This window comes from Desulfovibrio fairfieldensis, from assembly GCF_001553605.1.
Classification (GTDB): domain Bacteria; phylum Desulfobacterota; class Desulfovibrionia; order Desulfovibrionales; family Desulfovibrionaceae; genus Desulfovibrio; species Desulfovibrio fairfieldensis.
Genome location: NZ_CP014229.1, coordinates 1,003,187 through 1,114,482, shown reverse-complemented (window position 1 = coordinate 1,114,482; position 111,296 = coordinate 1,003,187). Strand labels below are relative to the sequence as shown.

Below are 111,296 nucleotides of genomic sequence, written 5' to 3'. Positions count from 1 at the left end.
GCGCGGCCTTTTTGGCGGCCACCACCCCGGCGTCCGGCGTCTCCATGCCCGTCGCGGCATCCACCGCCACAGGAGTCGCGGGCCACAGGCCGCGCGGCACCAGCCAGGCGTCCGCCGCGTCCAGGTCGGCATAGACGTTGGCCCCTTCAGGCATGCTGCCGTCTTCAACAATCAGTGTCGGCATCAATCCTCCACATAGTCCGGTGCGGGCGTCGTCACTTTCACCGGCAGATAGACCATGAATTCCTATTCTCCTTGCAGCCAGGTTCCGCCCTTGAGTCCGGGCGGGGGGAGCCCCCGCCCGTGGGCAAGCTCAGAGCCTACGCCGTGGGCGCGGCTCCGGACTTGCCCGCTTCCGCACTGCCGATTACTTCCAGGATAGCCGCCTTGGTGGTGGACATGGCCGGGATCTGGATGCCATGCGCCTTGGCGTGCTCCCGCAGCTCGGCCACCGTCATTTCGTTCAGGTTTTCATCGCCGTGCTGATCCCCGTGATCCGCGCGCCCGGCGGCAACTTCGGGGGCCAGCCCCCAGCTTTCGGCCAGCAACACCGTTTCTTTGGGGCTGCCCGCGTTCACGATGATGAAATCGCCGTTCCGCCAGAGTTTGCGTGTGTCCATCGCTGCCTCCCCCTTACGCCATGAAGCGGACGCCCAGGCGCGGGTCAATGACCTTGGCCCCGGCCAACAGGTCAAACGAAATGATGTCCGTCTTGGTGTCCATGTCGTAGCCGTAGACCACACGGATTCCCATGCCTTGCATGGACACATAGGCGGCATTATTATTGCCGCGCGGCAGTTCCAGGGGCACGGTGGCAAGCGCGACGGCGTTTCGGACAAAGGCGAGATTCGCCCTGTGGGAATCCATTACCGTGATGGCGGCATTGTCCGGAAAACCGCTTTCCGGAGCGGCCGGGGCGAATTTCACAGAGGTGAACGCGCCGCTCGCGGCAATGGCGTCTTCGGTCACGACAAAGCTCCCTTCCACGCCCGCTACGCTGAACACGTCGCCCAGCTTCAATTCCTCGGCCCCGCTGCCCCCATCCACGGCCATTTGAGATGCGCCGGCCGCCACAGCCCCGTTCACGGCCAGAGCGCTCACCGCCTTCGCCGAGCCCGCAGTGTGGCGGTTGATGTTCTGGTCCATGAACCAGTCCATGCCCATGATGCGGCCCATGCTCGCTTCCCGCAGGGCAGTGCCCTCATCGCCGCGGGCATCCGCCCGGGCCACTTCGGGAATGGCGAACATGGCGGACTTGGTGGCCGGGCCAACCACCACGCGCCGTCCGGCCACGGGGATTTTGGCCTCGTTCATCACCTCATCCAGCTTGGCCAAATGAGCCAGACTGTCCGGTCCGGAACCAGCCACGCCCGCCACCTGATGAAAGGCCGGATAAAGGCCGCACAGATAGCGATCCAGCTTTTCATTGAGCGCCACCATGGCCGGGGTGATGATGCGCGCCGAAAAATCATCCAGTTCCAGCGTCCACTGTTTCGAGGTGACGGCGGTGGTCACGTCCAGATGCTTTTCCAGAGTCAGCGACACCCGGCCTTCCTTGGCGTCCTGCACTTCGGTGTGACCGGAAAATTCCTTGGCCTCAAAAGTGGCAGGCTTGCGGATGGTGATGGTATCGCCCACCTTGGAGGGGCCGAACTCTTCTTCATAGTCTCTGTAAACCAGCCCGGCCATGACGGTGTTGGACTGGAGAATCATCAGGGATTCGCGGGCAATGATGTCCGGCGTCAGAAATTTGTTCTCGGGCATGGAAAATTCTCCTTAAATGCGGCCGTCCTTGCGGGCTTTGGCATAGGCCTCCGGGGTCAGGCCTCCGGCCTGTTCCGGCGTCATCCGGCCGCTGCCCCCGAAATTGGTGGCCGTATTGGTGTTGTTCGTTCCGGCCCCTCCCGGCGTCGGCCGCAAGATGTTGTCCTTGAAGGGGGAGGCCTCCACGAGCTTGCACAGGGCTTCGTCAAAGTTGGCGATGCCGTCCGTGCCGTAAATGTCGTTTCCTTCACCGTCGCGGCCCACGGGTTTGCCGTCCTTGATGTAAAAACTGCCTTGGAAAAGCCGTTGCGCCAGAGCCGGGTTCACGAGTTTGTCCGCGACGTACTTCGATTGGGCAAAACTGCCTCCGATAACGGCCTGATGCAGTTGTGCAAGCGTCTGCTCCTGCTCACCCTTGAGCTTGTCGCGTTCGGCGGCCACGGGCGAAACCGCATCCTTCACGGCTGCGGCAAGACGCTTCTGGAAGGCCTCTTCCGTGGTCCGGTCCTTGTCTTTCAGGCTGGCAACCGTCTCCGCATCCTGCTTGGCGCGGGAAACAAACGCCCCCGGATCTTCAATATCCGCCAAAGCCGCATACCGCGCCTTGAAATCTTCCAGTTCCTTGCCGCGCTTGGCCGATTTTTCCGTCAGCTCCGCGATCTGCTTGGCTTTGGCGTCAGGGTCATACGGGCGTTCCGCGCCGTCCGGGCCAACAAAAACAAGCAGCCCGTCCTGCTCCACATAATTGCCGTGCTCATCTTTTTTGAACGGCATACTGCCTCCTTCTTTGCCTCCCGGCATTGCTCTTTTGGGCGCGGCGAACCCTCGCCGCATTTTGGGCATGAGCGTAGCACAGACTCGCAACGCGGGTCTGCGATCCGGCAAAATGGCGGAGAATTGCGGAGAAAAGAGGGATTGACAGATAAACGGAATTGAGCTCAAGGACTGGTAGTCCAGCCCATGAATGCCCCTTGCCAATAGCATGATTTGAGCAATTTAGGTATAATTTTTATATTATTCTTGACACACGGCCTTACCATGATAATATCAAGTCATGCAGTACGAATATGACCCCAACAAAAGCGCTGCCAATAAGCTCAAGCACGGTCTCGATTTCGATGAGGCCAAGGCCCTGTGGGATGACGATAATGCGTTGATGCTTCGAGTGGACAGGCCGGGTGAAGAACGTCATATCGTAATCGGCCATATGTTCGGTACTTACTGGACAGCAGTTATTACGTTCAGGGGCGAGAATATTCGTATCATTTCAGTGCGCCGCGCCCGTAAAGAAGAGGTCATGCTTTATGAACAAGGATAAAAAAAATGTTTCAGCCGAGGAGTTTGACCGCATTTTTGACGAAGGCAAAGAGGACATTACCCCTTACCTTGATCTTGACTCGGCAACGCGTATCAACAAGAGAGCTAAACGCGTCAATGTGGACTTTCCCGCATGGATGGTTGAGGCTATGGATCAGGAGGCCGACCGCATAGGCATTACCCGCCAGGCATTTATTAAAGTGGTGATTGCTGAACGCTTGGGATCTCTCACGCAACAAGCCTAAACACTACGTCAACTTGCACTGGCCGGGTTCATGCCCGGCCTTTTCGTTACCCTTCCCTTGACTTCTCTCCCCCCTATGGCATGAAAATCCAAGGAGGGTTTTTCTATGCGTAAACTGATTTGCTTGCTGGCATTGGCTATGGCCGTGGCCCTGGGGGCCGGGTGTGCGAAGATGCCTGTACGGGGCGACTACATGCAGGATACCCCGCCTCAAATCGTCCCTGACCAGGAAAGCGCCGTGGTCTATTTTCTGCGGGAGAGTGCCTTTACCGGCGGCGGAATCACCTATTTCATTTTCGAAGACGACACCAAGATCGGCTTGCTGAAATCAGGCTCCTATTTCATCCATAAAGCCACACCGGGCAAACATACTTACTTGGCCGAAACGGAGTCGCGCGCCGCCGTTACCTTGGATATCCAGCCGGGCCAAACGTATTACATCGAAGGCAGCATTGGCATGGGATTCTGGGCCGGACGGCCCCAGTTGACCGAAATAACCAAGCCCGTGGCAGATAAATTGTTGCCGGATTTGAAGTACATCCGGCTTGCCACCCCAGAAGAAACTGATGCCTACAAGCAAAAAGAGGCAGAGAACGTCTTATGATCTTGGCTATACTCATTGCCTTCATAATTCTATGTGCTTGTCTTGGAATGTATCAAATAAACTTTAAGGCTGGGTTAACAAAAAAAATGGAAGATGAAAAAGCAAAAATTTACTTTTCATCTTCCTCAAAAATTTTTTGTGATCACAACCAAGAAGGGGAACAGGTCCAGCTTATTTTTGATCCAGATCAACATAAAATGTTTTATGTAAAGGTCACAAAAGAACTGTCACAAATTGTGAACAAGCCGTTTGAAGATATTATTGCCTGTGAAGTTATCATAGATGGAGAAACAGTTACCAGAACCTCTCGTGGTAGCCAGTTAATGGGAGCTGCCGTTGGGGGCGTCCTTTTTGGCGGCGTAGGCGCTGTTGTTGGAGCTTTAACAGGACAAAAGAAAAACAGTGAAGATATAAAACAAATTATAGTAAAAATAGTTTTAAATGACCTCAAAATACCAAACATAAAAATCAACCTTGGCAAATCAATTGCACAGGCAAAGGATATTGAAGATTATATTAAAATTATTTTACACCAAAAAAATACTTTATATGAGGGAAAAGGGGAAATACCATCATCTGACGCAGATCAAAAAAATAGTGATAGCCCAAAAATAGTAGATATTGGCTCACGCCCAACCATATCACAAGATCCTTTATATGCTCCTGCTTGTGATTTTGTTAAGAAAGAAAAAAGAGCTTCAATTTCACTTATACAACGTAAATTTGAAATAGATTTCAATCGAGCAGCTCAAATAGTTGAGCAGATGGAGATTGATGGAATTATCGGCCCTGCTGATGAGTCTCAGTTATAGAAAAACAACCACATCCTTGAGAGGGGGGGATATTCCTACATCCTTTTGACAAAGTGCGCTTATCAGCCCATACTCATTACATGGATATCGACTCTCTCCCCCCCTACCTCACCGGCGCGGAAGCTGGGAAATTGCTCGGGTACTCCGAAAAAAGCACGTATATTTCCCGTTTGTGCCGGAATGAGTCCACTCGCCCGCCTGGAGCTTATCAGGCGGGCCGGACATGGATGATACCGCGTGAATGGGTGGTCGCTCGCAGGGCGAAAGAAGAGGAAAGCGGAATTACACGCACCGGCCGAACAGGTCGCCCAGTTACCACTGGTGCGGGCCTGATGCGTAAAGACCGTGGCGGCCCAGGAGGAAGCCCGCGTAGAATCTGACCCTCACGACACCACATAACCAGTTTAATTTTAAGGCGCTTTTCGGAGCGTCTTTTTTTGTACGCTTTTTTATGGATCATCGTTGACAAAGTTCTTTTATCAGAATATTGTCACATCAACACGACAACCTTACCGCCATATAGGCGGCCCCGGCCTGACAACCAACAATTTTATAAGAGGGGATAGCCATGATCACCGGAAAGACTCTGACCCAGCTTGTCGCCGAAATTGAACGCCAGAACAACGCCATGCACGATCTGATTGTGCCGTCGCAAAAAATGGAAATGGTCGCCTATGACGGGCAGACCCCGGCCCTGAGAATCGAAAATCAGCCGGACCTGTACCCCGTGACCGAAACCGGGCACGAAACCTTGACCGCCCGCCTTGGCATACCCTCGCGCTATTATGCTCGGATGCGCGAACAGGCCCCGGCCCTGCTGGCGTACAACGTCAATACGTGGCTCAAGCAGGAGGGCGATGAAGGCGCGTCGCGCATGGTTCGCACTCTTGACGGCCAAGCCCGCGCCGTGCTGTCTGATAAGTATAAGCGTCTCGATAACTATGAGTTTTTGATGACCGTCTTGCCCGTGCTCATGGAAAGCGGCGCGGCGGACGGCCATTCTGTCGAGGTGCAGAGTACCGAGATCACTGACCGCCGGATGTATGTGCAATTGACGTTTGCCGGGCTTGAAACGGAATTTACGGTCAATAAGGGCGGACGCAAGGTGGGCGAAGTGGTGAAGGCCGGACTGATCATGCGCAACTCGGAAGTGGGTTACGGCTGCCGCGAGATTCAATTTTTGGCCTATACCCTGGCTTGCACAAATGGAATGGTGTTGCCGCGCGAGATCGGCAACTTTGCCACCCGCCACATAGGCGGACGCAAGGGCAACGGCGACATTTTTGCTCTGAGCCGGGAAACGCAGGAAGCGGACGCCCGCGCGTTCGCCTTGGCGACGCGCGACGCCGTAAAGCAGATGATCAGCCGGGACAATCTGCAAAATCTGGTCAATCAGATGCAGGCCGCCAATGGCCGCCCGATTACCGGCGCGCCTGACGCTGCCGTGCGCGAGCTGGGTAAATCTTTCTCGCTGACGGAGGACGAGCAGGCCGCCGTCATGCGCCACATGATCAATGACGGGGACCTGTCGCACTATGGATTGACGAACGCCATAACACGCGCCGCACAAGATGCGACGAGCTATGACCGCGCGATTGAACTTGAGGAAATCGGCGGGGTTTTTCTGCACATGCCCGAGCGTCAACTTGTGCCGATTCTGGCCGCCACCGGGCAGGAGCGGAAAGCCGCGTAACCAATACGGGCCGGGGATTTTCAGCCTCGGCCCGCCTTTTTTTGAAATAATGTACTTTACATTTTTTCAAAATGGCGTTATCTCTTTCTCAACACAACGGAACAACTTACGTAAAGGAGATGCTATGCGCCACACCAACAATGATGCCATCGCCCGCCCGTCTACCCTGGCCGCCCTGGCCGCCGCCATTGAGCGGGGGGAAACCATACCGGCCCCCGCGCCCGCCCCTGTGAAAGCGGACCCTGCCGCCCCGGCCCCCTTTGGAAATTTTGAAGCCATGCGCCGGGCATATGAGGCGGAACAGCAACGCGCCGTGCCCGTGAACCCCGCGCAAGCAGCCCCCGCCATGCCGGAACCGGCCCCCACGCCCGTACCGGAAAAAACGGCCCCGGCCCCCAAGCAAGCCGCCAGGTCGAAAGCGGCGGCCCCGGACCTGTTCACCTGCACCGTGAATGCCGCCTATGTCTATCAGGCGGGCAAGTGCCGGTCTGAGGACGCATACGCGGACGGCTTGACCGGAATCAGGATCGAACCCGCCCCGGATGCCCCCGGCGTGTTTATCGCGGGATGCAACGGGCATGCTCTGGTCTGTATGTACGACGCCACCGGCACCGCCAGCCGCCCCGGCACCATTTACCCGGACAAAACTTTTTTGCAGGCCATGAAGCCCAAAGGCGCGCCCGGACGCCTGACGGTCAATGATAAGGCAGTCGGCACGCTCACGCGGTCAAAGGATATGACAATCAGGCAAGAGCAGATCACGCACGACAAATTCACCTACCCGGATATTTTCAATTTTCTGGCCAGCGCCCGCAATGCAACGCCGTTTAGCGGCCCCCTGGCGTTGCCCGCTATGCAACTTGCCGCGCTGACCTGCGAAGGAAAAACGCGCGGGCATGTGGCCCTGTATACAACCGGCAAGGAAAAACCTATTTTCATACGGGACTTGAACACCCCCGATTACCTGGGAATTATCATGCCCCTGAAACTGCATGATGAAGTTTACCCCGGCGACCCCAGGAACGATAAACCGCAAACGGCCCTTGATAATGACACTTGCCCCGTGCCCGCTTGGGCAGTGCGCGCCGCCGGTCTGGATAAGGCCCCACTTGAAAAGAAGACTGTAAAAAAGCCCGCAACAGCCCCAAAGAGCGTCGAAACAGCGCCCGCCGACAAAATACCCGCGCCCGTGGCAAGCGCGCCCGCAGAAGCAGCCCCGGCCCAGCAAAAGACACACAAGGCCCGCGCCCGTGTCAGTATCGCCGCGAACATTGCCAGCCGTAAGCGCCGCCCGGCCCCGCCAGTGGAAACGACGGCCCTGGCTTCTGTGCCCGTTGCGCCCGCCTGTCTGCCGGACGTTGCCGCCCCGGCCTACCGAATCGCCCCCGCTGTATCACTGGTTGTCGCCCCGGCCTGGATGGCCCATGCATTTCAGATGCACGCCTAACCCTAACCATGGCCGGAGCGCCCCGCGCCCCGGCCTTTTTTATTACTTGGAGAAAAAATGCTCTTATCGGAACATTTGCGCCGCCGTGGTATCGACTGGCGCACAATCAAAGCCTTGTCAGTGCGCCAGCCCTACGCCTCGCAAATCGTCTATGGCGAAAAAGCCGTGGAATGGCGGTCAAAAACATTTGCCTACCGTGGCCCCCTGGTGATCTGCGCGTCAAAAACCGTGCGCGTCACCATGAAAAACGGCATTGAGTTACCCGTCGGCGTTGCCCTGGGCATTGCGGATATGGTGGACTGCCGCCCCATGCGCCCCGCCGATCTGGCCCCCGCCTGTTGCCGGGACTGGACCGGCCCGGTCACGGGCTTTGCCTGGGTGCTGGCGGACCCGCACGAGGTGGAGCCCGTGCCGGTCAAGGGCATTGTGGCCCCGTGGCCTTGGACACAGCGCGGCGGCCCTGACCTGACCCTGTGCCCCGGATGGCACGCGGAGCACGTCTTGACCGGGCTGCATTGACGGCACGCGCCCGGTCTGGAAACAAGCCGGGCAAAGGAAATAGTATGCTTGCAAAATGGGAACGCGAGATAATGGACGACGCCCGCGCCTACTACCCCGGCGGGCAAGCCGCCCCGGCGCTGGACAGCCCCCCGGACGGAGAAGCGCTTGACGCTTACGCCGCAACGCTTTTGCGCATGTTGGGCACGTCATACCCCGATTTTGTGTATCTCGGGCAAGGCCAGCGCGGCGCTTTGTCGTTCATGGCTTTTTCTTTTGAAAGCCTGAAAGGCCCGTCCCCGGCCCGCCTGTATGATGAGCAGATTACCCGCCTTGAAAAGGCAGTCGGCCCGGACGCCTTGCGGAATCATGCATTTAGAATGTATTTCGAGGAAATTGTACTGCTGGTAAAACCTAGCGCCTTGCGTTTCTGGACCCGGACTCAAGCCGTTCACGATGTAGATCATATTATTGCCGACATTCTGAAGACAGACGAAGAGGAGCAGCCGCCCCATGCCGAAGCGTAAAAAAGAAATCACCTGGGGAGGAGCGCGGACCGGAGCGGGACGCCCCCCCCTGCCCCCGGAGCAGCACCGCCCCCGGCCCCCTCGCGCCCGGATCACGTTTGACCTGGAACCGGAGCAGGCCGAGCTTGTGGACGCCAAGGCCGACGCCCAAGGCGTAAGCCGCGCCGCCTACATCCGCGCTCTGGTGCTGGCGGACATCGGTGTCACCGACCCGGCCATGAGACCATGGACGCCAAAGACCAAACCCGAAAAGAAAGACAAGGCTATCCCGCCAGAGCCTCAAGAGGAATGAGTCGTCCGGCCGTATCCACAAAATCCTCGAAGCGCACGCGGCCTGACGCATACAGCGCGAACCGCTCAAGCCCCATGATCTCGCGCTGCATGGCTTCATTCTGCCCGGCAAGCCATGTGCCGTAGCTGCCCTGATGGAAACCGGCTTCCAAGATCGCCCGGCGCCCACCCTCGTCAATATTCTCGTCAGGCCGTACCGTATAGGGCCGGGTGAAATCCTGAATCTCGTCAAAGTCCATCCCCAAATCCCGCCAAGTCTTGAGCTTGGGCGACCGCACGCAACGGCACCGGGCATGCAGGGGGCATGGCGGCCCCTGCCGCAGTTTGAATACTTGCCCGTCCAGCGCGGCGCAACGTAGGCAAGTTCCCCTGCCCGTCTGCTTGTAGCCCGGTTCCAAGGTGGCGCACCACTGCCAGCCCTGCACAATATCGCTGTTGGCCTCATACACGGAGGTCATGGCGTTGACGTTGGCGGTCTGCGTGTACGTCCGCGCTACAGTGATCGCGTCCCGCCGGGTCAATGCCTCACCCTGATCCCAGGCCGCCAAAAGAGCGTCGCGCACCATGCCTGGCGTTCCCTTGCCCTGCAAGCCCCCGGACTGGAGCGTGGTGAGGATTGAGGCCCGCACGCCGGAAGAAAAAGCGCCATCCACCCACGATGCCAGGGCCTGCCCGCCCAGCGGCGTCACTTCAAACCAGGCTCGAATCTGCTCAGGGCTCATGTCCACAAGACTGACACAAGGGGCACGACCGCCCAGGGACAGCATGCCGTTATACTCTTCCAGGCTGTTTTCGGCGGCCAGTGTGGAAGCGTGAGCAATCAAGTCGACCATGTCCTTTCTGGTCCCGGCCAGCACGTCGTCCAGATACCGCCCTACGGTTTCCAGGCGGTCATGCGTCCATGCTCTTACGGCCACAAGTCCGACAGCCCCTGCCTCCAAGCGCTCTGCCACTTCCGTCCTGGCCTTATGCAGTGCCGCCACAAGCTGCTTCTCAGCCGCGGCGTCCATGGCGTCCAGGCGGTCGCGCCACAGAATCAGGCGCGTCAGGAAATACAAGGACAGACGTCTATCAGGATTCATTCCACACCTCAGAAAAAGACGGGACCCTCCCCGCCTTCCGATGCCTGCACGATTTCGGCCGCCCTTCACTGAACCACATTACCGCCATCCACGACAGAATTTATGCCCTCAGGCGGTGAACTTGCGCAGTGGCGTTTCATTTCATCCTGGAAAATGCGCAAGGTGACGGGCAAAGCGGCATCGTTTCCGTCCGCCACACCGTTCAACGCCCGCGCCAAATCCGAAAGATTCTGAGACTGCGCAGCCAAGGCCAGCAATCGCAAATCGCTGTTCACTTTCCGAACACCCTTATTATAGCCGTCCAAGCAGCCCTGGATGTACACATCACCAAGAGCAAGCACATACGGTTCCGCTGCAGCCGCAATAGATTTGCCACTCTGCGGCGCTCGCGGCAACTCGTTCCAGGCTTGCACGGCCTGCACGACATTCACCTCCACCGGTCCCCGCAAAAAGCAGGCAAGGCAGCAGATATAGGTGATTCCGCCTCCGTTTGTCTCAATCTGCAAGTTTTGGCCCTCCTGCTGACAGTGAGGGCAAGATTTCAATATGACCTTCATGATTACTCCTGTTCAGCGGGCAATTCTTGGAACATCGCTCATGCCTTCACCTCCGGCACCTCATTCCACTCCCGCCCGTCGAGCAGGCACCCAGCGCGGCGCTTGCCGCATCTAAACATGCAGCCCACCACCGGATTGAAGGTGGCATCGGCCCATTCGACTTTGGTGGTCATGATTCCTCCATAGCGTTATCAACCGAGTCGCATCCTTCCCCGATGCCCAAGGCCGCAGTTATTGGCCAGTTGCCTCGCGGTTCGATGAATTGCTCAAGCTGGACAACCATACATGCAAATTCGTTGCGTTCTCGGTTGTATCCAAGTTGGGGGCAGGGAGGCTTTGCATCGGGATTGACTGCCAGCATAACGCCGCACACGTCATGGGCGCAGCACTGACCGCAACGAGTGCAAGGCTCTCCCTGTTTGGCCTTTGTCGGTATATCCATGTGCCCTACTTTTTTGCCGGGTTGAGGTTGATTGGACTCTGCTGTAGCCGTCCGCAGCGCACCAGGGCGAACATCGCCAAACCATAGGCGGCCAAGGGAATGCTGGCCGCAATAAGTAAAGCCCACGCCCAAAAGGGATCACACGCAATCGTCATTTACCGGCTCCTCATACCCCATGCTTTTGGGGTGTTTCCGTAACGATATATCTGCACACTTGACCCGTCAAGATATATCTGTACACTTCCAACATGCGATTCAGAAGCCATTTGCGTGGCCACCTGGCAAAAAAAGGAATCGGGGTCCGAGAACTCAGCCGCCGGTCAGGTGTCTCCACGGATTCCCTGTACCGGGCCATGGACGATCTGACCGTGGATACATGCACGCTCAAAATGCTGGGAAAAGTGGCGGATGTGCTGGGCATTCCGGTGCGCGACCTCTATGAGGAAGTCAAAGCCAGTGAGCCGCAGCTCTGAGGCCCGGCTTGACGGCGCGCCCGATGGTGCCTATGTTTTTTAAGAAATTGCGGCGCGTCCCTTGCGGAACGTCCGTTGTTTCGTTGTGTGGCCCCGGCATGTGCCGGGGTCTTTTTCATGCCTTTTTATCAGCTGCGGACTCCCCGTCCCGCTTCTGCTTTCCGTCCCGCAAGGCCGCTTCCAGGCTCCACATGCCGCCTGCCGGGCCGTTGTTCTCATTCTCTTCGCGCAGTTCCCGCGCGTTGGCCTGCGGATCAAAATCCGGCGGCAGCACGGCCTTGACCGCCTCGCTGCGGAGCACAGTCGCCTTGCTGATCACGCTCTCGCGCGCCAACGCCAGCAGCCGGTCCGTCAATACGGAGACCGCCTCCTCCACGTCGTACTTGTCCTGATACGGGGTCGCAATGCGGTCTCCGTCCATGTTCAACCATTTGGCGGCCAGACGCCAGCAACGGGCCTCGGCGTCGGCGCAGGTCCGGGCGTACATGGCAAGCTGGGTATCCAGTTGCTTGCGGTCAATCTGTTTGGCCTCGGCGCTCTCGCCCACCGCGCTCTGCGGCCGCACCATGCGCAACGCGATCTCCCGAATGGCGGATTCGTCCTTCTCGATCTGCCGGGCCAAGGCCTCAAAACTCATGCCCTGGGGCTCGACATAGCAGGCCTTCACCCCGTCCACACGCGGATGGAACAGGCAATTATACGAGGCTGTCTTGTATTCCTCGATTTTATCTTCATCGAGTCCGGTAATGATCTTTTCCGGCACCGCCCGGTCGAACAGCATCTTGTCCATTTCACTGTCATTGCGGTACAGCTTCAAAATCAGCGACAGCACGTCGTCCGTGGCCGACAGCCCGGTCATCAGGCTCGTTTCCTCGAACAGAAACGGCACCAGAGGCACGACGCCGCAGGGATGGTCTCCCCGCGCCTCTTCCACATAGCTTCCGCCCTGCTCACTGGCCTGCTCCGCAGTGACGGATCGGGCATGGCGAATCCATTCTCTTCTGGTCCAGATGGTGATTGTCTCCTTGAAGCGCACCGGCTCTCCGGGATTGCGCTCCTCCATGGTCAACCCGTGGATGGACACCCACGCCAGGCCCCGGCTGTCCGTCTGCCAGTCCCACACATCGTCGGCGTCCACGATCACGAAATAGGGCACGTCCCGGCGCCCGGCCGCCTGATCTTCGGCCTGCGTGCCTCCGGCGGGCGGCTCCATGTCCACCAGCACGAAGCGCGCTCCCCCGGCGGCCGCCAGCCGGGTCACGGCGTCAAAGAATACATTGGCCCCGGTGCCCAGACGGTCGGCATCCGTCTCAATCCCGGCCAGCCCATCAGGCAGCGCACGCGCCGGCCTGCCCTGGTTGATGAAGCTGGCGAACAAATCCACAATGGGCGCGGCAAAATTTCGGTACGCGGCGCGGACCAACCGGATTTGCCATTGATCATCGGGCTCATAGGCATGCCGCACCAGATAACACGCCCCACTGTGCGAAGGCTTGCCGGAACCGTCCACGCTGTTCACGCCTTCAACGCGCTCACCGCCCTCATAGAGGTCCATCGCCAATTTCCGGCGCTGGAAGGCCAGGGCATAAAACGGGCTTTTCTGTTCCAGACTGCTCATAACAAATCCTCATAAATGTTCCACGCCGCCTTCCGTCCACGGCGGGGCCGCGCTCCCGCATCCGCCAGTGGTTTTGCCCCATCGGCAAACCCCCTAGAGAGAATGACCAAGGAACGCTCCCCCGGACCGCACCGGAAATTCCTCGGCCGTGTAGTAGCGGACGGCGGTTGTAATATGCTGGTACTCCGCGTCCTCTTCCTGGAACGTGCTTCCCGCTTTGAGTTTCAGGGCCGAAAGGCCCTTGTGCAGGGTCTGGCAGCGAAGGGAATTGACGAAAAAGGTCCGCTTGTCCGTCGCGTCGCATATTTTGGCGTTGAGGCTGGCCTGGCCGTCCTTGATGGCCGGGTTGGCTGGAGGATCGCGGCGCTGCACGCGGAATCCCTGCCGCTTCAGCTCCTGCGCCAGCGTGGTATAGTCGCTCTCATGGCCGTGCTTCTCGCCCTGGCGCCCGCTGGCGTCGCCGTAGATGTAAACCACGCCGCTGAACCCTTTGTAGCGCTCGCAGAATTCAATGGCCGACTGTTTGGCCGTGGCGCTCTCCAGCACGATTTCATCCACCGCGTATACCGTGTCGCCGTCACGCTGCATGATGACGCTGGACAGCGGCGTAAAATTGAAGTCATGGGACCAGATGAGCTGTCCTTTGCCCGGCTCGAACTCCCGCTCCGTCAGATTCTTCTCACTGTACTCGGGATAGACCAGATTGCCGGGGTCCGGGCTGCCGTAGTGGTTGAGGATGAACACCTTCACCCAGGATTTGGTTTTCCCCGGCACCTGCAACAGGTAGTAATCGTATCCCGCCGTATGGTTGGCGATATTCTCAGCCACGGGGTTGGGCCGGTACTCAAGCCGTCCGTCCGGACAGCGCTCCACCACCAAGGCGGGCGGCTGACTGTAAAATTCATAATGCTCCGGCCGTTCCTCTTCGGCCAGCCTGTACCACCAGTTGTCCACGTTACAGGAGTTGGTGTCGGCAATGATGCCCGACCAGCTCGGGCCGCCCATCATCTTGCCGGGGTAGCGGTTCACGCGGCCAGTCGCCATGTCCAGCACGTCCACGGGAAGCTCGCTGGCCTCATTGAGCCAGGCCCCGGTCAATTCCAGACTCTTGAGTTTGCGCACGTGCGCCGGGCGGTCCAGGCTGATGAACACCAGTTCGGCCAGCAGCCGGGTGCCGTCCCGTAAAGGCCGGTCAATGAGGCCGGTAATCGGATGCCCGAAGGTCAGGCGTGTGATGGCCCCGTACCAGTCCTCCCACGTTTTGATGGTGGTGGTCCGCAGTTCGCCGTAGGTGTTGCGGATAACGGCCCAGCGCGAACGCCTGACGCCGTGAAACGGCCTCTGCTCCAGGCAGCGCCGCATAACCTCGGCGCAGCAGCCCACGCTTTTGCCGCTGCCCAGCGGCCCGCGTACCCCTCGGAAAAAAGCGTCCGAGGCATGAAAGCGGGCCAGTGTCGGCTCCGCGTTGTACACAGGGACAGGCCGCGCATCCTCAATCATCATGGCTCTCCCACAACTCCACTTGCCCCAGATCTCCGCCCGGAGCTTCGACTTCCGGGCGGAGATCTGGACTCACCGGCTATAAATGGCGATGAAACCGTCTCCCCCATCCATCCCGGCGGTAAAAGTCACAAGCGACGCAGAATCGCCATGTATGCATGTGCCGCCTCCTCCGCCGCCGCCATGAACACCAGCCTGAGACGCGGTAACACTCCCTCCTTGGCCTCCACCCGATCCCCCCTGAACCTGACAGGTCATATTGCACCCCGTCACACTGGCGCCGCCAGGTTGACCGGGAGTGACAATTTCGCTTGAATCCGCAGCGAGAGACCTGTTGCCGCCTCTCTGTCCCGGAGCCCCCGGCGCGGCGCACAGCTCATCAAACACTGTATTTTCCCCCTTCGCGCCCTTTGCAGAAGCCACATTGCCGGTGTAGCCGGTTTCAGGCGATATGACGCCTCCAGCCCCCCCCTTGCCCACCGTCAGGTGATATGTCCGCCCTGGCACGAGCATGAACTCACATTCCACAAGGCAGCCTTCACCACCCCCTACACCGCCATACGTGCATCCTGCCCGGAAGGCACTCTCTCCTCCGGCCCCACTTCCCTTAAGGCGGACGAGAGCCGGATAGGAGAGCCCATTTCTGATATCGGGCACCGTCCAATCGTATTGTCCGGCTTTGTCGAAATACGCCCGCAGCACACGGCTCCCGCCAGCTTGCTCCGGAGCGGGTTCACAAGACTGCCCGCAATCGCACAAAGAACCGCACAGGCCGTTGAACGAGACGCACACTTTTCGCTGGTTCATAAGATTCTCCTTGGTTTAATTTGCAGTGCTCTTTTCCAAACATTTTCCGCCACCCAGACCCCCCATGTTCAGAATCACTTCAATCCCCTGCTCTCCGCCGCCCTGATCGGCCTCGATCCGGGCAATGCTGTCCAGGGTTCGCCGGATCTGGTCCTGCACGTCGCTCAAGCCCTTTTCCCAACCGGCGATATGCTCGGCATAACTTTCCGAGGACGTGGTGACAGTGGTGCCGCTGTTCTGCGTGGTGTTCACTCGGGTCTGTGTCCCGCCCCGCACCATCAGCGCCGGGTGCCGCCGTTGATTTCCTTCCGAATCCTGTTCCCCGGTGGGCTGTCCGGCCAGCGCTTCCGCCTCCCGCGCCCGCTGAATCCGCTGCATGATGCGCAACTCTCGTAACTTGAGCATCTTGAGATTTTCCCGAAGCATGGTCAGCGGATCTGTATCCAGTCCAGCCAGATACGCCTGTTCCTCCGGCGTCATGGTGGCGGCCAGGATCGTCTCGTGCGCGCCGGTCCGCAGCGCGTTCTTCGAGCCCTTGGGTGGACCGGAAGACAGACCGCCATGGAATCGGCATACCCGCTTTCCGGGCACGCAGGTATTTTTGCACTGCTCCCCGGTTGAATGGGACGTGGCCGAGCAACGCGGCCGATTCTGGTACGAGGGGGCAGGCATCAACCCCTCACGTCCATGGGGTAATTTTCAAAACGCTGCATGTCCTGCCTCACGCTTCGCCGGGCGCAATCCCCCCAGCGTAAAAAACCCAAACCCCTGCCTATGGTTGCGGCTCCGATGAACCGCCGACCTGTCCCGTCCGCTTTGCCGTGGCTGCCGCATCGCTGCGGTTGCGCTCGCTCGCCCGGAGGATTGCGGAACACTCCGTTCCGCCGCTGTCGGCATCCGGCCCGACTTCCCAGCCTGCAAAAAACGCCCACGTTCTCGGTTACCCCTGGACTTACCGGCACTGCCAGGGCGACCCGCCCCGCCGGGTGGAGGGGCAGACGGTTTCAGTCCTCAAATCTCAAAAATGCTGTTCTCCTTCGGCGGAACTCAGCGTAACGCCGAACTTCTTCGCCAGGGCCATGCCGTTGACATACTGCTCGCAGGCCGGAATGCCCGCCGCCCGGAAAAAGGCCTTCTTGGCCGCCTCATCCTGGAACACCACCATGCAATAAAATTCCGCGCTCTGCGCCTCCTGCATTTCCTGCATGGATCTGGACCGGGCTTCGCGTACCTCCCGTACCTTGTCCTTGGTGGCCTCTACCTCGGGCGTGTCCTCAAAAAGCGTGGCAAAGCGCGGATCGCCGTCGAAAAGAAAGGCCATGTCCGAATCCGTAAAGCCCATTTCCTCCGGCGTCAGGCCGCCGTCTTCGATCATCTGCCCCAGCCGGTCGATGTCGAACTCGCCCTGGACGCTGGGATTATTCAGAATGACATTGAGCTGCTTTTCCTCCCGCTCAGGCACATCAAGGGCCGTGACGCGGATTTCATATTCGGCGGTCTTCGCCGGGTAGCCTTCAAGAAAATCGACCTGCTTCAGGCGCTGGTGCCCGGCTACCAGATTGCCGGTACGCCGATTCCAGAACAGCGTGCCAATCAGTCCATGCTTTTCGATGGCCTTGCGCAGCCGCTTTTCCTGACCTTCGCCCATGATGCGCGGGTTGTACGGGGCCTCGCGGATCTGCGAGCGCAAAATGTAGATTTCCTCGCCCTTCTGATACTGGGTGCGCCCTTTCACCGCGCCCGACACCGACTTTCCGGTCGCGCTCATGCCCCCTCCTTTACTCCGCCCGCTGCGGGCTTCTCATGCTCGCGTCGGTTACGGTCAGCCCGAACTCATACTGAGCCACAGCCGTTCCCACCAGCGGGAACCAGGACCGCAACATCTCATAGTCGCCCGGATAAAATTTGCGGATTTGGTACATATCCCGTCCCATCAGCGAACGGAACGAAAAGCCCAGGTGCCGGGACTCTGGCGCGATCTTGAGCCGGTGGTGCCGGATGTAGCTCATCACGTCCGCCTTGCTCCAGTGCGCCACGGGAAAGAACCGCCCGCGCCTGTCGTTCACCACGCCGCCGTCGCCCTTGATCATGGCCCGGCGCACGATGGAATCCGCGATGCGTTCCCCGGCCGCGATCCACCAGATACCCGTCACAGAGCGGACATGGGTGTACACGTCCAGAAAGCTGATCAGCGGCAATTCATAGTCCGGCTGCCGGTATGTCCCGTAGCGCAGCCATTCGGCCAACATGGGATGGGGCACGACGAGCGGGGCCACGCCGTAGCGTTCCTCCACCCAGCTCAGACACGCCCGCTGAAACGAGAGCACCGGCCCGAGCTGCATGAACACCACCCGCACCTCGTCAAAATAGCGAGCGCACAGATCAAGCGTCACCGCCGAGTCCTTGCCCCCCGAATAGAAGACAATGACCCGGCGGGTAATGGTTGCGGCGGTCCGCACGCCGTCAAAAAGCAGCGTTGTGGCCGCCATGCCGACTAGCCCCCTGAACCGCCGGCACCCCGGCTGCGCAGGATGTTCCGACCGAAGGTGCCCACGTCCCGCGTGCTCTTACGGCCGTCGCTGGTCGAACCGGTTCTGTAGGAAAAACCGGAGTTGGAGCGGGCATACCGCGCCTGGCGCTGGTAACTGGTCCGATTCATACGAACCTCCAGGAAAAAAGATTGCTGTTCATTGCCTCTGACGCCTCCCGGCCCCGTGGGAACCGGGAAATGTTCACATTCCACCGTCCGGATCATCCTTGTCGTCGTCAGGCAGGGACTTTTCCACGGACGACACCAGCTTCTTCCGCCCCCGGCGCACAATAAGCGCGAGCAGCTTCGGCACGCGCCAGCCCATGCGCTCCAGATGGGCGATGATGGATACCGTGTCCGTCAGGATCAGGTAGGCCAGAAAAAACTTGACCAGCGGCACCTGAAATCCAATGGCATGGGAGAGCGCCACGTCCACCCACCAGACCAGAATGATGTACACGCAGTAACAGGGGAACTTGGCGACGCCCCGCGCCATGATCCGGCAGCGGAAATGCCCGCGCCGCACAGCTTCCCACATGCCCAGGGCGAAATCCGCTACAAGGGAAATCAGGGTCAGCGCCACCAGCATCGGATCGGCTCCCAGCACCCCGGACACCCAGGCCAGCAGCGCGCCGAAAGCCGCCTTTTCCGGCAGCAGGTCAAAGAGGCTCCGCGAGTAATACACAAATCCCTCGATGGGGTTGACGTTATTGACCATGGCGGGCCTCCCCGACGCTCTCCCCGAGCGCCACCTTGTCGCGGTTGCACTGGCCGAGCGCGTCTTCCATGCCGAACCCCCATTGCAGCAGATCCCCATTGGTGGCTCCCGGCTTGGGAAACTCAGGCCCCGGCCTCGGCTCCATGAGCCAGGCCGGGGGAGTGAAATAGACCGGCACGGGAACCGTGACCACCTGGTCAACGGTTTTTCCGCAGCCGGAACACAGAATCAGGCAAAGGCTGATCAGCCCAAGCGCGCACTTTTTCATCGGTCCGCCTCATGGTTTCCCAGACGCCCTGGCGCTGGTCTTTTTCCGCCGCGGCTTCCCGGTTCGCGTTTTCGCGGCGGTCCAAAGCGGACTCCGTGCGTTCCGTCTGCCTCGCCTGCGCGTCGATCATCACCCCCTGGGCCTGCGCCGCCGCCTCCAGCTTGCCCGCATTGGTCTGCACCTGTGCCAGCCTGCTTTCCGCGCGGTACAACATGCCCCCCAGCACCACCAGAGCCACAACCAGCACACAGGACAGCCCGGCAAAGAGCTTGCCTGACAGGCTCATGCCAGCTCCTTGAGCAGTTCGCTCTCAAGCCGCCTCCGGCCCTGATAGCCGGTCCAGAATCGCCCGGTTCCCAGGCGGTAGGCGGCGTCGGTCCAATTCTGAGTGACGAACGCCTTCCAGGTGTTGGGATACTTGCGAGGCGACTTGACCCCTCGCTGGTATTGGATGCTGACGATGGCCGCCTGAGCCTGCCAGGGCAGGGACGCAAAAGTGCCGTGATCGGTGGCGGCGTCGTAGTAGGCGGAAATTTTGCTGATGTGGTGGTTGAGCATGGCCTCGTCCAACTCGTCGGCGGCGGCCTGGCTGAGCGTCAGCGGCAGACGGTGCAGCGCGTCCACGGCGGCGGCCCTGCTTTGCTCCAGATAGGGCATGAGTTTGTAGACAACGGCATTGCTCACGCCCATGTTGCGCAGCGTGTTTTTGTCCGTCTGGCCCAGGTCCACGCCCGTGCCGATGGTCACGCCGGACGCGCCCATGGGAACGTATCGTTCGGGGTTCGGGCCGCCTTTATAATTGGCCGTGCCTCCCGTGGTCAGGTTGCAGGGGATGTACCCGCACACCTGCTGCGGCCCCTCGAAACCGGGACGGCGAAGAACATCCTGAATTTTGTCAGTATAGATGGGCATGGCTATGCTCCTGCTTTTTGGCAGAAACGTAGCACGGCAACGCCGCCGCTCCCCGCTATCTCCCGAAACAGCGGGGAATCGAGGCGAAAAAGGGGATTGACATGACCTGTGATAAAAATAGTATACCTATACCAGACTCAATTTTCTCCATTTTTATAAAAATTAAGGACATATTAAAGTACGTTTTTGAGCATAAAAATTAAATAACATATCAATTTTACATATAAAAATTATATAAAATATTGTATTGACAATCAGTCTATTAAATGAGACTTAGCCCTCTAAGAGGAGGTAACAATGAAATCGTGGGAATTCGAGGACGCCTTCTGGGAAACCGAAGGCATCCAAATCGTTATTCGCGCTCCGCGGAATGAGGACGTGCCGGATTATAGCTACGAACGAGCTTGTTCAGGGAATACAACGCTGGCAGAGCTTCGTCGTGGTCGGCTCGCTGCTTTGGGAGAAGAGTTTGAGTACGAAATTATAGATGGAGACAACGAAACGCCGAATGGCAAGACAAAACTGTCGACTATCCGCGATTCGTATGACTGAAATTTCCCGTTCGCGGGAAAAAGCGAAGCCGCCGACAACCCGAAGGCCGCCAGCGGCTCCTTGACCAGAAAACAAAACCTAGAGACTTTTGTTTTTACTGGGAATTATCCATCCGGTCAAGGTGTCGGCCCACAGGAGTTTCTGCATGCAGAAACACTCTACAGGTGCGCCCAAAGGCCGCCAAACTTGGATGGGGAAGGTGAATGGCGTAATGGTTCGCTTTGTGAAGTGCTTCCGCCACTGGAGATCAGGCAAGATCATCAGGGCCGAGGACTACGGAAAAAAAGCGTTCATCATTCCCCTTCATCGTAACCACTAATCTCAACACGGCCTCCCGCATGCGGGGGGCCGTCTCTGTTTTTTTCCTTCCCCGTTGCGCCACTGCACATACCACGCCCACAGTTCCGCCGCTTCCACCTTGGGCATGTCACCCTCCATCACCACAGGCGCACCAGCGGCGATCATATCCCGCACCTTTTCTTCGGACGTGCGCAGCGTGGCCGCGATATTCTTGTAGCCGCGCAACACCTGCACCGGCCGGACAATCATTGTTTCCTGGCTCATCGCATTCCCTCTTCCTCATGGGGTTCATATTCCTTGTTCAACAGGCGCACCGTCGTGACCAGCAAATGCAGGGCCTCGGTCTCCACACGCTCCGGCGATTCCAGCTTTTCGACGGCCTGCACCAGTTCGCCGTATTCGGCTCCCACCCGACCCAAAGCCTGATAGATGCCATCGGCAAAGACAGGATGCTTGCACCGCGCTTCCTGCATGGCCTCGGCCAGCCGGTACAGCGCCTGTTCACCCCGTATGGCCGTGCCGTTTCCAATAATCTCCAGGCAATCCCGTACCGCGTCCGCGTTCACGATTCAGCCTCCATATACTGTTGAATGGTCGCCCGTGCCTCATCCCACCCCCGGCAGACAGTGACCTGATAGCCCTGGGCCGCGAGCAGTGCGAGCATGTCTTCCTGCTCCCCGCTTACCCGGCCCCCGGTTCGCCGTTTGTTTTCCACGAACAGACCATGCCGGCGCCCGCGCGGCACAGCCAGCAGCAGATCGGGCGCACCCGCGCGCAAGCCCTCGGCCTTGAACCAGCGCCCAGTCGCCCGGCTGCGCTTGCCCGCATTCGGAATCGCCATGAGCAGACGTTCATCAAGGCCGCAGGCCGGGGCATACCAGCGCCACCAATCCATGAGCGCTTTTTGCTCCTCGTGCTCCGTGGGCATGGGCAACGCTTCGGGAAGACCGAGCTTGCGACCGATGCGCCGGGCCTCAATGCGCCGCACGTCTTCCAGCGTCCAACGGGCGGCCATCGTCACACCGCCTCGGCTTTCCCGGTCCTGTCTGGAAGCGCCTTGAGGAAATCACGGGGAATCGGCCTCCCGGCCCCCTCTTCCAGGGCCTGCCGCGCCTCTCCGGCCGCCAGCACAGCCGCCGCGCGCCTTTCATCTCCGATCAGGACAGGCGCGGGCACCTCGCCCAAAAATCCGTTGCTCCCGTTCCGGTTTTCCAAACGCCCGGGGAGGTGGCCGAACGTCTTGATCCCCTGGCGGCCATAGGCGGCATACATCCTGACGAAATCCCGGCGCCAGAACTTTTCCTCCGCGCCACGCAGTTCCTCGCACAGCTTCGTCCAGCCGCCGAAGCCTTTCTCAACCACGGCCATGGTCACGGGATCGTCAAAGACCACGGAACGGTAGCCGCCGTGTTCCCGTAGCGCCAGCAACACCTTGCCCGCTTCCACTTCGGCCCGATCCTCCTGGCTTCCGCCACCCAGGTGGTCAAGGAAATCCGCCACAGTTGGCATGGTGGTGTAACGGCGGGATACCATGAGCGACATGGCCGCTGCGCGGATGTCGGCTATGTCGTGTTCCCGCAGTGCCGTAAAACGGAGGCTCAGGCCCTGTTTGGTCAACGTCTGGCTGTAATTCTCGGCCAGAGCCACCATGATTTCGGCAAAATCCTTTTTGTCGGCGTCCGTCATGGCTTACCCCTCCCCCGCGAAGTCACGGGCGGCCTGCATGTTGGCGTCCTGACGACGTTGCGCCGGAGATACCCAGGGCTGTCCCCCGCCTCCGGATTGTCCGCCGCCCTTGTTCTGTTCCCTCTCCATCCACGCATTCAGGAAACGCATGACACCCTTTTGCGTTTTTTGCCGGGATGGATTGCTCAGGCACCAAGCGCGGGCTTTCGCCAACTCTCTCTCGACGTTCACCCCCGGATACGCCCGCTTAAATTCCTCAACCACCGCGCGGGAAACCGGGAACTCCGTTTTGTCCACCAGGGGAATGAGGGCCACAGACGGCTCCGGCGGCGTGGAGCCTGCCAAGGGCTTCGCGCTGATGTCTTCCTGGTCTTGCTCCCTGTCCCCTTCTTGATCCTGATCTTGCTCTTGGCTTCGGAGGGGCTTGCCAGGGGCTTCGGAGGGGCTGGGGGCGGACAGGTGATACGCCTCCCCATATTTTTCCCAGAAAGCGCGGAGAAACTTGTTTTTCGGGAGAGACGCCCATTCCTTGCGTACCCATTTCACCAGATTGTCTTTGAGGTTGAGCGGGCCGCCGATTTGAAACCGCGCCATATTGTAGACCCACACCACTTCCGAGTCTTCGTCATAGTCGCAGAACCCGGCTTCCAAGCACTTTTGAAGGGCCTTTGAAGCCCCTTGCAAGGGGAGTCCGGTATCATGCGCGAGATACGAAAGGGGCAGATAGTACAGCCCGAATGCGTTGGCATGGGGGCAGGTGACAAGATAAAGGGCCACGGCAAGCGCTTCCGGCCCCGCCCGGCGCAACTCCCGTCCTGTTTCCCCTGTCCAGAATTGGGGGGCAATGGACGCATAATCACGCATGATTTCCCCCCTTGACGATGCACAGCATTTGATTCATACTCTTTTTACAGTGAGTTTTCGAATTTGGCCCGGCTGCAACCGGGCCTTTTTTTATTCATACCGAGTCAGAATCTCGCTCAACTTTTGCGCATTTGTTGCAGCCATCAGTTACCTTCTTGTGCTTCCAATTTTGCCAGCCTGATCGGGCAACGCTCCTCACACCAGTCCCGCCTTACGCCATACACCCCGCTCGGAGACGGAACGGTAAATTCCCCAATTCCACACAAATCCGCCCTGCACATCACTGAACGGCCCGTGCGCGTCAATCTGCCGTGCGAACAACCCGAGGCGGTGTGTTTCTTGCTGTCGTCGATCATGCCCATCCCTCCGCGTGCCCGGATAACATTCCCATCATTGGCAACGGCGCACGTACCGGAAGATCCCAGGTGGCTGGCCCGTTGTCCCTTACGAGCGCTTCAACCATCTCCGGCGGCACGGAATTGCCGCACATGCGTATCTGCGCGGTTTTTGTCAGGCGCTTTCCGCCCGGAAGCTCGTCAATGATGTAATCCGGCGGGAAGCCCTGCGCCGTATAGAGTTCTCGCGGCGCAAGCATCCGCATGAGGATATCCATGATGCGAAGGACGACGCCCTCATAGACAAATTCCGCTTCGTCCTCCGGGCCGATGACGCCCCAAGCGCGCAAAAATTCTCGGACCTGCTCGTATCGCCCTGGTTCGGAACCTTTCCGTGCCTCGGCTTCCACCAACCCCATGCGGGCCTTGGCGGTAATGGTGTGCATGGGCTCGCCCACGTCCGCAGCCTTGGCCGTGCCATAGTATTTGACCAGACATGCGGACGTAAGGGCCATACGTTCTTTGCTGGTCAGGGTATGGAACGGCTCATCCACGCCCGAACAGTCCGACTTGCCGTAATATTTTGTGATGCAGGCGGCCACGAGTGCGTCATGGTTGCACTGAGTGATTGTAGGATGCGGGGCGTCCACTCGTTGACCGATGGACCGGCCGAACTGGCGGGAAAGTACCGGAGCCACAAGGCCGAACCTGTTTTCCGTGGTCTGTGTCGGGAGCGGACGGCCCAAGTCCTGACCGCGAAAATCGTCGGGCTTCTTGGCCCCGTAATAGGTCACGATGAACGGCTCCGCCGCCTGGAGGACATATCGCCGTAAGCCCTCGGCAATACGGCGCTGTGTGGCGAGAACCAACGGCTTTTTTCGGTCGAAAATACTTTGCGAGGGGATAGACCAGTCAATGCACTCCGCCGCCGTGCGCCACGGCAGCAGTTTTCCGGCCAGCACTTCGGCGGATTTCAGGTTGCCGTGTGTGGGCGCGGGCCAGACGATGGGCCCCTTGTCCCGCCGCGCCACAACAAAAAGCCGCCGCCGCGTGGTGGGCGCGCCATAGTCGCAGGCTCTCAAAAGCCGCCATTCCACCCGGTAGCCCAGCCGCACAAGCCGTTTCCGCCACGCCGCAAAGGTGGCCCCGGCCTGCTCTTTGATTGGCTGGCCGTTTTTATCCAACGGTCCCCACGTCAAAAATTCCTCCACGTTCTCCAACGTGATAAGGTTCGGGTGCGTGTCTTCCGCCCAGCGAATAACTACCCACGCGAGGTCGCGGATATACTGAGACTTGGGCTTGCCGCCCTTGGCCTTAGAAAAATGCGTGCAGTCCGGCGAGGCGTGCAGAATCGCCACGGGATGCCCGCCTGTGGCTTCCAAGGGCAGCACCCGGGTGATGTCGTTTTGCATGTGCCGTGTGTGCGGATGATTCGCCCTGTGCATGGCCAGAGCTTCGGCGTCGTGGTTGATGGCGATGTCCGGGTCGCGTCCCAAGGCCCAGGCAAGGCCGGTCGAGGCTCCGCCACCGCCCGCAAAGAGATCGACGATCAAGCCGTTCATGCCGCTCCCCGCGTATGTTCCACGTCGCACAGGTCAAAAAGGCTCGGCGCGGAGACGTCCTGTTCGGCGGCGCGCAGGTATTTCACGCCGTCCAGAAAATACCCGGCGTTGAGTTCGCAGCCGCAGCCCCGGCGGCCCAGCATCACGGCCCGGTAGGGCACGGTCATCAGGCCCCCGAAGGGATCATAGACAAGTTCGCCGGGATTGCTGTAGCGGTTGATGATGCGATCAACGATGTCGAATTGCAGAGGGCAGACATGTTGTTGCAGGCCACGCTGCGCCTGCTTGCCGTTGAGCGTGCGCATGCGCGTGACGTCATGCCAGACCCATTCCGAATGACTGCCCGGAGCCAGGGCCATGAATGTACACGGCAGCGCGCCCTTGGCGTCCAGGCGCTCGCCGATGCGCACATGCTCCTCATAGTCGTAAATGTCCGCCAGACTGGCCTTGGTAAAATAACCGGCCAGCACGTCGGGCGTGAGGGTCGCCATTTCATCGGCGGTCATCAGACGGTTGCCGCTGCTCCGCCAGAAGGCGTGCGCGTCTATCTGCCAGCGGGCCCGGCTGTATTCGTTCTTGCCCTTGCCGACCGGCTCGTCGGCATAGCCGCGGCTGCGGTCGCTCTGCGGTTTGCGGAACAGCAGGATGTATTCGGGGCTGCCCACACCCATTTTGGTGCCGTCCTTGCACTGCTCGCTCCAGCCAAGGCGGTAGGTCTGATTGTTCTCGCGCACCACGTCCGTCACCACGGTGATCATGCCCATGTAATGGAATCCGTGCCGGATGCCGTGAAAGATGGCCTCGGCGTGGAAAGGGCTGACGGTGGGCGCGCCAGCGCCGGTGACGTTGCCGAACAGAATCCGGTCCTTGACGTGGCAGGCGTATATCCGGCCCGGTTGCAGCACGCGCAGCAGTTCCGGCGTAAGGAAGTCCATCTGCGCCCAGAAGTGGGCATTGTCGTCGGTATGCCCGAAGTCGTTGACCGACGGCGTGTATTCGTAATGATTGCTGAACGGAATGGATGTGCAGATCAGGCCTGCGGAGTTCTCCGACATGCGGCGGGTTTCCTCCACACAGTCATTGTTGACCGCCGTGAAGTGCTGCCCCCGCACCTCTATACGCTCCACGCCGATGGACCGGCGCAACTCCTCCGCCATCCCGGCGGCGGACAGGCCGTATTGTTTGATGATCTCGCTCATGCGCTTCACCATCTCCTCATGCCGCCGCCATTTGGCTTGCAGGGCTTCCAGCACCTGGGCCTCGGCATCAGCGTAAATGATATGAATGTGGCATTCCCGCTCCTGCAGGAAGCGGTGAATGCGGTGGATGGCCTGAATGAAGTCGTTGAACTTGAAGCCGATGCCTAGAAAGATGGCCATACGGCAGTGGCGCTGGAAATTGCAGCCCGAGCCGGAAAGGACCGGCTTGCTGGCGAACAGGGGGAAGTCGCCGTTGGAGAAGTCCACAACCCGGTTTTCGCGCTCGTCCAGATCCATGCCGCCGTGGATGTCCACCACAGTCGGCACGGCCTGCCTGATGGCGTGGCGCTCGGCCTCCTGGTCATGCCAGATGATGCAGTGCTCGCCGGGTGCGGCGTCGAGAATGTCCCGCATCTTGGCTATGCGCGCGGGCAGACTGTTACGCTTGACCCGACTGGCCGCCTGCAGGCCCATGGCCGCGTTGTCCACAAGCTGCAACTGGCCGTGCTTGTCGCAGGCCTGCGGCAGGCCCGTCGCCACCTTGTGATAATGGACGTGAAGCCTGGGCAGATCATATCCCTCATCGGAGCAGCCCAGATCGGACGGCTTTTGCAGGAATACGGCCCAGGAGTTGACCCACAGCCAGAACTCGCGCTCCATATGCGGGTACAGGGTCAGATGGTTGGCCTTGGTGCTGTCGCGCTTGAAAAAGCGGGTCAGGGCCTGGCCGGTATCCATGACGCCCAGAAAACCGGCATAGTGGATCAGCTCCTTGTAACGGTTGGGGCTGGGCGTGGCCGTGGCCACAAAGCGGAACTTCACGGCGTCAAAGAGCGTAAGAAAGGTCTGATAGGTCAGGCTGCCGAAAGAGCGCAGCACGCTGGCTTCGTCCAAGGACGCGGCATTGAACTGGTCCACATGCAGGCGGCCGTCGCGCACGGATTCGTAATTGGTGAGGTACAGGCCCGGGCCGCTGATTTCCTCGTCGCGCCGGATGAAGGCAAGGCCCATGCCCAATTTGGCGGCGTCAGCCCTGAACTCCTGCCGCACGCCCAGAGGGGCGATGATGAGCTGGCGGCCGCCCTCCTTCCAAGAGATCTGGCGCATGATTTCAAGTTGCATGAACGACTTGCCCAGGCCGAAGGCCGCGAACACTGCGCGACGGCCCCCCAGCAGCGCCCAGCGCACGATATCGCGCTGGTGCGGCTTCAGCATGGGGTGGATGGCATCTGCCGGGACGGTAAAGCCGGAATGTCGCGAAATGGCCAGCTTGGCTTCGAGGAAGGAGCGGTAGAGGGTATTGCACATCACCTTTTCCCTCGAATACGCCGAAACAGGGGCCGTGCATCAAACCCGGCCTTTTCAAGCGTCATGACCACAGTCTGCCGCAGATCATTGGTGGCGAAATCCAGGGCGCCAAGCACCTCTTCAACGGACCCCGCTCCCTCCGCCAGGCGGTCACAGTCCTCATGTAAGCGCACCACACTCGGCACATCCTGAAGCATTTCCCGCTCCATGTTAGGGGCGTCCGGCTCAAGAGCATTCAGGGAGGTCGGAACCAGGCCGAAATGGGCGCACAGCGCGTACAACGGTTCCAGATTCCCGGTGATCTCCATGACTCGCACCATGTCGCCGATTTTGGTGCATGGCGGCTTCATACGTCCGTCGCCCAGCTTACGCGGCTGCGGGTTCAAATCCTGGTACACTGTGCGCTCGGCCCGGCCATCCTCCATTAGCCGGGGCGCAATGGCCGCGATGCCTCCGGGGTAGCTGCTGGCCGCGTTGTGGACGAGTCGTGCGATACGTTGCGAAAGTTCACTCATTTTCTTTTTTCCTGCGCTTGCCATGACTGGCAGGATCACGGCATGGAAATTTCAGCCCCCGCCCTGCTCCGTCTTACTGCCCGTCCACGCTACTGGCGTATTGCCGTTATCCTTCCGGGGCGCATCCTCTGGCGCACATACAGCCGCGCGGAGTACTCGACGCCGGACGATGCGGTGCGGCGGTGCCTGGCGGGGCTAGTACTTCCCAGCGGCATACAGCCACAGACAGACCAGCATTCCGAAGAATGCCGCCACGGATACGCCGAACCATGCGACCGGCTCCCAGCCATAGATGACGACGAAGCTACGCAGCATCCCCGCCCCCTTTCCCCGGTTCGGGTTCGGGCGGCGTGGTGGGGGTGACTGTAGGTTTAACAAGGTCCGTAAGCGGAATTTTTAACCGTTCTGCATATCTGAACGCGGAGCGTAGAGACAAACTCCTGATGCCATAGTAGTGCGCAAGGACAGTCCCCTTGGGAATCCCATGCGCGATGACGTCAGAAATCGTAAGACCGTGGGCACCTAAAGCCTTCCGAAAAACTGTTTCAGTTTTCATGCTTCTATTTTATACAAAAGTAAAAGTAATATGCAATAAATTTTTACATATAGAGATTTGACAAATGTATAAAATTGGGGTCGAAAGAAAATATGGGAAATTTCTTTGATACCGCAGTATTAGCCATCAAACAGGCTATAGAGAAAAGCTATAATGGGAATGTCAGTCAGGCGGCACGCGCATTAAACATCAGCGTTCCGACTCTCCATACATGGATAAAGGGTGATAGGAAACCGAGCTTAGAAAAACTTTCACCTCTCCTTGATGCTCTTGGAGCAACAATTTCGCTGCCGGAAGCCGATGCCTCACGTGACGTCTGCTTCGTCAACGCCAAGGTCGTCCCGGCCGGAGAGTATGCCACGCCGCCAGTTTCCGAAGACTATATAGCTGCGCCCCTGGTAGGCGAAGTAGGTGCAGGGCCGGGCTATCTGCCGGAAAACGACGTCAAAAGCTGGTTCCTCGCCTACAAGAACCTGCCTGCCATCAGGCACCGCCGAAATTTAATTGCTGTGGAAATCGGGCATAATTCCACGTCCATGCTGCCCACCTTAAATCCCGGTGACATCGTACTGGTGGACCGTGACGACCGCGACGTGACCAAGCCCGGACACATGATGCTGGTGCTTGACCCTGACGACGGTTCCGGCATGGTCAAGCGGGTCAGCATCACTGAGCGCAAAGACGATTTTCAGATCACCTATTACAGCGACAACGGCTCAAAGTGGCCGCCCATGGTTTACAGCCTGAAGCATGACTTCTGCGACGACTGGGACAAGGCTATTGTGGGCCGCGTCATCTGGGCGTGGACGGACGTGAGGGAGAAGTAGGAGATAGAACGAGTCAAAAATACGGAGAATGACATGCCGGTAACCTATTATCATGTAACGCATCCTCTTATTGGTGCCGGGAGCGTTATAGAAAATGGGAATTTTGGTAGACTCCTAGAAAAATATATGCCGGGATTCGGGGATATCAGCACGCTTTACAGAGAAGAAATTCTGGAACTCATTCGCAAAGAGCAATATCCAGAAAAACCGAGTCGGTTTAATTCCATATTTTTGCTCGATACTCTAGAAAATGCAGTTATCTACAGAAATTTCAACGCGAAAAATCAAAATATATATAAAGTAAAGGTCATTGACCCTGAGAAGCCAACTCATAAGGGTTTTTGGTGTCCCCCTTTTCCCATTGGAAATTATCGTCAATATTGCTTTGAATATGCAAAAATATATTGGAAAGGTGAAATAAAACGGATCAACATCATGAATGATAATATCAATACCCCTGTTATCCCGGTTGAAGTTATTGTTGAATCTGCTGTGAGAGTAGTTGCAAGGATTGTAGAGTAGGCTTCCTGCATATTTCTTTATCGGCACAATGCGGACAATGGACATTATTTTTTACAGGGAAAACACACGTATCTACCCTCTTTGCTACGTAGACGTGGAAGGTATTCTCGTGTTTATCGCCTGATGACCTGCTGTTTTTCTGAGACATAATCTCGCTCCTCTCCCCCCGCCCCTCACTTGAGGGGCTTTTTGTGCCCGTTGACCGGGATGCCATCACGCCGGAACTCGCGGCGTATTTTTTTATAAGCTAATTTTATACTTTTGTAAATTTTTATTGACTTTGATTTTACATTTGCATAATTTGATTTTGCCAACGGGGAAGAGCGGCGAACACGGGCTACGGCCCAGAGTAGCCACAAAGCCGGAACCGGAGGCGACCCCACAAGTACCGAGCACGGCAAGCCGCAAGCGGCCAAGGCAGAGGGTGGATGCCCGGCGACGCCCAGGCGCAGCGGGAAGGCAGGCGACGGCAGGGAAGGGGTGATACGACTACCTCAAATCATGCGGATTCAGGACTGAATATGTTGGATGTTTTGGGGGAAATGAAGTCTTTCGCTTTCATACAAAACAAGAACACGAATAGGGGACGCCATGTCGTCGCATTGGGAATGGATGGAAGAAGTCATTCGGAATCATGATGCCGAACACCCCTTTGCCCCGGAAAACGGCCAGCCGTTGAAGTTCAAGCCCGGAGACAAGGTTATCTACACAAACGATTATGGGGTTAAATTCAATCTACGAGTTACAGACTACTACAAGCCGGAAAAACCTTGTTCATTATATGCGTGCGGCGCTCGCTATTTACTAGATAGAGATTGCTATTGGATGCCAGTAAAAGAAGATTCTCTCGTAGTTGAACAGTAATTTTTCTTCTGACTTGCCGCGTCGCAAGACGCGGCAGGAATTGAAACAGAATTTATAAAGGAGGCAAGCCATGTGCTATGGAATGGGATGCAGCCATGAACAATTTTCGACAGGAACGTGTACAGACCCGCGCCGCTGCGCCATTGCGGAGCAAGCGCGGGAAGAGGAAACACGCGCCCGCCGGATCGCCAGCCTGCGCGCTACCCCCTATCTGTGCCCGGAATGCGACGAACGCGGAAAGGCCGCCTATCTCAAGCAAGACGGTTCTCTCTACCTCTGCCCGAAGTGCGGGACGGAATACGACGCTGCCGCGTTGCTGGACGCCTACCAGGGCATGCATGACGACCTGATTTCTGACGCGGAATGGGCGGCGGCCAGAATGGAAGAACTCAAGGCCGCCCACCCCGCGCTTGTGGAAGAAACCACGGAACCGGAAAGCCCGGCACAGGCCGCCCCGAGAAAGGCCGCGTGATGGGGCTCACAGTTCTGCCCGCCGTCTCGTGCCCGTATTGCGGCCGCCCGGCCAAGCTGGTCAACGGAGCCGCCATATACGGGCCGGGAAGATTCACGGATCTGTTTTTCTGGCTCTGCCGGGACTGTGCGGCGTGGGTAGGCTGTCACAAAAACAGCCGCCGCGCGGCCCCTATGGGCAGACTGGCGAACGCGGAACTTCGCCGCTGGAAATCCAATGCGCATGCGGTCTTTGACCCTCTCTGGAGGACCGGCCCCCTCAGTCGGGCCGACGCCTACCGCAAACTGGCAAAAGCCCTGGGCACCTACCCCGAATCCCGATTTTGCCACATCGGCTGGATGGACGTGGAGCAGTGCAAAGCAGTGGTGCGGATATGCCAGGAATGGAGATAGAAAAATGACCAGAGCAGAAACAGCGCAATTCATTAAGGACCGGGCTCAGACGCTCGAATATGAAGCCCGCCAATACCCCCGCACGGCCAAGACCGCGAGTGAATGGCTGATCCGTGCGGCGGAATGGACCAGAAAGCACGGGGACAAAGGCGTGTGCGTCAGGCTCATTCTCCAGTCGGTCCGCCTTGATATTTTCCGGATGTGCCCGAGCCTGTTCCCCCGAAAACGCGCCCGCCAGCAGCCGGGATGCGGGAGCGCCGCGTAATGGACATGGACCGCTCGACATTTCTCGCTCAGCGCCGCACCGGCATCGGCGGGTCCGACATGGCTGCGCTGCTCGGCGTGGACCAGTTCGGCCGCACCGCCCGCGACGTGTGGGAAGACAAAATTTTCGGGCGCCCGGACGACACGGACAGTTCCCCGGATTTCCAGCGCGGTCACTATCTGGAACCGATTGTGCGCGACATGTACGCCCGCGAAACCGGCTGGACCGTCCAGACGCCCCCCATGCAGCGCCATTTGAGCGAAACATGGGCCATCGCCAACCTGGACGGCATCGCGCTCCCCGACGACGGCGCTCCCGGCGTCCTGGAAATCAAAACCCCGCGCATGGCCGGCTTTCTGGCAATGGAGCAGGGAGGGGCGACCCATCAATATCTTGTGCAAATTCAGCACTACCTGGGCGTCACCGGGCTCAACCGGGCCGAACTGGCGGTATTCAGCGCGGAAATGTGGCGCATGATCCGCCTGCCCATTGAGCGCGACGACGCGCTGATCCACGCCATGTGGGACATCGCCCGCGATTTTTGGGAGCGATATGTCCTGACGGCGATTCCCCCTGAAGCAGACCTCGCCGGAAACGTGAACTTGCCGCCTCTTGATCCGGCCCTGGCGCGCCTGGACAGCCCGGAATGGACAACAGCGGCAGCCGCATGGCGGGAAGCCCGCGCCATCCTCAAAGACGCCGAAACCTATGAAAAGCATTGCCGGGCCGCGCTCGTTACCCTTGCCCAATCCACCGGAAAGGCTCGGGTACGCGGCGCGGGAATTGCCCTGAACATCGACAAACACGGAACCCCGCGCCTGCGGGATTTGATGGAGAAAGCAGCATGAGCCAGCATCCGAGCAATATCCCCACTCTGCCCGCCAGCGGAAATGCGACCCTGGCCGCGCAAAACAACCAAGTTGCCGCGCCCGAGTCCGCAATCGCATCGGCTGATCAGCAACGGGCCATCGCCGAAGTCCAGGCGGCTTTAGTTATCGCGGCCAGCCGTCCCCGCGACGAAATCAAGGCCCGTGAACGCCTGATCACGGCGTGCAGCCGCCTCAACCTCGCCAAAAGAGCCCTCTATGAATACGAGCGCGGCAAAGAACCGATATCCGGCCCCTCTATCCGGCTGGCCGAAGCCGCGGCCCGCGCCTGGGGCAATATGACCTACGGCTTCCGCGAAATGAGCCGCGACCAGGGAAAGTCCGAAGTCGAAGCCTATGCCTGGGACTTGGAAACCAACACCAAGGCCATGCGCCAGTTTGCGGTCAAACATTGGCGCGATACCAAAAAGGGCGGGTACGCGCTGAAAGACGAGCGGGACATCTACGAACTCGTTGCCAACTACGCGCAACGCCGTGTCCGCGCGACCATCCTCGAAATCATTCCCGGAGACGTGATTGAAGACGCCGTGCGCCAGTGCGAAATCACCATGAATGCGGAAGTCGGGGACATCAAGGAAGCCAGGAAAAACATGCTGGCGGTGTTCCAGCCCTTCGGCGTGCTTCAGGAACACATTGAAGCCCGGCTCGGGCACCGCCTTGACGCGATCCAGGCCGGGGAAATCCTGCGCCTGTGGAAAATCTACAACAACATCAAGGATGGAGTGAGCAAGCCGGAAGACTGGTTCGACATGACCATCAAACCCGCTGATGCCGCCACGGCGGCCAAGGCGGAAGAACTCAAGGGCCGTCTTGCCAAGGAGAACGCCAAACCCGCCGCGCAAGACGCCCACGCCGCCGAGTCCCCGTCCGGCCAGCAGGCAACGTTGGCCGCGAATGCGCCTGAACGGGACGGCACCACGCAGATTCCCTGCCCGAATCGTGACGGCGCGCTTGTGGAAGCGGCCCAATGTCCCTCCTGCCCCAGCTATACGGACGCCTCGGGCATGTTCTGCCCCTCGTGGCAAGGGGAGAAATAACCATGACTCAGACCGAAGCGGCTCTTGATCTCAACGTCCAAAGCACCCTGCCTTCTCTGGCTTTCAATTACGAAGGGCTCAAAGCCTGGGCCACGGACGTAACCGCCAAATACACTGATCTTGTCGTTACGGAAGAATCCGTACCGGACATCAAAAAGGATATGGCCCGCATCAACGCGACCAGGGCCGCCCTGGAGGAAGCCAGAAAAAAGGCGGTCAAGAACGTCTCCGCGCCCATCGAAGCATTTCAGCAACAGGCCAAGGAAATCACGGGCATTTTCACCCGCGCCTATGCCGCCCTTTCCGAACAGGTGAAGGGGATTGAGGCGCGGCAGCGTGAGGATCGGAAAACTTCCGTGCAAGCCATGATCGCGGAGGCCTTTGCGGCTCGGCCCGCCCTGGCCCCGTTCGACATATCCATCAGGGACGAATGGCTCAATGTCCGCGCCTCGAAAAAGGGCATCCGGGAAGCGATAGCGGGCATCATTGAGTCTCGTGTCCGGGAAGAGGCCGAGCAAAAGCGGCTGGAACAGGCCAGGCAAGAACGCACTCTTGCGATTGAGAACCACGTCAAGGACCTGAATGCCCGTCATGGTCTGGAGCTTTCCCTGGCCCGATTTATGACGCCCGATCTGTGCAGTCTCGACACGCCCCTGGATGAATCATTCAAGGCCATCAATGCGGCCTTTGCGACGGAACAGACGCGGCTGGATGCGGCGCAGCCACAGGCAATACGCACTGTGTCATCCGCTCCGGTTGTGCCCCAAGCGTCTCGAACGGTTACGGCGGCCTCGGTCCCTCCTGAAACCGCCCCGACAGCCTCCTCGGGCCAGGAAATCCGGTTGATGCTGATGCTTTCCTATCCCCCGGATAAGGAAGCCTCCATACAGATTGCCATCTCTCAACTCAAAGAACTCTGCACGTCATGCGGCGTGCGCAAAATATAGCTGGAGGTGTCTGCAACACCATGTGCCAATTCAATTTCCCCGAGGCCTATGCCCGTATCCAGGAGGCGACCGGCTGTCGCACGCAAACCGAACTTGCCGCGTATCTGGGCATTCGCCAGTCCAGCATTTCCGATGCCAAACGCCGAGGCAGCATTCCCGCGGACTGGCTGCTCATCCTGCTGCGCAGGAAAGGGTTCAATCCCGACTGGCTGATTTCCGGCCAGGGTGCCCGGTTCCTCATTCCCTGCGGCTGTGCCGCAAACGCGTCGGCCGATTCCTCGCAACACGCTTAAACAAACCAAGACGGTCTGCACAGACCACAATAACCTGGAGGTAAATATGAGCATTCCCTTGTCCCTCGCCCACATGAATGGCGGCGGCATCATTGAAGCTGTGGATGAAGCCCTGGCCCAAATCGCGGAAAACATCGCTGACGTGAATACTCCGCCGGAAAAGCCCCGCAAATTGGTGCTTGAAATCGTCTTTAAACCGAATAAGGACCGCAATTTTCCCATGGCCAAGGCCACGGTCAAAACCTCCCTCCAGCCTCAGGAAGCGCAGGAAATTCCGCTGCTGCTGGACAAGGAAGATGGCAAACATCTGCTGTTCGAGGCCGCCAAGGATCACAATCCCGGCCAGCTCCGCCTTGAAGGCACTATGCCCGGCGAGGTCCACGAAAAAACCTCCAAAAACGTGACGCCTTTCAAGGCTGCACAGAGCAACTAACCATCAACCAGAGAGGATATCCAAGTGTCACAACTTATTGACAATCGCAAAGAAGCCGATGCCCATCTTGTGGGTCTTGGCCAACAACTGGAAGCCGAAAAGAAGTCCAATGTACAGACTTTCATTATGCACAAACTGGATGACGAGCGTGTGTTCTACAAGCCCGATGCTGATCATGATTGGAAAGAATTGCGCGAAGCCCTGGTGGGTACTTTGAACGTCAGCACGCTCTCGTCCATCAAGGACTACCTGACCGACAACCCCGATGGACTGGATCTTCAGAAAACCATGGTGCATGTCCGCGGACCGCAGCTCGTCGATGTCATTTCCACTCCGTTCGGTGGTTTTCGCCAGCGCGACGTTTTCATGCAGGCTCGCGCCGTCATACCGGAACATATGTTCAATCAGCATGTGTCGCCGGACAAATTCGTGCCCTGGCTACAATCATGCTTCTGCGAAAGCGAAGACCTCCAAAGCCTGTTGCAAGTTTCCGGCAATATTGTGGACACCAGCGAAGTCCATCTCCTTGATGACGGCGTATCACAGGAGGTTTCCATCCGACAGGGCGCGGCGCGGAAATCCACAGTCCCTGTACCCTGCCCCGCCGTGCTCATACCGTTCAGTACCTTTGTGGAAGTGGATCAGCCCCCGCGCAAGTTCGTCTTTCGCCTGGGTTCCGATCCCCTGACCTGCTCGCTCATCGAAGCTGACGGCGGCGCCTGGAAAATCACGGCTATCAGCTCCATTTCCGAGTGGCTTCATGCCAATCTGCCCGATGGCGTGAAGGTGATCGCCTAGCTTCCAGCACCCCGGAGAGCAGAACTATTTCCACCATCATCAGAACCGGGACAAAGGAGCCCGGTTCCCATTGATGGCAGAAACCGAGGAAAACAGCCATGCCCAATACAATCGGCATACTCTCGGGTCAGTACATCACTGCCCATAAAAAAATCAGCCGGCCACCACAGTTGAACTTGCTTGAAGCGAGATGAGAAGGCGCTAAGGAGAACAGCAATGCTTACCGCATCTCAGGTTTCCACCCTCTTGAACGTATCGCGCGCATGGGTTTATAGGAACAAACGCGCGCTTGGGGGCTTCCAGCTTTCTCCTGGGGCCGCCGTTAGGTTCTCTGAAAACCGCATAGAGCAAATAAGGACAGGAGATTATGCCCTATCAGATGCCCAACGGGAAATGGCGCGGGACGCGGATGATACAGGGCCGCGTTCGCACGAAATCATTTCCGACCAAGGCAGAGGCAAAAAAATGGGAGGCAGAACAAAACGCAGAGCGGTGGGAAGTAGAGACTTCGCCGACCCCTACGGTCTGCTGGCTTGATTTCGCTACTTCGTATCTGCGTATGGTGGAAGAACGATTTAGCCGCAAGACGTGGCAGGAAAAAAAACATTCCTTTCGCCTCTCCCTTCAAGTTCTCCCCCCTGATATGAATATTGAACACATAACCCCACGGCACGGCCTGGACGTATTGCGTCGCGTAGCGCTCACCTCGGGCAACGCCGCCAATAAGACACGCAAAAACCTTGCGGCGGCCTGGACATGGGGACAACGCTACTACGGGTTGCCGCCGGTGAACCCCTTTCTCTCTGTGGAACGGTTTCCGGCGGATCAGACGCCCCGGTACGTCCCTCCGGAAGAAGATTTCTGGAAAGTCTACGAAATTGCCGACAGCGTGGACAAGGCCTTTTTGCTGTTCCTGCTCCATACCGCAGCGCGGCGCGCAGAAGCGTTTCGTCTGACCTGGGAAGATGTGGATTTTTCCGGTCGGAAAATTCGACTGGGGACACGTAAGACCGGCGGTCGAGGGATGGAGTACGCATGGATTCCCATGACAACTGCCCTCCGAGACGCCTTGGGCGAAATGAAGATTCGGAACAGAGGAAATCCTCTTGTATTCAGTAACCGCCATAACGGAGCGCAGTATACGGCGCGGCAACACATGATGCCGGAACTGTGCAAGGCGGCAGGCGTCAAGCCTTTTGGTTTCCATGCCATCCGGCACTTGTCAGCCACGATATTGGCCTATGAAGGAATGGATATCCCCTCTGTGCAGGCCGTGCTTCGGCACAAGAACCCCAACACCACGGCTCGATATATCAAGAGTCTCGGCGTGCAGCCGGACAAGATCGAAGCCGCCTTCGCAAAAAAGAAGGGGGCGAAGGTCGTACCCTTCGCCCCCCTGGAAAAAGCGATTTGCACATAAATTTGCACATGCTCAAATCGCAAAACCTGGAAACTTGGCGTCACCAACGGGATTTGAACCCGTCTTAGCGGCTTGAGAGGCCGCCGTCCTAACCGGATAGACGATGGTGACAGCGCGTTTGTAATAGTTGGAACGGGCCGCTTTGTCAAGTGCCCGCGTGAGATATCCGGTCCGCAAAGAAGGCGTTGCCGGAACAGCGGCCATGATGCTATGTATGCCCTTGGCCCGAACGACGGCACGCAATCCATCTCGCGTGCGCCACGTCATTGCTTTTCCCGCCAGAGAAGGAAACAACGCCCATGAAAACTGTCCTCCGCCTCCTCCTGCCCGTGTTCTGCCTGATGCTGCTTACGGCCTGCGGCGGCAAACAGGTACCCACCCGCGAGGGAGATCTGCCCCCCTGGATGGGCACGCTGGCGGATCTGCGCCAATTTCCGCAGGATCTGAACGTCTACGCCAAGGCCGCCGGCCCGGACAAAGCCCTGCTCGACGCCGGGGAACAGGACGCACAGGACGCGCGCTTCAACCGGATTTTTTTCGGCCCCTGGGACATGGGCAAAACTTCCATGCGCAAACGCGATGTGGCGGCCATTTTCCGTCGGGCGCGCGGCTTCAAACGCGACGACATCCGTTGGTCCCAGACGGAATGGGATCAGATAAGCCGCAACGCTCATCTGCGGACCTTTCCCTCGCGCGCGCAGGCCGCCATTACCGTACGCAATACGGACCTGCGTGAAATGCCCACCCACGAAACCCGCTTTTCCGAGCCCACGCCCGATTCCAGGGCCAATCCCTTTGATTATTTCCAGTATTCCCTGCTGCCGCCGGGCACGCCGCTGCTCATCGCGCATACCAGTCTGGACGGACGCTGGCATTTTGTGGAATGCCCGGTGGCCGGAGGCTGGGTGGACGCCAAGGACGTGGCCCTGGTGGATCAGGAATTCAAAAGCGTCTGGCGCTCGGGCCGTTACGCGGCCCTGCTGCGCGACAAGGTAACCCTGCCCGGCGTCGGCCCCAATGGCGGCGACGGCCAGGCCAATATCGGTACCATGCTGCCCCTGAACAGCGAAAGCGCGGAAGGCGGCCTGCGGGTGCTGGTGCCGCTCAAGGGGCCGGGCGGCATGGCCCGCAGCGCGGAAGTCGTTCTCGCCAAAGGCGACGCCGCGCCCAAGCCTCTGCCCCTGACCCCCGGCAACGTGGCCAAGGTCGGCAATGTGATGATGGGCCAACGCTACGGCTGGGGCGGCATGTTCGGCGACCGGGACTGCTCCGCCCTGACCCGCGAGCTGTTCACGCCCTTCGGCCTCTGGCTGCCGCGCAACTCCGGGGCGCAGGCGCGCATGGGCGTGGTGCAGCCCTTGGAAGGCCTGAGCGCCAAGGAAAAGGAAGCCCTGATCCTGAACAACGGCGTGCCGTTTTTAAGCCTGGTGGGCATGCGCGGGCATATTACCCTCTATGTGGGCAAGTACAAGGGCCGGGCCGCCATCTTCCACAACGTCTGGGGCGTGCGCACCATTGAGGACGGCAACGACGACGCGCGCTTCATCATCGGCCGGGCCGTGGTCACCTCCATCACGCCCGGCGCGGAGCTGAAAAATCTATACCGGCCCATGACCTTTGCCGACCGGCTGCGCACCCTGTCCACCCTGACGGGATCACGCCCGTGAACCGTATTGAGCTGCTGATCACGGCGGACACGGCCGGGCGACGCCTGGACCGCGTCCTGCGGGACGCCGCGCCCGGCCTTTCGCGCGCGGCCCTGCAAAAGGCCGTGCTTGCCGGGCGCTGCCTGGTGGACGACCTGCCCGTGTCCCGGCCTGACGCCAAAACCCGTCCGGGTCAGCGAGTGCTGCTGGAGTTGCCGCCAACGGAAAACGCGCTCAGCCCCGAGGAAGGCCATCTTGAACTGCTCTGGCAGGACGAAAGCCTGGTGGTCTGCAACAAGCCCGCCGGACTCACCGTGCACCCCTGCCCTTCCTGCCCGGAACACACCCTGGTGCAGCGCCTGCTGGGACGCTTTCCGCAACTGGGCAGACTGGAAGGCCTGCGCCCCGGCATTGTCCACCGTCTGGACAAAGATACCAGCGGCCTTTTGCTGGTGGCCCTGACCGAACCCGCGCGCCTGGCGCTGAGCGCGGCTTTTGCCCGGCGCGAGGTGCACAAGGAATATCTGGCCCTGGTCAGCGGCCTGCCGCCGGAACAGGGGGAATGCCGCGAGCCCCTGGGGCGCCATCCCACGGCCAAGATCAAAATGGCCGTACTGCCCGAAACGCGCGGCGGCAAGCCCGCGCATACCACCTGGAAGCGGCTCTGGAATACGCCGGATCAACGGGTTTCCTTGCTGGCCGTGCGCATCCATACCGGGCGTACCCATCAGATCCGCGTGCATCTGGCCCATCTGGGCCATCCCCTGCTGGGCGACAAGCTGTATGCGCCCGCGCCGGTGCGCGAGCTGGCCCCACGCCAGATGCTGCACGCCTGGCATCTGGCCTTCAGCCATCCGGACAGCGGAGAGGAAATGCATTTCGCCTGCCCGCCGCCCGACGACCTGCTCCAGGCGGCTCTGGCGGCCTGCCGCCGGATGCGGCGGGTGATCGTCACCGGCAATCCGGGTAGCGGCAAGTCCGCACTCACCCGGCATCTGGCGGCACTGGGCCTGCCCTGCGTCAACGCCGACGCCCTGGTGGCCGGGCTGTATGCGCCGGGCGGCGAAGTCGCCGCATGGCTGGAACGACGTTCGGGCCGGGACCTGCTGGCGGAGAACGGCGGCGTGGACAAGACGGCCCTGCTGGCGGCCATGCGCGCAAACCCGGCCCTGCGCCGCGAAGTGGAAGAGCTGGTACACGCCCTGGTGCGCGTCGCGATTAAGGATTTCTGGCAGGCGCAGGAAGCGGCGGGCGCTGCTCTGGCCGTGGCCGAAGTGCCGCTGTATTTTGAATGCGGCTGGCAAGCAGCGTTCAATCCCGCGCCCCTGACCGTGGGCGTGCACTGCCCTCTGCCCCTGCGACTGCAACGGATCATGACCAACAGGGGCTGGAGCGAGGAAAAGGCCGCCGCCCTGGAAGCCTGGCAATGGCCGGAAGCCCGCAAGGAGGCGGCCTGTGATCTGCTGGTGGACAACAGCGGTTCGCCGGAGGCGCTGGAAAATGCGGCTAGGGATCTGACCGGCCGTCTGGAGGACCTCCGCCGGGAAGAGGAAGCGGCGCGGCGGCGCGCGCTGGAAGCGCTCTGGCAGTGATGCCCGCTGGTGCGGACGGCGGCTGGATCTGAAAACTGCCGCCGCTTCCAGGGGCTGTTTGCGAGCGAAGATTTTCGTTCCTCGGCAGGAAAGACGAGTCCCGGGCGGTGGGGTCTGTTCAAACCCGCCGCGCGAGGCGAGCGACGCAGCCCGCGGACAAAAGAACATGGCGGCGGGTTAATGAGGGCTGACCCTAGGCAAGCGGGTCCGGCAAGGGTTCGCAGCCGCTGGAAAGCTCCATCCTACCGATTCTGGCCTCAAGGCGGGCCACGCGTTCGCGCAGGGCCGCGATTTCCTCCATCAGACTGTCTTTTCTGGCATAAAGCCGTCGGTTTTCATCCATCAGTTCATCGCGCTGGCGTTCCACGCGGTCAAGTTTTTCCTCCAGCCTGGCACAGCGGAAATCCTCCTGAGCCCAGGCCGCCGGGGCGGCGGCCGGTTCGTGCGTTCCCACCCGCACTTCCCCTTTCCGCATGGGCCCCAGACCGGTCAGAAGCCATTCGATATTCACACCGGAAACCGAGCAAATTTTTAACACGACCTCGCTGTTGGGCAGATTTATGTCCCGTTCATAGAAACCCAGAGCCCCTTTGCTGATCTGTATAGCATGGGCGAAGGCCCCCTGCGACTGTTTCCCGCGAGCTAGTTTTATGCGCTGCCCAAGTGTAGAATTCATGGGTAAAAGTTCCACTGCTCAAGAGACTATCTTCACAATTCAAGCCAGAATACTACTAATATTCTGAAATAATTGGAGATAAAACTTTGAACAGAATTTTAATATTTTACCCACAATTCTAATTGAAAAAAGCAGAATTCTATTCTAAAAAAGAGTTGTGGGCGGTTGAAGTCGTAACACATCGCACCTTGGACTTTAGCCGCCTGCCTTTTCAAAATCAACGTCTGGGCCATACTGGAGTTCAATCTTGCCAAAATAACGGCGTTCCACAGATGTCTGTTTGCTTATTTCGAAAATGAGTTCCAGGCGGCTGACACGCAAGAAGCTTTTCTGCCTGAAGAATTGTCCGCTTGACATGGTCCCATCTAGCCATCTATACTACTTATTCCGATGCTAGGAAACGCAGCAAACTCCTTGTGGTGAATGTATGCCGACTACCGCGCAGTTCTCGGGGGAACACTTTTCTAATCCGCTGGCCTTGGCATTGGAAATATCAAGCTTCGCCCTTCTGAACGACCGCAAAGAGCCTTTTCTCAAAACAGCTCTGGCCAGTATCGGCGAATCACTGCACTGCGGCCAAGTTTGTCTTTTTGAGTACGAAAATAAGACTTGGCGGGAGCCGCTCGTCTGGTTCAATCAAGTTCTGGAGAAAGCCCACGGCGCTTCTCCTCCCGCCGACACGGAACTCCTGGCGCCCATTCTCGACATCCTGCTGCAACGCAAAAGTTTCTGCGCCACGGACACCAGCCTAATGCCCGCCGGTCCGCAGCGGGATCTTTTATTACAGCTCCAAGTCAAATCTCTGTTCTGCCTGCCCATTCTATATGACGGCCAGCTGTTCGGGGGCATCTGCCTTCTGCACCGCGTGGCCCCACGCCAGTGGACGCCGGAGGATGCCGGCATCTGCCATTTGCTGGGCAATATGCTGGCAATTACCCTGACGCATTTCCGCCTTTATGAGCGCCTGCGCCACAAACACGACCAGCTGTGCGACATTCTGGACGCCTTTGTGGACCCGGTCTACATCATTGATATGGAGAGTTACGAGCTGCTCTTCCTGAACAAGAGCGTGGAGGCCAGCTTTCCCAAACCTGAAGGGCCGATGGGCAATATCTGCTACAAGCGCCTGCAAGGGCGCGACAGCCCTTGCCCCTTTTGTACCAACGCCATCATCGCCTCCAGAAACGAACCCTACCAGTGGACCTATGAAAACGAGCTCACCAAGCGGACATACACGGTGGTGGACAAAGTCATCCACTGGGATACCGGGCATCCCGTGCGCCTGTCCATAAGCACCGACGTCACCGATCTTCTGCGAACGCAGCACGAAAAACAGGCGGCCGTAATAGCTTCCCAGGCCAAAAGCGAATTTCTGGCGCATATGAGCCACGAAATCCGCACGCCCATGAACGGCATCATCGGGCTTACCCATCTAGCCCTGCAAAGCGATCCTTCACCGGAACACAAAGACTATCTGCACAAGATCCGCTCTTCCGCCACCAGCCTGCTGGCCATCATTAATGACATCCTGGACCTCTCCAAGATCGAGGCCAACAAGATGGTCCTGGAAAACGTCAATTACACCATGGAAGAAGTGCTGGATTTCGTCTATACTTCCATCCGTTTCCCGCTGGACCAGAAAGGGCTGGAATATATCTGCGAAGTGGCCGACGACGTGCCGCTCAAGCTTTGGGGAGACGGCCTGCGCCTCAAACAGGTGTTGCTCAACCTGCTGAGCAACGCGGTCAAATTCACTTCCAAAGGCAGCGTACGGCTGCGCATCCGACGGGAAAACAGCGACGGCCAAGATCTGCTCCATTTTATGGTCACGGATACGGGCATGGGCATCAGCCGGGAATACCAGCAGCATCTCTTTGACCCATACACCCAGGCCAATGCCAGCATTGCCCGCCGTTTCGGCGGCACGGGCTTGGGCCTGAGCATCTGCAAGCGCATCGCCGGTCTGATGCGCGGCAATTTATGGTGCGAAAGCGAGCCGGGCAACGGCAGCACCTTTCATCTGAGCATCCCCTGTATCCTTTCGCGAAAGCTTCCGGGTGCCTGCCCGACCGTCCAGAGCTCTCTGCCTCTGCCCGGCGGAGCCCGGATTCTTCTGGTGGAAGACAATGAAATCAACCAGGAGATCGCCCGCGCCATGCTGCATCAGCTGGGCCTGGATTGCGATCTGGCCCAGAACGGCAAGGAAGCCGTAAGCATGGCTCTGGCAAAGGACTATGACCTGCTGCTCATGGACGTGCGTATGCCGATTATGGACGGGCTGACAGCCACCCGGCTGATCCGCGAGAAACTGACCGTCAGGGAAAAATCCTCTACGCTGCCCATTGTCGCCATGACCGCCGCCACCCTGCCCGAGAATATCGACGAGATTCTGGACGCGGGCATGGACGATCATATCTCCAAACCCTTTGACGCGACCGTGCTGCGCAACAAGCTCGCCTACTGGCTCAAGCGCCGCTGAGCCCCGGATTTCCCTCCCATGCCCGCCGCCAGGATTCCTAAAACCAATGCCGCCCGCCTGCTGGAAGGGCTGGGCATTCAGTTCAGTCTGCACCACGTCGAGGTGGACGAAGAAGATCTTTCCGCCGTGAGCATGGCCCGCAAACTGGACGCCGAACCGGAACGCGTGTTCAAAACCCTGGTGGCCAGGGGGGACAAAAACGGGGTGCTGATGGCCTGCATTCCGGCGGCCGCGGAACTGGACCTCAAAGCCCTGGCAGCGGCTTCGGGCAACAAGCACGCGGAAATGGTGCCGCTCAAGGAAGTCCGCCCGCTCACCGGCTATATCCGGGGCGGCTGCTCCCCGCTGGCCGCCAAAAAGGCCTACCCTGTCCTGATTGACCAAAGCGCCGCGACACACGAACGCATCTACGTGAGCGCCGGTTTGCGCGGCGTGCAGATCCAGCTTGGGCCCAACGACCTGTTGCGCGCCACGCAAGGCGCCTATGCGCCGCTGACCCGCTCGGCCGACTGAAAAAACAGCCGGACCAGACCCATCCCCAGTCCCAAAGAAACCGGGCCGCCGGGCCGCCCGGAGGCTTGCCGCCGGACAGACGCCGGGCAGCGGGATTTCCCGACCAAGAACAGGATTGTTACCGGACTGCCCCGCCGCGCGCGAGACGTGCGGGTGGACGCGCCGGGGGCTGTTTTCCCATCAGGAAATTCCGGCCTTCCGCAAGGAGCGCAGGCTATAGGGGAAACCCGCATACAGCCGGGGACGTCCTGGTAAAAGCATGTTTTTTTGCGAAGGGGCTTAATGAGGGCTGACCCTAGAGCAGATTAACTTTGAAATTTTACAAATTTCAAAGTTGGCATTCCGGCGAAAAACGCGGTTTTGCCCAGCTTGAGGGTATCCAGAAACGTGCTCAGCGTATTGACATTGATGTCGATACCCACCACGCCCAACAATGTGTCGCCCCGGCGCACGCTTTTGGCCACCGTGATGACTAAGGTTGCCGTTGTCGGACTGATAGAATTCAGTCAGCACCACGCCGTCGCTTTTTTGGGCCGCCTCATACCAGGGACGCTTGCGCGGATCAAAGCCCGCACTCAGCGTGTCGTCCGGTGCCTGTACGAAACCGCCGCCCCGCGTGCCGTAATAAATCAGCTCGAACTGCGGGACCTTGATGAAGGTACTGCATTCGTCATAGAGCACGCGCTCCGGGCCGCTGAGTTCCGCGCCCAGAGGTTTGACGCTCTCGGCGCTGGCTGCATAGGACGTCACCTGCCCGTCGGCCTCGGCCACAGACGGCAGTTGAGCGAGAATGTCCACAATGCCCTTGGAGTTGCCGACCAGTTCGCTCAGGTACTGTCCGGCCAGCCGCAGGCGACCGCCCGCGTTGGCGCTGAAATCCTCCACCGCCGCCTTCCGGCTCTGCCAGAAGGCCAGCAAAGCGCAGCCGCCAACGGCCACGCAAGGGAGACAATGATGGAACTCAGAATTTTATTACGAATAGTCATGTTATCCCTGCCGCTTATGAATAGCTCTGAATAACTTATCGACCTACAGTGATTTTTCCAAAAGGGCAAAACGGGAAACACCGTGGTATTTTTCCAGGGCATAAAAGGAACCCCCCGGCATAGCCGGGGGTTCTTCATATGCGCCTGTAAGGCTTTCTTACCAGCTGCGCCCTAGCAGGCGCTCTTGCGATCTGACATTTGCATTTCTGTTACTTGCGGCCCGTAAACGGGCTCCTTGGGTAGGGTAGGCTCAACTGATCGCCAAGTTTATCCGACTCCAGCTGATGCTTGATGTAATCCTGAATCTTGGCCTTATTCTTGCCCACTGTATCGACGTAATACCCACGGCACCAAAATTCTCGATTGCGGTATTTGAACTTCAAATCCCCAAATTGTTCATAGATCATGAGACTACTCTTACCCTTTAGATAGCCCATAAAACTCGACACACTCATTTTGGGGGGAATCTCAAGCAGCATGTGGATGTGGTCTGGGCAACATTCTGCCTCCACTATTTTTACATCCTTCCATTCGCACAACTTGCGCAGAATTTCGCCAATGGCGCGCTTCTTTTCACCATAGAACACCTGGCGGCGATATTTAGGCGCAAAAACAATGTGATATTTGCAGTTCCACCTTGTGTGGGCTAAACTTTTGGCGTCACCCATCGTGACCTCCTTTTGATTTGTTGACTCGCAGTTGCCAGACCGCGAGACTTTTTAACAAATCAAAAGGAGTTTTACTGACATGGGCAAAGCTGTAAGCTTTTTAGAACCCCCCGCCTAGCGGGGGGTTTTCTCCATACAAAAAACTTCCGGTCCCGAAGGACCGGAAGTCAGGTATCGTCTATTCAGAAAGGAAGATGCGTTATACTTCCTCGCTTAAGCGGCGGAAGCTTTTTTTGGCGGCTCCGCAGACCGGGCAGCGCCAGTCGTCAGGCAGATCCTCAAACTTGGTTCCGGCTGGAATTTTATGCCGTTTGTCGCCCCGGTCGGGATCATACATATAGCCGCAATTAACCATCTGACAACGCCAGATATCCTTGGGATCAGCCATACGGACTCCGGCTTTATTCGGCCTCGGCGCCGTTCACAAAGCCCTTGGACGGCCCGATGTCGGAAGGCGTACCCGCGATTTTGGCCAGGAAGGTGTCGCCCAGCGTCTTGATATGGTTGGAGGTGTTTTCGTAGTAGTTCAGATGGATCTGCTCTTCGTCGATGATCCGCTCAAACAGGCGGGCGGTCACGTTGTCGCCTTCTTCCTCACAGATCTTGATGAACTGATTATACGCCTCAATGGTGTTGTCCTCAAGGTTTACGTCGTCTTCATAGATGACGGGCACAGCCTGGCCGCCTTTCACGCTGCCGTCTTTCTGGGCCGTGGGTTCGCCGCCCAGTTCCTTGATGCGCTCGGCGAAGTCTTCGGCGTGGCGCATTTCGTCAATGGCGATCAGCTTCATGTTGGCGGCCAGTTCGCCATAGTCCTTGTCGCTGAGGTTGTAATGCTGGTTCATATACTGATGAATGGCGAAGAGCTCCATGCTGCGGGCCTTGTTGAGCACTTCGATGACTTTTTCTTTGCGGGTTTTTTTATTGGCTGCCATGATATTACTCCTTGGCGGGTTGAATATGGAAAACACGTACATGCTAACCTTATTTGTACAAAAGGCAAGTCGCCACACCGATCGGAAAAAAATTTTTTCCGCCGGGAAAGCGCACCCCGCCCCGGCCGAATCAACTATTGCACATCGTTCTGACGGCCCGCGCACTCGTCGCAGATGCCGTCAAACTCAATGCGCGAGCCCACGATGGAAAAAAAGCCCTCCACCTGGATGCCGTCCACCGGGGGCGTGGCCAGGGGCTGCATCACATCGCCGATACGCCCGCAACGCAGGCAGCGCACGTGCTGATGCCAGGAAATGTCCCCGTCAAAACGCTTGGTGGAACCGGCCGCTTCCAGACGGCGAATTTCGCCGCTGTCAGCCAGAAAATCAAGGTTGCGGTACACAGTGCCCAAGCTGATGCGCGGCAGGCGCTCACGTACAATACTGTAGAGCTCATCGGCAGTGGGATGGCTCTTGGTTTTGCGTAATTCTTCTAAAATCACGGCACGTTGCCGTGTCATTCTGGTCTGGACTTGAGCCATAACAGCCTCCATAATTTAGTAAAAATTACTGTTATCGGAGTGGGCTGTCAAGCCCCGATCCAGTGTCCAATGTAAAAAATCAGACACCCAAAACCCGCAGGATGTTGCGGCCGCGCATTTGTAATCAGGCATCAGCCATCCGCAAACAACTTTCAGCGCCGCCCGCAAAAAAGAGCCGCGCTCAGGGCCGGTCCACCAGCAGCACGGCCAGATCCATGACATTGGTGCGGGTCGGCCCGGTGATCAGCAGGTCGCCGCTCAAGGCCAGGGCCGCGTTGCTGTTGTTTTCGGCCAGCAGGGCGCGGGCGGCCTCACGGCCTCCCATTCGGGCGACGCTGTCGCTGAAGGCAAAGCCTCCGGCCGCGTCCGTGGGGCCGTCCGTGCCGTCCGTACCCGCGAAAAGGGCGCAGACGCGCGGCTGGCCCTCCAGCTCCAGAGCGGCGGCCAGGGCCATTTCCTGATTGCGGCCTCCCCTGCCCCGGCCTTGGATGGTCACCGTGGTTTCTCCGCCCGCCAGCAGACACAGGCCCTTGCCGCCCTGACCCGGAGCTTCCGCGCGGCGCCGGGCTTCGGCAGCCAGTTCCACGGCCTTTTGCCGGGCCTCGCCCGTCAGCCGGTCGGTCAGCACGTAGGGAATGTAGCCGCGGGCCTCGGCGGCGCGGGCGGCGGCATCCAGGGCCTGGCGGTTGGTGGCCGCCAGAATGTTCCGCACCCGACCGAACAGGGGATCGCCCGGCTTGGGCGTTTCCGGCGCACGCCCGGCAAGGCCCGCGCGCAGATAGTCCCGCACCGCCGACGGCAAGCGGGACTCCAGACCGAAACGTTCGAGTATTTCGCGGCAATCGTCAAAACTGGAGGCATCCGGCGCGGTGGGGCCGGAGGCGATGACGTCCAGCGGGTCGCCCACCACGTCGGAGACGATGACGCTGAGCACCGTGGCGCGCCCGGCGGCGCGGGCCAACTGCCCGCCGCTGAAGGCCGAAAGATGTTTGCGCACCGCGTTGAGTTCATGGATGGTCGCGCCGCAGTCCAGCAGCAACTGAGTGGTCTGCCTGAGATCCGCGAGACTCAGGCCCGGCGCGGGCGCGGGCGTCAGGGCGCTGGCCCCGCCCGTGAGCAGGCAGATCAGCAGATCCCGCTCCGTGGAGGTCCGGGCCATCTCCAGCATGCGGCCGGTGGCCCGCACTCCGGCCTCGTCCGGCACGGGATGCCCGGCTTCGGCCTGGCAAATGCGCTTCAAAGGCAGGCCGTGGTCATACTTGACCACCACAAAGCCCTGGTCCAGACGCTCGCCCAGCATGTCTTCCAGAGCTTGGGCCATGGGCGCGACGCCCTTTCCGGCACCCAGTACCCGCACCCGGCGGTCCGCCAGGTTCCAGCGGCGGCCGTCGGCCACAAGCTCGCCCCTGCCCGCGCCGTCGAGGCGCACATGGCGCAGCAGCGCGGCATCCGGAGCCACAGCCTTCAGGGCCGCGTCAAAGACATGCCGCAAGATTTCACGCTGTCCTTCCATGCCCTTCCCGTCTGGACAAAACGCCAGAGAATGTAACACGTGAAATGCCCGTTTACGGCGAGCAAGGCCCGCCTGCCCACATTTCGCGGCAAGGATTTGCAGGCAAATCCTTATAGAGCAGTCGACGCATTGCATGCGTGAACTGCTCCCCAAAACGCGTGTCACGCCCGTGCGTAAAACCCCGGACCGGCGTAACCGGCATATGAGTGGATGCGGTGTACTTTAAGAAAGGTTTTCACAAGCGTCAAGACGACGCCGGGCGGGAGCCCACCCCCCGCCCGGCGTCGTCCGCGCGCGTCGGCTGCGGCGCTCGGTTGTCAGCGCCCGAAGGTGCATTTGGGGAAATCGCAGCTTTTGCACTCCAGACAAAGACCGCCATGCCCCAACAGGGCCAGGTCGGCCCGGCTCATGGGCACATTGGCCAGCAGGCGCGGCAGCATCAGATCCAGGGCCGTGGTCTTGTAGAACAGCGCGCAAGCGGGCACGCCCAGCACCTGGGCTCCGCCGATGCGGCCCAGCAGGGTCATGGTTCCGGGCAGCACGGGCAGGCCGAAGCTCAGGTCCGTCAGCCCGGCGTCCAACAGGGCCTTGCGGGTCACGTCGTCCGGGTCCACGGACAGACCGGCGGTGGTGATGATCAGATCCGCGCCCAGATCCAGCAGTTGCGCGAGAGCCGCGCCGATGGCCGGAGCGTCGTCCGGAGCCACACGCTCGCCCACCACGGTGCAGCCCAGGTTTTCGGCCTTCTGGCGGATAATGGGGGCAAAGCGGTCCTGGATCAGGCCCTGAAAAACCTCCGTGCCCGTGACCAGAGTGCCCACCCTGGCCTTGCGCATGGGACGCACCCGGAACAGCGGGCCGCCGTCCAGCAGGCTCAGGGCCTTGAGAAAGACCGGCCGCGCCAGCAGCAGTGGAATGGCCCGGCTGCCCGCCAGACGCGCGCCCTTGCGCACCACGCTCATGCCGTGGCGCGTGGCGCACATCACGTCCGGCAGCATGTTGAAGGCCGCGAGCCGCTCCCGGTCCACCTCGAACAGGCCGTCCCGCTCGGCGCGGAAATTGATTTTGCCCTCACTGGGCTCGCCCTGGGGCGCGACGCCCTCGCCGGGCATGAGCTCGGCAAAAGCCCTGACCGCCGCGTCCTCGTGCACGAAGTCCGGATTGTCCCCGGCGGCCTCCTCGGTATAGACCCGGAAGCGCCCCATCTGCTGCAAGCGGCAGATGTCGCCCACATCGATGTTCTGCCCGGCCTTGAAGACCGCGCCCTTGGACTGTTGCGGCACAATTTTGGTCATGTCGTGCAGAACGTGCTGGCCCACGGCCTGCTCCACGGGCACCGCCGTGAGCCGGGGCTCCTGGAAGGCCAGACCGGGCCCCTGCTCATAGGGGCTGTCGCCCTGGCAGGAACGGCAGATCCGGCCGAAAGCCGCCGGATACCATTCACCGCAGAGCGGACAGCGCACAATGGCACCCTTGCCCTTGCGCCGCAGCAATTCCGGTCTGATCTGAATTTTGCTCAGACTGAGCATGTCCATGGCCGCTTCGGCCATTTCCGCGCGCAGCAGCTCCGGCTCCTGCTCGGATTTGGGCTTTTCCTTCAGCAGCCAGATGCGGGTGTGCGGCCAGCGGTCCAGCTTGTCCACATCCAGACGCACCCGCACGCCCTCGCCCGTGTACTTGTCGTAGAGCGAAAGCGCGTAAATGCCGAAATTGCAGATGCGCAGCCAGCCGTTGCCCACAGTACAGGGCGTGAGCATCTGCACGGCGTCGGGCAGGCATTGCACGGTTTCGGAAACGGCGTCGAAAAGAATGCCCCCGGGCAGGGCGCGGCGGGCTTTTTCCACCATATAGCCGCCGATGATCACGCCCGGAGCCGCGTGGCCGTGAAACTTCAGCACTTGCGCAATAAAATCTTCATGCGACCACTGGCCGATACTCATAGTGTATTCCTTGTATGTTCCTTTACAGACAAAGAGAGGTGCCGACAGCGCGCACCGTCGGCTGAAAAAATCCGTTACCCGCCGTCCCCGCCGCCGTCTTTCGACCCGCGCCGGAACGCGGCGCGCAGGCTCCAGCGCAATGCGCCGCCGCGCGCGGCGCAGGCCTTGAGGCAGTCGCCGCACATTACGCAATCCCGCCGGGGCGGTCCGGCCGCCCGGCGCGGATTGAGCGCCAGAGAACAGGCCGCGCGGCAGGGCGTCTCGCCCCTACAGGTGCAGGCCGAAGCCCGCCAGGTCATGCGCAGTCCCGGCGCGCCTTGCGGCAGACAACGCGCGGCCAGACCCAGCAGCACGGACTGGGGGCAGATATAGCGGCACCAGAACCGTCTGCCGCCGAGCGCCTCCAGCGCAAGCGCCGCCACGGGCAGGGCCAGGGCGGAAAGCAGAATCAGCCCGTCCGCCCTGCCCGCTTCCTGCCGGGCAAGCAGGGGAGCCAGCGAAAGCTCGCCGGGCATGGACAGCAGGCTCAGCAGGGGAAAACCCAGCACCGCCGCGCCCACAAGGCCCAGCAGCACAATGCCCGCCCTGCCCCTGAAGGCCGCATCCCGTCTGTCCCGCTGCCGGGAATCAGACTCTTTATGCCCGCCGGACACGCCCGCCGCGCGCCGCCGCAGGCTGGACACCAGTTCGGATAAAAAGCCGTAGGGGCAGATCCAGCTGCAAAATACCCGGCCCAGCAAAAGCGCCAGGCCCAAGGACAACACGGCCCCCAGCAACAGGCGGGGCGCGGGCGCGAAACCGCCCACGGCCACCTGCAGGGCCGCCACGGGATCGGCAAAGGGCAGGCCCCCGAGATCAAGGGCGAAAAGGCTGCCGCTGATCAGGGTGAATTGGTGCGCGCCCGGAGCGTTGAGCCAGGGGAGCAGGCAGAATACTAACGCGGTCAGCGTTTGCGCGCAACGCCGTATGCCGACATAGATTGCCGGGGAAGAGGTCATGCGCCGCCTCCGGGAGCCTTGAGCGTCGGCGCGGCCGTGGGCGGCACGCCCGGCGCGGATGCGGGCAGCACTTCCACGGCCTTGACCGGGCAGACATATTCACAGACGCCGCAGCCCACGCAGGCCGTGGTTACGGCCGGAGTAATGCCCCCGGACAGGACCACGGCCTTGCCGCGCAGGGGGCAGCGGTCATAGCAGGTCATGCAGATGGTGCCGTCCGTGTAATTATGGCAGCGGTCCCGGAGAATATAGGCCCGCCCCATGCCCGCGCGGTGCATGTCCGTGATCGAGGGGTCCAGCGCGCCCGAAGGGCAGACCGGCGGGCATTTCATGCACAGCCGGCACGGTGCGCGACGCGGCGTCACGCGCGGGGTGCGCCGTTCACGCCCGAAGCCGCCCATCAGTTCAAGACACTGGTGCGGGCAGACTTCGACGCACTGGCCGCAGCGCACGCACAGCCGTGTGAAATCCTTTTCCGCCGCCGCGCCCGGCGGACGCAGCGGCGGGCGGAACAGACTCACGAAGGCTCTCCCTCCGGCACGCTCACGCGGCGCCGGTGCCCGCGCGCGCGGTGCGGCGGACAGGCCATATGGCCCTGCCCGTCCAGGTCTTCCTCATAGTTCACATAGGCCACGTCCAGTTGCCGCACATGGTCAAGGCCGTTCAGGCTTTCCAGATCGGCCTGCAGGCGCCGGGACGGGCTTTCCAGCACCGCCGCCAGCCTGGAATCGTCCTCCAGCTCCTGAACGTCCACAATGCCGGGAAAGGCCCGCAAGGCCTCGCGTGTTTCCGACAGACGCCCTTCCGTCACGCTGAGCACTATACCCGCGATAGCCATCGAATACCTCCTGGAGCAGATTAACTTTGAAATTTTACAAAGTTCAAAGTCGGCATTCCGGCGAAAAAAGCGGTTATCATTGCTGTCGATCCCCGTATGGCTCCGTTGTCGCCAACGGGAACAGCCCTTCGGGTGCCTTCGGTCGCTTCACCGGAATCCACGCCTTGTCGCAGCGCGCCGCACCGTGTACGGCGTTAGAGCAATTTCACTATGAAATTGCTCCGGGAATAGTTGCCCTCAGGCTTTGCGAATCCGCGCCGCGCAGATCTTGTACTCCGGTTCCTGTGAAGCCGGATCAAAGGCGTCCAGGAAGAACTTGTTGACCAGCTTCTTGGGATCAAAGAACGGCACGGCGATCAGGCCGGGACGGCAGACGTCGCTGACTCTGGCCGGCAGTTCCATGGCGGCGCGCCGGGTTTCCACGATGACCGTGTCGTCCTGCCTGATGCCCGCCTTTTCCGCGTCCTGGGGATTGATTTCCACATAGGCCGCCGGATTGGCTTTCTGCAGTTCCGGCACCTTGCCGGTCATGGTGGCGGTGTGCCAGTGGTCGATGACCCGCATGGAGGTCAGGTAGAGCGGGTATTCCGCATCCGGCTCCTCGGCCGCGCCCTTGTAGGGCCGCATCCAGATCACGGCCTTGCCGTCCGGTTTGCCGTAGAAGAAGAAACGGTCGGGATGGTCGGCGGGCACATTGGGGTCCTGACCGCGCACGTAGCGCAGATTGGTGCCCGGATGGTCTTCGCCGGGGCAGGGCCAGATCAGGCCCGATTCCTTGCGCAGACGGTCGCGGGTCATGCCCGAGAAGTCATAGGTGGTGCCCTTGGAAACCATGCGCCATTCGTTCCAGACGTCCTCGGCGTTCCTGAAGTTCACCAGCTTGGGGTCCACTCCCGCGCGTTTGGCGAATTCCACCAGGGTGTTCACGGTCGGACGGCACTGGGCCGGCGGCTCCACGGCCTTTTCGGTCAGGGCGTAGCGTCGTTCGCCGCAGCCGTAGACGCCGTCGCGCTCGCACCAGAAGGCCGGGGCCAGAACCAGATCCGCGAATTGCAGGGTCACGGCGTCCGGGAAGGCCTCGATGCAGACAATGAAGGATTCCGGATTGGACATGGCCTTGTGGAACTTGTTCAGGTTCGGCAGGGTCTGGGCCGGATTGGTCTCACAGATGAGCATGCACTTCACGTCGCCCCTGCCCAGGGCTTCGAACAGGGCCACGGTGTGGTAGCCGGGCTTGGGCGCGATGCGCCCTTCCGGCAGGCCCCAGAGCTGTTCCATTTCGGCCCGGTGCTTGGGATTGACCACCATCCGCCCGGCGGGCAGCAGATGGGATAATGCGCCGCCGTCGCGCACGCCGCCGCAGGCATTGGGCTGTCCCGTGAGCGAGAAAGGCGTGGCGCCGGGGCGGCAGATCTGGCCCGTGAGCAGATGCAGATTGTGGATCAGGTTGTTGGCGAAAACCCCCTGCACCCGCTGGTTGATGCCCATGCACCAGAGGCTCATGGTCGCCGGGGATTCGGCAAAGGCGCGGGCCGCCGCGTAGATCTGCTCCACCGGGATGCGGCAGATTTCCGCGGCCTTTTCCGGCCGGAAGTTCTCCAGAAAGGCCTTGTAGCCCTCAAAATCCGAGGGTTTGCCGTCCACGCCCATGAAGTTGACGTAGCGCTGCCAGAAGCGGGGATTGTCCAGCTCCTCATTGATGATCACCCAGGCCATGCTGTGCATGAGCGCCAGGTCCGTTCCCGGCCGGAAGGCAATGTGCAGGTCCGCGATGCGCGAGGTATTGGTGCGGCGCGGGTCGGCCACGATGATTTTGACCCCCGGCTCCATCTGCTTGCGGCGGGCAATGCGCCGGAAGAGCACGGGATGGGCTTCCGAGGTGTTGGAACCGATGATGAAGAAACAGGAGGCATGGTCGATGTCGGCATAGGTGCCCATGGGCTCGTCCTTGCCGAAACTGGTCAGATAGCCGCCCACGGCCGAGGCCATGCACAGGCGCGGGTTGCCGTCCACATTGTTGGTGCCGAAGCCGCCCTTGAAAATCTTGTTGGCCACATAGGTTTCTTCGGTCAGACACTGGCCCGATCCGTACCAGGCCACGGAATTGGGGCCGTAAGTGTCGATGCTGGCGCGGAACTTCTTGGCCATCAGATCCAGGGCCTCGTCCCAGCTGACGGGCTCCAGCTTGCCGCCTTTCTGGCGGCGCAGCATGGGCTGGGTCACGCGCTCCCTGGAATTGAGCACCGGAATAAGCATGGAGCCCTTGAGACAGAGCAATCCGGCGTTGTGGTTGTTGGGATCGCCCTGGATGGCGACGGCTTTGCCGTTTTTGACGCCGACCATGACGCCGCAGCCCGTGCCGCAATAGCGACAGACGCCCTTGACCCATTTATCCGGCCGGTTGTCGTCCGCAGCCTGGGCCAGGCCCGCGAGACCCGTGCCCGAAGCCGCGGCCACGGCGGCAGACATGGCAAAACAGCGTAAAAATTCACGACGGGAAGCATTCATATGTTCAACCTCGTTGTTGCTGGCGTGTCCGGTATGCCGATCCTTATATGGTCCGCGGGCATTACAAATCCGTCTTGGCGCTGGGCAGGCGGTACTGGTAGGCGCCGCCGTGCATGGCGCTCTGATGGTGCGGGTGACAGGTGCTGCAATCATTGCGCTTGCCGAATTTGGCTTCCATGCGTCCGATGGACAGGGAATGGCAGCGGGCGCAGACTTCCACGCCGGGCACGCGGGTAAACGGCAGCGAGCCCTTGCCGTCGGGCATGCCGTGACAGGTCTGACAGCGCACCAGGGTGACGCCGTGCTTGCTCTCATACCATTCCTGGGCCACGCGCGGGGTGGCCTTGGCATGGCAGGCGTAACAGTCGCCCGCCATCTGCGGCGCATCCAGATGCTTGGCCGCCTCGCAGCGCACAGCGGGGAAAGCCCAGGCCATGTACAGAAAATAGCCGCCCACCAGCACAATCACTGCGAGCAGGGAAAAGAGCAGTATTTTACAGTAGTTCATGACCGGCTCTCCTTGAGTTTCTGTGCGAACTTCTGGTTATGGGGAATGCGCTCGTCAAAAACGGGCAGATGGGCGAGATTCTGATGGCAGCCCACGCAGCCGCTGCGCGCCCGGCCGTTTTTGCCCAGGTAATTGTCATGAGCCAGCTGGCCTTCCTTAGAAACAGGGCCGTCGTTCTTGGCGTTTTTGCTCAGATCCTGATGACAGGCGCGGCAATTGGCGTCGTCCGTAAAGCGCCGGGCCACGGGCTGCATTCCGGCCCGGTCCAGATCCTCGCCGCCGTCCAGGTTGTGCACCCAGAGGTCCTTGAGTCCCAGCCAGGCCTTGGCGCCCAGCATGCGCGCCAGATTGCCCGAGGGGATATGGCACTGCGAACAGGAAATGTCTTTGCCCTGGGCGTCCTTGGCGTGGGACGAGAGCTTGAGCTCATCCTGGTAAACGCGCATCTCGTGACATGACAGGCAGAATTCCGTGCCGGAGGTGTAGGCCACCCCCGCGCCCGCCAGAACAACGCACGCCGCAAGGATTATGCCGCCCACAATCCAGACGCGTTTTCGAGGATACGGCATGGGCTTTTCTCCATGGCTGATGGTGCGGCCGCCTGTGCGGCCGGAAAAAAACGCTCTCTCAACCCGGATGCGCCGCAGACCGCCGATTTGCGTCTTTGCCCCAAAGACATCCGTCCGGTCCGTTGCGCCCATGCCGCCCGCCTCCCCACAGAGTCACGCGGCCAAGGCTGAGAACTTCTTCCAATGAAACGGGATTGCTGGGAATTCAAAAGCAATCGGCATGCCAACAGCACGCTTTTAAAAATAATTGTGATTTCAACGGATAAGAGAAAAAGCTCACAAGCGGCAAATCAGAATTTTCAGAAAAATCTGACAATTGTCATAAGATCATGACAAAATGCCAAGAAAAGCAGAACCATAAACGCGTAACGCGCCGCGCAGGCACGGCGCGTTACGCGCAAAACGGGAAAAAACGCATCAATCCGAACATCAAGTCGAAGAAGGTGGGGATAAAGACGACGCATCGCCTGCCGCTCCGGGAGTTCGCCGCTTATTTCATGAACGGCAACGCAGCGAGCATTTTTTCAGACTGAGGGTGCCCCAGGGCGTGTACTCCGTGAAACATATCCCGGCGCCATCAACTGCGCGGCAACAGCCATGAGAGTTCCGACAAGGTCCTGAATCCCGGCCTTGCCCCGCTCCGATTCGATATGTTCTCCACCAGGAGGGAGCGGAATATGGCGGGATCAGGCCCGTCAAGGTCCGGATAGACGCGGCGGCACATAGCTCCTTGCGGCTTTGCGACATGTGTCGCCTGGCCCTAGTCTTCCAGATCGGGATGATAGATGACAAAACGGTCGCGACCGCGCCGCTTGGCCTCATAGAGGGCCAGGTCCGCTTTTCTGTAGAGTTCGTCGAAGGTTATGCCGTCCTGGGGATAGCGGGCGAGCCCCAGGCTGCCGGTGATGCTCAGGCCCTCGCCGTAGTCCCTGGCCGCCGCCCCGCGCAGCACTTCCAGGCGTTTTTCCAGTTCCGGGCCGCCGGGGATATGCGGCAGAAAGACCACGAATTCGTCGCCGCCGAGCCTGCCGCAGAGGTCTTGGCGGCGCAGCACGTCCCGCAGGGATTCCGCCACTTCCCTGAGAACCTCGTCCCCGAACTGATGGCCCCGGCTGTCGTTGAGCAGCTTGAAGTTGTCCAGGTCCAGCATGATCAGGCCATGTTCGGCTCCGGCCGGGCCCTGGCGCAGCAGTTCCGTCACCCGGCTGACCACGGTGCCCCGGTTCAACAGCCCGGTCAGCGCATCCAGCTCGATAAGGCTGCGCAACTCCAGGTCTTTCTTCTTCTGCGCGTCAATGTCCTTGACCAGAATAAAAGCCTTGACGTCCTTGGTGAAAGGGTCCGGAATGAGCTGAATGCTGGCCACCACCCAGAAGAGACTGCCGTCGGCATGGAAGCGCCGGTGTTCGATCTGTATTTCGCGCTGGCCGCTGTAATATTTCCCCAGCAGTTTTTCCCGGTCAAAGCTACTCAGATACTCCGGCAGGTCGCCCTCATAGACATAATGGCTTGAAATATACTCCACCGTGCCGGAAAAGGACTTCACGTCTTCCGGAAGCGCGCCGGAGTTGCGGCGCTCGTTGCCTTCGTAAATATTCTTGGTCAGATTGAATTCATAATAGCCGATGCTGTTTTCCTGCTGATCCTTGAAGGTCTGGATCCATTTCTGATAGGCCAGCTCTTTTTCGTGCTGTTCGGTGACGTTTTCATAGGAAATGATTGAGCGCTGGGGCTTGCCTTCGGCGTCGAATATCAGCGTGTACCTGCCCGTGAACCATTCAAAGCGGCTCCCGGTCTTCAGCTTCACGCTGGCGCTGCCGCTGGGGATGCCCTGCTGCATGGAATGATAAAAGTGGAGCAGACTTTCAACGCTCTCCCCGGCCACAAGGCCGTTGGCCACGAAACTTTCGGGCACATCGGGCATTTCCGTGGGCACGCCCAGAACGGCGGCGGCGTCTCCGGTCTGGAACAGGGTATGGCTGACCGGATCGTACACGGCCATGATCTTGTCCGTGTGCTGAAAGGCGATACGGCTTTTTTCCTCGCTGAGGCGCAGATCCTCTTCCATCCGCTTGCGCAAGGTAATGTCAAAGAGCACGCAGGTCAGGTAGCCGGGTTCCGCCGGATCATGGTGGCAGCGGACCAGAACCCAGGCCAGTTTTCCGGCCCTGTTGACAAAACGGTGTTCCAGTTCAAAGGCCGCGCGGCCGCGCGCGATGCTTTCCCGCACCGTGCTCCGGATCATCTCCAAGTCCTGCGGATAGCTGTACTTTTCCACGCTAGTCAGGCCCAGTTCAACGGCCTCGGCGGGCGAGCAGCCCATGATGGAATAAAAATAGGTGTTGGCGTAGACAAAGGACATTTCTTCGTCAGCGGTCACCCGGCAGATGCCGCAGGGCAGGGAATTCATCAGGCTCTGCAACTCCCGGCCGCGCCGCTTGACCTGCTCCCGCAGCGCCACTTCCCCGGTCATGTCCAGGCAGACGCTGACGGTGATGGCCTGTCCGTCCCCGGAGACGGTTTCCCTGCCCATCTCGCGCAGCCAGACCGTGCCGCCGTCTTTTTTCAGAACCCTGTATTCCGCGCTGAACTCCCGCCGCTCGCGCGCGGCCTCGTCCACGCTCTTTTGCACCAGTTCCCGATCTTCGGGATGGATGATTTCGGCATAACGGCCGCCGGTTTTTTCAAAAAATTCCGCGTGGCCATAGCCCACATAGGCCAGAAAGGCCCTGTTGACGTAGACCAGCGGATACTCCGGCTCCGCGCGGCAGATCACCAGGGCGCTGCTGAGCCCGTCGCCGCTGATCCGGAAAGGGGTGCCGGACTCGGCCCGGCCGGAGGTAAAATCAATGTCCAGTTCAGCAGTCATGATCCTTCCGTTGCCGGGCCTCGTCCCCGGCAAGCCAGTGGTTTAGCTTTTCCCGCAATTCCGCGGGGTCCAGCGGTTTGCTGATATGATCATTCAGGCCCCCGGCCAGGCTGCGCCGCACGTCCTCCGGCGCGGCACCGGCCGTCATGGCGATGACGGGAATGCGGCTCACGGCTCCAGACATGGCCCGGATGCGGCGGGTGGCCTCCAGGCCGTCCATTTCCGGCATCTGGATATCCATCAGCACGCAATCGTAACGCTCCCGGCTGATCAGGTCCAGCGCCCGGCGGCCGTTTTCGGCCACAGCGCAGTCCACGCCCAGACGGCGCAGCAATTCCCGCACGATTTCCTGATTGATGGCATTGTCCTCGGCCAGCAGCACGCGCTTGCCGGGCGGCAGCGCCTCCAGGGGCCGGCTTTCGGCGTCCGTGCCGGGTCGGGCCCGCGCGGCCCGGGCCAGGGGCAGCAGAAAATGAAAAACACTGCCTTTGCCCGGCTCGCTCTCGCACCACAGCTCCCCGCCCATCAGCCGGGCCAGTTGCCTGCTGATGGCCAGACCCAGGCCCGTGCCGCCGAAGCGGCGGGAAATGCTGCTGTCGGCCTGGGTAAAGGGCTGGAAAAGATTCTCAAGCTCGCCGGCGCTGATGCCGATGCCCGTGTCCCTGACCATGAAGTGCAGAAACGCGGCGCCGTCCCTGCAATCCGTATCCACATCCAGGCTGATGCCGCCTTGGCTGGTGAACTTGAGGGCATTGCCCAGCAGGTTGATCAGCACTTCGGTGATGCGCAGGGCGTCGCCTCTGAGCCAGAGCGGCACGTCCGGGGCCAGGTTGACCGAAAAGGAAAGCTGTTTTTCATGCACCTGGGCGCTGAGCATGGCCCGCAGATTCTGCACCAGTTCATCCAGGGCAAAATCTTCCGCGCAAATATCGAGCTTGCCCGCCTCGATTTTGGAAAAATCCAGGATATCGTTGATAATGCCCAGCAGGCTTTTGGCCGAGAGCCTGATTTTGCGCAGATACTCGCGCTGGCGCGGCGCGGGATTGTCGTCCAGGGCCAGATAGGTCATGCCCAGAATGCCGTTCATGGGCGTGCGGATCTCGTGGCTCATACGGGCCAGAAATTCGCTCTTGGCCCTGGTGGCGGCCTCGGCCAGCTCCTTTTCGCGCTGGGCCTCCAGCACGTCCGTGACGTCCATGGCAATGGAAAGACGCACCCTGCGGCCGTCCTCCCAGCGGATGAGCCGGTCCACAATGGTGTAAGTATGGTTGGACAGGGGGTTGACATGGACCCAGTGGTGCGGGCTGTCCGGATTGTCCCGGCCGCGCAGGAAGGCGTTGGTGCAAAACGGACACGGCGCGTCCAGGCCTTGGAAACGGGCGAAGCAGCGCGCGTCCCCGCCCGGCCGCAGCGGAAAATGTTCGTTCAGGGCCTTGTTGCTGAAAAGCACCTCGTAAGTATCCATGTCGGAGATATAGACGGGTTCCACAAAGGCATCCAGAATATCGGCCAGCTGACGGCTTTTGCGGGCCAGACCGGCACGCTGCCTGAAATTCAGGTCCGCGCCGCACAACACATTGGCTACGGCCACGGCCATGTTGATCATGCTCTCGGTCCAGCGCACATGGCGGTTGCAGATATCCACGCCGAAGAAACCGTCCAGCGCGCCGTCATGGCGCAGGGGCACGGCCAGAAGCGAGCGGATGCCCTGAAGCAAAAGCAGCTCGCGGGTCCGGTCATGGGGGACGCGGCGCACGTCCTCGATACACAGGGGCCGCCCCTGTTCGAGAGCGCTCACGAACCAGCCGACCTCTTCGGGCGGGATATTCTGAAGCGCGGATGACTGCGGCGCGACGCCCTCGGCGCACCATTCGTAGGTATTGTGCCAGAGGCCGTTGCTTTTCCGGAAAAGATAGACCCGGCCCGCCTCCAGACACTGCCCCAGTTCCCGCAGGGCGTTGTTGAAAAAAACATCCCGGTTCTGGCTGACCAGGGCCTCGCTGGAGACTTTGGCCAGCAGCAGGGAAAGCTTCTCGGACGCGGCGGCTTGCGCAAAAGCCGCGCTTGTGGTGTCGGACATGTTTTCTCGCTCTCGTGAGTTCAAGCCGAATGCCCGCTTGCGGGCATCGTGCGGCAAGGCTACGTGGACAGATCTTGCCGGGACTTCAGCATGCCAAGTTCAAAATGCCGTCGGCTCCGGAGCGTGTGGACAGCACGTTTCCGCAGCCGCGCCTTCAACGCGCCTCGCGGCGCAACACCTCCAGACCGGCCTGGGCAGCACCCCACAATCCACTGTTTTTATTCTCAATCAGATAGATGGGCACGGAGCGGATCAGGGAGGCGAACTGCGGGGTGGTGTACAGCTCCCGCAAAAAATAGTCGCTGGTGACGCTGAGGGGATTACGGCTGGCAATGCCGCCCGCGATCCACAGGCCGCCACGGCACAGGGTAGTCAGAATCCAGTTGCGGCAGGCCCGGGCATAGAAGCGCGAATACCAGCGCAGGGTGGGGGTATCCCGGCTGAGGGCGCGCTCGCCCACTTCGCGGGCTTCCAGAGTTTCGCCGCTGAGATAGCGGTGCAGCAGGCCAAGCCCCCTGCCGGTGAGAATGTCGTCGCCGCGCGCGAAAGGATAGCCCAGTTCCCGGCAGACGAATTTGTGAAAATCATTTTCCTCGTCGCCCACAAAGGGAAAGGAGGCGTGCCCGCCTTCGGCGGCCACCGGCAGCCAGCCGCCGCGCCCGTCATGCACCAGGGAGGCGGTGCCCAGACCCGTGCCCGCGCCCAGCACGCCCCGGCTGGCCGTGGGCGGCACCTCGGCCTGCTCCGTGGGCCTGACCACGCAACGCGCCTGCTCCCCGATTTCCGTCAGGCAGCCGTAGGCTTCGGCGGTAAAGTCATTGATGACCAGAGCGCGGGGAATGCCGTAGCGCTGTTCCAGGCCCGTGAGATCCACGCGCAGGGCGCCGTTGGTCAGGCCGCCGCGCAGGCCGTCGCTCACCGGCCCGGCCAGGCCCAGAACAAGCATGTCCGCCGTGCGCAGGGGCGTTTCCAGCTCGCGCTCCAGGGCGACAAGCACCATGTCCGTATCCAGCAGGCCCGCGGACCTGATCCAGACCACCCGCTCCTGGCGGAGACGGCCCTGATCCAGGCTGAAGGATGCGAAACGGCAATTGGTGCCGCCGATATCGGCTGCGAGAATGCGCTGCATGGGGTCTCCCGGCTGCAATGCGGTCAAAGCGGGCGGAACAGGGTTCGGGCCGGATTTCGTCAGGCTCAGCTCCTGTCCGAGCCCATCCGGCGTACCAGATTGGTGGTGCTGCACCCGTCCATCAGCCCGGCCAGATGCACGCGGCCGCCATATTCGCGCACCAGCTCCGCGCCCACCACGGTTTCCACGGTATAGTCGCTGCCCTTGACCAGCACATCGGGCCGCACCCGACGGATCAGCTCCAGGGGCGTGTCCTCGTCAAAAAGAACCACCGCGTCCACGCCCTGCAACGCGGCCAGAAGCAGCGCGCGGCTCTGCTCGTTCTGGATGGGACGGCCGGAGCCCTTGAGACGGCGCACCGAGGCGTCGCTGTTCAGGCCCACCACCAGGCGCTCGCCCAAGGCCGCGCACTGGCGGATCAGGGAAATGTGGCCGGGATGGAGCAGGTCGAAGCAGCCGTTGGTGAACACGATGCTCGCGTTTCCGCGCCGCCACTCCTCCAGTTTTTCCAGCAGATCGGGCAGGCTGTACAGTTTGGGATTGTCGGCGTTCTCGCGCAGGGCCAGGTTGAGTTCGCTCAGGGCCACCGGCGCGGTGCCCGGCTTGCCCACAGCCACACCGGCCGCCGTATTGGCCACGAGCGCGCTTTCCTCCCAGTCCAGGCCCTTGGCCACGCAGGCCGCCAGGGTCGCGATGACTGTGTCGCCCGCGCCGGACACGTCGGCCACCTCGCGCACGGCGGCCCGGATGTACCGCGGCGGTCTGTCCGGGCTGAACAGGGCCATGCCCTTGGGGCCGCGCGTAAGCAACAGGCGCTCCAGGCCGTGGCGTTCGCGCAACGCGGCGGCCAGGCTTTCCCGCTCCCGCTGATCCGGGCTATCGCCCGCTTCCAGGCCGCAGGCCAGGGCGAACTCCGCGCTGTTGGGCGTCACGCACTGCGCCCCGGCATAACGCCGCCACTGCCCGCCCTTGGGGTCCACCAGCACGGGAATGCCCCGCTCGCGGGCCGCCGCGATGACCGGTGCGCACAGGCTGTGGCCGTCCGCGCCGTCCAGCAGCACGCCCTTGCCGTAATCGGAGAGCACCAGCGCGCCGCAGCCCGGCAGGCGTTCCAGAACTTTTTCTCGCAGCAGCGCGCTTTCCTCCGGCCGCGGCGGGACGATCTCTTCTTCATCCAGGCGCAGCAATTGCTGCCCCTGGGCAATGATCCGGGTTTTGCGCGTGGTGCCGCGCGCGGCGGAATACACAAGGCCGTCGCCGATGCCTTCGGCGGCCAGTTCGCGGCGCAGGCCCTCTCCGGCCTCGTCGCGGCCCGCCAGGCCGACCAGTTCAACCCCGACGCCCAGCCGGGCGAGATTACGGGCCGCGTTGGCCGCGCCGCCCGGAACGGTCCAGCGTTTCCGCACGCAGGCCACGGGCACCGGCGCTTCCGGCGAAATGCGCCGCACCCGGCCGGAAATGTAGTGGTCGAGCATCACATCGCCCAGCACCAACACACGTACTCCGCTAAATTCCATAGCTCATTCCTGTTCCCGTGGATTGCCGACATGCGGGCGGAGCCGGTTCAGGCCCCGCGGATGGCCCGGCTGAAGAGCGCGCCCAAGGGGCTTTCATCTTCCCGCGCATCCAGCAGGGCATGGATGCGCGTCCGGGCCGCGCCGCCCAGGCGGCGGCGTTCCTCGGGATCCCCGGCCAGGCGTTCCAAAGCCTGGGCCAGGGCCGCCGCGTCATTCCGGGGCACCACCAGACCGCTTTTCCCGTCTTCCACGGCTTCGGTCAGGCCCGGCAGATCGCTGACCACCACGGCCAGGCCAAAGGCCATGGCTTCCGCCAGGGCCGAGGGCAGGCCGTCCACATCGCCCTGGCTGGTTTTGCGCCCCGGCGAGACGAAGATGTCGGCCTTTTTATAGAAATCGGCCATGTTTTCATGCGGCATCTGCCCCGTAAACTCCACAAGCCCGCGCAGGCCCAGACGCCAGGCAAGCCAGCGCAGCCGCAGGCGCTCCGGTCCCTGGCCCACGATCTTGAGACGGAAATCCAGCCCCTGGGCGCGCAATTGGGCACAGGCCCGCAGCAGGAGGTCATAGCCCTTGCGCTTGCTGATGGTGCCCACGGCCAGGATTTGCAGGGGCTGGGCCTCCTGGGCGCCGGAAGGCAGGGGAATGTCCGCGTCGTCCTCGGGCGGGGTCAGGGTCAGGGGATCGCGCAGCAGAATCAGCTTCTCGGCGGGCAGTTCCGGCAGCATCTCGCGCAGGGTCCGCAGGGTGGCCTGGGTGTCGCAACGCACAAAGACCGCCTGCGCCGCCTTGACGGCCCAGTCCTTGCCGGGCCGGGCCAGATCCTGGGCGCGCACGGAAAAGGCGAAAGGCACGCCCAGCAAACGCGCGGCCACCCAACTGGCCGTGGCTTCGCTGTGCGCGCCCGTGGCATATAGAAACTCGATTTTTTCCTCCAGGCCCCAGCGGGCCAGCAGGGCCCCGCAGCCGAAGGCCCAAAGATGGCTCAGCAGGCCCCGGCCCCAGCGGGAACGGGTGGGCAGATCGCGCCAGAGATCCCATAAGGAATGGGACGAGCCCCGCAACTGCCGGAACAGGGACGCGCAGACGGAGAAAAAATGCCACGCGCCGATGCGGCGCACGGCCAGCGGCAGGGCGTAGCCCTCGGGATTGCCCAGCAGGCCGCTGCCCCGGATGGCGTAAATGCGCGAGAGCAGGCCCGCAGCGTGCAGGCGGTGGGCCTCTTCCATCAGGTTTTGGCCCGAGGCCTCGGGAAAACGCTCGGCCACCAGCGCGCCGCGCACCACCGGCGGCGGGGGCGAGAGCAGGCTTTGCGCGTCATGCTCCGGAAGCGGCGGCAGCTCATGGCGGCGGCAGTGCAGGATGCCGTCCTCAAGCGTATAGATGCTGTCGCAGTATTCGGCCATCTTGGGGTCATGGGTAACCATGACCATGGACACCCCGCCGGTGTGGCAGAGCGTGCGGAAATTCTCCATGATCAGGCGGCTGGTGCGAGCGTCCAGCGCGCCCGTGGGTTCGTCGGCCAGCAGAATGCGCGGATTGTTGACCATGGCGCGGGCAATGGCCACGCGCTGCTGCTCGCCGCCGGACAGACGGTTGCTGCGGTAATGTACCCTGGCCGAAAGGCGCACCAGTTCCAAGGCGCGGATCACCCTCTCCCAGCGTTCCTGCGGCGGTATGCCTTCATAAATCAGGGGAAATTCAACATTCTCAAACACCGTGGAGTGCTCGAAAAGGTTGCTGGACTGCATCACAAAGCCCATGTTCCCACGCCGGAAGGCGGCGGTCTGCTCGCGGGTGAAGGTGAGCACATCCGTGCCCAGAATGTTCAGCGAACCGGCGTCGGGCGCGTGCAGCATGCCCAGAATGTGCAGCATGGTGGACTTGCCGCAGCCCGAGGGGCCCATGATGGCCACCAGTTCACCGGCTTGCACTTCAATGTTCACGCCGCGCAGGACCGGCGAGAACCCGGCGTAACACTTATATAAATCCTTGGCGACGATAACCGGAGCCATGTTTCACCTTTTATTCAAAACGCAGTGCGGTAACCACGTCCATGCGGCTGGCCTGAAGGGCCGGATACAAGCCGCCGGCCACGCCGATGAGCGCGGAGAATACGATGCTGCCCAGACTGCTGGCGACCAGCAGGGGGTAGGAAATGCCCGTGCCCAGCGACCACGAACCGATTTCGACCAGGGTGACGCCCACCACAATGCCCAGAATGCCGCCGGCCACGGATTTGCACAGGGCCTCGGCCAGAAATTGGGCCAGGATGTCCGTATCGGAACCGCCCATGGCTTTTTTGAGGCCCACTTCGCGGGTGCGCGCGCGCACCGCGGCGAAGGTGCCGTACCAGATGCCGAAGCCGCCCAGCATCAGCGACGCGGCGATGCCCAGCCAGAGCAGGGCCTCCACCCACATGAAGGTGGTCTTGATGCGTTCAAGCTGTTCTTCCTGGGTGCGGATGACCAGATAGGGCGCGGCCTGATGCTCGCGCACCACTTCCGGGATCAGGCGGATCAGGGGCGGCACGTCTTCCCAGCCGACGGCGCGCACAAACAGGCGCGTCACCTTGCCGTCGCCCCAGTTGCGGTCGATCATGGTGGTATAGGGCAGAAAGCCGCCCTGGCTCCAGCTGCCCAGCATCACGCCGCTGACCACGCCCACAACTTCAAAAACGTCCTTTTCCAGAAACAGCAGTTTGCCCACGGCCTTGTCCGGGTCGCCGTAGAGATTGCGGGCGGCTTCGCGGCCCAGCATGCAGACCCGGCTGTGACGCTCCATATCCGCATCGCTGAACAGCCGTCCGGCCGTGAGGGACAGGGAATAGACCTCGGCGAAATACTGGTCGATGCCTATGAAATAGACGCTCAACGAGCGTTCGCCCTCGCCGCGCAGGAGGAAGCCCTTGCCGTCGCGCACGTTGCGGCTGACCATGCCCACGCCCGGCAGGGCGCGCAGGGCGTCCACGGTGGCGGGAAAGAATTCGCGCACGGGCTGACCGGGGTACTGCTTGTCATCCATATAGACCTGGATGACGTTGACCCCGCCCATGAGCACCATATCCTGGCCCACTTTATACCGGATTTCGCGGCCCAGCACGGAAAGGGCAATAAAGGCGGTGATGCCCAGAGCAATGGACAAAATCACCCCGAAGCCGCGTTGGCGCACAACCTGCCTGAGGCTGACGCGAAAAAGGTCGGACATGGCGATCATAGCGCAACTACCACATATCCATAAGAAGACGATAAAAAACCGCGCCGCGCGGCCGCAATACCGAAAATCGGCCGACAAGCGTCAGTACAACACATCCATTATTACGCCGGGCCGGGGCAAGTGTCAAAACGGCCGCCCGGAGCCCGGACCAATTCGTTCTCCGCACGTTGTTTTATTCCGCCCTGCGGGCACGGAGACTTTACGCCTCCCGGCGCGGGGCAGGCCCCCTTGCCCCCCGGAACACCCCTGCAAGGCTTTCCAATGCTCCTGGCTTTCGAGGGCGGCGCGTCTTTTGCTGCGGGAGCTTCCTTCGCTGCGCTCAGGCGATTTCCCTCCGCGCCGCGCAATTGCCATTGACGGCTGGGCTCCGCGTTGAAACTTCGTCTTTTACCGGAAATTGGCTCATTGACGCGCGGCGATTTCGGGGCGTAGCTCGCCCCGCGAGCAAGACCCGTGGGACGCCGCGCCGATGCGTTATACTGTTCAGGCAAAGCCCGACTTACAGAGCACCAGAACCGCGCGGCATGAACGGCTATGCCATTGAAAAAAATTGAAACGCGGCGCTCAGGAGCTTGCCCGCACGCGGGCAGGCTCCGCTTTACGCCGCGCCATTACGTTACGGCTCACAGCGGGGGCAGGGGGTTGTAGGGGGCCTGGGGGCTGCCGCCCCCGGCCCCCTGCCGCGCGCCGCGCAGGCGGCCCAAACGGCGGCACGCCGTAAGCCCCGTGCCCGGAGGGCGGAATAAAACAACAGGCGGAGAGCGAGCTGAAAACGGATTGGGCCTGTCCCGTTGTCCCGCGCGGTCAACGCCGCCGCACGCCGAGCACCGTGCCGCCCTGCCCCACCGTATAGGCCGTATCCCGCCAGACAATCTCCCTGGCGGGAATGGTGCGCAGATAGACCAGAACAAACATGCCCACCGCGCAGACAAAAGCCCAGAGCCAGCGCCCCAGGGGCACGGACCGGGGCAAAAAGGCCCGCCAGGGCCCCAGCGCAGCCGCCAGCGCGGCCAGCCAGAGCAGGGCCAGCAGCACGGCCGCCCCGCTGCCCAGGCCCAGCAGGCCGCCGAGCAGGGCCAGAGCCGCGCCCAGCGGGGGCACGGCCATCAGGACGGCCAGCACCCCGAGCAGCAGCCATTGGCCGGGTATGCAGAACTTGAGAAACAGCACCTGGCGTTCCATCCAGGCCCGCCAGACCGGCAGGGCGTGGTCCGCGGCCTCGGTGCGCAGCAAGGCCCCGGCGCACAGACGCACATGCACGCCCCGGCCCTGCAGCAGCGCGCCCAGGGAACAATCGTCCACCACATTATGGGCCCAGAGTTCGGCCACGCCGTAGCGTTCAAAAGCGGCCCGGCTCATGGCCATGGCCCCGCCCCAGGGCTGGGTGAAGGCCGAGAGGGCCTGCAAAAAGCGCATCAGCAGCACGCTGAGCGCATAGGCCAGGGTCACCGGGCGCTGGTCGCGCGGCTCCACCGTATGGTAGCCGGTGCTGAACGCCGCCTCTCCCCTGGCCACGGGTCCCACAAGGCAGCGCACGAAATCCTCTGCGGCCAGATGGGTGCTGTCGCAGAACACATAGACGTCCGCCGCGTCGCCCACGGCGGCCACGCCCTGCAAACTGTTGTGGTTTTTCTGGCCGCAACCGGCGGCCGGACCGGCCACCACATGCCGCAGGGCCGGGAAATCCTCCCGCAGCGTGCGGATCAGCCCGGCCGCCGGTTCCTCGGCCGTGGCCGTCACCAGCACCGGCAGCAGATCCGGATAATCCTGACGCAGCAGGCTGCTCAGGGCCTCGACCATGCGCGGATGCGCGCCCGCCACCGGAATGATCATCGCCGCCCTGGGCCAACCGCCCGGAGGCGTGAAACGGTTCGCCTCGCGCTCCTCTCCGGCCTTCCGGACCAGGGAACGCCCGCAGCGGGCCAGAAGCCAGAGCAGGCCGCACTGAGCCAGGGCCACGCAGAACCAGAACATCAGCATGGAATTACTCCTGAAATAACCTAGTCCGGCAGAGGCGCGCAGTCCCCGGACGCCAGCGGCACGTCCTGGACGCGCTTGCCTTCGAGCTTGATCTTCATGCCGTTTTTAAGGCTGATTGTGCCTTCCACCTTGTCCGGCGCGCTCAGACGACCCTTGAACCTGTGGCCCGAGGAATGGGAGGCTTCAATGGCGTTGTCTTTCACGCTGCCCTCAAAGTGGTAAACATCCACCTGGCCGTTAGCAAGACGCAGATGCAGCACGCCCCGCACCTTGCCCTGGGCCGAAAAACACAGGCCCACCCGGAAGGTGGAGGTATACAGCGAACCGGTCCAGAGTTCCGTCACTTCTGCGGGCGTGGGCGCGTCCGCCGATGCCGCCGGAAGCGACGGGGACGACGACGCGGGGACGGCCTTTTCCCCGGCGGCCGGAGCCGCGGCGCCGGACGGGGATTCGTCGGCCAGGGCCGGGGCGGCCCCTGTCGGGGACATGGCCAGCAGCACGATCAGAACGCCTGTTGCCCATGACCTGGAAAAAGAAAAAAAGTTGTTCATAGCGTGTCTATGTTCCAGCTTGGGCTTCTCGCTGGCCGGCTGACGGCGTTTTCCGGCTGTGCTCCCGCCAGAGGCGCTCGAAAAGCTCCTGATGCGCGTCCACCATGGCCGTAAAGGAGAAATCGCGCTCCACGCGCAGGCGTCCGGCCCGGCCCAGAGCGTCGCCGGACTGCGGATCGTCCAGCAGGCGCAGGCAGTTGCGGGCCAGGGCCCGGTCATCGCCCGCCGCGGACAAGAAGCCGTTGCCGTTTTCCTCCACCAGACGGGGAATGCCGCCCACCGCCGTGGCGCAGACCGGCAGGCCGCAGCTCATGGCCTCCAGAATGACATTGGGCTGGCCCTCGCGCACGGAGGCCAGGACAAACAGCCGGGCCGCCGCGTAGTGTTCGCGCATGTCCATGCCGCCGGGGAAAAAGTCCACCCGCGCGCCCGCCGGATGCTCACGCGCCCATTGCTTCAGGGCCCCCTCTTCCGGGCCGTCTCCCACAATGCGCAGGCGGGCCTCCGGACGGCTTTGCAGAATCAGTTCAAAGGCCCGCAGCAGGGCCAAATGATCCTTGTCGCGCGCCAGGCGCGCCACGCACAAGACCACCGGCTCCCGCGCCGAAGGGGGATTTTCGCCGGGCCGGAAAAAGTCCACGTCCACCCCGTTGGGAATGTAGCTCAGATGTCCGGCGGGCACGCCCAGGCCCTGGAGCGTCTGGAACAGGGCTTCGGAATTGCAGACCATATGCCGGGTCAGACGCCAGAGCCAGCGCTCGTGCTGGCGTTTGGGGCCGCCGCCGCCCCGGCAGGTGCCCACGACCACGGGCACGTCCAGCGCCCGCCCCCAGATCCGGCCCCAGATGTTGGGCAGGGCCGTGCAGGGCACCAGAATGTCCGGGGCGGCCCGCCGCAGGGCCGGGGCCAGGCGCAGAAAAAAGAAGGGGGCCGCGCTGCGGGACGCGCCCAGATGCGTCAGGCCGATGCCCGCGTCACGGGCCGCGCTGTCCAGATCCGTCGCGCCGGTGAGGGTGAGCATGGCCGGGGAAAAACGCTTCCGGTCCAGGCGGCGGGCCAGCTCCAGCGTCTGGCGCTGGGTGCCGCCGAAACAGAGATCTTCCATGAGAAAAAGCACGTTCAACGGTCGCGTCATAGGGCTCCTGTGGAAAACGCGCGCCGTAACAGGTTACGGCTTGCGGTTGCCAGCATACTATGCATTCCGCGCGCTTTTGCAAGTCCCGGAGCAAGCGCATGAACAGGATGGCATTTTTTGTGTCCAGGACGAAAAAGAAACATGCTCTTGCGTCAGGCTTCCTGTACCTTTGCGGTTATTTTGCAAAATCCGCCCCCCGCTCACTTGCCGCCCGTGTCGGCTGCGTTCACGGGTGTAAGGAAGGAAGAAAGACATACTTATGGAAACAGATGAATATCCGGAGATTGAGGCATGCAGTCGATTGCCCTGTTACAAGCCCCGCCCGGCATTGCCTTGCCGGGCATCCCGGCTTATTATGCGCCGATGAGCACTATCGCCTCCGAAGCGCGCGCGGACGCGCCCGCCCTGCGCGTCGTCGTCAGTCTGGATGTGGAAGAGGAAGGGCTGTTCTCCGGCCGCTACGCCGCCTCGGATTGCGGCGTGCGCAATGTGGCCCTGCTGCCCCGCCTGGCCCCGCTGAGCCGGGAGCTGGGCTTTCCGCTGACCCTGTTCTGCGCCCACACGGTCTTTGCCAGCGCCGAAGCCCGGCCCGTGCTGGCCTGGATGCGCGACCACTGCGGCGCGGAAATCGGCGCGCATCTGCACCACTGGAGCACCCCGCCCCTGGTTGAAAACCGGGCCGGAACCGGGACTGCCGCCCATAAGGCCGACGGTCCGCCCACGCGCACCGACCGCCTGCCGCGCGACCTGCTGCGCCGGCGGCTGCGCACCCTGCTGGACGCCGGGCGGGACTTCCAGTCCGCGCCCCTGACCAGTTTCCGCATGGGCCGCTGGGATCTGAAAGCCGTGGTGCGGCCGCTGCTGGCCGAGGCGGGCATCAGCGTGGACAGCTCCGTCTGCCCGCTGCGCGCTTTCAGGGACGGGCCGGACCATTTTCTGGCCCCGGCCGATCCCTACTGGGCCGAGGATCTGTCGGGCCGCCGTCTGCTGGAAGCGCCCATCACCCAGATCCCGCTCTCGCCCGCCCTGGCGCGGCTCTGGTACGGCCTGGCCCGCCGCAAGGCCGGTCTGCTGGATTCCTTTCATTTCTGGGGCGCGCTGAGCCCCAATCCGGTCTGGCACAGTCCGCGCGTCATGCGTCTGGCCAGCCGCCTGCACGCGCGACGCGGCGGCAAGGTGCTCAGTCTGTTCTGGCATTCCTCGGAAATGCTGCCCGGCGCGTCGCCCAACGTGCCGGATCAGGCCGCGGCCGACGCGCTGCTGCAAAAAATTTACGACTATCTGCGCTGGCTGAAGGAAAACTTCAAGGTCCGGGGCGTCACCGCCGCCCAACTCCATGCGGAAGCCGCGGCCCTGGATTTTCCCCAACGCCCGGCGGGCCGGGGGGACTGGTAATGTCCCGTCTGGCCTTTGTGCTGCTGGACGGCCTGGGCGCGGCCACGGCCCGGCGCTGCATGAGCTGCCTGCGCGCCCTCACCGAAGCGGGGCAGGCCCGCTTTACCGAGCTTGAAGCCGAGCTGCCCCCGCTGTCCCGCCCGCTCTACGCCACCCTGCTCAGCGGCCTGAGCCCGGCGCGGAGCGGCATTCTGCGCAACGACGACGCCCGCCTCTGCCCGGCGCCGACCATTTTTCAGCGCGCGCGGGACGCGGGCCTGAGCACGGCGGCGGCCGCCTATTCCTGGATGAGCGAACTCTGCAACCGCGCGCCCTTTGAACCGGAACGGGACCGCCTGACCGACGACCCCGCCCTACCCATCGGACACGGCCTGTTTTACAGCCAGGACGCCTATCCCGACGACGAACTGTTCCGCGACGCCGAGGCCCTGCGGCTGCGCTACGGACCCGATCTGCTGCTGGCGCATTCCATGGGCATTGATTTCGCCGGGCACGCGGCCGGAGCGGACGCGCCCGCCTACCGCGAAGCCGCGCGCGCGGCCGACGGCCTGCTGGCCCGTTATCTGCCGCGCTGGCTGGACGCGGGCTATGCCGTGCTGATCACCAGCGACCACGGCATGGATGCGGATTGCGGCCATTACGACAATACGGAGCCGGTCCGCCGGGTGCCGCTCTGGCTGGCGGGGCGGGCCTGGAATGGTCTGCCCCTGCCCGCGCGCCAGACCCAGGTGGCGGATCTGATGCTGGCGGTTCTGGGCCTGGCGGAATGAACGAATCCCCCCAAGCCTCACGGAGTCTTCCCATGCAGCGCAACGACCGTCTGAGCGGCTATGTCTGGATTCTGCTGGCGGCTTTTTTCTGGTCGCTGATCGGGGTGATTTCCAAAATCTGCATGAGCGCCGGGGTCAGCCCGCTGGAAACCGCCTTCTGGCGCGCGGCCTTTGGCGGCGCGTTGTTCCTGGTCCACGCCGCGCTGCACAAGGGCCTGTTCATCCGGCCCCGCGACGCGGGTATTTTTCTGCTCTTCGGGGTCTGGGGCGTGGGCGTCTTTTTCGGGGCCACCCAGTACGCCATCCAGCTCAGCGGCGCGGCCATGGCCGTGGTGCTGCTGTATACCGCGCCGGTCTGGGTGGCCGTGTTTTCCCGCCTGCTCTTCAGGGAAAGGATCTCGCCGCGCAAGATCGGGGCCATCAGCGTGGCCCTGACCGGCACCACCCTGGTCTGCTTTTCCGGCGGCAGCCTGCCGGGGCGGACCTCGCTTTTGGGCATCGGCTGCGGGCTGCTGACCGGGCTCTGTTACGCCTCGCACTATCCCTTTTACCGCTGGTGGCAGAACCGTTACGCCACGGCCACCATTTACGGCTTCATGCTTGCCGGGGGCGTGCTCGCGCTCTGGTTCTGCGTGCCCGTGAGTCTCAACCATGAGCCGCGCGTCTGGTTCTGGCTCGCCGTGCTGGGCGTGACCAGCACCTTTTTCGCCTATACCTGCTACGGCCAGGGCCTCAAACGCATCAGCCTGGTGCGCGCGGCGGTCACCTGCCATCTGGAGCCGGTGCTGAGCACCCTCTGGGTCTGGCTGTTCTGGCAGGAAAATTTCAGCCTCGGCGGCTGGTTCGGCAGCGGACTGGTGCTGGCCGCCGTCCTGCTGCTGACCACGGACAAAAGCCGTGATTGAGGAAGCGCCCATGTCTCCGCCCCCCCGCACAAGCGAATCCCTGGCCCGGCGCATCCGCATGGCCCGAGGCCTGGAACCGGCCGATCTCTGCGTGGAACACGTGAATGTGGTGGATGTGTTCAGCCGCACCCTGCTGCGCGACATTTCCGTAACCGCGGGCGACGGGGTTTTTCTGGGCTTCGGCCCAAGCGGGCTTCCGGCCCGCCGCCGCATGGACGCGCGCGGGCGTTTCATGCTGCCCGGCCTGATGGACGCCCATCTGCACCTGGAATCCACCATGCTGACCCCGGCGGAATTCGCCCGTCTGGTCGTGCCGCACGGCACGGCCGCAGTGGTGGCCGATCCACATGAAATCGCCAATGTTCTGGGTCTGACCGGCCTGCGTTATCTGTTGGAAAGCTCGCGGGACCTGCCCCTGGATCTGCGCCTGGCGCTGCCCTCCTGCGTGCCCTGCACGCCCTTTGAGGATTCCGGCGCGGTCCTGGCCGCCGCGGATCTGGCTCCGCTCATGGGGCACGAACGGGTCTGCGCCCTGGGGGAAATGATGAACTATCCCGGCCTGCTGGCCGGAGATCCCGCCGTGCTGGACAAAATCGTCCTGGCCCGCGCCTCGGGCAAGCGCCTGGACGGCCATGCCCCCGGCCTGCTCCAGGCGCGGCTGGACGCCTACTGCGGCACGGGCGTGGCCAGCGACCACGAATGCGAAAGCCCGGAGGAGGTCGTCCAGCGCCTGGCGCGCGGCATGTACGTTTTTGTGCGGCACGGCTCGGCGGCGCGCAATCTGCCCGCCCTGCTGCGCGCGGTGCATGTCAACAACGCCCACCGCTGCTGCTTCTGCACGGACGACAGCAGCCCGGCGGACCTGCTGGAACGCGGGCATATGGACGAAATCCTGCGCCTGGCCGTGGCCGAGGGCCTGGACCCGCTGCTGGCCGTGGGCATGGCCACGCTGAACGGCTGTGTGTTTTACGACATGCGGGACCGGGGCGGCATTGCGCCGGGCTGGGCGGCGGACTTCTGTCTGGTGGACGATCTGCGTGGATTCCGGGTCCGCGAAGTGTTCAGGGCCGGACGCCAAGTGGCCCAGGAAGGACGTCTCTGCGTGGAACTTCCCGCCGCGCCGCCGTCTTCGGACGTGCTGGACACGATCCATATCGCGCCGCTGACACAGGAGGCCCTGCGCCTGCCCGTGCCCTCGGGCCGGGCGCGGGTCATGGGCCTGACCCCGCAATCGCTGATCACGCGCGCTCTGATCCTGCCCGTGGCGCTGGACAGGGGCTGTTTTGATCCGCAACAAAATCCCGGTCTGGCGAAAATCGCCGTGGTGGAGCGCCACAAGGCCACAGGCAAGGTCGGCGTGGGCATCCTGCACGGCTATCTGCGGCCGGACGCGGTGTTTGATGGGGCCATTGCCACCAGCATTGCCCATGATTCCCACAATATCGTGGTGGCGGGCGGCAATGACCGGGACATGCTGGCTGCCGTGGAAAGCCTGCGCGCCATGGGCGGCGGCATCTGCTGCCTGCAACGCGGGCGGACCCTGGCCGCCCTGCCCCTGCCCGTGGCCGGACTGATCAGCCCGGAGCCGGGCCGGGAAGTGGCCGCGCGCAAGGCCGCGCTGTTGGCGACCGCGCGACGGCACTTCTCGCTCAACCCGGACCTGGACCCGGTCATGGCCCTGAGCTTCATGGCCCTGCCGGTCATTCCGGAACTCAAGCTCACCGCGCGCGGCCTGTTCGACGTGCAAGGCTTTTCGTTTGTGCCGGTGGATGCCGAAAAAGCGTAGGGCCAGGCCTCTTGACGGGAACAGCCGGTCTGGGCTAAAAGATTTGCTCACGTTGTCACGGCATCGCGCTTTTCAGGGCGCGCCGGAAACGCGTGTTCCTGCCGGGATGGTGGAATTGGTAGACGCAGCGGACTCAAAATCCGCCGACCGCAAGGTCTTGCGAGTTCAAGTCTCGCTCCCGGTACCAAGCAAATTCAGGCGGTTACGGAAACGTAGCCGCCTTTTTTGTGCCACCACTGCATCACCCGCACCACTGTCGCCAAATGCAACCAAGTCCAGAAAGGACGGATTGTTAAGGCACGCTCGGTATCGGCAAATCCTCACCTCCGAAAAATAAGTATGTCCCCAAGGTCTTGCCTCTCATGGGCAGGGACGCTGCGTTTCTGCCGTCCGCCGTCTTGTCGCGCGGCATGGCGGGAAAATCCGCCTGAACCAAGCTGTCCCGCGATCAGCTCCGAACCGCGCGGGACGCGCATTTCCGGCCCAAGCAAAATTTTGTGAAAAAAAACATTGAATTTTATCGGCCACGTCAAGTAAGTTTTACCCAAGCGGATAACGCCGGATAACGGGTGCATCGAGGACGGCATGGGGGCATGCCCATCGCCGTGCCCGGACGGAAGGTGCCGGACGCCGCCGATTTGGCGGCTGCAGCGGCACGGTTGTGTCATGACGCACGTCCGCCGGGCGACGTAAAGCGCCGCTGACGGCCAGCGCGGGATATGTACGAGAACAGATAAGGATTCCAAACCAACAGGAGGATCTCTGATGAAACGCATTATTGCGCTCTTTGTGGCATTCGGCCTCATCTGCGGCATGGCGCTGGGCATGGCGCCGTCGGCCGATGCCAAAACCGTGATCAAAATCGCGGGCATGAAGCCGGAAGGCGAGCCGGAAACCATCGGCATGCATCAGTTCGGCAAATATCTGGCAGAACTTTCCAACGGCAAATATGAAGTACAGGTCTTCCCCAACAGCCAGCTCGGCAAGGAAGACGCCTACATCGCCGCCACCCGTAAGGGTATTATTCAGATGTGCGCCACCGGCACGCAGACCTCGGCGCTGCATCCGGCCATGGCCATGCTGGAAACGCCCATGCTCTACGACGATCTGGACCATGCCCGCCGTGCCATGGAAGGCAAGACCTTTGAGCTGATCAACCAGGGCTTCACCGAAAAGTCCGGCCTGCGCACCCTCAACGCCTTTCCCCTTGGTTTCCGCCATTTTTACACCAAAAAGCCGGTGAAAACCATCGCCGACCTCAAGGGCCTGCGCATGCGCGTGCCCAACATCCCCCTGTACACCAATTTCGCCAAGGAATGCGGCATCAGCGGCCAGCCCATGCCCTTTGCCGAAGTGCCCGGCGCGCTTGACCAGGGCGTCATCGACGGCGGCGACAGCCCGCTGGCCGACATCGTGAGCCTGAAGATGTATGAGATCACCCCTGAAATCACCCTCACCGGCCATATCCTGGTGATCCATTCCTTGTACATCAACGAAAAATTCTACAAGTCCCTGCCCGAACAGGACCGCAAGTGGGTTGACGAAGCCGCCAAGCGCTCCGCCGACGACATCTGGAAGATGGTGGCCGCGGGCGACGAAAAAGCCAAGCAGACCATCATCGCCGCCAACGGCCACATCACCACGCCCAGCAAGGAATTCCACGACTACATGGCGGAAGCCGGCAAGCGCAGCTGGAAGCTCTTTTACGACACGGTGCCCAATGCCCAGGAAATCCTGGACAGCGCCGCCAGCTATCGCCAGGCCAAGTAACAAGATCAGCACGATGTAACGCGGGCCGGGGGCGTAAGGTTTCCGGCCCGTCGCGCAACGCGCTCGGCGGGAAGGCCCCGCAGCACTAGAGGGTGTCGTCATGAGATGGATTTTCGTGTTATATCAGGGAGAAAGAGCCTTTTATGAAGGAAGTGTACTCTGCTGGTACTCGACCGGAATAAAAGGCGAATTTCAACGCGGAGATAACCGAAAAGACGCTCGTGACGACAGCCTCTAAAATTTTCCGCACAAGTCCATATTCCGTCAGGGCATTGTTCCCGCAGAGGTCAGTATGCACGACGAGACACAGCAAAACCTTCCATCGGCGTCCGCTCCGGACGCCGACAAGCCGTGTGATCCGCATGCGGATCACGGCAAAGCGCAGTCCGAATCCCTCGGCCGGCTGCTTTTTGAGATTTTTTGCGCCGTCATCTTCCTCGGCATGATCGGTCTGGTCTTTTACAACGCTTTTCTGCGCTACGTCTTTTCCTCCAGCTATCCCCCCAGCGAGGAATGGGCGCGCTTTCTCTTCATCTACATCACGTTCTTCGGGGCCATTGAGGCTTTTTACCACAAAAAGCACATTGCCGTGGACATGTTCGTGGACCTGCTGCACGGCGCACCCCGCAAATACGTGGACATCGCCGCCACGCTCCTGGGCATGGTCGCCATGGGCCTTCTGCTCTACGGCGGCGTGATCAACGTGCTCCAGACCGTGGACACCTATTCCGTGGCCACCAATGTGAACATGGCCCTGATCAACGGCACATTGCCCATCATGGCCTTCGCGGCCCTGATCATGCAGGTGCGCGACCTCGTGGCTCTCATCCGTCGTCCGGCATCCTCTTTCACCAAGGCATAGGGGGAGAACGTGGAACTTTTCATCTTTCTCGGCACCCTGTTCTTCTTCCTGGCCTTCGGCATTCCCATCTGCCTGGTGCTGGTGCTCTGCGCCATGGTGCTCATGTGGCACTCCGGCATGTGGGACGCCATGATCATTCCCGGCAGCATGCTGGACGGGGCCAACAACTACCCGCTGATGGCCATCCCCTTCTTTGTCTTTGCCGGTGAAATCATGGCCGCGGGCGGACTTTCCAAACGCGTGGTGCAACTGGCCCAGCTGATGATCGGCCGGGTGCGCGGCGGCCTGGGCTATGCGGCTGTGGTGGCCAGCATCATTTTCGCGGGTCTCATGGGCAGTTCCGTGGGCGAGGCCGCCGCTCTGGGCGGTCTTTTGCTGCCCATGATGAAGGAAGTGGGCTACAAGCCGGGACGCGCCGGGGCCGTTATCGCCTCCGGTGCCATTCTGGGCCCCATCATTCCCCCCAGCACCAACTTCATCCTGCTCGGCGCCACCATCAGCGGCCTTTCCATCACCAAACTGTTCATGATCGGCCTGGTCCCGGGCATTTTAATCGGTCTCGCGCTGATGGTGGTCTGGTTCTTTGTGGTGCGCAAGGACGGCTACAACGAAACCATCACCTTCACCCGTGAGGAAAAGTGGAAGATCCTGATCGACTCTACGCCCGCCTTCCTCATGCCCGTGCTCCTGCTGGGCGGCATCCGCTTCGGCGTTTTCACGCCCACCGAAGGCGGCGCCTTCGCGGCCATTTACGCCATTGTGGTCTGCGTGCTTTACTACCGCGAGCTTTCCTTCCGCGAACTGCTGCGCGTCAGCGCGCGGGCGGCCACAACCACTTCGGTGGTCATGCTCATCGTGGCCACGGCCACGGCCGTGGGTTGGTTCATCACCATCGCCCAGATTCCCAATCAGATGACGGCACTCTTTTCGCCGCTCATCGACAGCCCCGTTCTGCTGCTGTTGTGCATCAACGTCTTTCTTTTCCTCATCGGCATGGTCATGGACCTTACGCCCAACATCCTGATCTTCGCGCCGGTGTTCTATCCGCTCATCACCCAGGCCGGTATCGACCCCTACTATTTCGGTCTGCTTTTCATCCTGAACCTGGGCATCGGCGTGATCACGCCGCCCGTGGGCACAGTGCTTTATGTGGTGTGCGGCATCGGCAACATCAAGATCACCCAGCTGATCCGTAACCTGGTCCCCTTCATTCTGGTGGAAGTGGTCATGCTCTTCCTGCTGCTCTTCTTCCCCAAACTCTCGCTCATTCCGCTCGACTGGCTCATGGGCGGGAAATAAGCCGCCGCGAGCTCGCACAGAAAAGCCGCCCCTGCACAGGGGCGGCTTTCAATTTTTCAAGCGGCTTCCGAGCGGTGGACATTCAACGCCAATCCTTCTCGGCCTGCCCGAGATCCTCCAGCACCAGAGTGGGCTGACGCTCCTCCTTTGCCAGGTCTTCGCGCGTGGCCTCGCCGCTGAGCACCAGAATGAAATCAATGCCCGCGTTTTCGGCCAGTTTCTTGTCCGTGCTCAGGCGGTCGCCCACCATAACCATTTCCTCTTTGGCGTAGCGCCGCAGCAGAGGGGCCAGCACGGTCGGGTCGGGTTTGCCGAAAATATGCTGCGGGCGGCGGCCCGTGGCCGTGGCGTAAAGTTCAATCATGCTGCCCACATCAGGCAACGGCCCCTCCGGAGAGGGACAGACCAGATCCGGATGGGTAGCCAGAAACAGGGTTTCAGGTTTTTGCAACAACAAGGCTGAACGGGCCAGCTTGTGGTAGGTCAGCTCCGTGTCATAGGCCAGAATCACGGCCTGCGCGTCCTCTTCCACCTGTTGAAGTTCGGGCATACGTTGACGCAGATCCTGTTGAAAATCAGTGTTGCCCACAGGATAGGCCCGGCTGATGCCGCGCGCCCGTAAAAAATCCACCAGGGGCGTCACCGGTGAGAGCAACAATTCCCCGCGCGCCGGAATGCCCATGCCGTTGAGCTTGTCCACATAGGTCTGCGGCGATTTGGAGGTATTGTTGCTGAGAAAGAAAAAATCCAGATCTCGCCAGTGATTTTGAATAAAACCGACAGCGCCCTTGATGGGGATATGCCCAAGATAAACCGTGCCGTCCATGTCCAGGACGACACAGCGTTTCCGCGACCAGTCCATATGCTTCCTTTTTCCCAAAGAAATAGCCGCGTTCGGCCGTCTTGGCAAGAATAGAGGGGTTCCCTTCGGCGGACGCTTCCTCCGCTGACTGTCCATTGGGGCAATGCCCGACCCTTGACGAACAGCGGCAAAAGAATGAAAATTTTTATTTGGATTTGTTTATGTTGTACTGAAGCCATTGCCGGGAAGACAACGCCCGTTACGGACGCGGCCACGGCGAAATGGAAATATCAGGAGGCCCCATGCTGGAAACCACGGTTGTCGTCATCGGCGGCGGCGCTACCGGCATGGGCACGCTGCGCGATCTGTGCATGCGCGGCGTGCCCGCCATTCTGCTGGAACAGGGCGGCCTTGCCCACGGCACCAGCTCCCGTTTTCACGGCCTGCTCCACAGCGGGGGTCGTTACGCTGTCAATGACAACGAATCCGCGCGCGAGTGCATTGAAGAAAACATGATTGTGCGGCGTATCGGCAGACAGTGTGTGGAGGAAACCGAAGGCTTTTTCGCACTGACGCCCGGTGACGATCCGGCCTACGTGACTCCCTGGGCCGAGGCCTGCCACAAGGCGGGCATCGACGCGCAGGAGCTGGACGTGGCCGAAGCCCTGCGTCTGGAGCCCAATCTCGCGCCCGACATCCGGCGCGTCTTCCGTGTGCCTGATTCCTGTGTGGACGGCTTTCGCCTGGTACTGCACAACGCCATGTCCGCCAAGCGTTACGGCGGCCAGGTGCTGACCTATCACGAGGTCACGGCCATCCATCAGAACAACGGCACAGTCTGCGGCGTAACGGCTCTTGACCGCATCAGCGGCGAAATGGTGGAAATTTCCTGTCAGAGCGTGGTCAACGCCGCCGGTTCCTGGTCGGGCCGCATTGCCGGGCTGGCCGGTCTGGATGTGGCCGTTTCTCCGGACCGGGGCACGCTCATTGTCTTCAATCACCGCTTTACCTCGCGCGTGGTCAACCGCCTGCATCCCGGCGCGGACGGCGATATTTTCGTGCCCCACGGTTCCATCACCATTCTCGGCACCACATCCACGCCCACAGACCGGCCCGACGACACCACGCCCACCTATGGAGAAGTGCTGCGCCTGCTGGATCTGGGCGAACCGCTTTTCCCGGCGGTACGCCAATACCGCATCCTGCGGGCCTTCGCGGGCACGCGGCCTCTGTACACGCCGGGCAATGCGGCGGGGCGCAAGGCCAGCCGCAATTTCCATGTGGTGGACCACGCGGAGCAGGGTCTGGAGGGCATGGTGTCCATCTTCGGCGGCAAGCTGACCACCTACCGGCTCATGGCCGAACGCGTCAGCGACAACGTCTGCGCCAGACTCGGCGTGCATACGCCCTGTCGCACGGCGGATGAAGCGCTGGTGCCCGATCCCGATAAAGCCGTGCTGCGCCGCGCGGCCCGCTATTTCCCCATGCGGGGGCTCACCCTCATGGCGGACCGGCTCGGCGACGATCTGCCCGCCGTGCTGCAACAGGCTGAACTGGCCGGACTGGCGGAAAAGCAGGCCGAACAGGAACATGCCGGTGGGGGTGACGGCAACCCCCTGCTCTGCGAGTGCGAAATGGTCAGCCTGGCTGAAATCGAATGCGTGGCGCGCGATCCCTCCACCCATTCCCTGTCCGACATCCGGCTGCGCACGCGCCTGGGCATGGGCACCTGCCAGGGCACTTTCTGCTCCCTGCGGACCATCGGCGCATTGGTGGAGCACGGTGTGCCTCTGGAGCTTTCGCCCACGGACAATGTGCGGCGTTTTCTACAGGAGCGCTGGCGGGGCCTGCGTCCGGCCCTCTGGGGCACGCAGGCGCGCGAAATGGAACTGGGGCGGGCCGTGTACGCCGGAACCCTCAACCTCGACGGAGCCGCGGATGAGCAGGACAATTGACGTACTTGTGGCCGGTTCCGGCCTGGCCGGGCTTATGGCCGCGCTGACCGCCGCTCAGGATGGGCGCAGCGTGCGGCTGGTGACCGACGGCATGGGCTCGCTGGCTATCAGCGGCGGTTGTGTGGACCTGCTGGGCTACGCCGGGGGACGGCGGCTGGATGATCCCTGGAACGGCATGGATCTTCTGCCGCCGGAGCATCCCTACCGCCTGCTCGGTGCGGGCAATATCCGGACGGCCCTGGACATGCTGCGCCAATGCGCGGCGGAACAGGGCTGGCCCCTGCACACGGCCGTGTCGCCGCAGGGCGCTCCCTGCAACGCGCTGCTGCCCACCATCATGGGCACGCTCAAGCCGAGTTATCTTTTGCCCGCCGGTCTGAACCCCACGGCCCTGACCAGGGCCAAGCGCATTCTGGTGGCGGGCGTGCGGGGCCTGCGCGACTGCCGTCCCGCGCTGATCGTCAGCCAGTTGCGCCGTTATAGGGACTGGGCGGACAAAGACTTTATCCAGATATTGCTGCCCTCGCCCCTGGGCGAAACCCATCGCAGCCTGAGCGCTCTGGACCTGGCCCGTCTGGTGGACAAGCCGCAGGGCCGGGACTGGTTGATCCGGGCCCTCCGGGAACACGCCGGACAGTGCGATGCCGTGTTGCTGCCGCCCATCTGCGGCAGCAGGGCCGATGCCTCGGTCTGGCATGAACTCAGCCAGGCCGTGGGCTGCCCGCTGGTGGAAATGCTTTCCATCCCGCCGGGGGTGGGCGGTCTGCGTCTGCGGGACGCGTTGCTGCGCGAACTGCGCCGCCACGATTTTGAACTGGTGGAAAACGCCCGGCTGATCCGCGCCGAAACCAACGGGAAGCAATGCACGGCGCTGGTGGCTCTGGCAGCCGGGCAGGAACGCCGCCACAGAGCCCGGGCCTTTGTACTGGCCACGGGCGGCATCCTGGGCGGAGGCGTGGAACTCGCGCCGGGCAAGGTCCGTGAAAGTGTGTTCGGACTGGATATTCCCGTGCCGCCGGACGTCACAGAGTGGTCCGAACCGGAAATTTTCGGCAGCCATGTCTTTTCCCGTCTGGGCGTCCGGGTGGACGGCGAAATGCGTCCCCTGGACGAGGCCGGACAGACCCGCTGGGAGAATGTCTTTTTTGCCGGGCGCAGCCTCGGCGGTTATGATTTCGCAACCGAAAAAAGCGGCCACGGCGTCGCCCTGACCACCGGCTGGCAGGCGGGCCGCATGGCTGCCGCCATTGCCGGAAAATCCGGCGGACCGGCGTCCGGAGAGCGCATATGAGCGTACGCATCAATCCCGACAAATGCATCGCCTGCACCACCTGCGTGGTGCACTGCCCGGTGGCGGAGGCCACGCCCAAGTTCCTGGGCCCGCGCATGATCGGCCCGGCCTATGAACGTTTCCGCCTGCTGGGCCTGGCGGAAGATCCGTCTCTGCACTATTGCGCCAACTGCAAGAACTGCGACATTTCCTGCCCGCACGATGTGCCTGTGTCCAGCATCAACATGCTGGCCCGCGCCGAGCAGTGCAAACAGCAGAGCCCCGGCCTGCGCGACTGGGTGCTGGCCCACGGCGAACTTCAGGCGCGCTGGCTGCGGCTGATCCCGGCCGGGCTCAAAAACTTCGGCATGCTCAACCCCGTAACCCGCGCGTTGTTGGATGCCCTGGGCATCGACAAGCGCGCTCCCCTGCCCCGCTTTGCCGCTCAGACTTTCCGGCAGCAGATGCGCAATATCCGCCAGCCAGCCCAAACGCGCAAAGCGGTCTTTTTTCCGGGCTGCTACGTGGACGTGTACGATCCCCGTACCGGCCTGGATATGGTCTGGGCACTGAACAGGGCCGGGTATGAGGTCATTGTGCCGGACGATTTCGTCTGCTGCGGTCTGCCCATGATCGCCAACGGCTTCTGGCAGGACGCTCGCGCCAATGCGGACCGCAACCTTGCCGCGCTGGCCCGCTGGCGTGAACAGGGCATTCCGGTCATCACGGGCTGCCCCAGCTGCGCCCTGATGTTCCGTACCGACCTGCCGGAATTTTTCCCGGACATGGCTGAAAAGCACGGCGCTACCCCGCTGGAGGACGCCCAGGAATTTCTGCTGGACTGCGCGGAACGCGGCGAATTGCAACTGGACGCCAAAACGGCAGGCGCTTGCCTGCCCGAACTGCGCGTCATCTACCACGCGCCCTGCCATTTGCGCGCCCAGGGCAACGGCCTGCCGGGTCTGGAGCTGCTGCGCCGCCTGCCGGGCGTCATGGTCCGGAATGCCGATGCCGGGTGCTGCGGCATCTCCGGCAGTTATGGTTTCAAAAAAGAAAAATACGACATCGGCCAGGAGATCGGCGCGGCTCTTTTCAAAGCCGTGCGCGAAAGCGGGGCCCATATCGCCGCTTCCGAATGCGGCACCTGCCGCGTGCAGATTCTGCACGGCAGCGGCCTGCCCTGCCTGCACCCCGTGAGCATCGTCCGTCAGCGCCTGGAGGCCCTGCGCCCCGCGTAACACGCTGCAAGCGGCAATGTTAACCGTATCAAAAGACGGCCCGTCCCCTCAATCTTGGAGGGTGCGGGCCGTCTCTGCCTTTCGGAGCAGAACTTTCCGAAAAACCACAGCCGTTACGGCGGCTGCATATATGGTCGCCGATCTTGCCGGAACCGCAGACAAAATGAAAAGAGCCCGGATATCATATCCGGACTCTCGAACATTTTATGGTGCGCCCGAAGAGATTCGAACTCCTGACCTACAGGTTCGTAGCCTGTTGCTCTATCCAGCTGAGCTACGAGCGCGTAACAAAGGAAACTATACTAAGCGGCATGCTTCGTCAAGAATTTTTTGTAACTATTTTTGCTTGCATGCCGGATAAATTTTCAAATCTACTACCGCCTTGGCGGCATCCACATAAACCATGCCCTGCCGAAAGTCCGAAGACAAACGGCAAAAGACATTACACCGTTTTATTCAGCTTCAATGCCGTTAACGGCGCGGGCCAGACGCGAGATCTTACGCGCGGCCTTTTTCCAATGCAGAGCACCCTTTCCGGCGGCCTTGGCCAACACGGAAGTGGCGAGAGTCAGGGCGTTGTCGGCCAAGCTCTTGTCCTTGCCCTGGATGGCGGCGCGCACATCCTTGATGGCGCTTTTCACGCGGGTACGGGCGGCACGGTTGCGGGCGGCCCTGTTGAGGCTCTGTTTGTGACGTTTGATGGCTGACTTATGGTTGGCCACGGTATTCCTCCACTATGTTGGGCTTGCCCGCGCAAGCCATGATCCCGGATCAGCGGCACTGCCGCCGGATGACAGCAACAGAGATGTTGTGAATCAGCGTTATTAGCGCAAGCCTCGCTGCCTGTCAAGCAATTTTGCCGTCGCCGGCGCCATTTACAACTGCAAGGCCGCGAAATCGGCCAGCCGGGCGAAGCGCGATCCCAAGGCCTGGAGCATGGCCAGGCGGTTGCGGCGCAAGGCCGCGTCTTCGCACATGACCATCACGCCGTCAAAAAAGGCGTCCACAGCCGGGCGCACCTCTCTGAGGGTCGCCAGAGCCGCGCCGTGATCGCCGGAAGCCCGGAATGCGTCCAGACGGGGCAGCAAGGTTTCCAGGATCTCGGCCAGAGCCTTTTCCGGCGCTTCGCGCAACAGGGCCGCATCCCAATGCTCGGGCAGCGTTTCTGCGGCGGCCTGCTTACGCACGATATTGGCCACCCGCTTAAAGGTCTGCACGGCCTCGGCATAGCCCGGTTCCCGGCTGAAGGCCGCCAGCGCCGCCAGGCGCGCGCCGCTGTCGGGCACCTGGGCCGCGCCAGCGTTCAACGCCGCGTCCACCAGCAGGGTATCCTGGCCCCGGCTCAGGAAATAATTGCGCAGCCTGGCCGCGAAGAATTCCATGAGTTTGTCCAGAGCCTCGTCCGGCGGCAACTTCCACTGCCGTGTGCCGTAGAGTTCCCGCGCCTTGGCGAAGAGCTCGCGCACGTCAAGGTCAAGGCCGAAGTCCAGCAGAATACGGATGATGCCCAGCGCGCAACGCCGCAGACCATTGGGGTCCGCCGCGCCGGTGGGGACCATGTTCAGGCCGAAGCAGCCCACAAGGGTATCGGCCTTGTCCGCCAGGGAGAGCAGCGCGCCCACAGGGCTTTTCGGCAGCGGCGAATCCGGACCGGCGGGCAGGTACTGCTCTTTCAGAGCGTCGGCCACAGCCTGGGCTTCGCCCTTCTGCCCGGCATAGATGCCGCCCATGATGCCCTGAAGCGTATCGAATTCGCCAACCAGACCGGTAACCAGGTCCGCTTTGGACAGCCGTCCGGCCCGCGCGGCTTCCGCCGTCAGGTCCGCGCCCAGCCGAGGGGCGCAGCGTTCGGCCAGCCAACGGCAGAGGGCCTCCAGGCGGCGGGTTTTGTCGCCCATGCTGCCCAACGCGCCGATAAAGATGACATGGTCCAGCTTTTCCAGCCAGAGGTCGAAGTTCTCCCGCAGATCCGCGCGCCAGAAAAAGCGGGCATCGTCCAGACGGGCGCGCAGCACGCGCTCCCAGCCGTGCTTGACCACTTCCATGTCTTCGGGGCTCAGATTGAGCACAGTGAGAAAATGCGGCATGAGCTTGCCGTCCGGCCCCTCAATGCCGAAGCTCTTCTGATGGCTTTCCATACTGGTCAGCAGCACTTCACGCGGCACTTCCAGATAGGCGGGATCAAAATCCGCCAGCAGGGGCACGGGATGCTCGGCCAGACCCTGCACCTCGTCCAGCAGGCCGTCGTTCCAGAGGACCCTGCCCCCGGCCCGCGCGGCCTGGGCGTCGCCGCCTTCCACGATGACGGCACGGCGCCGGGCCGGATCAAGGGTCACGGCGCAGGAATCAGCCGCAATTTCCAGATAGGCGTCGGCATGGGCCACGCTGAAGGGACCGGAACCGTGCACGCGGTGGCCGCAGGTTTCGCGGCCCGAAGCCACGGGCCCGAGGTCGAAGGGGACCACTTCCTCATCCAGCAGAGCCAGAATCCAGTGGATGGGCCGGGCATAGGCCAAGGCATACGCGCCCCAGCGCATGCGCTTGGCGAACGGCAGGGACGTGATCACGGCAGGGCAGATCCCGGCCAGCAGATCTTTGGCCGCCGCGCCGCCGGTGCGCTTGCGCACGGCCACATATTCGCCTTTTTCCGTTTCCAGGCGAAAGACGTCCGCCACACTTAGGCCGTGGGTGCGGGCGAAACCCTCCAGGGCCTTGGTGGGCGCGCCGTCAGGCCCGTAGGCCACGCGCGCCGGAGGTCCGGAAATCACTTCTTCCTTTTCCCGCTGCACGGGATTGAGATCCTCCACCAGCGCCACTGCCCGGCGCGGCGTGCTCATGACGCGCACCGCGCCATATTCCAGACCGGCCTCGTCCAGGGCGGCGCTGAAGCGGGCCCGGAGTTCCGCCTCTTCCGGGGCCAGAAAACGGGAAGGCAGTTCCTCGCTGCCGATTTCAAGCACAAAGGTCGCCATGCCTTACCTCGCATCCTTGTTGTCGAGCATGGGATAGCCCAGTTCCTCGCGCTGCGCCGCGTACAGACGGGCCACGCCCGCGGCCAGAGCACGCACCCGGCCGATGTAGCCGGTGCGCTCCGTAATGGAAATGGCCCCGCGCGCGTCCAGAAGGTTGAACGTATGCGAGCATTTCAGGCAATAATCATAGGCGGGCCAGGGCAGCCCCAGTTCCAGCATGGCCTTGCATTCCCGCTCGAAGTCGCTGAACTGGCGCAACAGCATTTCCGCGTTGCTGGCTTCGAAGTTGTGCCTGGACTGCTCCACTTCGTTCTGATGATAGATATGGCCGTAGGTCACATCCTTGTTCCAGCGCAGGTCATAGACCGATTCCACGCCCTGCAGATACATGGTCAGGCGTTCCAGGCCGTAGGTCAGCTCCACGCTGATCGGCGAAAGGTCAATGCCGCCCACCTGCTGGAAGTAGGTGAACTGGCTCACTTCCATGCCGTTGAGCCAGACTTCCCAGCCCAGGCCCCAAGCGCCGAGGGTGGGCGACTCCCAGTCGTCCTCCACAAAACGGATGTCGTGGCGGCCCGGATTCAGGCCCAGCGCTTCCAGGCTTTGCAGATAGAGATCCTGCACATTGTCCGGCGAGGGCTTGAGAACCACCTGAAACTGGAAATAGCGCTGCAGGCGGTTGGGATTTTCGCCGTAGCGGCCGTCCGTGGGGCGACGCGAAGGCTCCACATAGGCCACCTTCCAGGGTTCGGGACCGAGAACCCGCAAAAACGTGCTCGGATTGAAGGTACCGGCCCCGCACTCCACGCCCGAAGGCTGCTCAATGACGCATCCCCGGCTTGCCCAGTAATTTTGCAGGGTAAGAATGACATCCTGAAAGTACATGCGCTGTCCTTTGTTGTGCCGCCACAAAAAACAAAAAGCTGAGGCAGCCCTGAAAAGATGGATTTTGTTCCCTGGCAAGGAAGAAGCCGTTCGCTGACCAGGGATAGTACTCTTCCGGTACAGACCTGGACAGCGAACGGCTTCTGACGCGGTCCAGGGGACAAAAGACGCTTTTCAGGGCTGCCTCACACGCGGCGGAAGTAGCCGCCTTCCCAGGCCAACCCCAGATGATACTGCACAAATCCGTCAATAGCCCTGGCACAGGCCCGGCGGTCCATGGACGGCAGATCCTCCACCGGCCAGGCAGAGGGAAATTCTTGCTGCACGCGGCGTAAAAGGTCAAGCCCCGCCATGGAAAGCTCCACGCCGTAGCGCGCGTCCAGGGCGGGTTCCCGCGCCCGGCAGGCGGCGCAACGCATCTGCCCCTCGTCCACCACAAACAGCGTCCTGTCGGTCAGGGGCGCGCCGCACGCGCCGCACTGGCCCAGATTGGGCGCAAAACCCAAGGCACCGGCCAGACGCAGACGAAAAAACAGCGGCAGCAAAGACGGCAGGCGGGGTTCTTCCTCCAAAACGCGACGCAGATCCTCCACCAGGGCGAAGGTTTCGTCCGCGCCTTCCTCATTGACGCCCAGAGCCTCCACAAAGCGCAGGCAGTTGGCGGCCAGCCCCATGCGCTGCCAGTTGCCGCGCAGGCACTGCGGCCCGGACAGCAGCACGGCCTCTTCCAGATTAAGAAAATTTTCCCTGCCCGAGGTTTTGACCCGGCATTGCAGAGTGTTCAGCACGTCCAGACAGCCGCAGAAACGCCGACGGCTGCGGCTGCCGCCGAAAGCGAACAATGTCAGCAGGCCGCGCCCGCGGCAGAGCAGTTTCAACCAGAGATCAGACTCGCGAAAATGCCCGATGCGCAGTACCACGGCCTGATCGGCCCACTCCATCACTGCCGGGCCGCGGGCGGGAAGGTCAGGGTCCGCACCTGGCCGGACTGGCCGGGCGCGGGCATGTCCTCCCCGTTGTAGCGGATGCGCACGCCGCCGGCATTGCCCAGCTTCAGTTCCAGACTTTTGGTGAAGGTCAGGGCAAAGGTGTCGCCCTTGCGCAGGGAGAACTGCCGGGTATCTGTATTATCGGCATTGGAATGGATCCAGCATTCTTCCGTGGCGGTGATGATGACCTTATGCTGTCCGGGGGGCAGCGCGCCGTCCGCCGGCTGGGCGGGCTGGGTCGCGTTCTGCCCGATCGCGGGCTGCGCCGGAGCGGCCGTTGTGGAGCTCAACCCCCAGGCAGAGGCCGGGGCCGCATTCTGCGCGCTGCCGCCCGCGCCGCCGAAGGCCGGGGCTGGGGCGGATGAGGGGGTATTCACCCCGCCGGTGGACGCGGTAGACGCGGCGGAAGCCGGAGCCGCCACAGGCGCGGCCTCAGGAGACGGAGAAGCCGCCGGGGCAAAAGCCTCGGACTTGGCAGCCGGGGTTTGGGACGGGGTTTGATCCGAATCCGCAGCCGGAGCGGAAGTCTCCCTGCCCGGCACGCTTTCGGCGGAATCCGGCGTTTGCAACGGCGGCGAGGGCTGGGCCAGACGCCGCGTCTGACGGCTCAGAATTTCCAGAGCGCCCTGTTGCCAAGCCACATACGCGCCTCCGGCCACCAGGGCCAGCACAATAAGCACGCCCAGCCATTTCAGGCTTCGGCCGGGGGCCAGGGATTCCTCGGGCGTGTATACGGGCTGGGGTACGGCCGGGCTCGTGCCGCCCAAGGCGCAAACGGCTTCGTTCACTTCCTCGGCGGCCATGCCGAGATAGGATGAATATGAACGGATAAAGCCCTTGGCATATGCCAGATGGGGCAAAGACGAGGCGTCGCCTTCCTCCAGAGCGCGCAGAAGACGGGCCCCAATTTTCAGATGATTGGCCACATCTTCGATGCTCAGGCCGCGCTTTTCGCGTTCGGCGCGCAACGCCGCGCCCAGTTCCTCTAAAGTCATGTAAGCCTCGTGCATGGTCCGCCGCGCGGGGCGCGGCGGCTTACAGCCGGATGTCGATAACGGCTTTGTTCCGCAGCTGGCTGGTGTAGTCCTCAAAGCGCTCCATGGCTTTGGGCTGACGCAGGATGGCGTCGATCTGCGGAGTGGCCTGTTCCAGGGTAAGCTGTTTTTCCGCGTTGTCGCCGCCGGGCCGGAACAAATGGACCTGAGCCTTGCGGCCCTGCAGATCGAAAATGTCGGTCACATCGCCGGGTTTCATTTTGATGAGCCGCCCTTCCCATTCCGGATTCAGGCGGTCCCATTCCACGGGCCCCATGTCGCCGCCCTTGTCTTTGTTGGGGGCGATGGAATACTTGGCCGCCGCCTCCTCAAAACTCAGCTTGCCGGATTTGATCTGGGCGGCGATGGATTTGGCATTGACGTTGGGCGCATAGACCAGCACGCCCATGTGCAGGCCGCCGCGATCATAGAGATTGTCTTTATGGGCTTCGTAATATGCCTTGATTTCGGCGGGGGTCACCACCACCTTGCGGCCCACTTCCATGCCCATGATTTTCTGGCGCAACAGAGATTTTTCGAAGTTCTGGCGGATTTCATCAATGGAGATCTTCTGCTGGGCGAGCTGGGCTTCAAACTGCTGCTTGGTCAGATTGCGGGCCTTCATCATCTTGGCGATCTCGTTGTCCACCTCGGAGGGGGAAACGCTGATCTTGAGACGCTTGGCTTCCTGCCCCAGCAGGATGTCCATGATCATCATGTCCAACACTTTGCGGAAGACCTTGTCCACTTCCTTGGCCTGCGCGGGGTTATTGGGATTGAGTCTGGCGCGCCCCAACTCCGGCAGGGCCGTTTTCTGCAGGTCGAACATGGTGATGACCTGACCGTTGACCACCGCCGCCACCTTATTGAGCTGAGCGGCCTGCACGCCGCAGACGCCGCAAAGCCAGATTGCCAACAGCAGAATAAACGTTTTCTTCACTGCGAGTCTCCCTTTGAAGCAAGGAAATTACCGAAAGCGACGCTGACGGCGCAACATCCGACCCCCAAAACACAGGCGGGTGTCTCTCCCACGCCGCCGATCACGGGCGGCACGCGGGCTTTGTCTAGAAATTTGCAAAATCGCTGTTATGGGCATCTGCCTACCGTAAAACGGCCTGAGATGCAACGCCCGGCGGCTCGGACGGAAATCAACGCCGCCCGGTACCGGCCGCGTCGTCCTGTCGCGGATTGCGCGCAATGTCCCGCTCCGACTTTCGACCACTTTTTTCTTCCCGCCCCGCCTGTCCGCCGGGCACGGCATCCGGGCCCGGAGACGCGTCAACGGCATCGGTCCGGGCCTCTTCGTCATCATTCTCATCCGGCTGGGCCTGTCGGCCCGAGGCCGGGGTCAGCAGCTCTTCCTTGAGCAGGGGCGAAACCTTGATTACAGCCCTGGACAGACTGCCTTCCAGCCATTGCTCAAAGGCCGCGTTCTTTTTCCGCTCCAGCAGAATGTGTTCTATCAGCGGATAGGCGTCGGCCATGTCCAGGCTGTGGGCTTTCTGCCGTTCCACCAGCGCCACGGTCTGCCAGCTTCCGTTCTGGCGGCGGGCCGGGGCGCAGGCGCCCGGTTTGAGCGCCGACGTATCTTTGTTCCAGGGCGGCGGCACTTCATCGCCACGGACTTCCAGGCATTGTACCAGCAGGTCGGAACGCGGCGTTTTTCTGCCCGCCGGAAAGGCCGCGCAAAAGACATCCAGAGCCGAGCGCTCTTCTCCGGAAATCAGACAGAGGTCAAGCGTTTCAGGCAGCTGAAAATCCGCCTGATGCTCCCGGTAATAGGCGCGCACCTCATCCAGACTTACCCGGATGCCGGGCAGCAGCACCCGCTTTTCAAAGGTCAGCATGGCCAGATGGTCGCGCATCAAGGCCTGCCAATCCGCTTCGTCCAGGGATTCGTCGGCCAGAAACTTGGAAAGGCCGCCGGGCTCATAGTCCCCGCGCACTTGGGCCACGGCCAGCTCCAGAGCCGCGTCGCCCACGGGAATCTGGCGGTGTTCCAGTTCCTGGCGCACCAGGGCATGGATGATCAGCGTGCCCAGGGCTTCGCCGTATCGGCGTTTCATATTTTCCAGGGAAGAGCTCTGCAAAGTGCCCAGCGCGGCGGAACGGCTGTCCAGCAAAGACTGCACGGAACGCAAATGGACAAGTTCGCCGTTGACCGTGGCCACCACCCCCTCGGGCAGACGGCTCTCCAGGCAGGCCGCGAGCAGGAAGCAGCAGAAAAGCAGCGGAATGAACCGCACAGGTCGCGCAGGCAGCAAGATGCCCCTCACCGGGTCAACCCGTGGCTTTCATCAATAAGCCCGTACAACTCGCCTGCCGTGAATTTACCGTCCAGCACAATGGTAAGCCAATGTTTCTTATTCATATGATATGCGGGTAATACAGCGCCCGGCTCACTGTTTAAAAGCACATCCAAAACATGATCGCATTTCAGATTGACGACCTCGACATCGCCCTTGCCCGCCAGGCCCAGCGTCGCCCTGGGCAGATTCATGATCACGCCGTACCACTTGCCGCTTTCCGCATGACGCAGCACGGCGTATTCCGGATACTGACGCCAAGGGTAGTCCGGTTCCGTCTGGAACTTCCTTTTGACATAGGCCAGTATTTCTTCACGGCTTGCCATACCATACCCCCTTCACGCGACCATCTCAGGAAGCCGCCGTGCGGATTTCCTCCAGGGCCACGCGCACTTTTTGCAGACCTTCGCTGAAAGGCAAGTCAGCGGCCAACGGCAAGGTCAGGCCCGCCGGGGGATGCAGGCGCGCACCCGGCATTTTGGCCGCCAGCTCCACAATGCGCTCCGGTTGCACGGCGGTCTGGCCTTCAGGCCAGAACATACGCAGATGGTCGCGGTGCACGTCGGCCCGCTGCACCTGCAGCTCCGTAAGGAACTGCTTGAAGTCCAGCACGGCCAGAAAGTTGGTCAATTCCTCGGGGAAGGGACCGAAACGGTCGCGCATGGAAAGCGCGGCCTCTTCCCTGGCAGAGCCGCCCACGGCCGAGGTCAGGGCCTTGTAGCAACGCAGACGCTCTCGGCCGTCATCAATGTACGACGCGGGAATATGGGCAGGCAAGCCCAGAGTCAGTTCGGTTTCCACGGCCAGGGCCGAGGGCGTGCCTTTGAGGCGGCCCACGGCTTCCTCCAGCATTTCCAGATAGAGCTCCAGTCCCACCCGGCTCATATGCCCGGACTGCACCTCGCCCAGGATGTTGCCCGCCCCGCGCAGGCGCAGGTCCTCCATGGCCACCTGGAAACCCGCGCCCAGATAGTCCATGTCCATGATGATGCGCAGGCGTTCCTCGGCCACGGCCGTCAGGCGCTCGGCATCGGGCACCACAAAGAAGGCATAGGCCTGCCGGTCGCTGCGGCCCACGCGGCCCCGCAACTGATAGAGTTGGCCCAGGCCGAACATCTGGGCCTGATCCACCACCAGGGTGTTGGCGCGCGGAAAATCCAGGCCGGATTCCACAATGGAGGTACAGACCAGCACGTCCAGCTCGCCATGCCAGAATTTGTGCATGGTGGTTTCCAGTTCGGTTTCGGACATCTGGCCGTGAGCCATGCCCACCCTCGCCTGAGGAGCGAGCTTGCGCACGTATTCCACCACGCGCTCCAGGCCCTGAACCCGGTTGTAAACCCAGAAAACCTGCCCTTCGCGCTCGATTTCGCGCTCAATGACCTTGCTCAGAACCGCGTCGTCGCGGCGCAGCACCGCCGTGGCTACCGGCTTGCGGTCCTGCGGCGCGGTTTCGATGATGGACAGCTCGCGGATGCCGGACATGGAAAGCTGCAAGGTGCGCGGAATGGGCGTGGCCGTAAGGGTCAGCACGTCCACATTTTTTTTCAGGGCTTTGAGCTTTTCCTTGTGGCGCACGCCGAAGCGCTGCTCCTCGTCCAGCACCAGCAGGGCCAGATTGGGCAGTTTCACGTCGCTGGAAAGAATACGGTGGGTGCCGATGAGAATGTCGATCTGCCCGGCGGCCGCGGCCTTGAGCACTTCCTTCTGCCGGGGCTTGGTCACAAAACGACTCAACAGCCCCACATTGACAGGGAAACCGGCCAGACGCGCCCGGAAGGTCTGGTAATGCTGTTCCGCCAGCACCGTGGTGGGACAGAGCAAAGCCACCTGCCGCCCCTCGGCGGCTGCGCGGAAGGCCGCGCGCAGGGCCACTTCGGTCTTGCCGAAGCCCACGTCGCCGCAGATCAGGCGGTCCATGGGTTCGCCTCTGTCCATGTCGTCCAGCACGTCCTGGATGGCCTTGGCCTGGTCCGGCGTTTCCTCAAAACCGAAGGTGGCCTCGAACTCGTGGTACAGCTCGCCCGGCGGATCGTAGCGGAAGCCCTTGGCAACCTTGCGGTAGGCGTACATTTCCACCAGATCGGCCGCGATTTTTTCAATGGCCTTGCGGGCCTTTTCCTTGCCCGCGGCCCAGGCCGGGCCGCCCAGACGGTCCAGGGCCGGTTCCACGCCCTCGGTCCCCTTGAAGCGCTGAATCAGGCCCAGACGGTCGGCAGGCACATAGAGCTTATCCCGCCCGGAATATTCAATGAGCAGAAAATCGTTGGCCGCGCTGTTGAGGTCCAAGTGGTGCAGACCCGCGAAACGGCCGATGCCGTAATCGCGATGGACCAGCAGGTCGCCTTTCTTGAGGTCGTCGAAAGTGTCCAGGCCCTTGAAGGCCCGGGACGCGGCGCGCGGTGTTTTTTCCGCGCGGGGATAGATGATGTCCTCGCCCAGAACCAGACTGTTGTCCCAGACCAGTTCCACGCCGGAACGGAAGGGTGAAACCAGGGCGAACAGGCCGCGCCCTTCCGGCGTGTAGCGCAACGCCGGAATGATGCCGTCCTGCTCGGCCAGTTTCAAAAATTTGTTGCGCCCCCGCTCGGAGGAAAAGCTCAGAATAACCTGGCGGCGTTGGCTCTGCCATTCCTTGAGCCCGGCGGCCAGATGCTGCCAGGGACGGTCCTGAGCGGCGGGCAGCGGGAAAAGATCGCTGAAGCCGTGCAGAGCGCGCTCCTGAAAGTCCGCCCCCCGCTCTACCACGCCCATGACCAGGGGTTCGGCGAAGGCGCACTGGAAATTCCGCCAGGGCGCGGGCTGCGAATGCTTGCGCAGGGCCAGGGCCGCCGGTTGCTGCAAGGGCGCGTCCTCAGCCTCCAAAGCCTCCTTGAGCGCCAGCCGCCCGTCGCGCAGAGCTTCAGCGCTGTCCGCTTCGCCGGGGAGCAGCCAAAGACTGTCGGCGGGCAGCCATTCTTCCAGCAGGCTGGGCGAATCGCACAACACGCCGGGCAGGATGCCCGCGCCGCCCCCGTCCAGGGCTTTCTTGAAGGAATAACACTCGTTTTCGTTGATCCGGCCCTCGCTGAACAGCTGATCGCAGCGCTTGCGGGCCGCCGCCAGGCCGTTCTTATCCAGAGCCAGCGGACTCACAGGCAAGAGGGTCAATTCGTCGAGAGGCCGCAGGGAACGCTGGCTTTCGGCGTCAAAGAGGCGCATTTCCTCAATGGCGTCGCCGAAAAATTCCAGCCGGACGGGCTTGGCGTAACCGGGAGGGAAGATGTCCAGAATATCGCCGCGCCGGGCCATGTCGCCGGGGCGCGTCACCAGGGAAACGCGCTCATAGCCCCATTCCACGGCCTGATCCAGGATGAGCTCCGGCGAGTATTCGCCGCCGCGCGAGAGGCCCAGGCTGCGCGAATCAAAAAAATGCAGGGGCATATAGCGCAGCAGCACGCTTTCCACCCCGGCTACCACGCAGCGCGGGCCGCCCTGGGCCAGAGCGTACAGCGCGGACATGCGGGCGGCCCAACTGTCCCTGTCCCGCCACTGGCTCATGGCGGGCAGGCTCAGGCAGGGGCTTTCCCATACGGCCTGACCGATGGGGATATCGCCCAGGGAAAGCTGAGGCAGAAAAAGCGTCAGCAGGGCGCGGGCCGCGTGGAATTCCTCACGGTTACGGGCGAGCAGCACCGAGCCGCGCCCCTGGGCCAGAGCCTCGCAGGCCAGACGGCAACGCGTGGCCATGCCGCTGCGCTCCAGATAGAGTTGTCCGTCCCGGCTTGCAAGCAGTGCGCTGAAATTTTGCATGGGTCACGCCAAAGGAAGTGCTGAGTAATGAGTTTTTTTGTTCTCTGCCAATGACGGCGAACTGCGGACGGAGGGAGTATATTCCAATATATTCGACCTTCGCACGAAGTGAGCCGGACGCGAACAGAGGGCAAAAAAACCATTAATCAGCGCTTGCCCAAGAATGAGGGCGGCCTTGCAGCCGCCCTCCATTTGAAATCATCGGGCCGAAGCCTAATGCGAACCGCAGCCGCCGGAGCAGCCGCCGCATCCGCCGCCGGTTTCCGGCAGCGGCACCGTGGGTTCCACGGTGAAGCCCATCTGGCTCACATCAATTTTGACGCCTTGTATCCGGGCCAGCAGATCCTTGTTGAGGCAGAAGGTAAAGCCGGCCTGTTCCTCGCTCTGGTCCTCGTCTGTGGCGGCGTCCAGGGCCAGCATGAGCTGGGGGCCGCAGCAGCCGCCGGGGGCCAGATAAATCCTGATATCGCTTTTTTCCTTGTCCGCAAAATAGCTTTCAAGCTCTTTACGGGCACTGTCGGTCAATTCGAGCATGCTTCCTCCGTGTGGGGTATGCCGTCAAAATGTTTTCGCGATGATGCGCGAAAAACGGATGCCTGGAGACCAAGGCGCTTTGGCGGAACTCCACACGAGGCGCGGCTTGAAATTAATGGCTGCCGCAGCCGCTGGAGCAGGAACCGCAGGCGCTGCCGCCGTCAGCGGTGGCCAGGGGCACCGTGGGTTCCACCGCAAAGCCCATATAGGTCAGGTCAATTTTGACCCCCTGCACCTGGGCCAGCAGGTCTTTGTTGATGCAGAAGGTAAAGCCGCCTTGTTCCTCAGACTGATCCTGATCATTTGACTCATCCAGAGCCAACGCGAGCCGCGGCCCGCCTCAGCCGCTGACTGAGTAGATCCGGATCGTTTCCTTTTTCTTATCCGCAAAGTACGCTTCAAGCTCTTTGCGGGCGGTATCCGTTAATTCGAGCATTATGTCCTCCATAGTTGTAATCCCCAAATATCTAAGGACAAGCGCGCGGCTTGTCAATTGGCGGCGGGGCTTTTCTTGGGCGGCGAAAACGGCTATCTTTGCCCACGCGGCGCTGACGCCGCCCGGAGGAGACATGAGTTCGACACTGCTGCTGGAAAAAAACGAGATGGCGCGGATTCTGGACCGCCTGGCCTCCCAGGTGCTGGAACGGCACGCCCGTTGCGAAAACGTGATGCTGGTGGGCATTCAGCGGCGCGGCGCGGACCTGGCCCGCCGCCTGGGCGCCCTGATCGAAGCACGGCTCGGCGCCCCGGTGCCGTTGGGCACGCTGGACATCAACCTGTACCGCGACGACTGGACCAGCCTTGAGGGCAAGCCGCACATCGGCCAGTCCAATATTCCCGGCAGCGTGGACGAGCGCGTGATCCTGCTGGTGGACGACGTGCTCTTCAGCGGACGCACCGTCCGCGCGGCCCTGGAGGCCCTGCTGGACTACGGCCGCCCCAGGGCCGTGGAACTGCTGGTGCTCATTGACCGGGGCCACCGCGAATTGCCCATCCACGCCGACTACGTGGGCAGGGTGGTCAACACCAGCCGCCACGAGCATGTGGACGTGCTGCTGGAAGAACGCGACGGCGAGGACGCGGTACGTCTCGGCGACAGTTAACCCCGTTTTGACGCTTCTTTTGCACCTCTTATGGAACGGCATCCCGCTGTTCCGGCGCGCCCCGGCGCGCGCAAGCCTGTGAGGAAACGGCCATGTTTCTGCACCAGACCTGACGCAAAACACTGTGCTTCACGGCGTGGAGCGTATGCGGACGGCGGCGCGGGAAATTGCGTTTTTTCCTCATCCGGCAGGCCTGATTTTCTGAAATCCCCGTCCGCGTAGCCGGTCAGTATGACTGACCGGCGTTCGCAACGGGCGCATGCGCGCCCATAACCTGGGGGATTTTCATGAAATCGGGATTCAACATTCTTTCCACCACCACGGGCATTGCGGTCACGGGCCTGATTTTCGGCGCTCTGGCGATTCTGCTCCAGCATTCGGGCAATCCGGGCAATATGGGCATCTGCGTGGTCTGCTTCAACCGCGACATCGCGGGAGCGGTGGGCCTGCACCGGGCCGCCGTTGTCCAGTATCTGCGTCCGGAAATCCTGGGCATGGTTTTGGGGGCCTTCACAGCCGCGCTGGCTTTCGGCGAATACAAACCGCGCGGCGGCTCCTCGCCCATCGTCCGTTTCCTGCTGGGAGCCATCGCGGGCATCGGCGCTCTGGTCTTTCTGGGCTGCCCCTGGCGCGTGATTCTGCGCCTGGCAGGCGGCGACGCCCATGCCCTTTTCGGTCTGGGCGGGCTCATCGTGGGCGTGGGCATCGGCGTGCTCTTCTTCCGCAAGGGCTTTTCCCTGGGCCGCAGCCAGAACCAGGGCAAAATTTCCGGCCTGGTCCTGCCCGGCATCATGCTCAGCCTGGTTGTCCTCTATCTCATGGACCCTCAGATTCCTGGCCAGCCGCAAAGCGGCGTACTTTTCTACTCCATCAAGGGACCCGGCTCCCAGCATGCTCCCTTTCTGCTTTCCCTGGGCGCGGGCTTGCTTGTGGGATTTCTGGCCCAGCGCAGCCGTTTCTGCACCATGGGCGCGTTGCGCGATGTGATGTTGTTCAACCAATGGCATCTGGCCCTGGGCTTCCTGGCCATGCTGGTCGCGGCCCTGGCGCTCAACCTGAGCCTGGGCTCCTTTCACTGGGGCTTTGAAAACCAGCCCATCGCCCAGCCCGACGACCTCTGGAACTTCCTGGGCATGGTCACCGCCGGGCTGGCTTTCGCTCTGGCCGGAGGATGCCCCGGACGCCAGCTCTTCATGGCCGGCGAAGGGGACAACGATGCCGCCGTGTTCGCCGTGGGTCTGATCGTGGGCACGGCCATGGCCCACAATTTCGGCATGGCCTCCAGCGGCGCGGGCATCGGCCCGCACGGGGCCGCCGCCACGCTCAGCGGACTGGTCATCTGCCTGTTCATCGGCTTTTACAACTGCAAGCGAGGTGCCTGATGTCCACTCTTATTGATACGCGCGGGCTTTCCTGCCCGCAACCGGTTCTGCTTTTTCTGACCGCCGTCAGGGAAAACGCCGACGGCCCGTTCAGCGTGTTGGTGGACAACGACGCCAGCCGCGAGAACGTGAGCCGCGCTGCCCGCAATCATGGCTTCAGCGTGGAAACCCTGGATGAAGGCCAGGGCGTGACCCGGCTGAACGTCGCCAAAGCCTGAGTTTCTTTTACAGCATCTTGCGTTTGAAATGTACACATTTCAAACGTGAATTGCTCTGGACCCGGCAGAGGGAGGCGTGCAATCCGCACCCTCCCCCGCCGGAATATCTTCCAAGCGAATCCGGCCCGGAGGAAACTATGACGCAAACACGAAATTCATGGTTCGCCCGGCTGTGCGGCGGCCTGCGGCGCGCCTGGCGCTCCGGGAAGCCCGTCGAAGAAGCCGGTAACGCCAGGCATGGCCTCAACGACCGGGGTCTGCTGGTCTTCGCCCACACCGGCGAGGTGATCAGGGCCGAGCGTACTCTGCGTGAGGCCGGTTTCACGGTGGAGGTCAAAGGACCGCCGCCCCGGTTGCGCACCGGCTGCGACATGGTGGTGGTTTTTCCTCTGCTCAGCCAGGCGGCGGTGCTGGAACGCCTCAAGCAGGCCGGCATTGAACCCGAGCAGGTCGTCAGCGCCCATGACGTGCTGCTGGAGCCCGTATCTCTGTTCCAGACCAAGCGCCTGGGCCGCTGGCTCATGGTGCGCGCGGCCAATATGAAAATCACCATTGACACGGCGGACGAACGCATCGTCAATATTTCCGGCGGCGGCTGCCCGGACGTGCCCTGGCTGGCCCAACGCCTGTGCGGCCTGCGGCTTTCCGAAGCGCCGGAGCCCCTGAGCCTGGGGCAGACGCTCTGCTGCTACAGTTTGCAGAAGGCTTTTGAGGAATTACGGAGGCAACGCGCATGTGGCTGATCGTGGGTACTGTTCCTGATGCGGATTTCGCCCTGACCCCGGACGCCGTTACAGCACAAAGCCGGGTGGACGGCGACGCGCTGCTTCTGCCCGACGGACGCCGCGTGCCTGTGCGGCGCGGCACGGCGGCTCTGGCGGCCACGGCGCTGCTGGCCTGCGCATCCTGCGATTTTCCCGCGCCGGGCCTGCTTCTGGCCGGAGATACCGGCTCGGGCACGGGCAGCCGGGCCGTCTACGCCTGGCTGGAGGAACATCTGCCGGAACTGGCCGCCGCGCCGGGCAGCCGGACAGACTGTCCGGCAGGCGGCCGAACCGGCGGCCAGGTTGGCTGGCTGGCGGGTCTGACCTTCCACTATCTCTTCCCGGATCTGGATTGGCACAATCGCGTGCTCATGGCCCTCCAGGCCCTTGAACGCAAGCCGCTGCTGGCGGCCGACGCGGGCTTCATGTACGTGGCCAAGATGAGCGGCTATGCCGACGCCTATGACCTTTTCACGCCGGACCTGGGAGAACTGGCCTTCCTTGCCGACGAAAAAGCGCCTCACCCTTTCTATACGCGAGGCTTTCTGCTGGCCGAAGAAGAGGATGTCCCCGGCCTGCTGGCACGCGCGCGGCAACACGGCAATTGCCCGTCCAACCTTATTATTAAGGGTCAGGCCGATTATATCGTCTGTAATGGGGAAATCAGGGCTACGGTGACGGAGCCGTCGGCAGCGGCCATGGAATGCATCGGCGGTACGGGCGATCTGGTTACGGGCCTGGTCACGGCTTTTCTGGCCGGGGGCCTGCCCCTCTGCCGGGCGGCGCTTTCCGCCGCGCGGGCCACGCGTCTGCTGGCCCGGCACTGCGCTCCCACCCCGGCCACCCAGGTTGGGGAACTGATCGCCCGCCTGCCCGAGGTGTTGCAAGCCGAACGCGAAGCCATTTTCGCGCCGCTGACCGCAGAGTAGCCCGGCCCGTTACGACCCAGGAACGGGATTTGCTCTGAGGTCAAACCTCATTAAACCGTCCCTGAAAAAGCCTACTTCTTGCGACGCTGCCTGCGCCGCAGCGTCACCCGCCAGACCCAGGAAGCCAGCAGGGCCACGATAATGCCCAGAAAGGCCCGCAAGGTCCGCGAGGCATTGAAGGGCCGTTCAAAGCCCCAGCTCGCCGCCCGGTCCCAGGCCGGGTGGTAAATGGCCCAGCCCAGAAAGAAGATCAGCCCCAGCGCGCCCAGAGCCCCGACCAGCCAGTAGAGGGGAATGGGTTCCTCCCAGAAAAAGGACGAGCGGTAAAAACGCCGCCGCGCCAGACAGACGGCCAGCAGCACCACGCTGGCCATCAGGGCCACTTCCCAGGAAAAGCCCTTGAGCAGCGCACCCGCAATGCCCAGAATCAGAAAAGTCACAACCAGCTTGAAGGCGCGGGCCTGCCGCCGCTCCAGTCCATAGGAGAGAAAAAGCAGAGCGGCGCCGGAAAAAGCGCAGATGAAGTGCCCCACGGCCAGCGCACTTTTGGGCAGATACGTGGTGAGCAGGGCCACGCTGTGCGGCAGAGTGGGCAAGGTGGACGACACCAGCAGAATCAGACCACCCACAAAAGCCGTATAGGCCGCGATAGAGTGCGAGAGCACCGAAAGCCAGCGCCCGGCCTCGCGCAGCATGTGGCGGCGCTGGCGGGCCTCGTATACGGCCAGCAGCACCGCCGCGGCCAGGAGCGGTATAATATAGTAGATGAGCCGGAAGAGCAGCACGGCGGCAAAGACCATCTGCTCGTGGGACGTGTGGGTAAGGTGCAGGATGACCAGTTCGAACACGCCCACGCCGCCGGGGATGTGGGTCAGCACCACGGCCACCTGGGCCATGAGATAGCTGGGCAGAAAATCAAGGAAGCTGACGCCCATGTCGCCGGGCAGCAGCACGTACATGCAGGCCGCGGCGGCAACGATGTCCACCCCGGCCACAATGAACTGGGCCACGGCGATGTGCGGCGCGGGAAAGACGAACTCCTTGCCGAAAATATGTACCGGCTTGCGCACCGTGAAACAGAGCACCAGGTAGGAACAGGCGACCATAAACAGAATCACGCCCAGAATACGCACATCCGCGATGGGCATGTGCCTCAACAACTCGTCGGGAATCACCGGCGGGGCGATCATGAAGATGATCCCGCACAGGCCCAGCGCGCCCACCCAGAAGGTCACGGCCAGCATGAGCACCAGACGCACGATGTCCGTCAGGGAAAAACCCCAGGCCGAATAGAAACGGTAGCGCACGCTGGTGCCGCCCAGCAGCGCGCCGAAATTATAGCTGACGGCCTGGCCCACAAAGGAAACCAGGGCCACGCGCGGCAGGGGCAGTTGCTTATGGATGGCTTTGAGCGCCAGCCAGTCATAGCCCACCAGGATCATATAATTGATGACCATGAGAACCAGAGAGAGGCCGATACGGCCATAGGAAATCTGCAGGATGCTCTCTCGGATCTGGGCGATGCTGTAGGCTTTGAGCTTATTATACAGAAGATAGACCGCCAACAGAAAAATAGCGGTGATCAGAATGGGCCCCAGGTAACGCAGGTATTTTTTCATGGCATCCCGTGAGCTACGATAACGCGCCGGAGCGCGGTTCTTACATCCTTTTCAGCATATACGCCGCGCCCCCGGCGCGCAAGCCCGGAAGGCCGCACCGGCCCATCATCCTCCATTGTTGTGAAAAAATCTTCCGGAGCTTGACCACAACGCGGGCAACGGTTATGGTGAGTCCGCAGTCACGCTGATGTCCCTCGATCGGTTTTAGCCGGTGAGGGTTTTTGCTGCGTCTGCCGCACTCCAAAAGTTTTTTTCAGCAAAAAAATCGCGCAGGTGCTCCGCTGCCCGGCAGCGGAGGCTTTTTTTGTGCGCTGTGAGGTTGGACATGACAAGCATTCCCATTTCCGTGCAAGGCTATAAAAAACTGGAAGAAGAGCTGGCCCGCCTGAAGAGCGAGCGCCCGGCCATCATCCAGGCCATCAAAGAAGCCAGAGAAGAAGGCGACCTGCGCGAAAACGCGGGCTACGACGCCGCGCGCGAGCGCCAGGGCATGGCCGAGGCGCGCATCAAATATATTGAATCGCGTCTGGCGCTCTATCAGGTCGTTGACCTGGACAAACTCAGCGGCGACAAAGTCATCTTCGGCTCCACCGTGGAAGTGGAGGATGTGGACAGCGGCGAAAGCCGTAACTTTACCATCCTCGGCCCGGACGAGGCCGATCCAAGCAAGGGGTCCATCTCTTTTCTCTCGCCTGTGGGCCAGGCTTTGCTGGGCAAGGAAGAAGGCGACGAGGTCACGGTGGAAATCCCGCGCGGCCGCGTCACCTATGAAGTGGTGAGCATCGCCTTTAACGGCAGCAAGGTGCTGGGCTGAACAGCTGACGGCTCTCGAAGAACGGATCCGTTCCACAAATAAAAAGCGCTCATGGACCAAGACCGGCATGCCATATGCCGCAGCCTTGGTCCATGAGCGCTTTTTAGAGCGTTTTGATATTGAAAATATCTCAACGCGCGGTGCGGATTTTCAGGGAAAATCCGCACCGCGAAATTATCGCAAGGCGAATTTACTTCGCCGTTAAGCGATAATTTCAGGCGCAAAACGCTCTAAAAGCCCGCCGGGACTTATGCCCCGTCCATATCCAGGGCAATTTCAAAGTGAAATTGCCCTGGCGGCTGCGTAAGCAGACGCCCGCGCCCGAAAGCAAGGAGCCTTTAGCCGTTCGCGGGCAAAGCGAGCGTTGCTTTAACTGTAGGCGACGCAGGAGCCGTACAGATAAGGACAGCAGCGCTAGGGATAAAGAGAGTAATGATGGACCGCGTTCCCGCCGCAGATTGAGGGCAGCGTCAACTTTCCAAGGTCCAGCCGTAGTCGGGCGCGGCGCGCAACTGCGGATTCCTCAGCCCGTGGCCGCGCACAATGTCGCCCCAGCGGCGGAGAAAGCATTCCCGGGCCTGGGGCGTCAGTGTTTCCTCTCCAACTCCCCCTGCCCCATTCTCCAACACCCACTGGCCCCAGGGCGAGATCAGGGTAAACAGGCCCTGCCCTTCCCGGCGCAGGCCGTAGTCCGCCCCGGCCAGAGCTCCTGACGCGGGGTCAAAGCCGCCGCTCTCCAGAAAATCCTTTCGCCGGACGGCCATGCAGCACCAGGAAGACGCCAATGCCCGCCGCGTCAACAGCAACTGTCCCCAGCAGAGCGAGGGCAGCAGCTCGGGCGCGGCTCCACGCTGCAAGGGAAACGGCAGGCCCGTCACATCGGGATAGAGACCCGCGTGCCGAAGCCGCCCGCCTTTCCAGACACAGCCGCCCACCAGGGCCAGGTCGGGCCGTAGCGCCAGCGCCGCCAGCTGTTCGGGGCGGCAATCCCCCACCGGCGTCAGACCGGCGTGCAGAAAAAGCAATACCTCTCCCGTGGCGGCCTGGGCGGACGCCCGGCAGGCTGTGGCCCAGTGCGGCCCGGCGAACGGCAGGACGCGCATCTCCTGACGCAGCCCGACACCGGTTTGTTTCGCGGGCTGCGCCGACGGATGCAGCGGCTGCCAGAGCATTTCCAGGCGCAACCGCCGGGCCAGCCCGTGCAGGGATTTCGCCAGGCCCGGCGTCAGAGGCCCCGGCGCGTCGGCCAGCAGAATCACGCTGCAATGCAGTTCCGGCGGCACGGCCAGGGCCAGCTTGAAAAAATTGTTTTTGCCCGCGGGCATAACAGTGGCGGCAAGGCCCCGTCGTTGCGCGCTTTCGGCCAGAGCCCGGCGTGTGGCTTCCAGCACGTAGGGCTTGGCCCCCACTCCGGCAGTGGTGCTGCCCGCATGAATCCGCCAGTGGTAAAGAATGCGCGGGATGTGGGCGATTTCCTCCGGCCTGAGCTTTTCGGTCACGCGCAGGCTCAGATCAAAATCCTGCGAGCCTTCAAAGCCGGGGCGCAGACCGCCGACTTCGCGCAATATCTCGACGGCATAGGTCGAGAGATGGCCGGTGCAATGCAGGTCGAAATCAAATGCCGCCTTGAACACCGGCGTGCGCCGCACGCCGTGGACGTCGATCTTGTCCTCATCGCTGTACAGCAAGCGCAGGCCGGGACGTTCCGCCGTGTGGCGGGCCACTTCCAGCAGGGCGTCCGGAGCCAGCAGATCGTCGTGATCCAGAAAGGCCGCCCACGGCGCGTCCGCCAAAGCCAGGGCGCTGTTGCTCGCCCGCGAGATATGCCCGTTCCGTTCCCGGAGGACCAGCCTGATGCGTTTGTCCCGCGCGGCATAGGAACGCAGCAGTTCCGGCACTTCCGGTCTGGTGGAGGCGTCGTCGGCCAGGCAGAGCTGCCAGTGACCGTAGCTCTGGGCCAGTACGGAATCCAGGGCCGCGCGCAGAAACGCGGGTTCGGGATTCCAGACCGGCATGAGCACGGCGATTTCCGGCCAGGCGCGTTCCACGCGCAAGTCTTGTACGCCTGGGCCTTCAGCCGGGGACGCATTCTCGCGCAGTTCCAGCCAGGCGTCATACACGGAAGGCGCGTTATCCAGAGAACAGGCGTAAAGCCCCGCCCCGGCCAGGGCCCGCAGGCCCGGTCTGAGCAGGCCGTGATGAAAACGCCGGGCCCGGGTCCGCCAGGCGCGGGCCTCATCCCTGAACCGTGACAGATTTTCACGCTCGCCGAAGGCCTCCAGCCGGGCCGCCAGGGCTGTATACCAGGCAAAAGCGCGCGGCAGGCTGGACGGCAGTTCACGGCAGAGGCTCACAGCCGGGGCGCGTTTCTCCGGCGGCAGAAGGCGCAGCAGATGCAGGAGCGCGGCGGGTTCCGGCGCATGCCGCCAACGCAGCCAGGCCGCGTCAGAGGAACCTTCCGCCGCCTCCAGGGGCAGGTCGCGGGGACCTTCCGCCAGCCAGGGCGTAAGGCCGTATTCCAGGCCGTCAGCCTGAACCTGGCAATGGTAGTCCGGTTGCAGCAGGTCCGGCTCCAGGCGACCGCGTTGCAGCAGGCTGTTCCACAAACCACAGGTTTTCCAGGCGTCGAAAGCGTCGCGCAGTACGGCCCTGGACGCGGGTTCCGTGGAAAAGCCGCCGCGCGTGTCCCGCAGGCGCAGGCAGAGATCCGGACCGGCCAGACCTTCCAGGCCCGGCCTGAACCCGCCCACAGCCAGAAAATCCTCTCGCCGCACAAGCAGAGCAGCGTCATGGGCCAGTTGAAAAACGCGCCGCCGCGCGGCCAGAGGATGGGCGGCCGGCAGGCCTTCATATAAATAGTGCAACCGCCCCTGGCTGTCGGCCACGCTGCCCAGATGGCGAACCCGGCGCGGGCCGTTATTCTCCGGGCCGCCCTCCGGCGCAAGCAGCAGGGGATTGAGCCCGGCCAGGCCGGAATCCGCCGCCAGTCTATCCAGCAGGGGTGCCAGAGAGCCGGGTTCCAGGAGCACATCCGAGGAAAGAAAAAACAAAAAAGGACTGCCTGCCGCGCCCGCAGCCGCGTTGACGGCCATGCGCCAGTCTTCTCCCGGCGTCGGCGACAGGCAATCAAAGCCGGTCAGGGCTCCCCGGCGCAACAAGCTTTTTCCCATTGCCCGCACCGGACTTTCCAAGCCCGCCGGGCAACAGCAGAGCACCGCCGTTTCTCCGGCCCCGGCCTGAACCAGACCCTCCAGACAGGCAACGGGCGGCTCCTCTCCCCGGCAGATCAGGATTACCGTCAGGGCGACCGAACCGGACGGCTGTGTGGGCAAAACGTCGCTCATGCGGGCATGGTACGGCAGGGGCGGACGCAATGCAACGCGCGGCCCGGCAAGGAGGGCGCCGCGTCCCCTCGCTCTTGGGGCTTGGCAGAGCCCGGCAAGGTCTGCTAGGTTTGCACGTTCTCCAAAACGGATTACGCTTGAGATTTCCGCTTAACGACGGGCAAAGCCCGCCTGCGGAAATCTCGCGGGCCTTGTTTCACAAGGCTGAGCATTCTAACAGTACAGAGTAATTTCATTGTGAAAATGCTCTAACGTCGCACAAGACCGCCCGGTGCCGCGAAAGGCGCTCGGGCACCACAAAGGCTTGATATATGACCGTATTTTTGCCGCGCCTGCTTTACCTTCTGGCTGCGCTGGCTTGGTATCTGCTGCTCTGGCCCAACCCCATCACCATCTTCATGGCCGGCTGTTTCTCCTGCCTGACCTTGCCCTTTTACCGGCGCCTCCGGCAGAGGGCCAGCGCTTGGCGCGTCCGCCTGGAGCGCCATGAGCCTGACTCGCGCGGACGGCGTTTTCTTATCAGGTTTTCACACCACATGCCGCTCTGCGGCTATATCGCGGCCATTTTCTCCGGCCTGTTCGTGCCCATCGCCATCCTGGCCCTGCTGGTGTCGCCGCAGGCCGTCGCCGGGCTGGCGCGGCTGCGCGAACTCCAGGCCAACAATTTTCAACTGCCGCCCCAGTGGGTGGAGCATATCCAGCACTGGCGGCTGAGCCTGACCGAATATCCAAGCATCGAAAAGGCGGTCAACGACTTCCTGCACAATCTGGACACGCTTTTCGGCGACGCCGTGACCATGCTGGTCAGCCGGAGTTTCGGCTTTTTGGGCGGCACCATGACCGCGTTCTGGACCACCTTTCTCTTTCTGACGCTCACGGTGCTGTTCACGGTCTATTCCCGGCGCATCCGCAAGGTCACCTGCCGGATATTCCATCTGCCGCAGGCTCTGCTGCGGCGCTTCATCAGCGCCATTCACCGCGCCCTGCGGGGCATTATGCTGGGCATCGTGCTGGTAGCCCTGGCCCAGGGCTTTCTCTGCGGCATCGGCTTTGCCGTGGCCGGTTTCAACCAGCCCGCTTTCTGGGGCATGCTGGCTACCCTGGTGGCCCCCATCCCCGTGGTGGGCACGGCCCTGGTCTGGCTGCCGCTCTGCCTTTCCCTCTGGTTCACCGGCAAAACCATGGCCGCCGTGGGCCTGGCTCTCTGGGGCATGCTGGCCGTGGCGGGCGTGGACAACGTGCTGCGGCCCCTGTTTCTGCGTCAGGGCATCAAGGCCCCTTTCTTTGTCCTGATCCTCGCCATCCTCTGCGGCCTGGCAAGTTTCGGGCCGGTGGGACTCATTGCCGGGCCCGTCCTGCTGGCTTTTGCCATGCAGGCGGTGGAAGAAGCCAACTATTTTTACAGGACCCATGAGTAATTCCCGCAGCACAGCGCTTCAGCAGCAAACGAAGCGGCTCCGGCGAGGGCCGTGCGACGCCCTTTCCGGCCGTCCGCGCAGGGCGCTGTTTTGCCTGCTGCTTTGTCTGGGCCTCTCCCTGTCCCTTTGCATCCCGGCCCGGGCCGCACTGCCCGTGCGCTCGGCAATTCTGGTCAATCTGAACACGGGCCGCGTGCTGTATGAGCAAAGCGCCGACACGGCCATTCCGCCCGCCTCGCTGACCAAGCTCATGAGCATGTTTCTGACCCTGGACGCGGTCAAGGCAGGCCGTATTTCCCTCAACCGGAAAGTGAAGGTCAGCCGCCAGGCCGCCGCCACGGGCGGCTCGTCCATGCATCTGCGCGCCGGTGAACGCGTGCCCCTGGTGCGCCTGCTTACCGGCATGGCCGTGGCCTCGGGCAATGACGCGGCCATGACCGTGGCCCAGCACGTCCACGGCAACAGCCGGATTTTCGTGCGCCAGATGAACCGCAAGGCCCGCGCTCTGGGCATGCGCCGCACGTTGTTCAAGAATCCCACCGGCCTGCCCGCCGCAGGGCAGAAAACCACGGCCCGCGACATGATGGCGCTGAGCCGCGCCTACCTCAAGGCGCACCCCGACGCCATGCGTTTTCACGGCACACGTTTCTTCCTGCACAGGGGCCGCACCATGCGCAATACCAACGCCCTGCTGGGCAGCGTGGCCGGCGTCAACGGCCTGAAAACCGGCTGGACCGTGGCCTCGGGCTACAACATCGTGATCACGGCCCAGCGCGGCAAGACCCGCCTGCTGGCCGTGGTGCTGGGCGGCAACAGCAAGGACAGGCGTGACAGCTCGGCCCGGCGGTTGATTGAAGCCGGTTTCCGTCACCCCTCCTCTCCCAAACAGGTGCAGCGCGCTCTGGGACGGCGGCGCTGAACCTCCTCGCTGGGGGCGAGAGACAAGCCCCGCCGCGAGCCCGCCTTGACCTCATGCCTGCGGCGGCTTATGCTATAACAGTAGACTGGCTTTACAGCCCAACATCCAACGGAGGCTTGCCGCATGTTCGGCATTGGCATGCAGGAATTATTACTTATTCTGGTAGTTGTGCTGCTCATTTTCGGAGCCAACAAACTGCCGGAAATAGGTGGCGGGCTCGGCCGGGCCATCCGCAACTTCCGCCGCGCTTCGTCTGAACCCGATGAAATCGACATCACCCCCAAGGACAAAAAAGACCAGTCCTCTTCCGGTGATGACTCCCACAAAGCCTGAGCCCCTTACGACTGATAAAGGATTCCGCCATGAAAGCTGAACAATTATCCGTTTTTCTGGAAAATCGGGCCGGTCGTCTGGCTGAAGTCACCCACACTCTGGCCGAGGCGGGCATCAACATCCGCGCCCTTTCCTTGGCGGACACCTCTGACTTCGGCATTTTGCGCATGATCGTCTGCGATCATGAAAAGGCCAAAACCGTGCTCAAGGAAAAAGGCTTCACTCTGGGCCGCACCAGCGTGGTGGCCGTGGAAGTGGCCGATACGCCGGGAGGTCTTGACGCCGTGTTGCAGCTTGTTTCGCGTAACGGCATCAATGTGGAGTACATGTACGCCTTTGTGCAGCGCGACCAGGAAAGCGCGG

Annotated in this window: 113 protein-coding genes and 3 tRNA genes (2 of these 116 running past the window's edge); 50 read left to right on the top strand and 66 right to left on the bottom strand. The window is 61.7% G+C overall.

The annotated features are described in order from the left end of the window. The 4 genes from AXF13_RS04805 to AXF13_RS04790 form a co-directional block, all read right to left on the bottom strand. Positions 1-184 carry the 5' end (the start) of a DnaT-like ssDNA-binding protein gene (locus AXF13_RS04805; RefSeq protein WP_062251857.1) on the bottom strand. 395 nt of this gene lie to the left of the window's left edge, so the window shows 184 of its 579 coding nt (coding positions 1-184); its start codon is at positions 182-184; the stop codon falls past the left edge of the window. 136 nt (positions 185-320) lie between these two features. After that, positions 321-620: an SAP domain-containing protein gene (locus tag AXF13_RS04800; protein ID WP_062251856.1), complete on the bottom strand. Its 300-nt coding sequence runs from the start codon at positions 618-620 to the stop codon at positions 321-323. A 13-nt stretch (positions 621-633) separates the two neighbouring features. Then, entirely contained in the window at positions 634-1,764 is a 1,131-nt protein-coding gene (locus AXF13_RS04795; RefSeq protein WP_062251855.1) for a major capsid protein, read from the bottom strand. Between the two features lie 12 nt (positions 1,765-1,776). Further along, a complete protein-coding gene (locus tag AXF13_RS04790; RefSeq protein ID WP_062251854.1) occupies positions 1,777-2,538 on the bottom strand; it encodes a DUF6651 domain-containing protein in 762 nt (253 codons plus the stop codon). Positions 2,539-2,818: 280 nt separating this feature from the next. Here AXF13_RS04790 and AXF13_RS04785 point away from each other — a divergent pair, with 280 nt between their 5' ends. The 9 genes from AXF13_RS04785 to AXF13_RS04750 all read left to right on the top strand — a co-directional run bounded on the left by AXF13_RS04785 (position 2,819) and on the right by AXF13_RS04750 (position 9,198). Further along, positions 2,819-3,082, top strand: a complete 264-nt coding sequence (locus tag AXF13_RS04785) for a BrnT family toxin (protein WP_062251853.1) — start codon at positions 2,819-2,821, stop codon at positions 3,080-3,082. Continuing rightward, a complete protein-coding gene (brnA, locus tag AXF13_RS04780; RefSeq protein WP_062251852.1) occupies positions 3,069-3,326 on the top strand; it encodes a type II toxin-antitoxin system BrnA family antitoxin in 258 nt (85 codons plus the stop codon). The genes AXF13_RS04785 and brnA overlap by 14 nt, the downstream gene beginning before the upstream one ends. Before the next feature lie 105 nt (positions 3,327-3,431). Next, positions 3,432-3,929 carry a DUF2846 domain-containing protein gene (locus tag AXF13_RS04775; protein WP_062251851.1) on the top strand — a complete coding sequence of 166 codons (498 nt, stop codon included), beginning with the start codon at positions 3,432-3,434 and terminating at the stop codon, positions 3,927-3,929. After that, positions 3,926-4,741, top strand: coding sequence for a DNA translocase FtsK (locus AXF13_RS15795; RefSeq protein WP_083521957.1), 816 nt, complete (start codon positions 3,926-3,928; stop codon positions 4,739-4,741). Before AXF13_RS04775 ends, AXF13_RS15795 begins: the two co-directional genes overlap by 4 nt. Positions 4,742-5,309: 568 nt before the next feature. Next, on the top strand, positions 5,310-6,434 hold the full coding sequence (locus AXF13_RS04770) for a DUF932 domain-containing protein (RefSeq protein ID WP_062251850.1): 1,125 nt from the start codon (positions 5,310-5,312) through the stop codon (positions 6,432-6,434). Between the two features lie 124 nt (positions 6,435-6,558). Beyond that, on the top strand, positions 6,559-7,881 hold the full coding sequence (locus AXF13_RS04765; protein WP_062251849.1) for a hypothetical protein: 1,323 nt from the start codon (positions 6,559-6,561) through the stop codon (positions 7,879-7,881). 57 nt (positions 7,882-7,938) lie between these two features. Then, on the top strand, positions 7,939-8,400 hold the full coding sequence (locus tag AXF13_RS04760) for an ASCH domain-containing protein (protein WP_062251848.1): 462 nt from the start codon (positions 7,939-7,941) through the stop codon (positions 8,398-8,400). A 71-nt stretch (positions 8,401-8,471) separates the two neighbouring features. Continuing rightward, on the top strand, positions 8,472-8,906 hold the full coding sequence (locus AXF13_RS04755) for a hypothetical protein (protein ID WP_150116074.1): 435 nt from the start codon (positions 8,472-8,474) through the stop codon (positions 8,904-8,906). Then, positions 8,893-9,198, top strand: coding sequence for a ribbon-helix-helix domain-containing protein (locus AXF13_RS04750; protein WP_062251846.1), 306 nt, complete (start codon positions 8,893-8,895; stop codon positions 9,196-9,198). Before AXF13_RS04755 ends, AXF13_RS04750 begins: the two co-directional genes overlap by 14 nt. Here the strand turns inward: AXF13_RS04750 and AXF13_RS04745 are convergent. From AXF13_RS04745 to AXF13_RS17020, 4 genes are all read right to left on the bottom strand, one after another. Then, positions 9,170-10,279 carry a structural protein gene (locus AXF13_RS04745; protein WP_062251845.1) on the bottom strand — a complete coding sequence of 370 codons (1,110 nt, stop codon included), beginning with the start codon at positions 10,277-10,279 and terminating at the stop codon, positions 9,170-9,172. The genes AXF13_RS04750 and AXF13_RS04745 overlap by 29 nt on opposite strands. Positions 10,280-10,344: 65 nt before the next feature. Further along, positions 10,345-10,836 carry a hypothetical protein gene (locus AXF13_RS04740; protein WP_062251844.1) on the bottom strand — a complete coding sequence of 164 codons (492 nt, stop codon included), beginning with the start codon at positions 10,834-10,836 and terminating at the stop codon, positions 10,345-10,347. A 38-nt stretch (positions 10,837-10,874) separates the two neighbouring features. Then, positions 10,875-11,009 (bottom strand): phage Gp37/Gp68 family protein, encoded by a 135-nt coding sequence (locus AXF13_RS17220; RefSeq protein ID WP_223299974.1) that lies wholly within the window; start codon positions 11,007-11,009, stop codon positions 10,875-10,877. Between the two features lie 274 nt (positions 11,010-11,283). Beyond that, positions 11,284-11,433, bottom strand: coding sequence for a hypothetical protein (locus tag AXF13_RS17020; RefSeq protein ID WP_190276378.1), 150 nt, complete (start codon positions 11,431-11,433; stop codon positions 11,284-11,286). A 93-nt stretch (positions 11,434-11,526) separates the two neighbouring features. Between AXF13_RS17020 and AXF13_RS15790 the strand changes: the two genes are divergently transcribed. Then, complete coding sequence (locus AXF13_RS15790; RefSeq protein WP_083521956.1) at positions 11,527-11,751, top strand: helix-turn-helix domain-containing protein; 225 nt, start codon at positions 11,527-11,529, stop codon at positions 11,749-11,751. Positions 11,752-11,866: 115 nt separating this feature from the next. Here AXF13_RS15790 and AXF13_RS04735 read toward each other — a convergent pair whose 3' ends face one another. The 10 genes from AXF13_RS04735 to AXF13_RS04690 form a co-directional block, all read right to left on the bottom strand. Beyond that, positions 11,867-13,369 carry a DUF4055 domain-containing protein gene (locus AXF13_RS04735; RefSeq protein WP_083521955.1) on the bottom strand — a complete coding sequence of 501 codons (1,503 nt, stop codon included), beginning with the start codon at positions 13,367-13,369 and terminating at the stop codon, positions 11,867-11,869. Between the two features lie 93 nt (positions 13,370-13,462). Beyond that, entirely contained in the window at positions 13,463-14,872 is a 1,410-nt protein-coding gene (locus AXF13_RS04730; RefSeq protein ID WP_062251843.1) for a hypothetical protein, read from the bottom strand. 819 nt (positions 14,873-15,691) lie between these two features. Continuing rightward, positions 15,692-16,348, bottom strand: coding sequence for an HGGxSTG domain-containing protein (locus AXF13_RS04720; protein ID WP_150116073.1), 657 nt, complete (start codon positions 16,346-16,348; stop codon positions 15,692-15,694). Positions 16,349-16,694: 346 nt separating this feature from the next. Beyond that, a complete protein-coding gene (locus tag AXF13_RS04715; protein ID WP_062251840.1) occupies positions 16,695-17,444 on the bottom strand; it encodes a ParB N-terminal domain-containing protein in 750 nt (249 codons plus the stop codon). A 10-nt stretch (positions 17,445-17,454) separates the two neighbouring features. Next, positions 17,455-18,165, bottom strand: a complete 711-nt coding sequence (locus AXF13_RS04710) for a phosphoadenosine phosphosulfate reductase domain-containing protein (RefSeq protein WP_062251839.1) — start codon at positions 18,163-18,165, stop codon at positions 17,455-17,457. A 5-nt stretch (positions 18,166-18,170) separates the two neighbouring features. Beyond that, positions 18,171-18,335 carry a hypothetical protein gene (locus tag AXF13_RS17015; protein ID WP_190276376.1) on the bottom strand — a complete coding sequence of 55 codons (165 nt, stop codon included), beginning with the start codon at positions 18,333-18,335 and terminating at the stop codon, positions 18,171-18,173. 73 nt (positions 18,336-18,408) lie between these two features. Continuing rightward, positions 18,409-18,924 carry a phage holin family protein gene (locus AXF13_RS04705; protein WP_062251838.1) on the bottom strand — a complete coding sequence of 172 codons (516 nt, stop codon included), beginning with the start codon at positions 18,922-18,924 and terminating at the stop codon, positions 18,409-18,411. Further along, the gene (lysC, locus tag AXF13_RS04700; protein ID WP_223299973.1) at positions 18,914-19,192 is read right to left on the bottom strand and encodes an Rz1-like lysis system protein LysC; all 279 of its coding nucleotides are present in this window, start codon (positions 19,190-19,192) and stop codon (positions 18,914-18,916) included. Before lysC ends, AXF13_RS04705 begins: the two co-directional genes overlap by 11 nt. Then, a complete protein-coding gene (locus tag AXF13_RS04695; RefSeq protein WP_062251837.1) occupies positions 19,122-19,478 on the bottom strand; it encodes a hypothetical protein in 357 nt (118 codons plus the stop codon). The genes lysC and AXF13_RS04695 overlap by 71 nt, the downstream gene beginning before the upstream one ends. Further along, positions 19,475-20,104, bottom strand: a complete 630-nt coding sequence (locus AXF13_RS04690) for a pesticin C-terminus-like muramidase (RefSeq protein WP_062251836.1) — start codon at positions 20,102-20,104, stop codon at positions 19,475-19,477. The genes AXF13_RS04695 and AXF13_RS04690 overlap by 4 nt, the downstream gene beginning before the upstream one ends. Positions 20,105-20,401: 297 nt before the next feature. Between AXF13_RS04690 and AXF13_RS04685 the strand changes: the two genes are divergently transcribed. Then, positions 20,402-20,656 carry a hypothetical protein gene (locus AXF13_RS04685; protein WP_062251835.1) on the top strand — a complete coding sequence of 85 codons (255 nt, stop codon included), beginning with the start codon at positions 20,402-20,404 and terminating at the stop codon, positions 20,654-20,656. A 321-nt stretch (positions 20,657-20,977) separates the two neighbouring features. Here AXF13_RS04685 and AXF13_RS04680 read toward each other — a convergent pair whose 3' ends face one another. The 8 genes from AXF13_RS04680 to AXF13_RS04645 all read right to left on the bottom strand — a co-directional run bounded on the left by AXF13_RS04680 (position 20,978) and on the right by AXF13_RS04645 (position 28,425). Then, a complete protein-coding gene (locus tag AXF13_RS04680; protein ID WP_062251834.1) occupies positions 20,978-21,220 on the bottom strand; it encodes a hypothetical protein in 243 nt (80 codons plus the stop codon). Then, on the bottom strand, positions 21,217-21,522 hold the full coding sequence (locus AXF13_RS04675; RefSeq protein WP_062251833.1) for a hypothetical protein: 306 nt from the start codon (positions 21,520-21,522) through the stop codon (positions 21,217-21,219). Before AXF13_RS04675 ends, AXF13_RS04680 begins: the two co-directional genes overlap by 4 nt. Then, positions 21,519-21,971 (bottom strand): VRR-NUC domain-containing protein, encoded by a 453-nt coding sequence (locus tag AXF13_RS04670; protein WP_062251832.1) that lies wholly within the window; start codon positions 21,969-21,971, stop codon positions 21,519-21,521. The genes AXF13_RS04675 and AXF13_RS04670 overlap by 4 nt, the downstream gene beginning before the upstream one ends. Before the next feature lie 2 nt (positions 21,972-21,973). Further along, positions 21,974-22,642, bottom strand: a complete 669-nt coding sequence (locus AXF13_RS04665) for a DUF6475 domain-containing protein (protein WP_062251831.1) — start codon at positions 22,640-22,642, stop codon at positions 21,974-21,976. Positions 22,643-22,645: 3 nt separating this feature from the next. Then, the gene (locus AXF13_RS04660) at positions 22,646-23,506 is read right to left on the bottom strand and encodes a hypothetical protein (RefSeq protein WP_062251830.1); all 861 of its coding nucleotides are present in this window, start codon (positions 23,504-23,506) and stop codon (positions 22,646-22,648) included. Between the two features lie 352 nt (positions 23,507-23,858). Next, positions 23,859-25,403 carry a DNA cytosine methyltransferase gene (locus tag AXF13_RS04655; protein WP_062251829.1) on the bottom strand — a complete coding sequence of 515 codons (1,545 nt, stop codon included), beginning with the start codon at positions 25,401-25,403 and terminating at the stop codon, positions 23,859-23,861. Beyond that, positions 25,400-27,910, bottom strand: coding sequence for a DNA methyltransferase (locus tag AXF13_RS04650; RefSeq protein ID WP_062251828.1), 2,511 nt, complete (start codon positions 27,908-27,910; stop codon positions 25,400-25,402). The genes AXF13_RS04655 and AXF13_RS04650 overlap by 4 nt, the downstream gene beginning before the upstream one ends. Next, positions 27,910-28,425 carry a phage regulatory CII family protein gene (locus AXF13_RS04645; RefSeq protein WP_062251827.1) on the bottom strand — a complete coding sequence of 172 codons (516 nt, stop codon included), beginning with the start codon at positions 28,423-28,425 and terminating at the stop codon, positions 27,910-27,912. The genes AXF13_RS04650 and AXF13_RS04645 overlap by 1 nt, the downstream gene beginning before the upstream one ends. 648 nt (positions 28,426-29,073) lie before the next feature. On the opposite strand from AXF13_RS04645, the gene AXF13_RS04640 reads away from it, so the two are divergent. The 13 genes from AXF13_RS04640 to AXF13_RS04585 all read left to right on the top strand — a co-directional run bounded on the left by AXF13_RS04640 (position 29,074) and on the right by AXF13_RS04585 (position 38,138). Then, entirely contained in the window at positions 29,074-29,808 is a 735-nt protein-coding gene (locus tag AXF13_RS04640; RefSeq protein ID WP_062251826.1) for a LexA family transcriptional regulator, read from the top strand. A gap of 33 nt (positions 29,809-29,841) precedes the next feature. Further along, positions 29,842-30,330 (top strand): DUF2441 domain-containing protein, encoded by a 489-nt coding sequence (locus AXF13_RS16475; protein ID WP_150116072.1) that lies wholly within the window; start codon positions 29,842-29,844, stop codon positions 30,328-30,330. A gap of 591 nt (positions 30,331-30,921) precedes the next feature. Beyond that, positions 30,922-31,194 (top strand): hypothetical protein, encoded by a 273-nt coding sequence (locus AXF13_RS15785; RefSeq protein WP_083521953.1) that lies wholly within the window; start codon positions 30,922-30,924, stop codon positions 31,192-31,194. Positions 31,195-31,264: 70 nt separating this feature from the next. Next, on the top strand, positions 31,265-31,666 hold the full coding sequence (locus tag AXF13_RS04630) for a hypothetical protein (protein ID WP_062251824.1): 402 nt from the start codon (positions 31,265-31,267) through the stop codon (positions 31,664-31,666). Continuing rightward, positions 31,666-32,058, top strand: a complete 393-nt coding sequence (locus AXF13_RS04625) for a zinc-finger-containing protein (protein WP_062251823.1) — start codon at positions 31,666-31,668, stop codon at positions 32,056-32,058. Before AXF13_RS04630 ends, AXF13_RS04625 begins: the two co-directional genes overlap by 1 nt. Positions 32,059-32,062: 4 nt before the next feature. Continuing rightward, complete coding sequence (locus AXF13_RS04620) at positions 32,063-32,323, top strand: hypothetical protein (RefSeq protein ID WP_062251822.1); 261 nt, start codon at positions 32,063-32,065, stop codon at positions 32,321-32,323. Further along, positions 32,323-33,171: a YqaJ viral recombinase family nuclease gene (locus tag AXF13_RS04615; protein WP_062251821.1), complete on the top strand. Its 849-nt coding sequence runs from the start codon at positions 32,323-32,325 to the stop codon at positions 33,169-33,171. The genes AXF13_RS04620 and AXF13_RS04615 overlap by 1 nt, the downstream gene beginning before the upstream one ends. Continuing rightward, positions 33,168-34,247 (top strand): hypothetical protein, encoded by a 1,080-nt coding sequence (locus AXF13_RS04610; RefSeq protein ID WP_062251820.1) that lies wholly within the window; start codon positions 33,168-33,170, stop codon positions 34,245-34,247. The genes AXF13_RS04615 and AXF13_RS04610 overlap by 4 nt, the downstream gene beginning before the upstream one ends. Before the next feature lie 2 nt (positions 34,248-34,249). Continuing rightward, positions 34,250-35,194, top strand: a complete 945-nt coding sequence (locus tag AXF13_RS04605) for a DUF1351 domain-containing protein (RefSeq protein ID WP_062251819.1) — start codon at positions 34,250-34,252, stop codon at positions 35,192-35,194. 20 nt (positions 35,195-35,214) lie between these two features. Continuing rightward, positions 35,215-35,487 carry a helix-turn-helix domain-containing protein gene (locus AXF13_RS04600; RefSeq protein WP_062251818.1) on the top strand — a complete coding sequence of 91 codons (273 nt, stop codon included), beginning with the start codon at positions 35,215-35,217 and terminating at the stop codon, positions 35,485-35,487. 46 nt (positions 35,488-35,533) lie between these two features. Further along, a complete protein-coding gene (locus AXF13_RS04595; RefSeq protein WP_062251817.1) occupies positions 35,534-35,920 on the top strand; it encodes an apurinic/apyrimidinic endonuclease family protein in 387 nt (128 codons plus the stop codon). Between the two features lie 24 nt (positions 35,921-35,944). Continuing rightward, entirely contained in the window at positions 35,945-36,718 is a 774-nt protein-coding gene (locus tag AXF13_RS04590; protein ID WP_062251816.1) for a hypothetical protein, read from the top strand. A gap of 367 nt (positions 36,719-37,085) precedes the next feature. Next, positions 37,086-38,138, top strand: coding sequence for a tyrosine-type recombinase/integrase (locus tag AXF13_RS04585; RefSeq protein ID WP_062251815.1), 1,053 nt, complete (start codon positions 37,086-37,088; stop codon positions 38,136-38,138). A 35-nt stretch (positions 38,139-38,173) separates the two neighbouring features. Here AXF13_RS04585 and AXF13_RS04580 read toward each other — a convergent pair. Beyond that, positions 38,174-38,249: transfer RNA gene (locus AXF13_RS04580), tRNA-Glu, on the bottom strand. 188 nt (positions 38,250-38,437) lie between these two features. Here AXF13_RS04580 and AXF13_RS04575 point away from each other — a divergent pair. After that, positions 38,438-39,805 carry an NlpC/P60 family N-terminal domain-containing protein gene (locus AXF13_RS04575; protein WP_062251814.1) on the top strand — a complete coding sequence of 456 codons (1,368 nt, stop codon included), beginning with the start codon at positions 38,438-38,440 and terminating at the stop codon, positions 39,803-39,805. Continuing rightward, a complete protein-coding gene (gene coaE / locus AXF13_RS04570) occupies positions 39,802-41,376 on the top strand; it encodes a dephospho-CoA kinase (protein WP_062251813.1) in 1,575 nt (524 codons plus the stop codon). Before AXF13_RS04575 ends, coaE begins: the two co-directional genes overlap by 4 nt. A 193-nt stretch (positions 41,377-41,569) precedes the next feature. On the opposite strand, the gene AXF13_RS04565 is transcribed toward coaE, so the two are convergent. After that, complete coding sequence (locus AXF13_RS04565) at positions 41,570-42,052, bottom strand: helix-turn-helix domain-containing protein (protein ID WP_062251812.1); 483 nt, start codon at positions 42,050-42,052, stop codon at positions 41,570-41,572. A gap of 427 nt (positions 42,053-42,479) precedes the next feature. Between AXF13_RS04565 and AXF13_RS04560 the strand changes: the two genes are divergently transcribed. Continuing rightward, positions 42,480-44,531, top strand: a complete 2,052-nt coding sequence (locus AXF13_RS04560; RefSeq protein ID WP_062251811.1) for an ATP-binding protein — start codon at positions 42,480-42,482, stop codon at positions 44,529-44,531. 18 nt (positions 44,532-44,549) lie between these two features. After that, complete coding sequence (gene ybaK, locus AXF13_RS04555; protein WP_062251810.1) at positions 44,550-45,044, top strand: Cys-tRNA(Pro) deacylase; 495 nt, start codon at positions 44,550-44,552, stop codon at positions 45,042-45,044. Between the two features lie 279 nt (positions 45,045-45,323). Here ybaK and AXF13_RS16470 read toward each other — a convergent pair whose 3' ends face one another. From AXF13_RS16470 to AXF13_RS04490, 13 genes are all read right to left on the bottom strand, one after another. Then, the gene (locus AXF13_RS16470) at positions 45,324-45,962 is read right to left on the bottom strand and encodes a PDC sensor domain-containing protein (protein WP_223299972.1); all 639 of its coding nucleotides are present in this window, start codon (positions 45,960-45,962) and stop codon (positions 45,324-45,326) included. Positions 45,963-46,239: 277 nt separating this feature from the next. Next, the gene (gene tnpA / locus AXF13_RS04545; RefSeq protein ID WP_062251401.1) at positions 46,240-46,698 is read right to left on the bottom strand and encodes an IS200/IS605 family transposase; all 459 of its coding nucleotides are present in this window, start codon (positions 46,696-46,698) and stop codon (positions 46,240-46,242) included. Positions 46,699-46,897: 199 nt separating this feature from the next. Beyond that, complete coding sequence (locus AXF13_RS04540; RefSeq protein ID WP_062251808.1) at positions 46,898-47,086, bottom strand: rubredoxin; 189 nt, start codon at positions 47,084-47,086, stop codon at positions 46,898-46,900. A gap of 13 nt (positions 47,087-47,099) precedes the next feature. After that, the gene (locus tag AXF13_RS04535) at positions 47,100-47,633 is read right to left on the bottom strand and encodes a bacterioferritin (protein ID WP_009302415.1); all 534 of its coding nucleotides are present in this window, start codon (positions 47,631-47,633) and stop codon (positions 47,100-47,102) included. Positions 47,634-47,767: 134 nt separating this feature from the next. After that, positions 47,768-48,175, bottom strand: a complete 408-nt coding sequence (locus tag AXF13_RS04530) for a Fur family transcriptional regulator (protein ID WP_062251807.1) — start codon at positions 48,173-48,175, stop codon at positions 47,768-47,770. Between the two features lie 181 nt (positions 48,176-48,356). Beyond that, positions 48,357-49,688 (bottom strand): glycerate kinase type-2 family protein, encoded by a 1,332-nt coding sequence (locus AXF13_RS04525; RefSeq protein ID WP_062251806.1) that lies wholly within the window; start codon positions 49,686-49,688, stop codon positions 48,357-48,359. A gap of 317 nt (positions 49,689-50,005) precedes the next feature. Next, positions 50,006-51,628 carry an FmdE family protein gene (locus AXF13_RS04520; protein WP_062251805.1) on the bottom strand — a complete coding sequence of 541 codons (1,623 nt, stop codon included), beginning with the start codon at positions 51,626-51,628 and terminating at the stop codon, positions 50,006-50,008. Positions 51,629-51,702: 74 nt separating this feature from the next. After that, positions 51,703-52,626, bottom strand: coding sequence for a 4Fe-4S binding protein (locus tag AXF13_RS04515; RefSeq protein ID WP_062251804.1), 924 nt, complete (start codon positions 52,624-52,626; stop codon positions 51,703-51,705). Continuing rightward, positions 52,623-53,147: a 4Fe-4S dicluster domain-containing protein gene (locus tag AXF13_RS04510; protein WP_062251803.1), complete on the bottom strand. Its 525-nt coding sequence runs from the start codon at positions 53,145-53,147 to the stop codon at positions 52,623-52,625. The genes AXF13_RS04515 and AXF13_RS04510 overlap by 4 nt, the downstream gene beginning before the upstream one ends. Then, the gene (locus tag AXF13_RS04505) at positions 53,144-53,464 is read right to left on the bottom strand and encodes a chaperone NapD (protein ID WP_062251802.1); all 321 of its coding nucleotides are present in this window, start codon (positions 53,462-53,464) and stop codon (positions 53,144-53,146) included. Before AXF13_RS04505 ends, AXF13_RS04510 begins: the two co-directional genes overlap by 4 nt. Positions 53,465-53,701: 237 nt before the next feature. Next, positions 53,702-55,972: a nitrate reductase gene (locus AXF13_RS04500; RefSeq protein ID WP_062251801.1), complete on the bottom strand. Its 2,271-nt coding sequence runs from the start codon at positions 55,970-55,972 to the stop codon at positions 53,702-53,704. Positions 55,973-56,033: 61 nt separating this feature from the next. After that, the gene (locus AXF13_RS04495; protein ID WP_009302409.1) at positions 56,034-56,480 is read right to left on the bottom strand and encodes a hypothetical protein; all 447 of its coding nucleotides are present in this window, start codon (positions 56,478-56,480) and stop codon (positions 56,034-56,036) included. Beyond that, positions 56,477-57,049: a cytochrome c3 family protein gene (locus AXF13_RS04490; RefSeq protein WP_008684421.1), complete on the bottom strand. Its 573-nt coding sequence runs from the start codon at positions 57,047-57,049 to the stop codon at positions 56,477-56,479. Before AXF13_RS04490 ends, AXF13_RS04495 begins: the two co-directional genes overlap by 4 nt. A gap of 329 nt (positions 57,050-57,378) precedes the next feature. On the opposite strand from AXF13_RS04490, the gene AXF13_RS16465 reads away from it, so the two are divergent. Further along, positions 57,379-57,582: a hypothetical protein gene (locus AXF13_RS16465; protein ID WP_150116071.1), complete on the top strand. Its 204-nt coding sequence runs from the start codon at positions 57,379-57,381 to the stop codon at positions 57,580-57,582. Between the two features lie 227 nt (positions 57,583-57,809). On the opposite strand, the gene AXF13_RS04485 is transcribed toward AXF13_RS16465, so the two are convergent. The 9 genes from AXF13_RS04485 to AXF13_RS04445 all read right to left on the bottom strand — a co-directional run bounded on the left by AXF13_RS04485 (position 57,810) and on the right by AXF13_RS04445 (position 71,526). Then, the gene (locus AXF13_RS04485; protein ID WP_062251800.1) at positions 57,810-59,918 is read right to left on the bottom strand and encodes a sensor domain-containing diguanylate cyclase; all 2,109 of its coding nucleotides are present in this window, start codon (positions 59,916-59,918) and stop codon (positions 57,810-57,812) included. Further along, a complete protein-coding gene (locus AXF13_RS04480; protein ID WP_062251799.1) occupies positions 59,908-61,998 on the bottom strand; it encodes a GAF domain-containing hybrid sensor histidine kinase/response regulator in 2,091 nt (696 codons plus the stop codon). The genes AXF13_RS04485 and AXF13_RS04480 overlap by 11 nt, the downstream gene beginning before the upstream one ends. 154 nt (positions 61,999-62,152) lie before the next feature. Beyond that, the gene (locus AXF13_RS04475) at positions 62,153-63,127 is read right to left on the bottom strand and encodes a glucokinase (protein WP_062251798.1); all 975 of its coding nucleotides are present in this window, start codon (positions 63,125-63,127) and stop codon (positions 62,153-62,155) included. Between the two features lie 65 nt (positions 63,128-63,192). Then, positions 63,193-64,644, bottom strand: a complete 1,452-nt coding sequence (gene rfaE2 / locus AXF13_RS04470; protein ID WP_062251797.1) for a D-glycero-beta-D-manno-heptose 1-phosphate adenylyltransferase — start codon at positions 64,642-64,644, stop codon at positions 63,193-63,195. A 47-nt stretch (positions 64,645-64,691) separates the two neighbouring features. After that, positions 64,692-66,659: a glycosyltransferase gene (locus tag AXF13_RS04465; protein ID WP_062251796.1), complete on the bottom strand. Its 1,968-nt coding sequence runs from the start codon at positions 66,657-66,659 to the stop codon at positions 64,692-64,694. Positions 66,660-66,669: 10 nt separating this feature from the next. Then, complete coding sequence (locus AXF13_RS04460) at positions 66,670-67,860, bottom strand: ABC transporter permease (RefSeq protein WP_008684465.1); 1,191 nt, start codon at positions 67,858-67,860, stop codon at positions 66,670-66,672. 804 nt (positions 67,861-68,664) lie between these two features. After that, a complete protein-coding gene (locus AXF13_RS04455; RefSeq protein WP_062251795.1) occupies positions 68,665-69,840 on the bottom strand; it encodes a glycosyltransferase family 2 protein in 1,176 nt (391 codons plus the stop codon). 20 nt (positions 69,841-69,860) lie between these two features. Then, a complete protein-coding gene (locus tag AXF13_RS04450) occupies positions 69,861-70,391 on the bottom strand; it encodes a hypothetical protein (RefSeq protein WP_083521950.1) in 531 nt (176 codons plus the stop codon). Positions 70,392-70,398: 7 nt separating this feature from the next. Beyond that, positions 70,399-71,526, bottom strand: a complete 1,128-nt coding sequence (locus AXF13_RS04445; RefSeq protein ID WP_062251794.1) for a glycosyltransferase — start codon at positions 71,524-71,526, stop codon at positions 70,399-70,401. Between the two features lie 291 nt (positions 71,527-71,817). On the opposite strand from AXF13_RS04445, the gene AXF13_RS04440 reads away from it, so the two are divergent. The 8 genes from AXF13_RS04440 (at position 71,818) to AXF13_RS04405 (ending at position 80,313) form a co-directional block, all read left to right on the top strand. Continuing rightward, entirely contained in the window at positions 71,818-72,921 is a 1,104-nt protein-coding gene (locus AXF13_RS04440; protein WP_062251793.1) for a polysaccharide deacetylase family protein, read from the top strand. Next, positions 72,921-73,691, top strand: coding sequence for an alkaline phosphatase family protein (locus AXF13_RS04435; protein WP_062251792.1), 771 nt, complete (start codon positions 72,921-72,923; stop codon positions 73,689-73,691). Before AXF13_RS04440 ends, AXF13_RS04435 begins: the two co-directional genes overlap by 1 nt. 32 nt (positions 73,692-73,723) lie before the next feature. Continuing rightward, the gene (locus AXF13_RS04430) at positions 73,724-74,596 is read left to right on the top strand and encodes a DMT family transporter (RefSeq protein WP_062251791.1); all 873 of its coding nucleotides are present in this window, start codon (positions 73,724-73,726) and stop codon (positions 74,594-74,596) included. Between the two features lie 10 nt (positions 74,597-74,606). Beyond that, positions 74,607-76,382 carry an adenine deaminase gene (gene ade / locus AXF13_RS04425; RefSeq protein WP_062251790.1) on the top strand — a complete coding sequence of 592 codons (1,776 nt, stop codon included), beginning with the start codon at positions 74,607-74,609 and terminating at the stop codon, positions 76,380-76,382. Positions 76,383-76,482: 100 nt separating this feature from the next. Next, a tRNA-Leu gene (locus AXF13_RS04420) sits at positions 76,483-76,569 on the top strand. A gap of 578 nt (positions 76,570-77,147) precedes the next feature. Next, complete coding sequence (locus tag AXF13_RS04415) at positions 77,148-78,152, top strand: TRAP transporter substrate-binding protein (RefSeq protein WP_008684487.1); 1,005 nt, start codon at positions 77,148-77,150, stop codon at positions 78,150-78,152. 292 nt (positions 78,153-78,444) lie between these two features. Continuing rightward, positions 78,445-79,014, top strand: a complete 570-nt coding sequence (locus tag AXF13_RS04410; protein WP_062251789.1) for a TRAP transporter small permease — start codon at positions 78,445-78,447, stop codon at positions 79,012-79,014. A 9-nt stretch (positions 79,015-79,023) separates the two neighbouring features. Continuing rightward, positions 79,024-80,313, top strand: a complete 1,290-nt coding sequence (locus AXF13_RS04405; RefSeq protein WP_008684490.1) for a TRAP transporter large permease — start codon at positions 79,024-79,026, stop codon at positions 80,311-80,313. Between the two features lie 82 nt (positions 80,314-80,395). On the opposite strand, the gene AXF13_RS04400 is transcribed toward AXF13_RS04405, so the two are convergent. Further along, the gene (locus AXF13_RS04400; RefSeq protein ID WP_062251788.1) at positions 80,396-81,175 is read right to left on the bottom strand and encodes an HAD-IIA family hydrolase; all 780 of its coding nucleotides are present in this window, start codon (positions 81,173-81,175) and stop codon (positions 80,396-80,398) included. A 242-nt stretch (positions 81,176-81,417) separates the two neighbouring features. On the opposite strand from AXF13_RS04400, the gene glpA reads away from it, so the two are divergent. From glpA to AXF13_RS04385, 3 genes are read left to right on the top strand one after another with little or no spacing between them, the layout of a single operon-like run. Continuing rightward, positions 81,418-83,070 carry an anaerobic glycerol-3-phosphate dehydrogenase subunit GlpA gene (gene glpA, locus AXF13_RS04395; RefSeq protein WP_062251787.1) on the top strand — a complete coding sequence of 551 codons (1,653 nt, stop codon included), beginning with the start codon at positions 81,418-81,420 and terminating at the stop codon, positions 83,068-83,070. Further along, positions 83,054-84,361 (top strand): anaerobic glycerol-3-phosphate dehydrogenase subunit GlpB, encoded by a 1,308-nt coding sequence (glpB, locus tag AXF13_RS04390; RefSeq protein WP_062251786.1) that lies wholly within the window; start codon positions 83,054-83,056, stop codon positions 84,359-84,361. Before glpA ends, glpB begins: the two co-directional genes overlap by 17 nt. Beyond that, positions 84,358-85,578 (top strand): anaerobic glycerol-3-phosphate dehydrogenase subunit C, encoded by a 1,221-nt coding sequence (locus tag AXF13_RS04385; protein WP_062251785.1) that lies wholly within the window; start codon positions 84,358-84,360, stop codon positions 85,576-85,578. The genes glpB and AXF13_RS04385 overlap by 4 nt, the downstream gene beginning before the upstream one ends. Before the next feature lie 207 nt (positions 85,579-85,785). Here AXF13_RS04385 and AXF13_RS04380 read toward each other — a convergent pair. From AXF13_RS04380 to AXF13_RS04325, 12 genes are all read right to left on the bottom strand, one after another. Further along, a tRNA-Arg gene (locus AXF13_RS04380) sits at positions 85,786-85,862 on the bottom strand. 168 nt (positions 85,863-86,030) lie between these two features. Further along, positions 86,031-86,300 (bottom strand): 30S ribosomal protein S20, encoded by a 270-nt coding sequence (gene rpsT / locus AXF13_RS04375; protein WP_008684500.1) that lies wholly within the window; start codon positions 86,298-86,300, stop codon positions 86,031-86,033. A gap of 153 nt (positions 86,301-86,453) precedes the next feature. Beyond that, a complete protein-coding gene (gene glyS / locus AXF13_RS04370; protein ID WP_062251784.1) occupies positions 86,454-88,550 on the bottom strand; it encodes a glycine--tRNA ligase subunit beta in 2,097 nt (698 codons plus the stop codon). Positions 88,551-88,553: 3 nt separating this feature from the next. Continuing rightward, complete coding sequence (glyQ, locus tag AXF13_RS04365; protein ID WP_008684504.1) at positions 88,554-89,435, bottom strand: glycine--tRNA ligase subunit alpha; 882 nt, start codon at positions 89,433-89,435, stop codon at positions 88,554-88,556. Positions 89,436-89,620: 185 nt separating this feature from the next. Beyond that, a complete protein-coding gene (gene recO, locus AXF13_RS04360; RefSeq protein ID WP_062251783.1) occupies positions 89,621-90,376 on the bottom strand; it encodes a DNA repair protein RecO in 756 nt (251 codons plus the stop codon). Beyond that, positions 90,376-91,419 (bottom strand): RodZ domain-containing protein, encoded by a 1,044-nt coding sequence (locus AXF13_RS04355; protein ID WP_062254716.1) that lies wholly within the window; start codon positions 91,417-91,419, stop codon positions 90,376-90,378. The genes recO and AXF13_RS04355 overlap by 1 nt, the downstream gene beginning before the upstream one ends. 40 nt (positions 91,420-91,459) lie before the next feature. Then, positions 91,460-92,398, bottom strand: a complete 939-nt coding sequence (locus tag AXF13_RS04350) for a SurA N-terminal domain-containing protein (RefSeq protein WP_009301399.1) — start codon at positions 92,396-92,398, stop codon at positions 91,460-91,462. Positions 92,399-92,606: 208 nt separating this feature from the next. Continuing rightward, positions 92,607-93,704: a peptidylprolyl isomerase gene (locus AXF13_RS04345; protein ID WP_223299971.1), complete on the bottom strand. Its 1,098-nt coding sequence runs from the start codon at positions 93,702-93,704 to the stop codon at positions 92,607-92,609. A 26-nt stretch (positions 93,705-93,730) separates the two neighbouring features. Continuing rightward, positions 93,731-94,090, bottom strand: a complete 360-nt coding sequence (locus AXF13_RS04340) for an MmcQ/YjbR family DNA-binding protein (protein ID WP_062251782.1) — start codon at positions 94,088-94,090, stop codon at positions 93,731-93,733. Between the two features lie 25 nt (positions 94,091-94,115). Beyond that, positions 94,116-97,556, bottom strand: a complete 3,441-nt coding sequence (mfd, locus tag AXF13_RS04335; protein ID WP_062251781.1) for a transcription-repair coupling factor — start codon at positions 97,554-97,556, stop codon at positions 94,116-94,118. 213 nt (positions 97,557-97,769) lie between these two features. Continuing rightward, complete coding sequence (locus tag AXF13_RS04330) at positions 97,770-98,090, bottom strand: IscA/HesB family protein (protein WP_062251780.1); 321 nt, start codon at positions 98,088-98,090, stop codon at positions 97,770-97,772. A gap of 112 nt (positions 98,091-98,202) precedes the next feature. Then, the gene (locus AXF13_RS04325; protein ID WP_083521948.1) at positions 98,203-98,526 is read right to left on the bottom strand and encodes an IscA/HesB family protein; all 324 of its coding nucleotides are present in this window, start codon (positions 98,524-98,526) and stop codon (positions 98,203-98,205) included. A 133-nt stretch (positions 98,527-98,659) separates the two neighbouring features. Between AXF13_RS04325 and pyrR the strand changes: the two genes are divergently transcribed. The 5 genes from pyrR to AXF13_RS04300 all read left to right on the top strand — a co-directional run bounded on the left by pyrR (position 98,660) and on the right by AXF13_RS04300 (position 102,486). Beyond that, positions 98,660-99,193: a bifunctional pyr operon transcriptional regulator/uracil phosphoribosyltransferase PyrR gene (pyrR, locus tag AXF13_RS04320; protein ID WP_062251779.1), complete on the top strand. Its 534-nt coding sequence runs from the start codon at positions 98,660-98,662 to the stop codon at positions 99,191-99,193. A 287-nt stretch (positions 99,194-99,480) separates the two neighbouring features. Then, positions 99,481-100,575 (top strand): YedE family putative selenium transporter, encoded by a 1,095-nt coding sequence (yedE, locus tag AXF13_RS04315; protein WP_062251778.1) that lies wholly within the window; start codon positions 99,481-99,483, stop codon positions 100,573-100,575. Continuing rightward, positions 100,575-100,793 carry a sulfurtransferase TusA family protein gene (locus AXF13_RS04310; protein ID WP_062251777.1) on the top strand — a complete coding sequence of 73 codons (219 nt, stop codon included), beginning with the start codon at positions 100,575-100,577 and terminating at the stop codon, positions 100,791-100,793. The genes yedE and AXF13_RS04310 overlap by 1 nt, the downstream gene beginning before the upstream one ends. A gap of 137 nt (positions 100,794-100,930) precedes the next feature. Continuing rightward, the gene (locus tag AXF13_RS04305; protein WP_062251776.1) at positions 100,931-101,536 is read left to right on the top strand and encodes a putative Se/S carrier protein; all 606 of its coding nucleotides are present in this window, start codon (positions 100,931-100,933) and stop codon (positions 101,534-101,536) included. Continuing rightward, complete coding sequence (locus AXF13_RS04300; RefSeq protein WP_062251775.1) at positions 101,527-102,486, top strand: NAD(P)H-hydrate dehydratase; 960 nt, start codon at positions 101,527-101,529, stop codon at positions 102,484-102,486. Before AXF13_RS04305 ends, AXF13_RS04300 begins: the two co-directional genes overlap by 10 nt. 71 nt (positions 102,487-102,557) lie before the next feature. Here the strand turns inward: AXF13_RS04300 and AXF13_RS04295 are convergent, their stop codons facing one another. Together AXF13_RS04295 and AXF13_RS17370 are read right to left on the bottom strand one after the other, a co-directional pair. Then, positions 102,558-104,105 (bottom strand): putative bifunctional lysylphosphatidylglycerol flippase/synthetase, encoded by a 1,548-nt coding sequence (locus tag AXF13_RS04295; RefSeq protein WP_062251774.1) that lies wholly within the window; start codon positions 104,103-104,105, stop codon positions 102,558-102,560. A 204-nt stretch (positions 104,106-104,309) separates the two neighbouring features. Then, entirely contained in the window at positions 104,310-104,432 is a 123-nt protein-coding gene (locus AXF13_RS17370) for a hypothetical protein (protein WP_257721767.1), read from the bottom strand. On the opposite strand from AXF13_RS17370, the gene greA reads away from it, so the two are divergent. Further along, positions 104,431-104,919, top strand: a complete 489-nt coding sequence (gene greA / locus AXF13_RS04290) for a transcription elongation factor GreA (RefSeq protein WP_008684532.1) — start codon at positions 104,431-104,433, stop codon at positions 104,917-104,919. The genes AXF13_RS17370 and greA overlap by 2 nt on opposite strands. 470 nt (positions 104,920-105,389) lie before the next feature. On the opposite strand, the gene AXF13_RS04285 is transcribed toward greA, so the two are convergent. Further along, positions 105,390-108,263: a glycosyltransferase gene (locus AXF13_RS04285; protein ID WP_062254712.1), complete on the bottom strand. Its 2,874-nt coding sequence runs from the start codon at positions 108,261-108,263 to the stop codon at positions 105,390-105,392. A 311-nt stretch (positions 108,264-108,574) separates the two neighbouring features. Here AXF13_RS04285 and AXF13_RS04280 point away from each other — a divergent pair, with 311 nt between their 5' ends. The 4 genes from AXF13_RS04280 to AXF13_RS04265 form a co-directional block, all read left to right on the top strand. After that, a complete protein-coding gene (locus AXF13_RS04280; RefSeq protein ID WP_062251773.1) occupies positions 108,575-109,681 on the top strand; it encodes an AI-2E family transporter in 1,107 nt (368 codons plus the stop codon). Further along, positions 109,674-110,600 (top strand): D-alanyl-D-alanine carboxypeptidase family protein, encoded by a 927-nt coding sequence (locus tag AXF13_RS04275; protein WP_062251772.1) that lies wholly within the window; start codon positions 109,674-109,676, stop codon positions 110,598-110,600. Before AXF13_RS04280 ends, AXF13_RS04275 begins: the two co-directional genes overlap by 8 nt. A 123-nt stretch (positions 110,601-110,723) precedes the next feature. Next, a complete protein-coding gene (locus AXF13_RS04270; RefSeq protein ID WP_008684539.1) occupies positions 110,724-110,933 on the top strand; it encodes a twin-arginine translocase TatA/TatE family subunit in 210 nt (69 codons plus the stop codon). A 29-nt stretch (positions 110,934-110,962) separates the two neighbouring features. After that, positions 110,963-111,296 carry the 5' portion of an ACT domain-containing protein gene (locus tag AXF13_RS04265; RefSeq protein WP_008684540.1) on the top strand. The gene runs 98 nt beyond the window's last position, so the window shows 334 of its 432 coding nt (coding positions 1-334); the start codon lies at positions 110,963-110,965; the stop codon falls past the right edge of the window.

What these genes read in the sequence shown, in the direction of transcription:
- AXF13_RS04800 (WP_062251856.1), bottom strand. Translation starts at nt 620, where the DNA reads ATGGACACACGCAAACTCTGGCGGAACGGCGATTTCATCATCGTGAAC.
- AXF13_RS04795 (WP_062251855.1), bottom strand. Translation starts at nt 1,764, where the DNA reads ATGCCCGAGAACAAATTTCTGACGCCGGACATCATTGCCCGCGAATCC.
- AXF13_RS04790 (WP_062251854.1), bottom strand. Translation starts at nt 2,538, where the DNA reads ATGCCGTTCAAAAAAGATGAGCACGGCAATTATGTGGAGCAGGACGGG.
- AXF13_RS04785 (WP_062251853.1), top strand. Translation starts at nt 2,819, where the DNA reads ATGCAGTACGAATATGACCCCAACAAAAGCGCTGCCAATAAGCTCAAG.
- brnA (WP_062251852.1), top strand. Translation starts at nt 3,069, where the DNA reads ATGAACAAGGATAAAAAAAATGTTTCAGCCGAGGAGTTTGACCGCATT.
- AXF13_RS04775 (WP_062251851.1), top strand. Translation starts at nt 3,432, where the DNA reads ATGCGTAAACTGATTTGCTTGCTGGCATTGGCTATGGCCGTGGCCCTG.
- AXF13_RS15795 (WP_083521957.1), top strand. Translation starts at nt 3,926, where the DNA reads ATGATCTTGGCTATACTCATTGCCTTCATAATTCTATGTGCTTGTCTT.
- AXF13_RS04770 (WP_062251850.1), top strand. Translation starts at nt 5,310, where the DNA reads ATGATCACCGGAAAGACTCTGACCCAGCTTGTCGCCGAAATTGAACGC.
- AXF13_RS04765 (WP_062251849.1), top strand. Translation starts at nt 6,559, where the DNA reads ATGCGCCACACCAACAATGATGCCATCGCCCGCCCGTCTACCCTGGCC.
- AXF13_RS04760 (WP_062251848.1), top strand. Translation starts at nt 7,939, where the DNA reads ATGCTCTTATCGGAACATTTGCGCCGCCGTGGTATCGACTGGCGCACA.
- AXF13_RS04755 (WP_150116074.1), top strand. Translation starts at nt 8,472, where the DNA reads ATGGACGACGCCCGCGCCTACTACCCCGGCGGGCAAGCCGCCCCGGCG.
- AXF13_RS04750 (WP_062251846.1), top strand. Translation starts at nt 8,893, where the DNA reads ATGCCGAAGCGTAAAAAAGAAATCACCTGGGGAGGAGCGCGGACCGGA.
- AXF13_RS04745 (WP_062251845.1), bottom strand. Translation starts at nt 10,279, where the DNA reads ATGAATCCTGATAGACGTCTGTCCTTGTATTTCCTGACGCGCCTGATT.
- AXF13_RS04740 (WP_062251844.1), bottom strand. Translation starts at nt 10,836, where the DNA reads ATGAAGGTCATATTGAAATCTTGCCCTCACTGTCAGCAGGAGGGCCAA.
- AXF13_RS17220 (WP_223299974.1), bottom strand. Translation starts at nt 11,009, where the DNA reads ATGACCACCAAAGTCGAATGGGCCGATGCCACCTTCAATCCGGTGGTG.
- AXF13_RS17020 (WP_190276378.1), bottom strand. Translation starts at nt 11,433, where the DNA reads ATGACGATTGCGTGTGATCCCTTTTGGGCGTGGGCTTTACTTATTGCG.
- AXF13_RS15790 (WP_083521956.1), top strand. Translation starts at nt 11,527, where the DNA reads ATGCGATTCAGAAGCCATTTGCGTGGCCACCTGGCAAAAAAAGGAATC.
- AXF13_RS04735 (WP_083521955.1), bottom strand. Translation starts at nt 13,369, where the DNA reads ATGAGCAGTCTGGAACAGAAAAGCCCGTTTTATGCCCTGGCCTTCCAG.
- AXF13_RS04730 (WP_062251843.1), bottom strand. Translation starts at nt 14,872, where the DNA reads ATGATGATTGAGGATGCGCGGCCTGTCCCTGTGTACAACGCGGAGCCG.
- AXF13_RS04720 (WP_150116073.1), bottom strand. Translation starts at nt 16,348, where the DNA reads ATGCCTGCCCCCTCGTACCAGAATCGGCCGCGTTGCTCGGCCACGTCC.
- AXF13_RS04715 (WP_062251840.1), bottom strand. Translation starts at nt 17,444, where the DNA reads ATGAGCGCGACCGGAAAGTCGGTGTCGGGCGCGGTGAAAGGGCGCACC.
- AXF13_RS04710 (WP_062251839.1), bottom strand. Translation starts at nt 18,165, where the DNA reads ATGGCGGCCACAACGCTGCTTTTTGACGGCGTGCGGACCGCCGCAACC.
- AXF13_RS17015 (WP_190276376.1), bottom strand. Translation starts at nt 18,335, where the DNA reads ATGAATCGGACCAGTTACCAGCGCCAGGCGCGGTATGCCCGCTCCAAC.
- AXF13_RS04705 (WP_062251838.1), bottom strand. Translation starts at nt 18,924, where the DNA reads ATGGTCAATAACGTCAACCCCATCGAGGGATTTGTGTATTACTCGCGG.
- lysC (WP_223299973.1), bottom strand. Translation starts at nt 19,192, where the DNA reads ATGAAAAAGTGCGCGCTTGGGCTGATCAGCCTTTGCCTGATTCTGTGT.
- AXF13_RS04695 (WP_062251837.1), bottom strand. Translation starts at nt 19,478, where the DNA reads ATGAGCCTGTCAGGCAAGCTCTTTGCCGGGCTGTCCTGTGTGCTGGTT.
- AXF13_RS04690 (WP_062251836.1), bottom strand. Translation starts at nt 20,104, where the DNA reads ATGCCCATCTATACTGACAAAATTCAGGATGTTCTTCGCCGTCCCGGT.
- AXF13_RS04685 (WP_062251835.1), top strand. Translation starts at nt 20,402, where the DNA reads ATGAAATCGTGGGAATTCGAGGACGCCTTCTGGGAAACCGAAGGCATC.
- AXF13_RS04680 (WP_062251834.1), bottom strand. Translation starts at nt 21,220, where the DNA reads ATGAGCCAGGAAACAATGATTGTCCGGCCGGTGCAGGTGTTGCGCGGC.
- AXF13_RS04670 (WP_062251832.1), bottom strand. Translation starts at nt 21,971, where the DNA reads ATGGCCGCCCGTTGGACGCTGGAAGACGTGCGGCGCATTGAGGCCCGG.
- AXF13_RS04665 (WP_062251831.1), bottom strand. Translation starts at nt 22,642, where the DNA reads ATGACGGACGCCGACAAAAAGGATTTTGCCGAAATCATGGTGGCTCTG.
- AXF13_RS04660 (WP_062251830.1), bottom strand. Translation starts at nt 23,506, where the DNA reads ATGCGTGATTATGCGTCCATTGCCCCCCAATTCTGGACAGGGGAAACA.
- AXF13_RS04655 (WP_062251829.1), bottom strand. Translation starts at nt 25,403, where the DNA reads ATGAACGGCTTGATCGTCGATCTCTTTGCGGGCGGTGGCGGAGCCTCG.
- AXF13_RS04650 (WP_062251828.1), bottom strand. Translation starts at nt 27,910, where the DNA reads ATGTGCAATACCCTCTACCGCTCCTTCCTCGAAGCCAAGCTGGCCATT.
- AXF13_RS04645 (WP_062251827.1), bottom strand. Translation starts at nt 28,425, where the DNA reads ATGAGTGAACTTTCGCAACGTATCGCACGACTCGTCCACAACGCGGCC.
- AXF13_RS04640 (WP_062251826.1), top strand. Translation starts at nt 29,074, where the DNA reads ATGGGAAATTTCTTTGATACCGCAGTATTAGCCATCAAACAGGCTATA.
- AXF13_RS16475 (WP_150116072.1), top strand. Translation starts at nt 29,842, where the DNA reads ATGCCGGTAACCTATTATCATGTAACGCATCCTCTTATTGGTGCCGGG.
- AXF13_RS15785 (WP_083521953.1), top strand. Translation starts at nt 30,922, where the DNA reads ATGTCGTCGCATTGGGAATGGATGGAAGAAGTCATTCGGAATCATGAT.
- AXF13_RS04630 (WP_062251824.1), top strand. Translation starts at nt 31,265, where the DNA reads ATGTGCTATGGAATGGGATGCAGCCATGAACAATTTTCGACAGGAACG.
- AXF13_RS04625 (WP_062251823.1), top strand. Translation starts at nt 31,666, where the DNA reads ATGGGGCTCACAGTTCTGCCCGCCGTCTCGTGCCCGTATTGCGGCCGC.
- AXF13_RS04620 (WP_062251822.1), top strand. Translation starts at nt 32,063, where the DNA reads ATGACCAGAGCAGAAACAGCGCAATTCATTAAGGACCGGGCTCAGACG.
- AXF13_RS04615 (WP_062251821.1), top strand. Translation starts at nt 32,323, where the DNA reads ATGGACATGGACCGCTCGACATTTCTCGCTCAGCGCCGCACCGGCATC.
- AXF13_RS04610 (WP_062251820.1), top strand. Translation starts at nt 33,168, where the DNA reads ATGAGCCAGCATCCGAGCAATATCCCCACTCTGCCCGCCAGCGGAAAT.
- AXF13_RS04605 (WP_062251819.1), top strand. Translation starts at nt 34,250, where the DNA reads ATGACTCAGACCGAAGCGGCTCTTGATCTCAACGTCCAAAGCACCCTG.
- AXF13_RS04600 (WP_062251818.1), top strand. Translation starts at nt 35,215, where the DNA reads ATGTGCCAATTCAATTTCCCCGAGGCCTATGCCCGTATCCAGGAGGCG.
- AXF13_RS04595 (WP_062251817.1), top strand. Translation starts at nt 35,534, where the DNA reads ATGAGCATTCCCTTGTCCCTCGCCCACATGAATGGCGGCGGCATCATT.
- AXF13_RS04585 (WP_062251815.1), top strand. Translation starts at nt 37,086, where the DNA reads ATGCCCTATCAGATGCCCAACGGGAAATGGCGCGGGACGCGGATGATA.
- AXF13_RS04575 (WP_062251814.1), top strand. Translation starts at nt 38,438, where the DNA reads ATGAAAACTGTCCTCCGCCTCCTCCTGCCCGTGTTCTGCCTGATGCTG.
- AXF13_RS04565 (WP_062251812.1), bottom strand. Translation starts at nt 42,052, where the DNA reads ATGAATTCTACACTTGGGCAGCGCATAAAACTAGCTCGCGGGAAACAG.
- AXF13_RS04560 (WP_062251811.1), top strand. Translation starts at nt 42,480, where the DNA reads ATGCCGACTACCGCGCAGTTCTCGGGGGAACACTTTTCTAATCCGCTG.
- ybaK (WP_062251810.1), top strand. Translation starts at nt 44,550, where the DNA reads ATGCCCGCCGCCAGGATTCCTAAAACCAATGCCGCCCGCCTGCTGGAA.
- tnpA (WP_062251401.1), bottom strand. Translation starts at nt 46,698, where the DNA reads ATGGGTGACGCCAAAAGTTTAGCCCACACAAGGTGGAACTGCAAATAT.
- AXF13_RS04540 (WP_062251808.1), bottom strand. Translation starts at nt 47,086, where the DNA reads ATGGCTGATCCCAAGGATATCTGGCGTTGTCAGATGGTTAATTGCGGC.
- AXF13_RS04535 (WP_009302415.1), bottom strand. Translation starts at nt 47,633, where the DNA reads ATGGCAGCCAATAAAAAAACCCGCAAAGAAAAAGTCATCGAAGTGCTC.
- AXF13_RS04530 (WP_062251807.1), bottom strand. Translation starts at nt 48,175, where the DNA reads ATGGCTCAAGTCCAGACCAGAATGACACGGCAACGTGCCGTGATTTTA.
- AXF13_RS04525 (WP_062251806.1), bottom strand. Translation starts at nt 49,688, where the DNA reads ATGGAAGGACAGCGTGAAATCTTGCGGCATGTCTTTGACGCGGCCCTG.
- AXF13_RS04520 (WP_062251805.1), bottom strand. Translation starts at nt 51,628, where the DNA reads ATGAGTATCGGCCAGTGGTCGCATGAAGATTTTATTGCGCAAGTGCTG.
- AXF13_RS04515 (WP_062251804.1), bottom strand. Translation starts at nt 52,626, where the DNA reads ATGACCTCTTCCCCGGCAATCTATGTCGGCATACGGCGTTGCGCGCAA.
- AXF13_RS04505 (WP_062251802.1), bottom strand. Translation starts at nt 53,464, where the DNA reads ATGGCTATCGCGGGTATAGTGCTCAGCGTGACGGAAGGGCGTCTGTCG.
- AXF13_RS04500 (WP_062251801.1), bottom strand. Translation starts at nt 55,972, where the DNA reads ATGAATGCTTCCCGTCGTGAATTTTTACGCTGTTTTGCCATGTCTGCC.
- AXF13_RS04495 (WP_009302409.1), bottom strand. Translation starts at nt 56,480, where the DNA reads ATGAACTACTGTAAAATACTGCTCTTTTCCCTGCTCGCAGTGATTGTG.
- AXF13_RS04490 (WP_008684421.1), bottom strand. Translation starts at nt 57,049, where the DNA reads ATGCCGTATCCTCGAAAACGCGTCTGGATTGTGGGCGGCATAATCCTT.
- AXF13_RS16465 (WP_150116071.1), top strand. Translation starts at nt 57,379, where the DNA reads ATGACAAAATGCCAAGAAAAGCAGAACCATAAACGCGTAACGCGCCGC.
- AXF13_RS04485 (WP_062251800.1), bottom strand. Translation starts at nt 59,918, where the DNA reads ATGACTGCTGAACTGGACATTGATTTTACCTCCGGCCGGGCCGAGTCC.
- AXF13_RS04480 (WP_062251799.1), bottom strand. Translation starts at nt 61,998, where the DNA reads ATGTCCGACACCACAAGCGCGGCTTTTGCGCAAGCCGCCGCGTCCGAG.
- AXF13_RS04475 (WP_062251798.1), bottom strand. Translation starts at nt 63,127, where the DNA reads ATGCAGCGCATTCTCGCAGCCGATATCGGCGGCACCAATTGCCGTTTC.
- rfaE2 (WP_062251797.1), bottom strand. Translation starts at nt 64,644, where the DNA reads ATGGAATTTAGCGGAGTACGTGTGTTGGTGCTGGGCGATGTGATGCTC.
- AXF13_RS04465 (WP_062251796.1), bottom strand. Translation starts at nt 66,659, where the DNA reads ATGGCTCCGGTTATCGTCGCCAAGGATTTATATAAGTGTTACGCCGGG.
- AXF13_RS04460 (WP_008684465.1), bottom strand. Translation starts at nt 67,860, where the DNA reads ATGATCGCCATGTCCGACCTTTTTCGCGTCAGCCTCAGGCAGGTTGTG.
- AXF13_RS04455 (WP_062251795.1), bottom strand. Translation starts at nt 69,840, where the DNA reads ATGCTGATGTTCTGGTTCTGCGTGGCCCTGGCTCAGTGCGGCCTGCTC.
- AXF13_RS04450 (WP_083521950.1), bottom strand. Translation starts at nt 70,391, where the DNA reads ATGAACAACTTTTTTTCTTTTTCCAGGTCATGGGCAACAGGCGTTCTG.
- AXF13_RS04445 (WP_062251794.1), bottom strand. Translation starts at nt 71,526, where the DNA reads ATGACGCGACCGTTGAACGTGCTTTTTCTCATGGAAGATCTCTGTTTC.
- AXF13_RS04440 (WP_062251793.1), top strand. Translation starts at nt 71,818, where the DNA reads ATGCAGTCGATTGCCCTGTTACAAGCCCCGCCCGGCATTGCCTTGCCG.
- AXF13_RS04435 (WP_062251792.1), top strand. Translation starts at nt 72,921, where the DNA reads ATGTCCCGTCTGGCCTTTGTGCTGCTGGACGGCCTGGGCGCGGCCACG.
- AXF13_RS04430 (WP_062251791.1), top strand. Translation starts at nt 73,724, where the DNA reads ATGCAGCGCAACGACCGTCTGAGCGGCTATGTCTGGATTCTGCTGGCG.
- ade (WP_062251790.1), top strand. Translation starts at nt 74,607, where the DNA reads ATGTCTCCGCCCCCCCGCACAAGCGAATCCCTGGCCCGGCGCATCCGC.
- AXF13_RS04415 (WP_008684487.1), top strand. Translation starts at nt 77,148, where the DNA reads ATGAAACGCATTATTGCGCTCTTTGTGGCATTCGGCCTCATCTGCGGC.
- AXF13_RS04410 (WP_062251789.1), top strand. Translation starts at nt 78,445, where the DNA reads ATGCACGACGAGACACAGCAAAACCTTCCATCGGCGTCCGCTCCGGAC.
- AXF13_RS04400 (WP_062251788.1), bottom strand. Translation starts at nt 81,175, where the DNA reads ATGGACTGGTCGCGGAAACGCTGTGTCGTCCTGGACATGGACGGCACG.
- glpA (WP_062251787.1), top strand. Translation starts at nt 81,418, where the DNA reads ATGCTGGAAACCACGGTTGTCGTCATCGGCGGCGGCGCTACCGGCATG.
- glpB (WP_062251786.1), top strand. Translation starts at nt 83,054, where the DNA reads ATGAGCAGGACAATTGACGTACTTGTGGCCGGTTCCGGCCTGGCCGGG.
- AXF13_RS04385 (WP_062251785.1), top strand. Translation starts at nt 84,358, where the DNA reads ATGAGCGTACGCATCAATCCCGACAAATGCATCGCCTGCACCACCTGC.
- glyS (WP_062251784.1), bottom strand. Translation starts at nt 88,550, where the DNA reads ATGGCGACCTTTGTGCTTGAAATCGGCAGCGAGGAACTGCCTTCCCGT.
- glyQ (WP_008684504.1), bottom strand. Translation starts at nt 89,435, where the DNA reads ATGTACTTTCAGGATGTCATTCTTACCCTGCAAAATTACTGGGCAAGC.
- recO (WP_062251783.1), bottom strand. Translation starts at nt 90,376, where the DNA reads ATGGAGTGGGCCGATCAGGCCGTGGTACTGCGCATCGGGCATTTTCGC.
- AXF13_RS04355 (WP_062254716.1), bottom strand. Translation starts at nt 91,419, where the DNA reads ATGACTTTAGAGGAACTGGGCGCGGCGTTGCGCGCCGAACGCGAAAAG.
- AXF13_RS04340 (WP_062251782.1), bottom strand. Translation starts at nt 94,090, where the DNA reads ATGGCAAGCCGTGAAGAAATACTGGCCTATGTCAAAAGGAAGTTCCAG.
- mfd (WP_062251781.1), bottom strand. Translation starts at nt 97,556, where the DNA reads ATGCAAAATTTCAGCGCACTGCTTGCAAGCCGGGACGGACAACTCTAT.
- AXF13_RS04330 (WP_062251780.1), bottom strand. Translation starts at nt 98,090, where the DNA reads ATGCTCGAATTGACCGACAGTGCCCGTAAAGAGCTTGAAAGCTATTTT.
- pyrR (WP_062251779.1), top strand. Translation starts at nt 98,660, where the DNA reads ATGAGTTCGACACTGCTGCTGGAAAAAAACGAGATGGCGCGGATTCTG.
- yedE (WP_062251778.1), top strand. Translation starts at nt 99,481, where the DNA reads ATGAAATCGGGATTCAACATTCTTTCCACCACCACGGGCATTGCGGTC.
- AXF13_RS04310 (WP_062251777.1), top strand. Translation starts at nt 100,575, where the DNA reads ATGTCCACTCTTATTGATACGCGCGGGCTTTCCTGCCCGCAACCGGTT.
- AXF13_RS04305 (WP_062251776.1), top strand. Translation starts at nt 100,931, where the DNA reads ATGACGCAAACACGAAATTCATGGTTCGCCCGGCTGTGCGGCGGCCTG.
- AXF13_RS04300 (WP_062251775.1), top strand. Translation starts at nt 101,527, where the DNA reads ATGTGGCTGATCGTGGGTACTGTTCCTGATGCGGATTTCGCCCTGACC.
- AXF13_RS04295 (WP_062251774.1), bottom strand. Translation starts at nt 104,105, where the DNA reads ATGAAAAAATACCTGCGTTACCTGGGGCCCATTCTGATCACCGCTATT.
- greA (WP_008684532.1), top strand. Translation starts at nt 104,431, where the DNA reads ATGACAAGCATTCCCATTTCCGTGCAAGGCTATAAAAAACTGGAAGAA.
- AXF13_RS17370 (WP_257721767.1), bottom strand. Translation starts at nt 104,432, where the DNA reads ATGTCCAACCTCACAGCGCACAAAAAAAGCCTCCGCTGCCGGGCAGCG.
- AXF13_RS04285 (WP_062254712.1), bottom strand. Translation starts at nt 108,263, where the DNA reads ATGAGCGACGTTTTGCCCACACAGCCGTCCGGTTCGGTCGCCCTGACG.
- AXF13_RS04280 (WP_062251773.1), top strand. Translation starts at nt 108,575, where the DNA reads ATGACCGTATTTTTGCCGCGCCTGCTTTACCTTCTGGCTGCGCTGGCT.
- AXF13_RS04275 (WP_062251772.1), top strand. Translation starts at nt 109,674, where the DNA reads ATGAGTAATTCCCGCAGCACAGCGCTTCAGCAGCAAACGAAGCGGCTC.
- AXF13_RS04270 (WP_008684539.1), top strand. Translation starts at nt 110,724, where the DNA reads ATGTTCGGCATTGGCATGCAGGAATTATTACTTATTCTGGTAGTTGTG.